Annotated in this window: 109 protein-coding genes (2 of these 109 running past the window's edge); 50 read left to right on the plus strand and 59 right to left on the minus strand. The window is 65.0% G+C overall.

Going from position 1 to position 112,337, the window contains the following annotated elements; all coding sequences use genetic code 11:
• Together QSV46_RS27310 and QSV46_RS27315 are read right to left on the minus strand one after the other, a co-directional pair.
• A protein-coding gene (locus QSV46_RS27310; RefSeq protein WP_314958760.1) for an alkaline phosphatase D family protein crosses the window boundary here: on the minus strand, positions 1-23 show its 5' end (the start). It extends 1,519 nt beyond the left edge of the window; 23 of the gene's 1,542 nt are visible here — the first part of the coding sequence; the start codon lies at positions 21-23; its stop codon lies off the left edge, out of view.
• Between the two features lie 101 nt (positions 24-124).
• Positions 125-1,570, minus strand: a complete 1,446-nt coding sequence (locus QSV46_RS27315) for a TAXI family TRAP transporter solute-binding subunit (protein WP_314958761.1) — start codon at positions 1,568-1,570, stop codon at positions 125-127.
• A gap of 152 nt (positions 1,571-1,722) precedes the next feature.
• Between QSV46_RS27315 and QSV46_RS27320 the strand changes: the two genes are divergently transcribed.
• Positions 1,723-2,025 carry a 4a-hydroxytetrahydrobiopterin dehydratase gene (locus QSV46_RS27320; RefSeq protein ID WP_314958764.1) on the plus strand — a complete coding sequence of 101 codons (303 nt, stop codon included), beginning with the start codon at positions 1,723-1,725 and terminating at the stop codon, positions 2,023-2,025.
• Positions 2,026-2,115: 90 nt separating this feature from the next.
• Complete coding sequence (locus QSV46_RS27325) at positions 2,116-2,511, plus strand: YkvA family protein (RefSeq protein ID WP_314959053.1); 396 nt, start codon at positions 2,116-2,118, stop codon at positions 2,509-2,511.
• Positions 2,512-2,680: 169 nt separating this feature from the next.
• On the opposite strand, the gene QSV46_RS27330 is transcribed toward QSV46_RS27325, so the two are convergent.
• From QSV46_RS27330 to QSV46_RS27340, 3 genes are all read right to left on the minus strand, one after another.
• Complete coding sequence (locus tag QSV46_RS27330; RefSeq protein ID WP_314958766.1) at positions 2,681-3,841, minus strand: TAXI family TRAP transporter solute-binding subunit; 1,161 nt, start codon at positions 3,839-3,841, stop codon at positions 2,681-2,683.
• 17 nt (positions 3,842-3,858) lie between these two features.
• Complete coding sequence (locus QSV46_RS27335) at positions 3,859-4,698, minus strand: hypothetical protein (RefSeq protein ID WP_314959055.1); 840 nt, start codon at positions 4,696-4,698, stop codon at positions 3,859-3,861.
• Between the two features lie 315 nt (positions 4,699-5,013).
• Positions 5,014-5,988: an NADPH:quinone oxidoreductase family protein gene (locus tag QSV46_RS27340; protein ID WP_314958769.1), complete on the minus strand. Its 975-nt coding sequence runs from the start codon at positions 5,986-5,988 to the stop codon at positions 5,014-5,016.
• Between the two features lie 225 nt (positions 5,989-6,213).
• Between QSV46_RS27340 and QSV46_RS27345 the strand changes: the two genes are divergently transcribed.
• The 6 genes from QSV46_RS27345 to argG all read left to right on the plus strand — a co-directional run bounded on the left by QSV46_RS27345 (position 6,214) and on the right by argG (position 12,338).
• On the plus strand, positions 6,214-7,053 hold the full coding sequence (locus tag QSV46_RS27345; RefSeq protein WP_314958771.1) for an SDR family oxidoreductase: 840 nt from the start codon (positions 6,214-6,216) through the stop codon (positions 7,051-7,053).
• A gap of 106 nt (positions 7,054-7,159) precedes the next feature.
• A complete protein-coding gene (locus QSV46_RS27350; protein WP_314958773.1) occupies positions 7,160-7,822 on the plus strand; it encodes an invasion associated locus B family protein in 663 nt (220 codons plus the stop codon).
• Positions 7,823-8,002: 180 nt separating this feature from the next.
• Positions 8,003-9,205 (plus strand): 23S rRNA (adenine(2503)-C(2))-methyltransferase RlmN, encoded by a 1,203-nt coding sequence (rlmN, locus tag QSV46_RS27355; RefSeq protein ID WP_314958776.1) that lies wholly within the window; start codon positions 8,003-8,005, stop codon positions 9,203-9,205.
• Positions 9,206-9,356: 151 nt separating this feature from the next.
• The gene (locus QSV46_RS27360) at positions 9,357-9,851 is read left to right on the plus strand and encodes a hypothetical protein (protein WP_314959057.1); all 495 of its coding nucleotides are present in this window, start codon (positions 9,357-9,359) and stop codon (positions 9,849-9,851) included.
• A 279-nt stretch (positions 9,852-10,130) separates the two neighbouring features.
• Complete coding sequence (locus tag QSV46_RS27365) at positions 10,131-10,907, plus strand: phosphatase PAP2 family protein (protein WP_314958779.1); 777 nt, start codon at positions 10,131-10,133, stop codon at positions 10,905-10,907.
• 93 nt (positions 10,908-11,000) lie between these two features.
• Positions 11,001-12,338 carry an argininosuccinate synthase gene (argG, locus tag QSV46_RS27370; RefSeq protein WP_314958780.1) on the plus strand — a complete coding sequence of 446 codons (1,338 nt, stop codon included), beginning with the start codon at positions 11,001-11,003 and terminating at the stop codon, positions 12,336-12,338.
• A gap of 207 nt (positions 12,339-12,545) precedes the next feature.
• Here argG and QSV46_RS27375 read toward each other — a convergent pair whose 3' ends face one another.
• The 10 genes from QSV46_RS27375 to sdhC all read right to left on the minus strand — a co-directional run bounded on the left by QSV46_RS27375 (position 12,546) and on the right by sdhC (position 24,418).
• On the minus strand, positions 12,546-14,639 hold the full coding sequence (locus tag QSV46_RS27375) for an OmpA family protein (RefSeq protein WP_314958782.1): 2,094 nt from the start codon (positions 14,637-14,639) through the stop codon (positions 12,546-12,548).
• A 167-nt stretch (positions 14,640-14,806) separates the two neighbouring features.
• Entirely contained in the window at positions 14,807-15,067 is a 261-nt protein-coding gene (locus QSV46_RS27380; protein WP_314958784.1) for a hypothetical protein, read from the minus strand.
• An 84-nt stretch (positions 15,068-15,151) separates the two neighbouring features.
• A complete protein-coding gene (locus tag QSV46_RS27385) occupies positions 15,152-15,538 on the minus strand; it encodes a VOC family protein (protein ID WP_314958786.1) in 387 nt (128 codons plus the stop codon).
• Between the two features lie 25 nt (positions 15,539-15,563).
• The gene (locus QSV46_RS27390) at positions 15,564-16,388 is read right to left on the minus strand and encodes an FkbM family methyltransferase (RefSeq protein WP_314958789.1); all 825 of its coding nucleotides are present in this window, start codon (positions 16,386-16,388) and stop codon (positions 15,564-15,566) included.
• Between the two features lie 156 nt (positions 16,389-16,544).
• On the minus strand, positions 16,545-18,503 hold the full coding sequence (locus tag QSV46_RS27395) for an ABC transporter ATP-binding protein/permease (RefSeq protein ID WP_314958791.1): 1,959 nt from the start codon (positions 18,501-18,503) through the stop codon (positions 16,545-16,547).
• A gap of 52 nt (positions 18,504-18,555) precedes the next feature.
• Positions 18,556-20,694 (minus strand): ATP-binding protein, encoded by a 2,139-nt coding sequence (locus QSV46_RS27400; protein WP_314958793.1) that lies wholly within the window; start codon positions 20,692-20,694, stop codon positions 18,556-18,558.
• 189 nt (positions 20,695-20,883) lie between these two features.
• Entirely contained in the window at positions 20,884-21,666 is a 783-nt protein-coding gene (locus QSV46_RS27405; RefSeq protein ID WP_314958795.1) for a succinate dehydrogenase iron-sulfur subunit, read from the minus strand.
• Between the two features lie 101 nt (positions 21,667-21,767).
• A complete protein-coding gene (sdhA, locus tag QSV46_RS27410; protein ID WP_314958797.1) occupies positions 21,768-23,603 on the minus strand; it encodes a succinate dehydrogenase flavoprotein subunit in 1,836 nt (611 codons plus the stop codon).
• Between the two features lie 3 nt (positions 23,604-23,606).
• Positions 23,607-24,023, minus strand: coding sequence for a succinate dehydrogenase, hydrophobic membrane anchor protein (sdhD, locus tag QSV46_RS27415; RefSeq protein ID WP_314958800.1), 417 nt, complete (start codon positions 24,021-24,023; stop codon positions 23,607-23,609).
• The gene (gene sdhC, locus QSV46_RS27420) at positions 24,020-24,418 is read right to left on the minus strand and encodes a succinate dehydrogenase, cytochrome b556 subunit (protein ID WP_314958801.1); all 399 of its coding nucleotides are present in this window, start codon (positions 24,416-24,418) and stop codon (positions 24,020-24,022) included. Before sdhC ends, sdhD begins: the two co-directional genes overlap by 4 nt.
• A gap of 522 nt (positions 24,419-24,940) precedes the next feature.
• Here sdhC and QSV46_RS27425 point away from each other — a divergent pair.
• Positions 24,941-25,801: a sulfite exporter TauE/SafE family protein gene (locus QSV46_RS27425; RefSeq protein WP_314958804.1), complete on the plus strand. Its 861-nt coding sequence runs from the start codon at positions 24,941-24,943 to the stop codon at positions 25,799-25,801.
• A 173-nt stretch (positions 25,802-25,974) separates the two neighbouring features.
• On the opposite strand, the gene QSV46_RS27430 is transcribed toward QSV46_RS27425, so the two are convergent.
• Positions 25,975-27,504 (minus strand): malonyl-CoA synthase, encoded by a 1,530-nt coding sequence (locus QSV46_RS27430; RefSeq protein ID WP_314958806.1) that lies wholly within the window; start codon positions 27,502-27,504, stop codon positions 25,975-25,977.
• Between the two features lie 126 nt (positions 27,505-27,630).
• Here QSV46_RS27430 and QSV46_RS27435 point away from each other — a divergent pair, with 126 nt between their 5' ends.
• From QSV46_RS27435 to QSV46_RS27455, 5 genes are all read left to right on the plus strand, one after another.
• Positions 27,631-28,392, plus strand: a complete 762-nt coding sequence (locus QSV46_RS27435; protein WP_314958808.1) for an SDR family oxidoreductase — start codon at positions 27,631-27,633, stop codon at positions 28,390-28,392.
• 386 nt (positions 28,393-28,778) lie between these two features.
• Positions 28,779-29,333 carry a fasciclin domain-containing protein gene (locus tag QSV46_RS27440; protein WP_314958810.1) on the plus strand — a complete coding sequence of 185 codons (555 nt, stop codon included), beginning with the start codon at positions 28,779-28,781 and terminating at the stop codon, positions 29,331-29,333.
• A 184-nt stretch (positions 29,334-29,517) separates the two neighbouring features.
• Positions 29,518-30,147, plus strand: coding sequence for a cytochrome b/b6 domain-containing protein (locus QSV46_RS27445; protein ID WP_314958812.1), 630 nt, complete (start codon positions 29,518-29,520; stop codon positions 30,145-30,147).
• A gap of 14 nt (positions 30,148-30,161) precedes the next feature.
• Positions 30,162-30,944 carry a molybdopterin-binding protein gene (locus tag QSV46_RS27450; protein WP_314958814.1) on the plus strand — a complete coding sequence of 261 codons (783 nt, stop codon included), beginning with the start codon at positions 30,162-30,164 and terminating at the stop codon, positions 30,942-30,944.
• Between the two features lie 109 nt (positions 30,945-31,053).
• A complete protein-coding gene (locus tag QSV46_RS27455; RefSeq protein ID WP_314958816.1) occupies positions 31,054-32,379 on the plus strand; it encodes a hypothetical protein in 1,326 nt (441 codons plus the stop codon).
• Here QSV46_RS27455 and QSV46_RS27460 read toward each other — a convergent pair.
• Entirely contained in the window at positions 32,288-33,493 is a 1,206-nt protein-coding gene (locus QSV46_RS27460) for a YbfB/YjiJ family MFS transporter (RefSeq protein ID WP_314958819.1), read from the minus strand. The two genes, QSV46_RS27455 and QSV46_RS27460, sit on opposite strands and share 92 nt — an antisense overlap.
• Before the next feature lie 245 nt (positions 33,494-33,738).
• Between QSV46_RS27460 and leuB the strand changes: the two genes are divergently transcribed.
• Both leuB and QSV46_RS27470 read left to right on the plus strand, forming a co-directional pair.
• Positions 33,739-34,851, plus strand: a complete 1,113-nt coding sequence (gene leuB, locus QSV46_RS27465; protein WP_314958820.1) for a 3-isopropylmalate dehydrogenase — start codon at positions 33,739-33,741, stop codon at positions 34,849-34,851.
• A 130-nt stretch (positions 34,852-34,981) separates the two neighbouring features.
• Positions 34,982-35,620 carry a DapH/DapD/GlmU-related protein gene (locus QSV46_RS27470; protein ID WP_314958822.1) on the plus strand — a complete coding sequence of 213 codons (639 nt, stop codon included), beginning with the start codon at positions 34,982-34,984 and terminating at the stop codon, positions 35,618-35,620.
• A 73-nt stretch (positions 35,621-35,693) separates the two neighbouring features.
• Here QSV46_RS27470 and QSV46_RS27475 read toward each other — a convergent pair whose 3' ends face one another.
• Complete coding sequence (locus QSV46_RS27475; RefSeq protein ID WP_314958824.1) at positions 35,694-36,077, minus strand: hypothetical protein; 384 nt, start codon at positions 36,075-36,077, stop codon at positions 35,694-35,696.
• A 170-nt stretch (positions 36,078-36,247) separates the two neighbouring features.
• Positions 36,248-37,033 (minus strand): hypothetical protein, encoded by a 786-nt coding sequence (locus QSV46_RS27480; RefSeq protein ID WP_314958825.1) that lies wholly within the window; start codon positions 37,031-37,033, stop codon positions 36,248-36,250.
• A gap of 116 nt (positions 37,034-37,149) precedes the next feature.
• On the opposite strand from QSV46_RS27480, the gene QSV46_RS27485 reads away from it, so the two are divergent.
• Positions 37,150-38,184 carry an aspartate-semialdehyde dehydrogenase gene (locus QSV46_RS27485; protein ID WP_314958827.1) on the plus strand — a complete coding sequence of 345 codons (1,035 nt, stop codon included), beginning with the start codon at positions 37,150-37,152 and terminating at the stop codon, positions 38,182-38,184.
• An 80-nt stretch (positions 38,185-38,264) separates the two neighbouring features.
• Here the strand turns inward: QSV46_RS27485 and QSV46_RS27490 are convergent, their stop codons facing one another.
• Positions 38,265-38,909 carry a carbonic anhydrase gene (locus QSV46_RS27490; protein WP_314958829.1) on the minus strand — a complete coding sequence of 215 codons (645 nt, stop codon included), beginning with the start codon at positions 38,907-38,909 and terminating at the stop codon, positions 38,265-38,267.
• Between the two features lie 109 nt (positions 38,910-39,018).
• Here QSV46_RS27490 and QSV46_RS27495 point away from each other — a divergent pair, with 109 nt between their 5' ends.
• A complete protein-coding gene (locus tag QSV46_RS27495; RefSeq protein WP_314958832.1) occupies positions 39,019-39,900 on the plus strand; it encodes a CoA ester lyase in 882 nt (293 codons plus the stop codon).
• A gap of 18 nt (positions 39,901-39,918) precedes the next feature.
• On the plus strand, positions 39,919-40,290 hold the full coding sequence (locus QSV46_RS27500; protein ID WP_314958835.1) for a hypothetical protein: 372 nt from the start codon (positions 39,919-39,921) through the stop codon (positions 40,288-40,290).
• A gap of 16 nt (positions 40,291-40,306) precedes the next feature.
• Here QSV46_RS27500 and QSV46_RS27505 read toward each other — a convergent pair whose 3' ends face one another.
• From QSV46_RS27505 to QSV46_RS27520, 4 genes are all read right to left on the minus strand, one after another.
• Positions 40,307-40,726, minus strand: a complete 420-nt coding sequence (locus QSV46_RS27505) for a hypothetical protein (protein ID WP_314958838.1) — start codon at positions 40,724-40,726, stop codon at positions 40,307-40,309.
• A gap of 292 nt (positions 40,727-41,018) precedes the next feature.
• Positions 41,019-41,804 (minus strand): hypothetical protein, encoded by a 786-nt coding sequence (locus QSV46_RS27510; protein ID WP_314958841.1) that lies wholly within the window; start codon positions 41,802-41,804, stop codon positions 41,019-41,021.
• A gap of 80 nt (positions 41,805-41,884) precedes the next feature.
• Positions 41,885-42,490: a 3-isopropylmalate dehydratase small subunit gene (leuD, locus tag QSV46_RS27515; protein ID WP_018459795.1), complete on the minus strand. Its 606-nt coding sequence runs from the start codon at positions 42,488-42,490 to the stop codon at positions 41,885-41,887.
• A gap of 79 nt (positions 42,491-42,569) precedes the next feature.
• The gene (locus tag QSV46_RS27520) at positions 42,570-42,980 is read right to left on the minus strand and encodes a metallopeptidase family protein (protein ID WP_314958861.1); all 411 of its coding nucleotides are present in this window, start codon (positions 42,978-42,980) and stop codon (positions 42,570-42,572) included.
• Positions 42,981-43,136: 156 nt separating this feature from the next.
• On the opposite strand from QSV46_RS27520, the gene QSV46_RS27525 reads away from it, so the two are divergent.
• The 3 genes from QSV46_RS27525 to QSV46_RS27535 all read left to right on the plus strand — a co-directional run bounded on the left by QSV46_RS27525 (position 43,137) and on the right by QSV46_RS27535 (position 44,444).
• Positions 43,137-43,415: a hypothetical protein gene (locus QSV46_RS27525; RefSeq protein ID WP_314959059.1), complete on the plus strand. Its 279-nt coding sequence runs from the start codon at positions 43,137-43,139 to the stop codon at positions 43,413-43,415.
• 49 nt (positions 43,416-43,464) lie between these two features.
• On the plus strand, positions 43,465-43,725 hold the full coding sequence (locus QSV46_RS27530; RefSeq protein ID WP_314958862.1) for a hypothetical protein: 261 nt from the start codon (positions 43,465-43,467) through the stop codon (positions 43,723-43,725).
• A gap of 152 nt (positions 43,726-43,877) precedes the next feature.
• Positions 43,878-44,444, plus strand: a complete 567-nt coding sequence (locus QSV46_RS27535; protein ID WP_314958865.1) for a hypothetical protein — start codon at positions 43,878-43,880, stop codon at positions 44,442-44,444.
• Between the two features lie 54 nt (positions 44,445-44,498).
• Here the strand turns inward: QSV46_RS27535 and QSV46_RS27540 are convergent, their stop codons facing one another.
• The 7 genes from QSV46_RS27540 to ffh all read right to left on the minus strand — a co-directional run bounded on the left by QSV46_RS27540 (position 44,499) and on the right by ffh (position 50,457).
• A complete protein-coding gene (locus QSV46_RS27540; RefSeq protein WP_314958868.1) occupies positions 44,499-44,708 on the minus strand; it encodes a hypothetical protein in 210 nt (69 codons plus the stop codon).
• A 95-nt stretch (positions 44,709-44,803) separates the two neighbouring features.
• Positions 44,804-46,210 (minus strand): 3-isopropylmalate dehydratase large subunit, encoded by a 1,407-nt coding sequence (gene leuC / locus QSV46_RS27545; protein WP_314958869.1) that lies wholly within the window; start codon positions 46,208-46,210, stop codon positions 44,804-44,806.
• A 325-nt stretch (positions 46,211-46,535) separates the two neighbouring features.
• A complete protein-coding gene (rplS, locus tag QSV46_RS27550) occupies positions 46,536-46,919 on the minus strand; it encodes a 50S ribosomal protein L19 (protein ID WP_314958870.1) in 384 nt (127 codons plus the stop codon).
• Between the two features lie 110 nt (positions 46,920-47,029).
• Positions 47,030-47,785, minus strand: a complete 756-nt coding sequence (gene trmD, locus QSV46_RS27555; RefSeq protein ID WP_314958872.1) for a tRNA (guanosine(37)-N1)-methyltransferase TrmD — start codon at positions 47,783-47,785, stop codon at positions 47,030-47,032.
• A 127-nt stretch (positions 47,786-47,912) separates the two neighbouring features.
• A complete protein-coding gene (gene rimM / locus QSV46_RS27560; RefSeq protein ID WP_314958874.1) occupies positions 47,913-48,482 on the minus strand; it encodes a ribosome maturation factor RimM in 570 nt (189 codons plus the stop codon).
• A 9-nt stretch (positions 48,483-48,491) separates the two neighbouring features.
• Positions 48,492-48,824, minus strand: a complete 333-nt coding sequence (rpsP, locus tag QSV46_RS27565) for a 30S ribosomal protein S16 (protein ID WP_314958876.1) — start codon at positions 48,822-48,824, stop codon at positions 48,492-48,494.
• Between the two features lie 85 nt (positions 48,825-48,909).
• Positions 48,910-50,457, minus strand: coding sequence for a signal recognition particle protein (gene ffh / locus QSV46_RS27570; RefSeq protein WP_314958879.1), 1,548 nt, complete (start codon positions 50,455-50,457; stop codon positions 48,910-48,912).
• A 540-nt stretch (positions 50,458-50,997) separates the two neighbouring features.
• Between ffh and QSV46_RS27575 the strand changes: the two genes are divergently transcribed.
• The gene (locus QSV46_RS27575) at positions 50,998-51,978 is read left to right on the plus strand and encodes an MBL fold metallo-hydrolase (protein WP_314958880.1); all 981 of its coding nucleotides are present in this window, start codon (positions 50,998-51,000) and stop codon (positions 51,976-51,978) included.
• A 185-nt stretch (positions 51,979-52,163) separates the two neighbouring features.
• On the opposite strand, the gene QSV46_RS27580 is transcribed toward QSV46_RS27575, so the two are convergent.
• Positions 52,164-52,892 carry an SIMPL domain-containing protein gene (locus tag QSV46_RS27580; protein ID WP_314958883.1) on the minus strand — a complete coding sequence of 243 codons (729 nt, stop codon included), beginning with the start codon at positions 52,890-52,892 and terminating at the stop codon, positions 52,164-52,166.
• Positions 52,893-52,897: 5 nt separating this feature from the next.
• A complete protein-coding gene (locus QSV46_RS27585) occupies positions 52,898-53,623 on the minus strand; it encodes a GyrI-like domain-containing protein (RefSeq protein WP_314958886.1) in 726 nt (241 codons plus the stop codon).
• A gap of 213 nt (positions 53,624-53,836) precedes the next feature.
• Here QSV46_RS27585 and dapF point away from each other — a divergent pair, with 213 nt between their 5' ends.
• Both dapF and mtaB read left to right on the plus strand, forming a co-directional pair.
• Positions 53,837-54,712 carry a diaminopimelate epimerase gene (dapF, locus tag QSV46_RS27590; protein WP_314958888.1) on the plus strand — a complete coding sequence of 292 codons (876 nt, stop codon included), beginning with the start codon at positions 53,837-53,839 and terminating at the stop codon, positions 54,710-54,712.
• On the plus strand, positions 54,712-55,965 hold the full coding sequence (gene mtaB / locus QSV46_RS27595; protein WP_314958890.1) for a tRNA (N(6)-L-threonylcarbamoyladenosine(37)-C(2))-methylthiotransferase MtaB: 1,254 nt from the start codon (positions 54,712-54,714) through the stop codon (positions 55,963-55,965). Before dapF ends, mtaB begins: the two co-directional genes overlap by 1 nt.
• 132 nt (positions 55,966-56,097) lie before the next feature.
• Here mtaB and QSV46_RS27600 read toward each other — a convergent pair whose 3' ends face one another.
• The gene (locus tag QSV46_RS27600) at positions 56,098-57,207 is read right to left on the minus strand and encodes a DUF2336 domain-containing protein (protein ID WP_314958891.1); all 1,110 of its coding nucleotides are present in this window, start codon (positions 57,205-57,207) and stop codon (positions 56,098-56,100) included.
• A 215-nt stretch (positions 57,208-57,422) separates the two neighbouring features.
• A complete protein-coding gene (locus QSV46_RS27605) occupies positions 57,423-58,124 on the minus strand; it encodes an RluA family pseudouridine synthase (protein ID WP_409997212.1) in 702 nt (233 codons plus the stop codon).
• A 47-nt stretch (positions 58,125-58,171) separates the two neighbouring features.
• Between QSV46_RS27605 and ftsY the strand changes: the two genes are divergently transcribed.
• Both ftsY and QSV46_RS27615 read left to right on the plus strand, forming a co-directional pair.
• Entirely contained in the window at positions 58,172-59,119 is a 948-nt protein-coding gene (gene ftsY / locus QSV46_RS27610) for a signal recognition particle-docking protein FtsY (RefSeq protein ID WP_314958892.1), read from the plus strand.
• 3 nt (positions 59,120-59,122) lie between these two features.
• Entirely contained in the window at positions 59,123-59,725 is a 603-nt protein-coding gene (locus QSV46_RS27615; RefSeq protein WP_314958894.1) for a septation protein A, read from the plus strand.
• A 194-nt stretch (positions 59,726-59,919) separates the two neighbouring features.
• Here QSV46_RS27615 and QSV46_RS27620 read toward each other — a convergent pair whose 3' ends face one another.
• The 5 genes from QSV46_RS27620 to ccmA form a co-directional block, all read right to left on the minus strand.
• Positions 59,920-60,513: a DsbE family thiol:disulfide interchange protein gene (locus QSV46_RS27620; protein WP_314958895.1), complete on the minus strand. Its 594-nt coding sequence runs from the start codon at positions 60,511-60,513 to the stop codon at positions 59,920-59,922.
• A 10-nt stretch (positions 60,514-60,523) separates the two neighbouring features.
• Complete coding sequence (gene ccmD, locus QSV46_RS27625; protein WP_314958897.1) at positions 60,524-60,709, minus strand: heme exporter protein CcmD; 186 nt, start codon at positions 60,707-60,709, stop codon at positions 60,524-60,526.
• Positions 60,706-61,491 carry a heme ABC transporter permease gene (locus tag QSV46_RS27630; RefSeq protein WP_314958899.1) on the minus strand — a complete coding sequence of 262 codons (786 nt, stop codon included), beginning with the start codon at positions 61,489-61,491 and terminating at the stop codon, positions 60,706-60,708. The genes ccmD and QSV46_RS27630 overlap by 4 nt, the downstream gene beginning before the upstream one ends.
• Positions 61,492-61,581: 90 nt before the next feature.
• Positions 61,582-62,250: a heme exporter protein CcmB gene (ccmB, locus tag QSV46_RS27635; protein ID WP_314958901.1), complete on the minus strand. Its 669-nt coding sequence runs from the start codon at positions 62,248-62,250 to the stop codon at positions 61,582-61,584.
• Between the two features lie 277 nt (positions 62,251-62,527).
• Positions 62,528-63,130, minus strand: coding sequence for a heme ABC exporter ATP-binding protein CcmA (ccmA, locus tag QSV46_RS27640; RefSeq protein ID WP_314958904.1), 603 nt, complete (start codon positions 63,128-63,130; stop codon positions 62,528-62,530).
• Positions 63,131-63,374: 244 nt separating this feature from the next.
• On the opposite strand from ccmA, the gene acnA reads away from it, so the two are divergent.
• The 3 genes from acnA to QSV46_RS27655 all read left to right on the plus strand — a co-directional run bounded on the left by acnA (position 63,375) and on the right by QSV46_RS27655 (position 68,037).
• Positions 63,375-66,095 (plus strand): aconitate hydratase AcnA, encoded by a 2,721-nt coding sequence (acnA, locus tag QSV46_RS27645; RefSeq protein WP_314958907.1) that lies wholly within the window; start codon positions 63,375-63,377, stop codon positions 66,093-66,095.
• A 232-nt stretch (positions 66,096-66,327) separates the two neighbouring features.
• The gene (locus QSV46_RS27650; protein WP_314958910.1) at positions 66,328-67,104 is read left to right on the plus strand and encodes a DUF1223 domain-containing protein; all 777 of its coding nucleotides are present in this window, start codon (positions 66,328-66,330) and stop codon (positions 67,102-67,104) included.
• A 561-nt stretch (positions 67,105-67,665) separates the two neighbouring features.
• On the plus strand, positions 67,666-68,037 hold the full coding sequence (locus QSV46_RS27655) for a DUF2794 domain-containing protein (protein ID WP_314958912.1): 372 nt from the start codon (positions 67,666-67,668) through the stop codon (positions 68,035-68,037).
• Between the two features lie 112 nt (positions 68,038-68,149).
• On the opposite strand, the gene QSV46_RS27660 is transcribed toward QSV46_RS27655, so the two are convergent.
• The 4 genes from QSV46_RS27660 to QSV46_RS27675 form a co-directional block, all read right to left on the minus strand.
• Positions 68,150-68,686, minus strand: a complete 537-nt coding sequence (locus tag QSV46_RS27660) for a GNAT family N-acetyltransferase (RefSeq protein ID WP_314958913.1) — start codon at positions 68,684-68,686, stop codon at positions 68,150-68,152.
• 242 nt (positions 68,687-68,928) lie between these two features.
• Positions 68,929-69,720, minus strand: coding sequence for a Bax inhibitor-1/YccA family protein (locus tag QSV46_RS27665; protein ID WP_314958914.1), 792 nt, complete (start codon positions 69,718-69,720; stop codon positions 68,929-68,931).
• Positions 69,721-69,989: 269 nt separating this feature from the next.
• A complete protein-coding gene (locus tag QSV46_RS27670; protein WP_314958915.1) occupies positions 69,990-72,560 on the minus strand; it encodes an ABC transporter permease in 2,571 nt (856 codons plus the stop codon).
• Positions 72,557-73,279, minus strand: coding sequence for an ABC transporter ATP-binding protein (locus QSV46_RS27675; RefSeq protein WP_314958917.1), 723 nt, complete (start codon positions 73,277-73,279; stop codon positions 72,557-72,559). The genes QSV46_RS27670 and QSV46_RS27675 overlap by 4 nt, the downstream gene beginning before the upstream one ends.
• 55 nt (positions 73,280-73,334) lie before the next feature.
• Between QSV46_RS27675 and QSV46_RS27680 the strand changes: the two genes are divergently transcribed.
• The 13 genes from QSV46_RS27680 (at position 73,335) to QSV46_RS27740 (ending at position 87,568) form a co-directional block, all read left to right on the plus strand.
• Positions 73,335-73,970 (plus strand): arylesterase, encoded by a 636-nt coding sequence (locus QSV46_RS27680; RefSeq protein WP_314959064.1) that lies wholly within the window; start codon positions 73,335-73,337, stop codon positions 73,968-73,970.
• A gap of 174 nt (positions 73,971-74,144) precedes the next feature.
• Positions 74,145-74,681, plus strand: coding sequence for an RNA 2',3'-cyclic phosphodiesterase (gene thpR / locus QSV46_RS27685; RefSeq protein WP_314958919.1), 537 nt, complete (start codon positions 74,145-74,147; stop codon positions 74,679-74,681).
• Positions 74,682-74,869: 188 nt separating this feature from the next.
• Complete coding sequence (gene zapE, locus QSV46_RS27690) at positions 74,870-76,054, plus strand: cell division protein ZapE (RefSeq protein ID WP_314958921.1); 1,185 nt, start codon at positions 74,870-74,872, stop codon at positions 76,052-76,054.
• 239 nt (positions 76,055-76,293) lie between these two features.
• Positions 76,294-77,262 carry a malate dehydrogenase gene (mdh, locus tag QSV46_RS27695; protein WP_028150483.1) on the plus strand — a complete coding sequence of 323 codons (969 nt, stop codon included), beginning with the start codon at positions 76,294-76,296 and terminating at the stop codon, positions 77,260-77,262.
• 205 nt (positions 77,263-77,467) lie between these two features.
• Positions 77,468-78,664 (plus strand): ADP-forming succinate--CoA ligase subunit beta, encoded by a 1,197-nt coding sequence (gene sucC / locus QSV46_RS27700; RefSeq protein WP_314958923.1) that lies wholly within the window; start codon positions 77,468-77,470, stop codon positions 78,662-78,664.
• Between the two features lie 4 nt (positions 78,665-78,668).
• Positions 78,669-79,148, plus strand: a complete 480-nt coding sequence (locus QSV46_RS27705; protein ID WP_314958924.1) for a DUF1579 family protein — start codon at positions 78,669-78,671, stop codon at positions 79,146-79,148.
• Between the two features lie 34 nt (positions 79,149-79,182).
• On the plus strand, positions 79,183-80,067 hold the full coding sequence (gene sucD, locus QSV46_RS27710; RefSeq protein WP_314958926.1) for a succinate--CoA ligase subunit alpha: 885 nt from the start codon (positions 79,183-79,185) through the stop codon (positions 80,065-80,067).
• Positions 80,068-80,204: 137 nt separating this feature from the next.
• The gene (locus QSV46_RS27715; RefSeq protein WP_314958928.1) at positions 80,205-83,168 is read left to right on the plus strand and encodes a 2-oxoglutarate dehydrogenase E1 component; all 2,964 of its coding nucleotides are present in this window, start codon (positions 80,205-80,207) and stop codon (positions 83,166-83,168) included.
• A gap of 140 nt (positions 83,169-83,308) precedes the next feature.
• The gene (odhB, locus tag QSV46_RS27720; RefSeq protein WP_314958930.1) at positions 83,309-84,544 is read left to right on the plus strand and encodes a 2-oxoglutarate dehydrogenase complex dihydrolipoyllysine-residue succinyltransferase; all 1,236 of its coding nucleotides are present in this window, start codon (positions 83,309-83,311) and stop codon (positions 84,542-84,544) included.
• A gap of 11 nt (positions 84,545-84,555) precedes the next feature.
• Complete coding sequence (locus tag QSV46_RS27725; RefSeq protein WP_314958933.1) at positions 84,556-84,780, plus strand: hypothetical protein; 225 nt, start codon at positions 84,556-84,558, stop codon at positions 84,778-84,780.
• A 2-nt stretch (positions 84,781-84,782) separates the two neighbouring features.
• On the plus strand, positions 84,783-85,544 hold the full coding sequence (locus tag QSV46_RS27730; protein ID WP_409997213.1) for an SDR family oxidoreductase: 762 nt from the start codon (positions 84,783-84,785) through the stop codon (positions 85,542-85,544).
• Positions 85,545-85,600: 56 nt separating this feature from the next.
• Positions 85,601-87,001 (plus strand): dihydrolipoyl dehydrogenase, encoded by a 1,401-nt coding sequence (lpdA, locus tag QSV46_RS27735; protein WP_314958937.1) that lies wholly within the window; start codon positions 85,601-85,603, stop codon positions 86,999-87,001.
• Positions 87,002-87,037: 36 nt separating this feature from the next.
• Positions 87,038-87,568 (plus strand): hypothetical protein, encoded by a 531-nt coding sequence (locus tag QSV46_RS27740; RefSeq protein WP_314958940.1) that lies wholly within the window; start codon positions 87,038-87,040, stop codon positions 87,566-87,568.
• Between the two features lie 159 nt (positions 87,569-87,727).
• Here the strand turns inward: QSV46_RS27740 and QSV46_RS27745 are convergent, their stop codons facing one another.
• Both QSV46_RS27745 and QSV46_RS27750 read right to left on the minus strand, forming a co-directional pair.
• Positions 87,728-88,318, minus strand: coding sequence for a DUF4337 domain-containing protein (locus tag QSV46_RS27745; RefSeq protein ID WP_314958942.1), 591 nt, complete (start codon positions 88,316-88,318; stop codon positions 87,728-87,730).
• 82 nt (positions 88,319-88,400) lie between these two features.
• Entirely contained in the window at positions 88,401-89,366 is a 966-nt protein-coding gene (locus tag QSV46_RS27750; RefSeq protein ID WP_314958943.1) for a tyrosine recombinase XerC, read from the minus strand.
• 133 nt (positions 89,367-89,499) lie between these two features.
• On the opposite strand from QSV46_RS27750, the gene QSV46_RS27755 reads away from it, so the two are divergent.
• Positions 89,500-91,710: a primosomal protein N' gene (locus tag QSV46_RS27755; RefSeq protein ID WP_314958945.1), complete on the plus strand. Its 2,211-nt coding sequence runs from the start codon at positions 89,500-89,502 to the stop codon at positions 91,708-91,710.
• Between the two features lie 266 nt (positions 91,711-91,976).
• Here QSV46_RS27755 and QSV46_RS27760 read toward each other — a convergent pair whose 3' ends face one another.
• Complete coding sequence (locus QSV46_RS27760; protein WP_314958948.1) at positions 91,977-92,486, minus strand: septal ring lytic transglycosylase RlpA family protein; 510 nt, start codon at positions 92,484-92,486, stop codon at positions 91,977-91,979.
• A gap of 680 nt (positions 92,487-93,166) precedes the next feature.
• Here QSV46_RS27760 and QSV46_RS27765 point away from each other — a divergent pair.
• The 5 genes from QSV46_RS27765 (at position 93,167) to QSV46_RS27785 (ending at position 98,290) form a co-directional block, all read left to right on the plus strand.
• On the plus strand, positions 93,167-93,727 hold the full coding sequence (locus QSV46_RS27765; RefSeq protein WP_314958951.1) for a F0F1 ATP synthase subunit delta: 561 nt from the start codon (positions 93,167-93,169) through the stop codon (positions 93,725-93,727).
• Positions 93,727-95,256: a F0F1 ATP synthase subunit alpha gene (gene atpA, locus QSV46_RS27770; protein WP_314958954.1), complete on the plus strand. Its 1,530-nt coding sequence runs from the start codon at positions 93,727-93,729 to the stop codon at positions 95,254-95,256. The genes QSV46_RS27765 and atpA overlap by 1 nt, the downstream gene beginning before the upstream one ends.
• Before the next feature lie 144 nt (positions 95,257-95,400).
• On the plus strand, positions 95,401-96,276 hold the full coding sequence (locus QSV46_RS27775) for a F0F1 ATP synthase subunit gamma (RefSeq protein WP_314958957.1): 876 nt from the start codon (positions 95,401-95,403) through the stop codon (positions 96,274-96,276).
• Positions 96,277-96,344: 68 nt separating this feature from the next.
• Positions 96,345-97,787: a F0F1 ATP synthase subunit beta gene (atpD, locus tag QSV46_RS27780; protein ID WP_007598896.1), complete on the plus strand. Its 1,443-nt coding sequence runs from the start codon at positions 96,345-96,347 to the stop codon at positions 97,785-97,787.
• A 95-nt stretch (positions 97,788-97,882) separates the two neighbouring features.
• The gene (locus QSV46_RS27785) at positions 97,883-98,290 is read left to right on the plus strand and encodes a F0F1 ATP synthase subunit epsilon (protein WP_314958969.1); all 408 of its coding nucleotides are present in this window, start codon (positions 97,883-97,885) and stop codon (positions 98,288-98,290) included.
• Between the two features lie 195 nt (positions 98,291-98,485).
• Here the strand turns inward: QSV46_RS27785 and QSV46_RS27790 are convergent, their stop codons facing one another.
• From QSV46_RS27790 to proB, 10 genes are all read right to left on the minus strand, one after another.
• Entirely contained in the window at positions 98,486-98,986 is a 501-nt protein-coding gene (locus QSV46_RS27790; RefSeq protein ID WP_314958970.1) for an RNA pyrophosphohydrolase, read from the minus strand.
• Between the two features lie 171 nt (positions 98,987-99,157).
• Positions 99,158-99,661 carry an RNA pyrophosphohydrolase gene (locus tag QSV46_RS27795; RefSeq protein ID WP_314958973.1) on the minus strand — a complete coding sequence of 168 codons (504 nt, stop codon included), beginning with the start codon at positions 99,659-99,661 and terminating at the stop codon, positions 99,158-99,160.
• Positions 99,662-99,734: 73 nt separating this feature from the next.
• Positions 99,735-100,970 (minus strand): divergent polysaccharide deacetylase family protein, encoded by a 1,236-nt coding sequence (locus QSV46_RS27800; RefSeq protein ID WP_314958975.1) that lies wholly within the window; start codon positions 100,968-100,970, stop codon positions 99,735-99,737.
• Positions 100,971-101,115: 145 nt separating this feature from the next.
• Positions 101,116-102,474: a S41 family peptidase gene (locus QSV46_RS27805; RefSeq protein ID WP_314958977.1), complete on the minus strand. Its 1,359-nt coding sequence runs from the start codon at positions 102,472-102,474 to the stop codon at positions 101,116-101,118.
• The gene (locus tag QSV46_RS27810) at positions 102,471-103,802 is read right to left on the minus strand and encodes a murein hydrolase activator EnvC family protein (protein ID WP_314958979.1); all 1,332 of its coding nucleotides are present in this window, start codon (positions 103,800-103,802) and stop codon (positions 102,471-102,473) included. The genes QSV46_RS27805 and QSV46_RS27810 overlap by 4 nt, the downstream gene beginning before the upstream one ends.
• A gap of 32 nt (positions 103,803-103,834) precedes the next feature.
• Entirely contained in the window at positions 103,835-104,317 is a 483-nt protein-coding gene (gene rlmH, locus QSV46_RS27815) for a 23S rRNA (pseudouridine(1915)-N(3))-methyltransferase RlmH (RefSeq protein ID WP_027547557.1), read from the minus strand.
• A gap of 101 nt (positions 104,318-104,418) precedes the next feature.
• Positions 104,419-104,775: a ribosome silencing factor gene (gene rsfS / locus QSV46_RS27820; protein WP_027515020.1), complete on the minus strand. Its 357-nt coding sequence runs from the start codon at positions 104,773-104,775 to the stop codon at positions 104,419-104,421.
• Between the two features lie 220 nt (positions 104,776-104,995).
• Positions 104,996-105,640 (minus strand): nicotinate-nucleotide adenylyltransferase, encoded by a 645-nt coding sequence (locus QSV46_RS27825; protein ID WP_314958990.1) that lies wholly within the window; start codon positions 105,638-105,640, stop codon positions 104,996-104,998.
• Positions 105,641-105,663: 23 nt separating this feature from the next.
• Entirely contained in the window at positions 105,664-106,959 is a 1,296-nt protein-coding gene (locus QSV46_RS27830) for a glutamate-5-semialdehyde dehydrogenase (protein ID WP_314958993.1), read from the minus strand.
• Between the two features lie 212 nt (positions 106,960-107,171).
• Positions 107,172-108,293: a glutamate 5-kinase gene (gene proB / locus QSV46_RS27835; RefSeq protein ID WP_314959066.1), complete on the minus strand. Its 1,122-nt coding sequence runs from the start codon at positions 108,291-108,293 to the stop codon at positions 107,172-107,174.
• A gap of 202 nt (positions 108,294-108,495) precedes the next feature.
• Here proB and QSV46_RS27840 point away from each other — a divergent pair, with 202 nt between their 5' ends.
• Complete coding sequence (locus QSV46_RS27840; RefSeq protein WP_314958994.1) at positions 108,496-109,461, plus strand: Bug family tripartite tricarboxylate transporter substrate binding protein; 966 nt, start codon at positions 108,496-108,498, stop codon at positions 109,459-109,461.
• 132 nt (positions 109,462-109,593) lie between these two features.
• Here the strand turns inward: QSV46_RS27840 and QSV46_RS27845 are convergent, their stop codons facing one another.
• Together QSV46_RS27845 and obgE are read right to left on the minus strand one after the other, a co-directional pair.
• Positions 109,594-111,228, minus strand: a complete 1,635-nt coding sequence (locus QSV46_RS27845) for an alkaline phosphatase family protein (RefSeq protein ID WP_314958996.1) — start codon at positions 111,226-111,228, stop codon at positions 109,594-109,596.
• Positions 111,229-111,465: 237 nt separating this feature from the next.
• Positions 111,466-112,337, minus strand: partial view of a GTPase ObgE gene (obgE, locus tag QSV46_RS27850; RefSeq protein ID WP_314958997.1) — the 3' portion only. The gene runs 169 nt beyond the window's last position; 872 of the gene's 1,041 nt are visible here — the last part of the coding sequence; its start codon lies off the right edge, out of view — the gene reads right to left on this strand; the stop codon is at positions 111,466-111,468.

Genomic DNA, 112,337 nt, shown 5'->3' on the forward strand with positions numbered 1-112,337 from the left:
CGCCGGGAGAATTTGATGTTCATGGGACGGTCTCGATCGCGTGGAGACGACCGCCCGGCGGCCACCACGTTGAAGTCCGACGCTATATTGAGGCCATGTGACGCAGCTATTACGGGCGCAAGCTTTACGCGTTGCCGGCCGCTCTCAGCTGCGCGTTTGCGCGGGGCACATTCGGCGGCAGGCTGAACAGCACTGCCTTGCGGTCGGCGACGGCGGCATGGAACTGGTCGAGTGCGATGTTGAAGGCCGTGAGCGCGGCCTCCTCGATCGCGCCGTGATCGAAGCAGCGCAACGTATCGCGCAGGATCTCGTCGGCTTCGGTCTGCATCTGATCGAGCTCTTCGGTCGTCTCGCTCTTGCGCGCGGCGGAGATCATGTCGAGCAGCCGCTCGCGCTGATGATTGTTGCTGTCGCGCTCGTCCTTTTTCAGATAGCCCGCGAACCAGGCGCCGATCGAGCCCATCGCGGAGAGTGCCATCAGGCCCCACCAGATGTAATCGCTGTATTTGTCGAGGAAGGTCTTTTCCTCGCCGTCGACGAAGGCGGCTGCACCGGGGTGCACGGGGATCACCGCATCCTTGTCGGTATCGGGCGTCTCGATCTTGGCCGCCAGCGGGAATTCCGTCACCAGTTGCTGGCGCACGGCGAAGAGCTGGCGCGTGAACGCCGCGATCGTGGTTTCGGACACGCCTTTGCGCGCCACGATGTGGTGCGAGAAGCTGATGGTCTTCACCTCGTCGTCGGGCCGGTCGGGCGAGCCGCCATAGGTGCCGGCGGGAATCTCCGAGGCTTCGTAGACGGGATGGTTTTGCGCGATCGCGTCCGCGGAATCGATGGCGAGGAAGGTCGGCGTGCCGAAATCCTTGGTGGATGCGGCGATCGCCTCGGACGTGATCTTGCTGTTGACGGGACCGGCCGCGAGATAGGCATCGGCCCTCTGGGCCTTGATCGCCTCGGCGGCCTCATTGGCTGGAAACTGCACGATCTCGACCTTGGCGGGATCGACGCCGTATTGCTGCAGGATCACCTTGAGCAGATTGACGTTGGCCTGGGTGCGGCCGATCACGCCGACGCGACGGCCGGCGAGTTGCGCGATCTTGGTGATTTTCGCGGCCTTCTTCTTGCCCTTGCCCTGTACGGACCACAGCACCACGACATTCTTGCGCAGAGTCGCGACGGCTTGCGCGTTCTTGGGCACGTCGACGTCGCCACGCACGATGGCGAGATCGACCTTGCCTTCCGCGAGTGCAACGGCGCTGGCGGTGGCGCCGTCGGTCTGGATCGGCCGCAGCCGCACCTGGCTCTTGTTCTGGGTGAAAGCCTGCGTCAGGGCCTGCACGACCTTGAGGTCATCGCTGTTGGCGGGGCCGACCGCGATCTTCAGCATCACCGGCCGCATCGCGAAATAATATCCGCCGGCGAGCGCGCCAACGACCGCAAGCACGAACGCCAGTGACACGAGTGCCGTCTTCCGCGCCGCTGATCGCGGCGAGGGCGGGGTGGGCGCTTCGGCCAGGTCCAATCCCCCGGTCATCGATCTCCCGAACAGTCGCTCGAGGCTCAGTTTCATCTTGGCCGGCGATTTACACCTGCAATTGTAGCAAATTTCCTGTCGGGCGGGGTTACATCTCCGTCATGGTTAGCGGATGGGTGAAATCCCGTATGAACCCGGGCCATATCCACGGTGTTAGGGTACAGTTCCCCTGAAAAACGGAGACCATCATGGCAGAGCGGCTGACGGCGGAAGCACGCAAGCAGGCGCTGGGCACCATCCCGGGTTGGAGCGACCTCCAGGGCCGCGACGCCATCGGGAAGACCTTTGTCTTCAAGGATTTCAACGAGGCGTTCGGCTTCATGACCCGTGCGGCGCTGGTCGCCGAGAAGATGGACCATCACCCCGAATGGCGGAACGTCTACAAGACGGTCGAGGTGGTGCTGTCGACCCATGACGCCGACGGCGTCACCACGCACGACATCGAGCTCGCCAAGGCGATGAATGCGATCGCCAGGCTGACACCAGGCTGACGTCTTGCAGGGGCCGGGGGCATCCCCATGTTGTGGTCAGCACCGGATGCGGCGATCTGCCGCTCCTTGCTGAACTGGGAGTTGCCGAACATGGCTGCCGAACACAGCGTGGGCTTCGAGCCGGCCGATCGGCTCGCGGAGGATCGCGAGAGCGTGCGCCGCCGCTTCTGGCGCAAGCTGAAGCGCGTCGCCGCGCGTTTGCCGTTCGCCGAAGATCTGCTCGCGGCCTATTACTGCGCCTTCGACCGGCACACGCCGCGCCACGTCCAGGCCTCGCTGCTCGGGGCGATCGCCTATTTCATCCTGCCGTTCGACTTCGTTCCCGACGTGATGCCGATCCTCGGCTTCACCGATGACGCCGCCGTGCTCGCCACTGCGATCCGCATGGTCGCAAGCCATATCACCACCGAGCATCGCGAAGCCGCGCGTGCCGTGCTGAAGCGCGGGGTGGATGATGTTGAGGTGAAGGCCGGAGCCGCGCAGTAGCTGTCGCCGCATACTCCGCTGTCATTCCCCGCGCAGGCGGGGAATCCAGTACGCCGCGGCTCATCGATTGAACCGCGACCGTCTCGGAGTACTGGGTCGCCCGGTCAAGCCGGGCGACAGCTGAGGGTGTGGATAGCGCGTGCGACACCGCCGGTCGCAACGCCAACGGCTACTTCTTGTCCGCCTGGGCCCGCGCCTTCTCCGCGTCCCAGGCCTGGAATTGCTTGAACAGCGTCTCCTTGTCGGCGTCGGAGACTTGCGCGGCCGTCGGGCTCTGCTTCAGGAACGCCTCGAAGCGCTGGCGCGTCACCGGCTCGACGCCGTGTTTGTCGAGCCATTGCTGCGCCACCGGCAGTCTGTTCCAGCCGGACAGGGGGGCTGCAAGCGAGACCTCCTTCCATTTGGGATGGAACGGCGGGTTCTGAAGTGCGGGGAATTTCGTGAAGAACGCGTCGACGAACAGCGCAAGCTTGCGATAGCGCTCCGTATTGGGCGCCCAATTATAGGCCGCGAGCACCGCAGGCACCGCGATCGTGTCCACGCTCTCGCCGTCCTTGATCAGGTTCGGATAGTCCTTGGACGTCAGCGTCGCCGGCAAATAGTCGCTCTGGAGCGGCTTGGCATAGTCGACCTTCGCGAGATGGAAGCGGCCGTCATTGCCGAAGGTCGAGACCGACTTGTACGGCTTGCCGCCGACCACGATGACGGCGTCGATCTCGCCGGCCTTCAGCTTCTCCATCGCGATGCGCTGCTCGACATAGGCGAATTTCGCTTTGATCCCGAGCCGCTCGAACACGGTGAGCGCGGTGACGAAGGTGCCGCCGTTCGGCAGGTCCACGCTAACCGTCTTGCCTTCGAGGTCTTTCAGCGTCGCGACCGTCTTCGGCGCGATCACCTGCATCTCTTCGTTGTAGAGCTTCGTCACATAGGTGAATTGCTTCTTGATGTCCTTGGCAAAACCTTTGCGTTCGAGATAGTCGAGCGTGTCGGCGCGCACGACGCCGAGATCGACGCCTTGCAGGAACAGGATGTCGGCGACGCTCTGCACCGAGCCCCGGCCGACGACCGGCAGCACGCGGATCTTGTTGCCGTCGTCGAGCACGGAGGCGAGGTCGGCGCCGAACTGCACATAGGTGCCGCCGATCGTGCCGGTGATCAGCGTGACGGTGTTGGCGTTCAGCGCCTGCTTGGTTGAGGCCGACCCGAACTGGAAGATGGCTTTCAGGCCGTCCGAGACTTTGGCCGGATCATATTCGGTCTGCTCGGCGCGTGCCGCGAAGGCACAGATCGTCATGATGGCGGCAAGCGCCATTCCCAAAGCGTTACGCATGATGTCCCCTAAGAGTTCTAGTTCTGAAGCTGGACGAGGCGCTGGCGCGCCTCCGCCGATCCCAGTGCTGCGGCCTTTTGGTACCAGTCGCGTGCGGCGGTCGCGTCGGCGGAGATGCGCCGCGCATCGCTGGTGCCGAGCACGGCCGGGTCATAGGTCTGCGCCAGCAGAAACGCGGCCGTCGTATCTTGTGCATTGGCCGCGCGTTCGAGAAGCAGACGCGCCGCGCCAATGTCGCCGACCGCCAACAGACTCTTCGCGCGCGTCATCAGCCCGGCCAGCGTGTCGGCATCGAGCGTCCTGGCGGGCGGAGGGGGCGCAAGCGGCTCCGCGACCGGCGCGGGTGCCTGGGCTTGCAGCGCGGTCTGATAGGCGGTCGCGATCGCTTCGCGGCTCGGCGTTGACGGTGCAGGGAGATCCTGCGCGTCAGCGCTCGCCAGACTTGTGTCGGTCACGCGCTCCGGATCGTTGCGCGCGGTCCGCGGTACAGCCGGCGTGTTGGCCGACGCCATCACCTGATCCAGCCCGACGCCCGCCGAGCCGCCGGCATTGGCGAGGATGCTGCGAACGTCGGACTGAAACAGCGCGGTCAGAATTGCCAGGGTGGATGCAACCAGGAACGCCGCGACAATGCGCCGGACAATTCTGGCTCGGGGATGCGACGCCGGCGGCGTGTATTCGCGTGGGTCCGGCGCACCGAGCGGATCGGACAGGAACAGTGGAATTGGATCGTCCGGTGACAGATCGACCTGTGCGGCGCGCGCACGGATGTAAGACGCAACGGGCGAATGTGATGCAGCTTGATTGGAATCGAACGCCCTCGATTCCCGGGACGGGCGATGCGCCGTCGTCTCCATGGTGATGCTCCCCATAACCCACGCAACGCAGGGGCATTCGGCTTCATTTTTTTTGTTGTTGTCCAGAAGTTCCCCGCAAACTGGAGCCAGTAAATCGCAGTTTGAATCAGCCCAAAAAGCGACCGCGATTTGTGCGAATCGGGAAATATTGAGGTTTGATTCGGGCGAAGCGGGGGAATGCACCGCAATTTTGGCGGCAATGGTTAGCGGCGTTTTACGATCTGACGGCGAACGAAAAAGCCGGCGCAGCTTCAGCGGCGCCAGCGACTCGCGCGATGATAGTTGTGCATTTGGCGACGGCTGGCGACTGCATCCTCACGGATGCAGGATCACCTTGCCCATCGCCTGACGTCCCGCGAGCACCTTCAGTGCATCCGCCGTCTGTGCCAGCGGGAAGGTGCGGTCGACATGCGAGGAGATCTTTCCTTCCGCGGTCCACTTCACCAGCTTCTCGAGATTGGCGCGGTTCTTCTCCGGATTGAGCCGGGTCCATGCGCCCCAGAACACGCCGCGGATGTCGCAGCCCTTCAGCAGTGCGAGGTTGAGCGGCATCTTCGGGATGTCGCCGGCGGCAAATCCGATCACGAGGAAGCGGCCTTCCCAGGCGATCGAACGAAGCGCCTGCTCGGCATAGGCGCCGCCGACCGGATCGAAGATGATGTCGACGCCCTTACCGCCGGTGAGCTTGCGCAGGCCTTCCTTCAAATCTTCCTTGCCGTAGTTCAGCGTCAGCTCGGCGCCATGCGCTTTCGCGAATTCGAGCTTCTCGTCCGACGAGGCGCAGGCGATCACCTTCAGTCCCATCAGCTTGCCGAGCTCGCAGGCAGCAAGGCCGGTGCCGCCGGCGGCGCCGAGCACGGCGAGCGTCTCGCCCGGCTTCGGGCTCGCGCGATCTTCCAGCGCATGCAGCGCCGTGCCGTAGATGATGATGATGCCGGCCGCGCGGTCGTAGTCGAGATTGTCGGGGATCTTGACGATCGATGCCGCGGGCAATGCGATCTTCTCGCGGGCGCCGTTGTGGCCGCAGGAGGCGACGACACGATCGCCGACCTTGAGATCAGTCACGTCGGCACCGATGCTCTCGATCACGCCGGCAACTTCGGCGGCCGGCGAGAACGGGAACGGCGGCTTGACCTGGTACTTGCCCTGAATCATCAGGATATCGAAAAAGTTCAGCGCCGCCGCCTTGATCGCGATCACCGCCTCGCCGGGAGCTGCCACCGGATCCGGTACGTCGGCCAGAACGAGATCGTCGGGCTGGCAATATTGCGAGCAGAGGATGGCTTTCATGACGGCACCTTGGGGCGTTTCGAGGTGGAATTATCGTTGGGTCGTTTCTGCCGGATTTAGCGCGGCGCGACAATCCGGATTCTTTGTTCAGGGCAGCGAGAAAGCCTATCCTCGCGTCATTGCGAGCGCAGCGAAGCAATCCAGAGTCCGTGCCGTGGAAATAGTCTGGATTTGCTTCGCTGCGCTCGCAATGACGGCGCAAGAGGAAACAGAAGGATTCAAACGATGTTTGAAACGGGTCTTCTCAAGGACAGGCGCATCCTCGTCACCGGCGGTGGCTCGGGCCTCGGCGCCGCGATGGGGCGCCGCTTCCTCGCGCTCGGCGCCGAGCTCGTGATCTGCGGCCGCAAGCTCGACCGGCTGGATGTAACGGCGAGCGAGATGCGCGCGCAGACCGGCGGCAAAGTGACGACGATTGCTTGCGATGTTCGCGACGGCGCGGCTGTCGACAGCATGATGGACACCATCTGGCGCGAGGCGCCGCTCGACATCCTCGTCAACAACGCCGCGGCGACTTTCATTGCGCAGAGCGAGCATCTCTCCTTTCGCGCCGCGGATGCGATCCTGGCACCGACGCTGCATGGTGCGATGTATTGCACGCTCGCCGCCGGCAAGCGCTGGATCGACGGCAAGCATAGCGGCGTCGTGCTCTCGATCCTCTCGACCTCGACCATCACCGGCCGCGCCTTCACCGTGCCCTCGGCAATGGCAAAGTCAGCGGTGCTGGCGATGACCAAAAGTCTCGCAGTCGAGTGGGGGCCGAAGGGCATCCGCACCGTCGCGATCGCGCCGGGCCCGTTCCCGACCGCCGGCGCCTCCGGTCAACTCCGCCCCGAGGGACGCGACGAAGACTGGACCGCACGCAATCCAATGGGGCGCACGGGCGAGCACAATGAGCTCACCGACCTCGCCAGCTTCCTGGTCTCCGACCGCGCCGGCTACATCAACGGCGAGATGGTGGTGATCGATGGCGGCGCGCATCTGCGCAGTTCCGGCGCCGAGGACCTGCTCGGCTGGACCGACGCGCAATGGGCCGAGCAGCGCGCTGCACGATCCAAAGGGTGACCCGCTAACTGCCTTCCCAAATTGGACTTTTCCGGCTATCCCTGCCGCGGGGACAAAGCGCGGCCGGGCCATCTTCCAGTCACAATATTGAGGGAACCACTCCAGCATGTGGCGGGTGCTGATTTTAGCTTTGATGACGGGCGTGACGGCGTGCGGAATCGCTGATTCCGCGCGGGCGCAGACGGCGCAACCGGCGCCCAAGCCTGCATCAAAAGAGCCTGCACCGAAAGCTGCAGCACCGGCGGCCAATACGGCTGCAAAGACGGTCGCAAAGCCCGAGAGCAAACCTGCGGCTCCACCCGCGGCGGTTGCGGGCGGCGCCGAGCCGACCCTGATCGGCCAGTTCGGCACCTGGGGGGCCTATTCGGCGACGCCCAACGGCAAGAAAGTCTGCTTCGCATTGGCCAAACCGTCGTCGTCGAAGACCAACCCGCCGAACCGGCCGCGCGATCCCGCCTATGCCTTTGTCTCGACCCGGCCGGCCGAGAAGGTGAACAACGAAGTTTCGGTCATGATCGGCTACGCCCTGAAGCCGGGCTCCGAGTCCTCGGCCGAGGTCGGCGGCGCCGCGTTCGCCATGTACACGCAGGGTGACGGTCTCTGGATCAAGAACGCGGCCGAGGAGGAGCGGATGGTCGAAGCCATGCGCAAATCCGCCGATCTCGTCGTCAAAGGTGTCTCGGCCAAGGGGACGGAGACCACCGACACGTTTTCGCTGAAGGGCCTCGCCCAGGCACTGGACAAGATCGCGCAGGATTGCAGGCGATAAGCCCGCGCTCGATAAGGTCGCAATCGGCCGTTCCGGTTGCTATATAGGGCGGGTTCCACAATTTCAGTCGTCATGGCCGGGCCTGTCCCGGCCATCCACGCGCTAACCGCAGGCGGAAAAGAACGTGGATGCCCGGGACACGCCCGGGCATGACGAGCCAGCAGCAACCTCAGGCAACCAATGCAACCGACGACCGAGCCGCACAACGCAATCCTGGTGGAGAAGTCTCCGCTCGAAACCTATGTGCCGCCGGCGAGGCCCTCGCTGATCGGCTTGTCACGCAGCGAGCTTGCCGATCGTCTCGGCGAGATCGGCGTCGCGCCAGCGCAGCGCAAGATGCGGGTGCAGCAACTCTGGCACTGGCTCTATTTCCGCGGCGCCCAGAGTTTTGACGACATGACCTCGGTCTCGAAGGGCATTCGCGCCGAACTCGCGCAGCACTTCACGGTCGACCGGCCCGAAGTCGTGGCCGAGCAGATCTCCAACGACGGCACCCGCAAATGGCTGCTGCGGCTGCCGAGCGGCGACAATGTCGAGCGCGCCCATGAAGTCGAATGCGTCTACATCCCGGAAACCGATCGCGGCACGCTCTGCGTCTCCTCCCAGGTCGGCTGCACGCTGAATTGCTCGTTCTGCCACACCGGCACGCAGCGCCTGGTGCGCAACCTCACCGCCGGCGAGATCGTCGGGCAGGTGATGGTGGCGCGGGATCGCCTGAATGATTGGGCCGATCGCGAGGACGGCACGCGCCGCGTCACCAACATCGTGATGATGGGCATGGGCGAGCCGCTCTACAATTTCGACGCGGTGCGCGATGCGCTGCTGATCGTCGGCGACAATGAAGGCATCGGCATTTCCCGCCGCCGCATCACGCTGTCGACCTCGGGCGTGGTGCCGAACATCGTGCGCGCGGGCGAGGAGATCGGCGTGATGCTCGCGATCTCGCTGCACGCGGTGCGCGACGAGCTGCGCAACGAGCTGGTGCCGCTCAACCGCAAATATCCGATCAAGGAGCTGCTGCAGGCCTGCCGCGATTATCCCGGCGCGTCCAACGCGCGCCGCATCACCTTCGAATATGTGATGCTCAAGGGCGTCAACGATTCGCTCGACGATGCAAAGCTGCTGGTGAAGCTGCTCAAGGGCATTCACGCCAAGATCAATCTGATCCCGTTCAACCCCTGGCCCGGCACCGCCTATGAATGCTCGGACTGGGACCAGATCGAAAAATTCTCCGAATACATCTTCAACGCGGGCTATTCCTCGCCGGTGCGCACCCCGCGCGGCCGCGACATCCTCGCCGCCTGCGGCCAGCTCAAGTCGGAGACGGAAAAGCTCTCGGCCCGGGAACGCCAGACGCTGCGCGCCATGGCGATGACGGATTGATGATGCGCGCCCCGCGCACTCTCGTCATGGCCGGGCTTGACCCGGCCATCCACGTCGGGCCGCAAGGGAGAAAGTCGTGGATGCCCGGGTCAGGCCCGGGCACGACGACCGTGAGGGTGGCGATCCCGTTGGTCAGCGATTTGCTTCCGACATGTCCCTGATCGGCCGCCTCGTTGTCATCTTCATCGGCTTTCTCGCCGCCTGCTTCGTCGGCGGCATGATCGTGGTCGTCGCGCTGCTGTTTCCGGAGTTCGCCGATCTCGGCGCGGGGCCCGTCGATCAGGGCATGATCGACATCCTGCTCGGATTCGGCTTCATCTTCGTCTCCGGTTTTGCGCTGGTGCCGGCGGCGGTGATCGTCGCGATCACCGAGGCGCTGTATATCCGCAGCGCGCTCGCTTACGCCGTGGGCGGCGGACTTGTCGGCCTCGCCTGCTATCTCGGCCTTGTTCCTTTCCACTCCGACACGTTGCAGTTCGAGGGCGTCGTTCGGCGTCACCTGGAAATCATGACCGGCGCGGGTATTGTTGCGGGCGTCGTCTACTGGCTGGTCGCCGGCCGCAACGCCGGCGCCTGGCGCAATCCGCCGCTCCCGCGCAAGCCACCTCCGCCGCTGCCGTCGAATTCAAGGTCGGATGCGCGATGATGTCACGCGCGGTTGTTCGGCCGGATGCGAGGCACCGCGCCACATACCCGCTGTCGTCCCCGCGAACGCGGGGACCCATAACCCCAGGGAGAGGTTTTGGCGGGACCTGGTAACTACGAGTCGTCGCCAAACTCCTCCCTGGGATTATAGGTCCCGGATCTGCGCTTCGCTTGTCCGGGACGACACTGTCGAGGCATCGCCTTTTGACCGATCCACGCTCGCCAGCTGCGACCGATTCCGGGGTTTTCATCCCCGCTCCACTCCGCTAAACCGCGCGCCATGAACCGGACTGGACTTTTCATCGCCCTGGCGCTGTGGCTCGTGATCGGCGTCGTTTTCGGCCTCTATCCCGAGTTCGATCTCAAGCTCGCCGCGCTGTTCTTCGATCCCCAGACGAAGACGTTTCCGCTCAAGCTGAACGATTGGGCCGGCTTCGCGCGCGATGCCGCGATGTGGGTCGCCTGGGCATTCGTGTTGCCGCCGCTGGTCGCGCTCGTGGTCAAGATGATCCGGCCCGACCGGCCGCTGATGGTCTCGGGGCGCGCGATCGTGTTCCTGCTGGTCACCATCATCATGTCGGCCGGCATTCTCACCAATCTCACCTTCAAGTCCTATTGGGGCCGGCCGCGCCCGGTGGTGGTGACGCAGTTTGCCGGCGACCAGCAATTCGTGCCGTGGTGGGATCCGCGCGGCGATTGTGCGCGCAACTGCTCGTTCTTCTCGGGCGAGGGCGCCACCGCGTTCTGGACGCTGGCGCCGGCCGCGCTGGCGCCGTCGGCGTGGCGGCCGCTCGCCTATGCCGGAGCCGTGGTGTTCGGCCTCGTGACCAGCGGGCTTCGGATGGCCTTCGGCGGGCACTTCTTCACGGACGTATCGATCGCCGGCCTCGTCACCTTCGTCGTGATCTGGTTCGCCTACGCGCTGATCTACCGCTGGCCGCGGACCTGGTTCTCGGACGAGGCGGTCGACGCCGCCCTGACCCGGCTGAACATGCCCGCCTACCGGCTCCGCCAGCGCCTGTTCGGCCGCAAGACGCGTGCCGAGCCGTCGATTTGAGCCATTAAAGGGGTGCCGAGGCGTGCGAAATTTGATATTCGCGCGGTCAAGCTCGCCCTGACATCAGCCCGTTGAGACCCGATTGGAAGCGCCATGACCACGATCCTGAAAAGCCTGCCCAAGGGTGAGAAAGTCGGCATCGCGTTTTCGGGCGGCCTCGACACGTCAGCGGCGCTGCTCTGGATGAAGCAGAAGGGTGCGCGCTGCTACGCCTATACCGCCAATCTCGGCCAACCCGATGAGGCCGACTACAACGAGATCCCGCGCAAGGCGATGGAGTTCGGCGCCGAGAACGCGCGCCTCGTCGATTGCCGCACGCAGCTCGTTCACGAGGGCATCGCCGCGATCCAGTCCGGCGCCTTCCACATCTCGACCGGCGGTATCACCTATTTCAACACCACGCCACTGGGACGCGCCGTCACCGGGACGATGCTGGTCGCGGCGATGAAGGAAGACGGCGTCAACATCTGGGGCGACGGCTCGACCTTCAAGGGCAACGACATCGAGCGCTTCTACCGCTACGGGCTTTTGACCAATCCGAGCCTGCGCATCTACAAGCCCTGGCTCGACCAGCAGTTCATCGACGAGCTCGGCGGCCGCGCCGAGATGTCGGCGTTCATGACCGCCCAGGGCTTTGCCTACAAGATGAGCGCGGAGAAGGCCTATTCGACCGACAGCAATCTGCTCGGTGCCACGCACGAGGCCAAGGATCTCGAGAGCCTCGACAGCGGCATCAAGATCGTTAACCCGATCATGGGCGTGCCGTTCTGGCGCGACGACTGCACTGTCAAGGCCGAGAAGGTCGTGGTGCGGTTCGAGGAGGGCCAGCCGGTTGCGCTGAACGGCCAGACTTTCTCTGATCGCGTCGCGCTGTTTCTCGAGGCCAACGCCATCGGCGGCCGCCACGGCCTCGGCATGAGCGACCAGATCGAGAACCGCATCATCGAAGCCAAGAGCCGTGGCATCTATGAAGCGCCCGGCATGGCGCTCTTGCACATCGCCTATGAGCGCCTCGTCACCGGCATCCACAACGAGGACACCATCGAGCAGTACCGCATCAGCGGCATGCGCCTCGGCCGCCTGCTCTATCAGGGCCGCTGGTTCGATTCGCAGGCCCTGATGCTGCGCGAGACCGCGCAGCGCTGGGTCGCGCGCGCCGTCACCGGCGAGGTGACGCTCGAGCTGCGCCGCGGCAACGACTATTCGATCCTCAACACCGAGAGCCCCAACCTCACCTATGCGCCGGAACGGCTCAGCATGGAGAAGGTGGAGGACGCCGCCTTCACGCCGGCGGACCGCATCGGCCAGCTCACCATGCGCAATCTCGACATCGCCGACACCCGGACCAAGCTGAAGCTCTACACGGACACGGGCCTGCTCTCGGGCAGCGAAGGCTCGCAGATCTTCCGGCTCGAGAACGACAAGGGTTGATGCATCTGCTCGTGTCCCGGACGCGATGCAGCGCGAAGCGGTGCGTCGCAGAGCCGGGACCCAGAATCTCAATTTGAATTGCGTCGGTAATTTTGTGGGCCCCGGCTCAGCAGCGCATCACTACGTGCTGCACTGCGTCCGGGGCACGAGACCACGCAAACAAAAATGGCCGGGATCGCTCCCGGCCATTTGCGTTTGTGCTTCGCCTCAGCGTGGCGGCGCGGTACCGGGCGGGGGCGGCGGCAGCGAGGCCTGGCCTCCGTTGAGCAGCGGCGTGATGTTGCGGACGGTGACGCGCCGGTTGATCACGCTCGGCCCTGGCGTCTGATCCTTCAGGTACTGCTCGCCATAGCCCTGCGACGTCAGGTTCTCTGCGGGCACCCCGAACTGCTGGGTCAGCAATTCGGCCGCGGACTGGGCACGTCGGTCCGACAATGACAGATTGTCGACCTCGTTGCCGACCGCGTCGGTGTGGCCCTCGATCAGGAAAACCACGCGCGGGTTGGCCTGAATCGCACGGTTGAGACCGTCGGCGATCGACTGCAGCTTCGCCGCCTGGTCCGGTGGGATAGTCCACGATCCCGTCTCGAAGTTGATCGTGTTGAGGTCGATGCTCGGCATTTGCATGCGAACATTGGGGCTGTAGCGGATCTCGTCGAGCGTGTAGCGACGATCGATCCGTTGCACCGGCGGTGCCACCATCGTCTGGTAGATCACGTCCGGCGACGCCTCCTGGGCGTCGACGATATAGCGATCGTAGGGCATGTTGACGACCGGAGGCGGCGCGTCGACGTAGAAGCCGCCGACTGACCGCGGATCGCGGTAGCTGTTGTCGATGATGACGAGCTCGCGCCCGGCCGGGTCCCTGCGGATACGCCGCAGCAACCGACCGTCCTGACCGACCACGGTGATGATCTCGCTGCCGTCGGGACGGATCACGACAGTGCGGGTATCGCCGCCGACAGTATCGGTGCGGATGTCGCGGGCGCCATAGCGGAAGCGATAGAGATCGTTGCCGCGGACATACGCCTGCCCGCCCGGATCGCGGACGATGATGCGGTCCGGCTCGGTGTAGATGGTGCGGCCGCCTTCGACGGACTCGCGTCGCTGGTTGCGGTAGTCGGCGATGGTGGCGCCGATCACGGCACCGGCGACGACACCCGCACCGATCGCCAGCGGCGTCAGGTCACGCTGCGGCGGACGCGGCGGCGGTGGCAGCGGTGCTGCGACCGTAGGCGCAGCCCGGAAGGCGGGAGCGACGGTCGGGTGAGCGTATTGCGCCCTGTCGGGCGGCGGCGCCGCGGCTGGCGTGGCCGGAACGACAGCCGGCGCTGCTGCGCCGGGTGGAGGCGTAGGCCGAGCCGGGACACCCGCCTGCGGTGGCGAGGCGGGCGGTGTTCCGGCAGCGGGCGCGCCCGCAGGAGGAGCTCCACCTTGGCGCCCAGGCGGCGGCGTAACAGCGCCGCCGGGAGCCGGTGTCGCTGTCGGAGCGGGGGTCGCGCCGGGTGCGGGCGTTGCGCCCGGTGCGGGACCCGGACGCCCGGACGGTGGCGTCGGAGCGCCGGGGGCCGGCGTGGCGGTCGGGGCCGGCGTGGCCGTCGGAGCGGGCGTGGCGCCTGGAGCAGGTGACCCCGCAGGCGGAGGCGCGCCAGGACGTCCACCAGGAGGCGGCGCGCCGGGGCGGCCGGTCGGCGGCGTGCCCGGCGTGCTGCCCGGAGCGGGCGTTGCCGTCGGCGCTGGGGTTGTTGTCGGAGCAGGCGCGGCGGTTGGAGCCGGCGTTGCCGTGGGCGCAGGCGCAGGCCGTCCCGAAGGGCCCGCTGCAGGAGGCGGCGGAGGCGTCGGTGCGTGCTGCTGCGGAGCGGCGGCGGGCGGCGGTGTAGGAGCCGGGCGTGCTGCGGGCGGCGCCGGAGGCGGCGTGGGAGCCGGACGCGCCGCGGGCGGTGCCGGCGGCGGCGAAGGCTGCTTCGGGGCAGCAGGCGGCGGTGGGGGCGGCGGCGCCGGACGGGCCGCAGGTGGCGGCGGCGGCGCAGCTGGGCGCGGCGGCGCGGCCGCTGGCGGGGCCGGCGGGTGGGGCGGTGCAGCTGCGGGCGGAGGTGCGGCCGGGCGCGCGGGCGCCGCAGGCGGTGCGGCCGCCGGCGGTCCCTTCGGCGGCTGCTTCGGTTTTCCGTCAGGGCCCGTGTCTTGCGGCTGGGCCTGCGCGACCACGAGCGGCGGCGCGCCTTGCGCGTGCGATGCGGAGCTTGCGAAGTGCATCGCGGTCAGAGCCGTCGTTGCAAGCAGCACGAAACGAAGGTTGGTCATGGTGGTGAACTTCCCCGGAAGGTTCTTTGACAAAGTGTCGCGATGAACAGCTACGCGTAGGGCCGGAATGTGGCGGGCGATGCGGTCGCGGCCCGATTTATTTCTGCACGCAAATCATCTCACTGCAGTGACGTTCATTGCGCATTCAGACGCCGGTTGCAATTGCCTCAGATGCGATGGTCCGTTTCGTACGTGATCCCGCGCGCACTTGCATCCGTCGCAGGATTGGGCGTGCGCGGCCCGTTCGGTCCGCGCGGTGGAATCTCTTCGGGAATGCGGCCGGGCAATTCGTCCGGACGTGCAGGCTCGCCGGGTTCACGCACCGGCGGCACGATATCGGGCTGCGGATTGCCGGGCGGAATTCCCGGCGGGGGTTCGGTGGGAGTCCCCGGTGTTGGCGGTGGGATCTCGGGCGGTTCGATCGGCATCGGCATCATCGAGACAGTTGCGCGAAGAACGACAACGACGATGCCGCGTAAATGTTCCGCGCTTCCCGGTCCGGTAAAACCGTCCTATTCGGGCGCGTGGCAGACGGCCTCGATGTTGTGGCCGTCGGGGTCGAGCACGAAGGCGCCGTAGTAGTTCGCATGATAATGCGGACGGATGCCGGGCGCCCCGTTGTCGCGGCCGCCGGCCGCCATCGCCGCCTTGTAGAAGGCATCGACCGTCGCGCGATCCTTGGCGAGAATCGCGACATGCACCGGCTTGTTCATGGCGCCTTCGCCGCCGATCCAGAAGTCCGGCTTGCCGCCGGCGCCGAAGTCGGCGGCGGCAGCGTGGCCGGTCTGCTCCGCCGTGACCTCCATGACCAGGCTGTAGCCGAGCGGCGCCAGCGCCTGGCTGTAGAACGCTTTCGCACGTTCGTAGTCGGAGACGGAGAAACCCATGTGATCGATCATCGCAAAGCTCCGGTGTTGGTCCCCGTCAGCGCGACAGGAACGTGTTGCTTCGAGTCTTTCGCACGATCGCAAAGCCGCGCGCGACCATGTCGGCAATACAATCTTCCCGCCATTCGCTTTGCGACAGATGCTCGACCACGACGGCGCGCGGCCACAGCGATTGCGGCGCGTCGCGGAAAAAACCGATCAACACGCGATCCTCAAAACCCTCGACGTCGATCTTGAGCGAATCGACCTGCGCAACGCCGGCCTCGTCGAGAATGCGCGTCAGACGCAGCGACGGCACCTTGATGGCCTCCGCGCTGGCCGTGCCGGTGACGACGTGCGTGGCGCCGAGATTGCCGCCGCCGCTCTCGATCATCAATTCGCCGTCGCTGTCGCCGGCGGCGGCCTGCACCAGGCACACCTGCATCGCCTTCGATGCGGCGTGGTTGAACGAGAGACGTCCAAACGTCGTCGGATGCGGCTCGATCGCAACCACCTTGCCGCTGGTGCCGACCTGCCGGGCCATCACCAGCGCGAAGGTGCCGACATTGGCACCGACGTCGACGAACACGCCGCCCGCAGGCGTGTGCTGGCGCAGGAAGTCGAGCTCGTCGAGATTGTAGTCGGGGTTGAACAGCGCGCCGCTCTCGGTCGCACTGCCCTGGTGATAGAGCCGGAACGAGGCACCCTGGTACTGCACGTCGACCGGGCCGCCGCCCAGCAGGTTGACCAGCCGCGACACCCAGGGACGGAACGCGCCGCGCTTCAGCCCCGATTGTTGCGCAAGGCGGATGATCGCGGCCTGCGCCGCATTCGGCGCAAACGCGCCGAATGGCGCGGACGAAGGAGCGTTGTCGGGCGTCAAGCAGGCGGTCCTCGTTGCAAGCGGCGCATGCATAGCCGGTTTTGATGAGGACTCCAATCTTCGCGAGAGATCTGTAGCCCGGATGGAGCGAAGCGTAATCCGGGGCCGAGTAGCGAGACCTCCCCGGATTGCGCTGCGCTCCATCCGGGCTACGAATCACGCCGCCTTTTTCGGCGCGGCTTTCCGCTGGCGCAGGAATCGCCCGAGCAGCTTGCGCCTGCCCTTGCGCGGAATCAGGTCGATGTCGCTGACGAGTTTTGCGCCGCCCTTGCGGCGCTCCAGCACGATCTTGCGGCTGTGGAAGGCTTCCAGCTCGATGCGATGCGCAACGCTGACGATGGTCGCTTTCGGCAGCTCGTCAGTGACCATCTTCATCATCTTGTCCTGGCTCTTCTCGTCGAGCGCCGAGGTCGCTTCATCGAGCACGACGATGTCTGGGCGGTGCAGCAGCAGCCGCGCAAAGGCGAGGCGCTGCTTCTCGCCGCCTGACAGCGTCTGGTCCCACGGCCCCTCTTCCTCGATCTTCTCCTTGAGATGATCGAGGCCGACCTTGTGCAGGGCTTCGCCGATCTCCTCGACGGTCCAGTCGTCCTCGGCACCGGGATAGGCGACCGCGCGGCGCAAGCTGCCCGACGGCACGTAGGGCCGCTGCGGCAGCATGAACAGCCGCCGGTCGGGATGAAAATTGACGCTGCCGCCGCCCCATGGCCACAGGCCCGCGATGGCGCGCACCAGCGTGCTCTTACCGGTGCCGGATTCGCCGGCGACGAGCAGCCGCTCGCCGGGCTCGATCACCACCTCGGTCTCGCCGACCACGGCGGTTCCGTCGTCGAGCGTGACCGAGAGGTCGTTCAGCTCCAGCATGGCGTCGTTGCCGGTCTCGCCGCGCTTGATGCGGCCGAGGCCTTCGCCCTGCTCGGCGCGCTCGAGGCCGTCGAGCGACATCATCAGCGAAGCGGTGCGGCGCGCGCAGGCGTTCCAGTCGGCGAGCCGCGGATAATTGTCCACCAGCCAGCCGAATGCGCTCTGCACGATGGTGAAGGCGGAAGCCGCCTGCATCACCTGCCCAAGCGTCATGCTGCCGTCGAGGAATTTTGGCGCGCAGAGCAGGAGAGGCACGACCGGTGCAACCAGGCTCGACCCCTGTGACACCAGTGTGGTGCGCATGTGCTGGCCGGCGAGCCGCGCCCATTGCCGCAAGACGCTGGTGAAATTGCGGTCGATGCCGCCGCGCTCTTCCTCCTCGCCGCCGAGCAGCGCGATGCTCTCGCCGTTCTCGCGCACGCGCGTCAGCGTGTAGCGGAAATCGGCCTCGGCCTGGTTCTTGTCCTCGGAGACCTGCACGAAGCGCCGCCCGATCACCACGATCGAACCCGATGCGATCGCGGCGTATAGGATCGCGGCGATCACGAGGAAGCCGGGTATGGTGATGGCCGAGCCGCCGAGCGTGACGGTGAGCGCGCCGCCGATGGTCCAGAGCACGACGATGAAAGTCGCGGCCGACAGCAGTGCCGAGGTGACGCCGGCGAGGAAGTCCACCGGCGAGTCGGTCGCGATGCGGAGGTCCTCGGCGATCCGGTACTCCGGATTTTTGTGGTCGCCGCCGACGAGGTTGAGCTGGTAGTAGCGTCCGTTCTTGAGCCAGCGCGTCAGCACACTTGCGGTCAGCCAGGCGCGCCAGCGCCGCTGGATGCCCATGCGCGCGAACACCTGCACCACGCCGAGCACGATGCTGCCGATCGCGAGCGGGAAGAACACTGCCGTGAGATGAAACACGGTGGTCGCATCGCGTTGCTCGATCGCATCGAAGATCGCGCGATTCCAGACATTGATGCCGTACTGGAAGACGACGGTGAGGACGATCAGCACGCCGAGCCCGATCGAGAACGGCCAGGCAAGACGATCACCGTTGCGGCCCCAGAAGCCGCGCGCGCTGATCCAGAAGCGGGTCAGCAGGTAATCCTTGCGCGCCTGCTCGGCCTCTTCAGGTGACAGCTCGGGATCGGGTTCGAGCACCTCGGGCGGCGGCGGCTCGACCTCGTCGCCGTTCTCGCCCTTGATCTCGACAATGGGCGGCTTCCTGCCCTGGTCGTGCTTTGCAGCCGGCTTGCTCATGGCCGGACAACGCGAAGAAAATCAATCGGTTCCCTTCGGTTCCGGCCCCGAATCACTCCGCGGCGCCGTCGCGCACCCGCCCCACCCGCGCCGCCTTATGGAGGATGCGCGAGAGCTCCTCGATCGAATAGGGCTTTTGCACGATGTCGAACCCGGTGGCGCCGTCCTGGGTCAGCGCCTCGCTGTAGCCCGTGGTCAGCACGATCGGTACGCCGATGCTGCGATCGCGGATTGCGCGCGCCAGATCGAGCCCCGTCATATCAGGCATCACTACGTCCGAGAACACGACGTCGAAGCGATCCGCGTCGACGACCAGCTCGGCGAGCGCGTCGGCGGCGTTGTCGACAAGCGTGATGCTGTAGCCGAGTTCGGTGAGACCGTCGGCGGCGAAATTGGCGAGCTCGATGTTGTCTTCGACCACCAGCACCGACATGCCGCTGCCGGCCACTGCCGGCGCCGCGTTGGGCGCCTGTCGCTCCGGCAGCAGATCCGCCGGCACACGCGGCAGGTAGAGCGAGAAGGTGCTGCCCTGGCCGACCTCGCTCATCACGGTCACCTCGCCGCCGGATTGCCGGGCGAAGCCAAACACCTGCGACAGGCCGAGGCCGGTGCCCTGACCGACCTGCTTGGTGGTGAAGAACGGCTCGAAAACGCGTCCCAATCGTGCGGCGGGAATGCCGACGCCGGTGTCGCTGACGGCGATGCCGACAAAGCCATGGTTGCCCGAAAGGTGCGCCAGCGTATCGGGGACGGTCGTCGCGGTCTCCACCGTGAAAACGATCCTGCCCTTGCCGTGCATGGCATCGCGCGCATTGGTCGCCATGTTGATCAACGCCGTCTCGAACTGGCTGGCATCGGTATTGACGAGACACGGCTCCGCCGGCAGCCGCACGACGATCTCGATCGCCGGTCCGAGCAGCGTGGCGAGCATGTCGTGCAGCGACTGCATCCGCCCGGCGACGTCGAACACCTCCGGTTTGAGCGTCTGGCGCCGCGCGAACGCGAGAAGCTGCGAGGTCAGCCTGGCCGCGCGTGCCACGGCATCGCCGATGGCCGCTATGTAGCGCTGCCGCCGCTCCTCGCTCAGTTGCGGCCGGTTCAACAGATCGACCGAGGCGCGGATTACGGTCAGGAGGTTGTTGAAGTCGTGCGCCACGCCGCCGGTGAGCTGTCCGAGCGCCTCCAGGCGCTGGCTGTGCTTGAGCGCCTCCTCGGCCTCGCGCCGCTTTGCAGCCTCGGCCTGGAGATGCTGGGTGCGCCGGAACGCCAGCGCCAGCAGCAGGAACAGCAGCGCGGTGGCGGGAATGCCGAACACCAGATGCTGGGCCATGGTGGCGTACCAGCGCGCGCGGATCGCCGAGGTCTCGAGCCCCGCGCTGACATAAAGCGGATATTCGGCGACGCGCCGGTAGCCGATGCGCCGCTCGATTCCGTCCGAGGGCCAGGCGACGGTGATGAGGCCGTGCTCGGGGTGAGCGGCGATCCGTTGCCCGACCGCGCCGGTCGGATCGAGCCGGAGGTCGCGGTCGAGCCTGGGAAAATGGGTGAGCAGCACCCCGTCGGTGCGTCCCATCGCGAAGAAGCTGCCGGGATCGGAGCCGATTCTGGCGTAAAAGCTCTCGAAATATTCCGGCAGCACGGAAGCCTGGATCACGCCGATGAAGCTGCCGTCGTCGGTCTCGCGGCGGCGGCTCACGCCGAAGAAGCGCGCGCCCTGATAGGGCGGGCGCGGCGTCAGCGTTGCGCCGATGAAGGTGCCGATGGTCTGGTCGACATGGGCATAGAAGTAGTCGCGGTCCGCGAAGCCGAGCTCCGGCGGCGGCGAGGCGAGGCTGTTGACCAGTGCCTTTCCGTCCGCGTCGAAGATCCAGGCCGATTTGAGCTGCGGCAGCGAATCGGCCAGCCGCTTCAGACGGCGGTGCAGCGCCGGCTCGCGCGCGCGGATGACCGTGTCGGGAAGGCCGCGCACCACCTCGTTGATCTCGGCAAGGCTGCGGTCGATGGTCTCGAACACCTTGAGCGCGTGCTCATGCGCGACATCGAGCGTGCGCTCGATCTCACGGTCGGCGACGTCTTTTGTCGATGTGTAGGAGATCGTGGAGGTGAAGGCGAACAGCGCGATCGGCAGCGCCAGGGATGCCGCCATCATCCACTGCAACAGTCTCAGCGAGTTGCGTTGCGCGCCCTGCACAGTCGCTCCGGTCCCTGACCGGAGAGCTTACTTGAATTTCGCGCCGGGAAGAAAGCGGCTTGTCGTGGAACCGGAGGTTGTGCCCCGGAGATTCGCACGCAGCGCGGGCCGGAGCAAGTTTTACTGAAATTCGTCCCGCCCGGAGAATGCCCCGGCCATTGCGGCCGGGGATCGCAGCATGAATGACGTCTAGATCTGGCGCTCGACCATCTTGAGCTTGAGCTCGGCGATGGCTTCGGCCGGGTTGAGGCCCTTCGGGCAGGCCTTGGCGCAGTTCATGATGGTATGGCAGCGATAAAGCCGGAACGGATCCTCGAGATTGTCGAGCCGCTCGCCAGTGGCCTCGTCACGCGAATCGGACACCCAGCGATTGGCCTGGAGCAGCGCGGCGGGGCCGAGATAGCGTTCGCTGTTCCACCAATAGCTCGGGCACGAGGTCGAGCAGCAGGCGCACAGGATGCACTCATAGAGGCCGTCGAGCTTCTCGCGGTCCTCGTGGCTCTGCTTCCATTCCTTCTGCGGCGTCGGCGAGGTCGTCTTCAGCCACGGCTCGACGGACGCATACTGGGCGTAGAAATTGGTCAGATCAGGGATGAGGTCCTTCACGACCGGCTGGTGCGGCAGCGGGTTGATCTTGACCGCGCCGTCCTTGACGTCGTGCATCGAGCGGGTGCAGGCCAGCGTGTTCTGGCCGTCGATGTTCATGGCGCAGGAGCCGCAGACGCCCTCGCGGCAGGAGCGGCGGAAGGTCAGCGACGGGTCGATGTGGTTCTTGATCCAGATCAGGCCGTCCAGCACCATCGGGCCGCAATCATTAGTGTCGACGTAATAGGTGTCGACGCTCGGATTCTTGCCGTCGTCCGGATTCCAGCGATAGACGCGGAACTCACGAACGTCGGTCGCGCCCGCGGGCTTCGGCCAGGTCTTGCCGCCAGTGATCTTGGAGTTCTTCGGAAGTGCGAATTCAACCATTAGTCCTGCCTCTGGTTTCCTTCGTCATGCGTGGGCTTGACCCGCGCATCCATCTTTAAAGGATGGATTGCCGGGTCAAGCCCGACAATGACGAGCAGCAATCAATACACGCGCGCCTTCGGCGGGATGTACTGCACGTCGTTGGTCATGGTGTAGTCGTGAACCGGGCGGTACTCGATCTTGACCTTGCCGGAATCATCCAGCCAGGCCAGCGTGTGCTTCATCCAGTTCTTGTCGTCGCGCTCGGAGAAGTCCTCGCGGGCGTGGGCGCCGCGGCTTTCGGTGCGGTTGGCGGCCGAGTTCATCGTCACCACCGCCTGCGAGATCAGGTTGTCGAATTCGAGGGTCTCGACGAGATCGGAATTCCACACCAGCGAGCGGTCGGACACGGCGATGTCGGTGATGCCGCTGTGAACCTTTTCGATCAGGTTCTGGCCTTCGCTCAAAACCTCGCCGGTGCGGAACACCGCGCAATTGCTCTGCATCACGTGCTGCATGCCTTCGCGCAGCTTCGCGGTCGGCGTGCCGCCCGAGGCGTAGCGGTAATGGTCGAGACGGCCGAGCGCCAGCTCGGACGAGTTCGCCGGCAGCTCCGGCTGCTTGGCGTTCGGCGTCAGCTTCTCGGCGAGACGCAGTGCAGCGGCGCGGCCGAACACGACGAGGTCGATCAGCGAGTTGGAGCCGAGACGGTTGGCGCCGTGCACGGAAACGCAGGCCGCTTCGCCGATCGCCATCAGTCCGGGGATGATGGCGTTGTCGTCGCCGTCCCTCTTGGTCAGCACTTCGCCGTGATAGTTCGTGGGGATGCCGCCCATGTTGTAGTGCACGGTCGGCACGATCGGGATCGGCTCGCGCGTCACGTCGACATTGGCGAAGATTTTTGCGGATTCGGAGATGCCCGGCAGGCGCTCGGCTAGCACCGCGGGATCGAGATGGTCGAGATGCAGGAAGATGTGGTCCTTCTTCTTGCCGACCCCGCGTCCTTCGCGGATCTCGATCGTCATCGCGCGCGACACGACGTCGCGCGAGGCGAGGTCTTTCGCCGACGGCGCGTAGCGCTCCATGAAGCGCTCGCCCTCGGAGTTGACGAGATAGCCGCCTTCGCCGCGCGCGCCTTCCGTGACGAGACAGCCCGAACCGTAGATGCCGGTCGGGTGGAACTGCACGAACTCCATGTCCTGCATCGGCAGGCCGGCGCGCAGCACCATGCCGCCGCCATCGCCGGTGCAGGTGTGCGCCGAAGTGCAGGAGGCGTAGGCGCGGCCGTAGCCGCCGGTCGCCAGGATCACGGTCTGGGAGCGGAAGCGGTGCAGCGTGCCGTCGTCGAGCTTGAGCGCGATGACGCCGCGGCAGGTGCCCTGGTCGTCCATGATCAAATCGATGGCGAAGAACTCGATGAAGAACTCGGCCGCGTGGCGCAGCGACTGGCCATACATCGTGTGCAGCATGGCGTGGCCGGTACGGTCGGCGGCGGCGCAGGTGCGTTGCGCCTGGCCCTTGCCGTAGTCCATGGTCATGCCGCCGAACGGACGCTGGTAGATCTTGCCGTCCTCGGTGCGCGAGAACGGAACGCCCCAATGCTCGAGCTCGTAGACGGCCTCGGGCGCATTGCGCACCATGTATTCGATCGCGTCCTGGTCGCCAAGCCAGTCCGACCCCTTCACGGTGTCGTACATGTGCCAGCGCCAGTCGTCCTTGTGCATGTTGCCGAGCGAGGCCGAGATGCCGCCCTGCGCCGCGACCGTGTGCGAACGGGTCGGAAACACCTTGGTGATGCAGGCGGTGCGCAGGCCCGCCTCGCTGCAGCCGACCACGGCGCGCAGGCCCGCGCCGCCGGCGCCGACCACGACGACGTCATAGGTGTGGTCTTCGATCGGATAGGCTTTTCCGTTGGTGGCGGGAGCGCCGTCGCCCTTGCCATTCGTTGTGGCAGCCATCGGTTACACTCCGGATGAAAGCTTCAGGATCGCGTAGGTCGAGGCGAGTGCCACGGCGACCGAAAAGAAATTGTTGAGCATGATCGAGACGAGCTTCAGCTTCTCGTTATGGACGTAGTCCTCGATCACCACCTGCATGCCGATCTTCATGTGCCAGGCGCTGGCGAAGATGAATAGCAGCAGGATCACCGCGATCGGCAGCGAGCCGAGGATCTGCGCGGCGCCGGCCTGGTTGCGGCCGAGCAGCATCATGACGATGACGATCACGGGGATCATCAGCAGCGTCATGGCGACGCCGGTGATGCGCTGGCGCCAGAAATCGGAGGTGCCGGAATGAGCGGCGCCGAGATTGCGGACGCGGCCGAGCGGGGTTCGCATTGAGGAGCCCTTCGGAGAGCCGTGAGATTCGTCGAAGCTCATCGGCCGCCTCCGATCGCGTAGGCGATGATCCAGATCAGCACCGTCAGCACGATGCCCCCGATCAGCGCGCCCCAGGTCAGGGCCTCGCGCTCATTGGCCTTGAAGCCGTAGCCGAGGTCCCACACGAAGTGCCGGATGCCGCTCAGCATATGGTGCATCAGCGCCCAGGTGTAGCCGAACACGATCAGCCGGCCGATGATGCTGCCGGTGAAGGCCTGGACGTGGCCATAGGCGGCAGGGCCGGAGGCCGCCGCAATCAGCCACCAGGCCAGCAGCAGGGTGCCGACGTAAAGGGCGATGCCGGTGCCGCGGTGGACGATGGACAGCGCCATCGTCAGCGTCCAGCGGTAGACTTGCATGTGTGGTGAAAGCGGTCGTTCGATCCGTGCGGTCATGGGCTTCAATTGGTTTATTGCGGCCCAGCATGGGGCGCGCGGGGATCGCGAGAGGTTGGCTCTATTTACGGAGTCGATTTGGCCTGCGCAATCACCAAATCGACATAAATCGAACCGTGGTTCAGCCCTAGGCCCTTGATGTAACAAGGCCAATCCGAGGCTTGGTATACCAGAGCGATGGCGCACCGACTAAAGAATGAATACAAATTCCTCTCTTGTGGCCATGGCGAGGCGCATTGAAATTACTATTGGAACGGCTCTAAGCCCTCGCCGACCAGCCAGGGTTCGAACCGGTCAGTTCATGACATCCGAGCCGGCACGGATGATCGGCCAACAAGTGCTAATTTCCGCCGAGCGCATCGATTTTTCGCCTGACGGGCGGATATGCGCAGCCTGCATCCCACCCCAGACCGGCGATGCGGCGGTCGACCCGACGAATCAGATCGCCTACAGCTTGGCGCGCAGCCGGATCCGAGCCTTCGTCTCGGAGCTGTTGCGACCAGTCGCCGGGGCAGGCCAGGGGTGATTGCAGGTCTTGATATCAAGGACATCCTCGAGCTCGCGCTGCTGCTGATCGCAACCGGTGCGCTCTCGGGATTCTTGGCCGGCGTGTTCGGCATCGGCGGCGGCGCGATCCTCGTGCCGGTGTTTTACGAATGCTTCCGCATCGCCGGCGTGCCGCTGGAGGTGCGCATGCCGCTCTGCGTCGGCACCTCGCTCGCCGTGATCATCCCGACCTCGATCCGTTCGTTCCAGGCGCACTACAAGCGCGGCGCGGTCGACATGGCGATCCTGCGCGCCTGGTGGCTGCCGATCGTGATCGGCGTCGTCGCCGGCAGCGTGGTTGCCCGCTACGCGCCGGAGCGGCTGTTCAAGATCGTGTTCGTCTGCGTCGCCTGGTCCGCCGCGGTACGGCTGATCTTCGCGCGCGAGAGCTGGAAGCTCGGCGACGATCTGCCGAAGGGACCGCTGATGCGCATTTACGGATTCGTTGTCGGCATCCTGTCGACGCTGATGGGCATCGGCGGCGGACTGTTCTCGAACCTGCTGATGACGTTCTACGGCCGTCCCATCCATCAGGCGGTGGCGACATCATCCGCACTCGCGGTGCTGATCTCGATCCCCGGCGCGCTCGGCTACATCTATGCCGGCTGGCCTGCCGCGGCGAGCTATCCCGGCGTCGTTGCCCTGCAAGTCCCGTTTACGCTCGGCTACGTCTCGCTGATCGGCGCGGTGCTGGTGATGCCGATGAGCCTCGTGACAGCGCCGCTCGGCGTGAAGGCTGCGCACGCGATGTCGAAGCGGACGCTGGAGGCCGCGTTCGGGTGTTATCTGTTTATCGTCGGCAGCCGGTTTGTGCTGAGTTTGGCGGGTGGGCAGTGATCGTTTTGGCGCGCGCGCCCGACGCGCGCAGTGTCATTCCCCGCGAAGGCGGGGAATCCAGTATTCCAGAGACGATCGTGATTGAATCGAGAAGCCGCGGCGTACTGGATGCCCCGCCTTCGCGGGGCATGACGGCGAGGGTGTGGCGCGGGTTTGCCTGACGTCTGCGCCGCCTACCTCTTCGCGTAAATATCCTTGTACGTCTCCCGCAGCACGTTCTTCTGCACTTTGCCCATGGTGTTGCGCGGCAGCTCGTCGACGACGAAGACGCGCTTGGGCATCTTGAATTTCGCCAGCCGGCCGTCGAGCGCCTTCAGCACCCCGGCCTCGGTGACATCAGCGCCCTTGTTGCAGACCAGCACCGCGGTGACGCCCTCGCCGAAATCCGCGTGCGGCACGCCGATCACGGCGGATTCGATCACGCCGGGCATGGCGTCGATCTCGCTCTCGATTTCCTTCGGATAGACATTGAAGCCGCCGGAGATGACGAGATCCTTGCCGCGGCCGAGAATGTGGACGTAGCCCTTGGCGTCGATCTTGCCGAGGTCGCCGGTGATGAAGAAGCCGTCGTCGCGGAATTCGGCCTTGGTCTTCTCCGGCATGCGCCAGTAGCCCTTGAAGACGTTGGGGCCCTTGACCTCGATCATGCCGATGTCCTCGCGCGGCAATTCCCTGCCCGTCTCCGGATTGGTGACGCGCACGGAAACGCCGGGGAGGGGAAAGCCCACCGCGCCGGGGACGCGTTCGCCGTCATAGGGATTCGACGTGTTCATGTTGGTTTCGGTCATGCCGTAGCGCTCGAGCACGGCATGTCCGGTGCGCGCCGACCATTCGCGATGGGTTTCGGCCAGCAGCGGCGCCGAGCCCGAGATGAACAGCCGCATGTGCTTGGTTGTCTCGCGGGACAACGCGGGATTTTGCAGCAGCCGTGTATAGAAGGTCGGCACGCCCATCAGCACGGTGGCGCGCGCCATCAGCTTGATGATGAGGTCCGGGTCGAGCTTCGGCAGGAAGATCATCGAGGCCCGCGAAAACAGCGTCACGTTGGTCGCCACGAACAGGCCGTGGGTGTGGTAGATCGGCAGCGCGTGGATCAGCACGTCCTTGTCGGTGAAGCGCCAATAGCCGACCAAGCTCAGCGAGTTCGACGCCAGATTGTCATGCGTCAGCATCGCGCCCTTGGAGCGGCCGGTGGTACCCGACGTGTAGAGAATCGCGGCGAGATCGTCGTTCGCGCGCGGCACCGTCACGAACTCGCTGCTCGCCTTGCCGGCGGCTTCCGTCAGCGAGCCCTTGTCGTCGGGGCCGAGCGTCTCGACCTTGGCCTTCACCTTGGCGGCGATCGGGGCGAGGCCTTCCGCCTTGGAGGGATCGCAGACCACCAGCGACGGCTCGGCATCGCCGATGAAATAGTCGAGCTCGTTCAGCGTATAGGCGGTGTTGAGCGGCAGATAGACCGCGCCGGCCCGCACCGTCGCCAGATACAGCACGATATTGGCGACGGATTTCTCCACCTGCACCGCGACGCGGTCGCCGGGCTTCACGCCCCGCGAGACCAGCACATTCGCCATCTGCCCGGCCCGCGCGATCAGATCGCCATAGCTGATATGGGCGCCGTCATGCGTCTCGATGGCAAGGCGCGCAGGGCTATCGAGGCCGTCGAACAGGCGGGAAAACAGATTGGCGTTGGCAGCTTGGTTCATGCAAGATTTCCTCGACCGCAAGGCTTGACCGCAAGGCTCGTCAGCAAGGCTCGTCAGACAAGGCCGGTCAAAACCGAGGGCTGGATTAGCAAAAACCGCCCCAATGAAGCAACGGAGACAGTTTGCATGACCAAAAGCGGGAAACGCCTAGCCTGGGTGACGGGCGGCGGCAGCGGGATCGGGGAGGCCGGTGCCGAGGCGCTGGCGGCCGACGGCTGGACGGTGGTGGTGTCCGGCCGCCGCAAGGACGCACTGGAGACCGTGGTTGCGAAGATCACCGCAGCGGGCGGGACGGCCGAGGCCATCGCGCTGGACGTGTCCAACGCGGCCGAGGCCCAGAGGGCGGCCGACCAGATCGTCGCGAAGCACGGCCGGATCGACCTGCTCGTCAACAATGCCGGCATCAATGTCCCGAAGCGGAGCTGGAAGGACATGGAACTGAACGGCTGGGACAGACTGGTCCAGGTCAATCTCAACGGCGTGCTCTATTGCATGCGCGCGGTGCTGCCGACGATGCGCAGGCAGCAGGACGGCTCGATCATCAACGTCTCGTCCTGGGCCGGCCGCCACGTCTCGAAGATGCCGGGTCCGGCCTACACCACCACCAAGCATGCGGTGCTGGCGCTGACCCATTCCTTCAACATGGACGAATGCGTCAACGGCCTGCGCGCCTGCTGCCTGATGCCGGGCGAGGTGGCGACGCCGATCCTGAAGCTGCGCCCGGTGGTGCCGAGCGCGGAGGAGCAGGCGAAGATGCTACAATCCGAAGATCTCGGCCGCACCATCGCCTTCATCGCAAGCATGCCGCCGCGCGTCTGCATCAACGAGCTCCTGATCAGCCCGACGCATAATCGCGGATTCATCCAGACGCCGAACAACAGGGATTGAGGCGCATGGCGTGCCACACGCTCCACTCGTCGTCCCGGGGCGCGACGAAATCGCGAGCCCGGGATCCATAACCACGGGGAGCGGTTGTGGCGCGAAACGGGTCGCTCCGAGTCTTCGCCAAACGTCTCCCTGTGGCTATGGTCGCGGACCGGCGATTCGCTTGTCCGGGACGACAGCGGAGTGTGGGGTGCGTTCGCGCGTCACACGGACACGCCGACGCAAAGTTTCACGCATCACAAAGAAGTTTTATCCGAAACCGCATCGCAAACGCTCCCGTAGTTCGGTCCAACGACGGCACCACTGCATCACCTCACGCCACCGCAGCCGCCGTTGTTGCCCAACTCAACGCCGGCCATCGCCGGTCACAATTCAATCGGGAGTTCTCCATGTCGAAGCGCATTGCCTACCTCACCGCCGCTGCGTTCAGCGCCCTGGCCATCACCGCGACCGTCGTCGCGCCTGCCCGCGCCGAGGAAAAGACCGTCATGGTCGGCGGCGCCGCGATGTTCCCGTCCAAGAACATCGTCCAGAACGCCGTCAACTCGAAGGATCACACCACGCTGGTGGCGGCGGTGAAAGCCGCCGGTCTCGTCCCGACGCTGGAAAGCAAGGGGCCGTTCACGGTGTTCGCGCCGACCAACGCCGCCTTCGGCAAGCTGCCGGCCGGCACCGTCGACACCCTGGTCAAGCCCGAGAACAAGGCGACGCTGACCAAGATCCTGACCTACCATGTCGTGCCGGGCAAGCTCGAAGCCTCCGACCTCACCGACGGCAAGAAGATGAAGACCGCCGAAGGCGAGGAGCTGACGGTGAAGAAGATGGACGGCAAGGTCTGGATCGTCGACGCCAAGGGCGGCACCTCGATGGTGACGATCTCCAACGTCAACCAATCCAACGGCGTGATCCATGTGGTCGACACCGTGCTGATGCCCGCGACCTGACACCGCGAAGTCCGGTTTCATCCCCCAGACCGGATGCGACGAAAAAGTGAGCCGGGGGGCACCCGGCTCGCATTATTGTGACCATGATAGCCCGCGGGCATCGATTCGATCGCCGGCGGGGCGTAACGAAAGCGGAAGCATCGGCGTATAATTGGTGTCACACGACGTTCAGGACGGAACCATCATGTCGAGCCTCACTGTCACGGACGAGCAGGTCAGCGCCGCCCCGGCCAAAGTGATCCAGCCGGCCTGGGTCCGGATCATGCATTGGGTCAACGCGCTTGCCATGATCCTGATGATCCTGTCGGGCTGGCAGATCTACAACGCCTCGCCGCTGTTCGGCTTCAGTTTTCCGCGCGAGTACACGCTGGGCGGCTGGCTCGGCGGCGGCCTGCTCTGGCACTTTGCGGCGATGTGGCTCTTGATGATCAACGGCCTTACCTACCTCGTCACGGGCTTTGCCACCGGCCGCTTCCGCAAGAAGCTGCTGCCGATCACGCCATCGGGCGTGCTGCACGACGTCAGGGCTGCGCTGACCTTCAAGCTCGCCCACAACGACCTCACCGTCTACAATTACGTGCAGCGCGTACTCTATGCCGGCATCATCGTCGTCGGCGTGCTGATCGTGCTGTCGGGCCTCGGGATGTGGAAACCGGTCCAATTGCATTGGCTCGTGATGCTGTTCGGCGATTATCCGACCGCGCGCTACGTCCACTTCTTCTGCATGGCCGCGATCTGCGCCTTCCTCGTCATTCACGTCCTGCTCGCGCTGCTGGTGCCGAAGAGCCTGCGCGCGATGATCATTGGCCGCTGATTAGGAGAATTGTCATGGCCAAGCGCTCATTCCTGATCCCCGGCGTCGACAAGCGGCTGCTGGTCAAGGACTCTCTCAAGACGATGCCTGATGTCACCCGCCGCCGCTTCATCGCGGGCGGGGCCAGCCTCGGCGCGCTGACGCTGCTCACCGGCTGCGACGTGATCGACTCGTCCTCGGCCGAGGAGATGCTGAAGAGTGTCTCGAAATTCAACGACGCCGTGCAGGATTTCATCTTCAATCCCGACGCGCTGGCGCCGACGTTCCCGGAGAGCGCGATCACGAAGCCGTTTCCGTTCAACGCCTATTACGACCTCGACGACGCGCCCGATGTTTCGGCCGCGGACTGGAAGCTCGAGGTGCGCGGCCTCGTCGACAACAAGAGATCGTGGACGCTTCCCGAGCTCTATCAATTGCCGCAGGTCACGCAGATCACCCGCCACATCTGCGTCGAGGGCTGGAGCGCGATCGGCAGCTGGACCGGCACCCCCTTGCGCGATTTCCTCAAGTTGATCGGCGCCGACACCCGCGCGAAGTACGTCTGGTTCCAGTGCGCCGACAAGGACGGCTACAATTCGCCGCTCGACATGCGCAGCGCGCTGCATCCGCAGACCCAGATGACGTTCAAATACGCCAATGAGATTCTGCCGCGCGCTTATGGTTTCCCGATGAAGATCCGCGTGCCGACAAAACTCGGCTTCAAGAACCCGAAATACGTGGTCTCGATGGAAGTCACCAACGATTACAAGGGCGGCTATTGGGAAGACCAGGGTTACAATTCGTTCAGCGGGAGTTGAGATTCCCACCCTAGTCGCTCGTGGTCAGAGGGCCCGGCGCTTGACAAGCAGTGGCGTCATATCGGAGCATCAACGATAGATTGCGGCGCGTCTTTGGCCGGTATCGGCGATGTCCTTTGAAACTAAACTCATCATCCTGGCACTTTACGGCTTAGCCATCGTGGCTTGGGCCATCTGGTGGTTACAGCGCTATCTGAAGCTCTCGACAGAGCTTCGCAGGCCCGGTCCCGGCTGGCCGCGTCGGACGGATGGCTCCGGCAGACAGACAGAGCGGGCTGAGGTTCGGCTGAATATCCTGGCGATCTTGAGCAATTTGGCGGGGCTTCTGATCATTGCATTGGTTGGGTCACTGCAGATTGCCGTGGAGCTGTGGCGACCGAACGCCGACCTGCCCCGTTTGTCGCCTGTCGTTGAAGAGCTCTTGCGAACCAGATTGCCCGATCAAGAAGTGCTGCGCCAGCAGCACAAGGAGCTTGTCGAGGCAATAAAGACCGATCAGTCGCCGAAGGAGCTAAACGGAGCGCTATACGCCAAGGTATTCGACCTGCAGGCTCAGGTCGAAGGCTTGCAAGCTAAGCTCGCCGAACTATCGCCCAAGCCGGTCGCAGCAGTGCAGACAAATCCTGTCATGTCGTCGATCGCCTCACTGGCAAATCTCGCCGTTCTGCTTCCTTTGGCGGCGTGCTTGCTTGCAGCACTCGGCGTTCTCCATTTCCTCTATTCCAGTGGCGCCATATCGGGAAGGGTCTATACGACTGCCGCCGCGACACTGGCGGCTGGGTCTTTGTTTGGAGGGTTCACCTTTTGGAAAGAATTCAACGTCTTGAAGAGCTTGGATTCGCTCATCAAGGTCGAGTACAAGCCTCAGCAGGAATCTCGCCCGGGTGATCTCCAGTCTTTGGGCGTCCGCTTCGATGTCAGCCTGCGGTCGGATAATCTGTCGCCCGCCGAGATGGATTGCGGCGATCGCGGCATATCGTTTGCCAGTGGCGACGCAGATCTGAAGTCAAGCGCCCCAATCGTGCGGGAGCTGATCGCCAAAAGATTGAAAGGCGTGGGTACATCGAACCGCCTAGCGGGAATCATGCTGATCGGGTCCGCCGATAAACGTCCATTGAAGCCGGAAACGGCCGAGAAATTCAGCACGAATGAAGGCTTGGCGCGAGCGCGGGTCGAGGCGGTCAGGAAGCTGCTCGAGGATGAGCTCTCTCGGGAGAACCTGAAAGTACCCGTCTTGGGGTCCTTTATCGGTCCATCGAACGCCGGCTCCAAGGCATCGGCCGGCCAACTGGCGGACGACCGTGTGGTCCAGGTCTGCTACCTCTGGAACCCGACCGCCTCGGTCACGAGTGCGGGCGCTCAGCCCCTACCTCGACCTTCCGTTGACACAGCGCCGCCACTGCCCCCAGCGCCAGCAATGCTGCCGATACGTTGAGCGCATAGGACAAGCTCCCCAGCGCATCCGTGATCGCGCCGACCGCGATCGGGCCGAGTGTCTGGCCGATGCCGAACGAAATCGTCATCGCCGCAATCGCCGTCGGCCACACCTCATGCGGATAGTTGAAGCGGACGAAGGCGGTGGTCGAGTTGACCACGGCGAAGAAGCCAATGCCGAACACGACCGCGGAGACGGCCAGCCATGCCGTCGAATGTCCCAGCATCGGCAGGCCGGCGCCGATTGCGTTGGTGCCGAGGATGATGGCGGTCGCGAGCCCGCCGCGGTCGAGCGCGAGCACGCCGCGCCAGACCCAGGGGGTGACGAAGGCGCTGACGCCGATCAGGCCCCAGAACGCAGCCTGCGCCGTCGCATCGCCGCCGCCGTCGCGTACATAGGCGATCATGAAGGTCATGTAGGCGATGTAGCCCGCGCCGAACAGGAAGTAGCCGGCCAGATAGATCAGCACCGGGAGAATCGCGAAGGAGGCGTGGCTTGAATCGGCGAAGCGCGCCTTACCCTCGATGCGGATCAGGAACAGGGGCACCGTCATCACCAGTGAGAGCAACGTCAGCGCCCACCACACGATCCACCACGAGCCCGGTCCGAACCATTGCAGTGTGAACGGTGCGATCAGCCCGGAGGAGAGAATGCCGACGCCCGGACCGGCATAGAACAGGCTGAGCAGGAAATTGGAGCGCTCGGGACATGATTGCGCGATCGTCGCGGCCAGGGCGCCGCCGGCAACGAAGGCGACCGCGGCGCCGATGCCCAGCACCAGCCGTGCCAGGCTGAGCGCGACAAAATTCCCGGTCAGCGCGCAAGTGGCGAGCGCGGCCAGACAAACCAGGGTTCCGCCGCGGATCGCCGCCGACCAGCCAACGCGCCGGATCAGCCGCGAGGCGACCAGCGCGCCCACGAGATAGCCGACCGCGTTGATGGTGTTCATGAAACCGGCCGCCGAATAGGACCAGCCGAGGTCCTCCCGCATATCCGGCAGCACCAGCGCATAGGCAAAGCGGCCGATGCCGAGCCCGACCGTCGCCGCCAGCGACAGGGTCAGGATCAGCCGCGCCGGGCGTGCGTCGGGCGAGGGACGATCAGGGGCGTGCAAGGGGTACTCCGTCGTTTCGGAGTGTGACAGGCCCCGCCCGCCTTGCACAGCCGCGCCGCGGCAATGGTGTCTTGCCAAGCGCGCAACGCCGCTCTAGCACTCCGGCCTGCCGTCATTCCGGGGCGCGCCTCTTGGCGCGAGCCCGGAATCCATTTCCCCGCTTGCGCTGTGGCCCGATGGATTCCGGGCTCGCTCGCCTTGCTCGCGCCCCGGAATGACGAGAGAGGATTGAGAAGGATCTGACCATGGCGACCCACAAACTGCTGCTGCTCCCCGGCGACGGTATCGGCCCCGAGGTGATGGGCGAGGTGAAGCGGCTGACCGACTGGCTCAATTCGGCCGGGATCGCCAAATTCGAAACCGACACCGGCCTCGTCGGCGGCTCCGCCTATGACGCCCACAAGGTGTCGATCTCCGAAGGCGACATGGCCAAGGCCGGGGATGCCGACGCGATCATCTTCGGTGCGGTCGGCGGCCCGAAATGGGACGCAGTGCCCTACGAGGTGCGTCCCGAAGCCGGCCTGCTGCGCCTGCGCAAGGATCTCGGCCTGTTCGCCAACCTCCGCCCCGCAATGTGCTATCCGGCGCTGGCCGATGCCTCCAGCCTGAAGCGCGAGGCGATCGAGGGCCTCGACATCGTCATCGTGCGCGAGCTCACCGGCGGCGTCTATTTCGGCGAGCCCAAGACCATCACCGATCTCGGCAACGGCCAGAAGCGCGCCATCGATACCCAAGTCTACGACACCTACGAGATCGAGCGCATCGCCCGCGTCGCCTTCGAGCTTGCCAAGAAGCGCAAGAACAAGGTGACGTCGATGGAGAAGCGCAACGTGATGAAATCGGGCGTGCTCTGGAACGAGGTCGTCACGCAAGTCCACAAGCGCGAATACGCGGACGTCACGCTCGAGCACCAGCTCGCCGATTCCGGCGGCATGATGCTGGTGAAATGGCCGAAGCAGTTCGACGTCATCGTCACCGACAATCTGTTCGGCGACATGCTCTCCGACATCGCGGCGATGCTGACCGGTTCGCTCGGCATGCTGCCCTCGGCCTCGCTCGGCGAGGTCGACGTCAAGAGCAAGAAGCGCAAGGCGCTGTACGAGCCCGTGCACGGCTCGGCGCCCGATATCGCAGGCCAAGGCCTCGCCAATCCGATCGCGATGATCTCGTCGTTCGGCATGGCGCTGCGCTATTCCTTCGACATGGGCGATCTCGCCGACAAGGTCGACGCCGCCATAGCCGCCGTGCTGGCGAGCGGCCTGCGCACCGCCGACATCAAGTCGGAAGGCACCACTTCCGCCTCGACCACGCAGATGGGCGAAGCGATCCTGAAGGAATTGCAGAAGCTGCACGCGTAAGGCTACGCGCACCGCAATCGTAGGCTGGGCAAGGCGAAAGCGTGCCCACCATCCTTATCGCGATTTGCCGCGAGATGGTGGGGACCCGCGCCTTTGCCCACCCTACGGCACCTGCTATCGGAGCCGCCTCATGGACGCCTCACCCCGCCCCAAGATCGCGGAAACCATCATCCATGAAACCGTGCGCCTGCGCGAGGCGCAGATCGGCCGACGCTGCGAGATCCTGGCCAACACGCGCATCGAATATGCTGCGCTCGGCGACTACTCCTATCTCGGCGAGAATTGCGAGGTCGCCGACGCGGGAATCGGAAAATTCACGGCGATCGCCAATTCGGTGCGGATCGGCGCGCCGAATCACCCGATGGGCCGTCCCTCCCAGCATCGCTTCACCTACGTCCCGGAATACTACGAGGCGACAGCAACCCGCGACCGCGACTTCTTCGCGGACCGCCGCGGCGACCGGGTGATCGTCGGCAACGACGTCTGGATCGGGCACGCCGCGATCCTGCTGCCCGGCGTCACCGTCGGCGACGGCGCGGTGATTGCCGCGGGCGCGGTCGTCAGCCGCGGTGTCGAGCCCTACACGATCGTCGGCGGCGTTCCCGCGCGCGCGATCCGCAAGCGCTTTGACGATAAGGTCGCGGACAGCCTGCGCCGTATCGCCTGGTGGAATTGGCCGGATGACATCATCTTCGAACGCCTGGCCGATTTCCGCTCCGAGGCGATCGAAGACTTTTGCAGGCGCTACGACCCGGCAGCCAACGCGTAGAGCGGACGCGTCTCGCACAAACAAAAATGGCCGGGCGCGAGCCCGGCCATTTTGATTCGGTGCCTGCGCCCGCTCAGTACAGCGGGAAATTCTGCGGATAGCCGCCAACATCCTGCGGCGGGCTCAGCGGCTGGCGATCGATCGGACGGTTGAGGTTTTCGCGGGCGAAGGACGGATAGCCGACGGCCGGCGGGTAGGCGTAGTCGGTAAACTTGCGGTCGCCCGGATTGACCTCGGTGCCGCCGTCGAGCCAGGAGCGCTTGCTCACATAGAGACGGGTGCGGCCCTGCTGATAGACCGCGTTGGGGCCGCTCGGGCCGTAATAGTGCCGGCCGCGCTCGTCATAGCGCTTGGTCTTGTTGTCGGCCGAAGCCGGTGTCGCGAGGGACAAGGCAATGACGGCGCCTGCCGCAAGCCAGGTCGCCAGTTTGTTCGCGGCAGAAAATGTCGAGCTCATCACGTCCCCTTCAGGCGGCAAGCCGCCAGTCGATTTCGCCCTCATACTAGCCCGGCCGGGGTGTCCGCAACTAGGTCAATTGGGTCACACCAGGGAGGAATAATCGTGCGCGCCGGCAAAAGTTGCATGACTACCAGCCACTTGCTCGGTTCACTTGGACTTGATGCCGCTCAAAGCGCTCCGCGCAATTGCGCGTTCGCGGCGCCCAGCAGCCAGTCCGATGCGCCCTGGGAATCGCAGGCGCGGCGCTTCAGCTCCGCACGGGAGAACAATTCGGCCAGCTTCGGTTCGTTGCCTGAGGTCAGCAGCGTCAGCCGGTTCAGCGTGCAGGCGATTGCCGCGCGCCGGGCGGGCATTGTGTCGCCCTGGCAGGAGAAGCCGGAGATCTGGAGCGCCGGCTCCTCGCTGCGCTTGAGATAGCCAAGGCAGGACAGCGTCCCCTTGTCCGCGCCGGTCGGCCGGAACAGGGCGACGGGGCCGAATTTCGTATCGATCAGGCCGGCCTGCTCCAGCGTGTCAGCCGTGCCCAGTCCCATCTGGATGGCCAGATCCGCGGTCGCCGGACGCGCCAAGTCGAATTCGCCGCCTTCCCGGTAGATCTCGAGTTCGGCCAGCGGCTTGTCCGCCTCGCTCGCCCAGCGCATCACGTCCCTGCGGCCGCCCTCGGGATGCCGAAGAATGATATAAGAGGCTGTTTTTTCTGATGTATCCGGCTTGCTGAGGGCGAAGGCCGGCTGCGAACGGGAGGCCTCGCTCCAGCCCGGCTTCTCCGCAGGCTCGTCACCTAGTTCGGGAAGCTGGCCGAGGGCCGCGAGGGCCAGGATGGCAAACAGCGCCAGCGCCCCCACATAGGCGAACAGGCGTGCGGGCGTGCCGACGACCTCGTCGGCGAAGGCTGCAAGCGCCAGATGGATCTGGGTGGGGCTAACGGCCGTGCTGGCCTCAGGCGGCTGCATCCGCGTCCCTAAGGGATGGTCCAACGTTGTCTTGAGGCCGGTTCTCGCATAGAAGCGCTGCTCTTCCTGTTTAAGCGTCTGCTTCAGGAACGGGCTTTTTCGTCGGAGAGTGAACGATGGGTTACAAAGTCGCAGTCGTCGGCGCGACCGGCAATGTCGGACGGGAAATGCTGGGCATCCTCGATGAGCGCAAATTCCCCGCGGACGAGGTCGTGGCCCTGGCGTCACGCCGCAGCGTCGGCGTCGAGGTCTCCTATGGCGACCGCACCCTGAAGTGCAAGGCGCTCGAGCATTATGATTTCTCCGACGTCGACATCTGCCTGATGTCGGCGGGCGGTGAGGTGTCGAAGGAATGGTCGCCGAAGATCGGCGCCGCCGGCACGGTCGTGATCGACAATTCCTCGGCCTGGCGCATGGATCCGGACGTGCCGCTGATCGTGCCGGAAGTGAACGCGGATGCGACGGCTGGCTTCAAGACGAAGAACATCATCGCCAACCCGAATTGCTCGACCGCGCAGCTCGTCGTCGCGCTGAAGCCGCTGCACGACAAGGCCACCATCAAGCGCGTCGTGGTCTCGACCTATCAATCGGTCTCGGGCGCCGGCAAGGACGCGATGGATGAATTGTTCTCGCAGACCAAGGCCGTCTACACCAACCAGGAGCTGGTCAGTAAGAAGTTTCCCAAGCGCATCGCCTTCAACGTCATCCCCCACATCGACGTCTTCATGGAAGACGGCTACACCAAGGAAGAGTGGAAGATGATGATGGAGACCAAGAAGATTCTTGATCCCAAGATCAAGCTCTCCGCGACCTGCGTGCGCGTGCCGGTGTTCGTCGGCCACTCCGAGGCCGTCAACATCGAGTTCGAGAATCCGATCACCGCGGACGAAGCGCGCGACATCCTGCGCAAGGCGCCCGGCTGCCTCGTCATCGACAAGCAGGAGCCCGGCGGCTACGCCACGCCGTATGAAGCGGCCGGCGAGGACGCGACTTACATCAGCCGCATCCGCGAGGACGCCACGGTCGAGAACGGTCTCGTGCTGTGGTGCGTGTCCGACAACTTACGCAAGGGCGCCGCGCTCAACGCGATCCAGATCGCGGAAGTGCTGATCAACCGCAAGCTGATCAGCGCGAAGAAGAAGGCGGCGTAGGACTTCGCTCACTCCTCTCGTCGTCCCGGATCTGCGTCCGGGACGACGCTCTCGTTTGATGCGGCAGTCTACGAAATCGCCTACGCCGCGTCCCTGACGCTGCGAAATTCCTTCGCGTCCTTGTCCAGCACGAACAGCGACCCCTCCGCGACGCCGAAATAGGCGCCGTGGGTCTGCATCTGGCCGGCGTCCACGGCCTTCTGCACGAACGGGAAGGTCATCAGGTTTTCCAGGCTGCGGAACACGGCGGCCTTCTCGATGCGCTCGACGAACTGCGCCATGGTCTCGTGGTCGCGCTGTTCGACCACTTCGCCCGGCTTGATGAACATCTGCATCCATTTGCCGATGAAGTCGCCGGGCGTGAGCGGCTCGATCTTGTCGACGAAGGCGCGGATGCCGCCGCATTGGGCGTGCCCGAGCACCACGATGTGCTTCACCTTCAACACCGTCACGGCATATTCCAGCGCCGCCGAGACGCCATGCGCGTTGCCGTCGGGCTGATACACCGGCACCAAGTTGGCGATGTTGCGGACGACGAACAATTCGCCCGGGCCGACGTCGAAGATCACCTCCGGCGAGACGCGGCTGTCGCAGCAGCCGATCACCATCACTTCCGGGAACTGCCCTTTCACCGACAGCTCGCGATAGCGGCTCTGCTCGGTCGGCAGCCGCTGGGTGGCGAAGGCCTTGTAGCCTTCCAGCAAATGCTTCGGGAATGTGGTCATGGCTATGCCTAATCATATACCGCAGGGGCGAACAAGCCTTTCGAATAGGCAGGCCAGATGCTATCGGCTGAGGTCAAGATCGCCTGAGGAAACAGGAAGGAACGCTTGCATGACCCGCCCGCGCCGCAGCCATCTTTTCATGCCCGGCTCCAACCCCCGCGCGCTGGAGAAGGCACGTAATCTCTCCGCCGACGGCCTGATCCTCGATCTGGAAGACTCGGTGGCGCCCGACGCCAAGGCGGTCGCGCGCGACGGCATCGCCGCCGCCATCGCCGCCAAGGGGTTCGGCAAGCGCGAGATCCTGATCCGGACCAACGGTCTGGATTCGCCCTGGTGGGCCGATGACCTCGCAATGGCCGCGAAGGCCTCGCCGGACGGCATCCTGGTTCCAAAAGTTTCAAGCGTTGAGGATCTCGACCAGATCGGCCGCCGTCTCGCCGAGCTCGGTGCCGCGCCGACCGTGAGGGTCTGGGCCATGATCGAGACCGCGCGCGCCGTGCTGCATGCCGAGGAGCTGGCCGCCGCCGGTCGCGATCCGAAGTCACGCCTGTCCGGCTTCGTGTTCGGCCCGAACGACATCTCGCGCGAGACGCGCATCAAGATGCTGCCCGGCCGCGCTGCGATGATCCCGATGATCACCCACTGCATCCTGGCGACGCGCGCCCATGGTCTCGAAATCCTCGACGGTCCCTACAGCGACATCGCCAATTCCGACGGCTTTGCCACCGAATGCGCGCAGGGGCGTGACCTCGGCTTCGACGGCAAGACGCTGATCCATCCCTCGCAGATCGAGGCCTGCAACGCGATCTTCACCCCGCCCGAGGAGGAAGTCGCGCGCGCCCGAAAGATCATCGCGGCGTTCGAGCTGCCGGAGAACGCCTCGCGCGGTGCGATCCGCCTCGATGGCGCGATGGTGGAGCGCCTGCACGCCGACATGGCCCGCCGCACGATCGAGATCGCGGATGCGATTGCGGCGATGGGGAAGGGCTGAGGGGGCTAGAGTATTTTCATGACGGGCCGTCCGACCATCGCGGCTATGCTTGCACCGCTTGTGTTTTTTGAAGGGCGATGCAGGGACAAGGAAACGCTTCGGAGACTGATTGCGCTGGCGAATGATCGGTCGCGGCGCAAAGAGGCTCACGCCCTGTTTTACGAGATCAGGCGAAAGACATTGGCGGCCGAGCAGCGCAATGATCAGTTGGCTCTGGCTCAGTATGCTTTCGAGGAGATTTGCGCCAAGACGCTCTACAATATGTCGGGCGAGCCGGCACCATTCGATCCCGACTCTCCATTTTGGGTCCTGCCGCTTGCGCTGGAACTAGGGCAAATGCTCGGCATCACTAACGCTCGCGAGATAAGCCCGCTGTTAAGTCTGAGGTAATATCTCTCGCGACCCCTCAACGCGGCGCGACGTCGGCGCGATCAAGTGATTCCAGCGTCGACGCATTGCCGCAATAGCCGTGATAGTTCTCCGCGGCGATGCCGTCGGCGAGATCGCGGTCGCATTGGCCCTTGTGATTGCAGAGCGAACAGACCCGCTCCATGTCGCGCAGCAGAAGCGGCTGTGCACGGCCGAGCCCTACGGCATTGATGCCGAGCTGCTCCAGCATCTTCGGCAGCTCGTCGGCGGCGTGCTTGCCGTGACGGACCAGCTCTTCGAGATCGTCGGGCGCGATGCGCAGGTCGTTCGCGATCCGATCGAAATCGGCGCGATCGAGCTGCCGCATCTCGTTCAGCTCGCGGCGATGTTTCAGCCAGCTCGCGAAGGATTCGATGGGGTCCTGGACGATGGGATATGGCCTGCTTGCGGTGCTCATGCGAGGCTCCATTTGGGACGGCGGAATTGGAGCCAGATAGGCACAATGGTGCAGGCGCGCGTTGCGCTGGATAAAATTGAGGTCTCGTGTCCCGGACGCGCTGCAGTGTGTCGGCGATGGGTGCAACGTGATCGCGTAGAAGGCGCAAATCCTTCCCCATCGTCATGGCCGGGCTTGACCCGGCCATCCACGCCTTACCGGGCAGCTGGAGAACGTGGATGCCCGGGACAAGCCCGGGCATGACGACCTCTAACGACGTTTCTCTATGCGACTGCCGCGGGCACAGGGAGACCTAGCCAAACCGCTCCGCCGCCCACGCATACAGGCTGCCGGGAATCGGCTTCTCGCCGCCGCGGCCCTTGGGCGAGATGTGCAGGCCGATGATGTCGGGGTTGGTGACGAGACCGAGATAGCTCGAGGGGTCGAAGAACAATTTTGGCTCGGCGTGCACGGCATAGAAAGATCGCTTCGGCAGTGCATTCCGCAACTCGCCGGTGCGGCGCGCCAGCGCCGTCAGCGCTGCCGGCCCGAAAATCGCAACGCGAATATCCGAGAGACGGTTTGAGCCGCCGCGCAGGCGGCGCATCATGAAGGTGACGCGGTGGCGCAGCGACAGCCAGTTCGGCGTCAGCTCCTCCTGCTCCATCAGCTCTTCGAAGGCGGCGACGATGCCGTGCCCGGGCGGCAGGTAGATCACGGAGTTGCCGAGCTGGCGGGGCCGCTCCCAGGCGAAATAGGGTTTTGCCGGATCGATCTCGACGGGCCTCAGCAGCAGGACGTCGGCGTCGAGCCAGAGGCCAAGACCCCTCGCCATCAGCTTCATGCGGAAGAAGTCGCTGAACTGCAGCGTGGTCCAGTCGCGCCAGCTTCCGTCCGGCTGCGGCGGCCGCAACCGTTCGGAGAACGCATGCGGCAGGATCGCCTCGGCATCCGCGTTCGCGATGCCCGCGGGCAGGCCGGGAATGGTGTCAAAACTGTAGACCGTGACCTTGTGGCCGGCCGCCAGCTGCGAGCGCAGACAGGTCTGGCGCAGGGCGTCCATCGGGCCGTGCCAGAAGGTGACGATGTCGGGCAGCATGTGCGGAAGCTTAGGAGATAATGAGGGCAAAGAAAAAGCCCCGGCGCCGATGACGCCGGGGCTGAAACAAAAATCTGAGATCAGGCCCAGGCGCGTTCGCGCTTGAGCTTGTCCTCATACGTGTCGATGGAGGCCTTCTTCTCCATCGTCAGGCCGATGTCGTCGAGGCCGTTGATCAGGCAGTGCTTGCGGAACGGGTCGATCTCGAACTTGACCTTGCCGCCGTCGGGACCGCGGATCTCCTGGTTCGGCAGGTCGATCGTCAGCGTCGCATTGGCGCCGCGCTCGGCGTCGTCGAACAGCTTGTCGAGGTCTTCCTGGGCAACGCGGATCGGCAGAATGCCGTTCTTGAAGCAGTTGTTGTAGAAGATGTCGCCGAACGAGGTCGAGATCACGCAGCGGATGCCGAAATCGAGCAGCGCCCAGGGCGCGTGCTCGCGGCTCGAGCCGCAGCCGAAATTGTCGCCGGCCACCAGCACCTTCGCATTGCGATAGGCGGGCTGGTTGAGGACGAAGTCCGGATTCTCGCTGCCGTCGTCCTTGTAGCGCTGCTCGGAGAACAGCCCCTTGCCAAGGCCGGTGCGCTTGATGGTCTTGAGGTACTGCTTCGGAATGATCATGTCGGTATCGACATTGATGATCTTCAGCGGCGCCGCGACGCCTTCCAGCGTGGTGAACTTGTCCATGGTTGCGCTTTCCCGGGTGGTTCAGGGAAGGCGTATTTATCGTGATCGGGGCGGAAATCCTAGGCCGAATTCGGCAGGGCTAGTCTGCCTGACCCGTCTCTTGGGCCTCGATCGCGGCCATATCGTCGTCCGAGAGGCCGAAATGGTGGCCGATCTCGTGGATCAGGACGTGGCGGACGATATGGCCGAGGCTTTCGTCGTGCTCGGCCCAGTAATCCAGGATCGGCCGGCGGTAGAGCCAGACCATGTTGGGCAGCCGCGCCACGTCGCCAAAGCTCTGCTGCGGCAGGCCGACGCCCTGGAACAGGCCGAGCAGGTCGAACTCGCTGTCGCAGTCCATCTCGTCCATGACCTCCTCGGTCGGGAAGTCGTCGACGCGGATGATCACGCCCTCGCACAGCTTTCGAAATCCCGCCGGCAGGCCTTCGAACAATTCATGGGCCGTCGCTTCCATCTCGGCCAGCGAGGGCGCTTTCAATTCCGTCCACATGGGCTTCTCTTAGCGCGGGTTTCCCGGCGATGCATCCGGCTTTATAAACGCGGCGAGGTTGACGGGCGCCGCCAAAACGGGGAGCGTGGGGCCTTCGATGGGACGTTTCAGGTGGGCGGAAAAATGCGAGCGAAAACAGCGCTGACGCTACTGTGCATGGGGTTGTTTTCGCAGGTTTGCGGCGTTGCCGAAGCCCAAACGGTCGGCCGCGAGATTCGGCTGGCGCAGGCGGGCGTGCCCGACGCCCCGCCGCCGCGCAAGCGGCCCCCGGCGCGTCTGCGCGTCACGCCCTATTACAGCCCGGACGGGGTCTATCCGCGCTACAACCCAGGTCCCGACGCGGTCCGCGAGTGCAACGCCACCTATGTGCAGGAATATCGGCCCAGCGGCACGGTGATCGTGCCGCATATGAGCTGCCACTGGCGCCGGGGCTGATCGGCCGATCCTGCTGGCAGCGTCGTATGCGGCGTGGCGGAGATTGATCATGACGAGATGGATCGCATGTGCCGTTGCTGTCGGGCTTGCCGCAGGCCTGCCTGACGCTTCCGCTGCGCACAGGGTGACGAAGCTGCCGGATGCCTCGGCGGGGCGCGCGGTGTTCGACGGGCGCCGGCATGTGCGGTCCGACGTCGTGCGGTACTCTCCGCGTCCTGATCCGCATTATTACGCGCGGCCCGTGTTCTACCGTCCTTATCCCTACGCCGTGCCGGCGCCCTTCGTGTTCGGCTACGGGCCGTGGTGGTGATGGCGCCGCGCCGCGTCGGTAACGTCGTTCATTCATGAGGCATTCACGTCGCTGTCCCTAGCTTGAACTTGCGAGCGACCGTCAATGAACAGCGATAACGCGGGCCGGCAACGAGCGCCGCAACGCCGCTGTCCAGATTCAGGGAGGATTCCATGCTGAGGAGTTTGGGTCTCAGGGCAAGCCCGATGCGCTTGCTCGGGATTGCGGCCGCCACGACACTGATCCTATCGGCCGGGACCGCGCGTCGCGTTGAGGCGCTGAGCTTGATCAATCCGGCGACGTCACCCGCGACGAAGGCCGCGACCGACGATCTCGTCACGCAGGTTCGCCACGGCGGCGGTGGGCACGGCGGTGGCGGACATGCCGGAGGCTTTCATGGCGGCGGCTTCCGCGGCGGCGGCTTCCACGGTGGCGGAGGCCATATCGGCGGTTTCCGCGGGGGTGGCTTTCGTGGTGGCCATGTCGGTGGCTTCCGCGCCGCGCCAGCGTTTCACGGCGGCGGCTATCGCTATGGCGGCTTCCATCGTTATGGCGGCTATCCCCGTTACGGGATCTATCGCCCGCATTACGGCTATCGCCACTTCCATCGGCGCTATTATTACGGCGGCTATTATCCCTATTACCACTATCCGCGCCGCTGCCGGGTGATCTGGACCTATTACGGCCCGCGCCGCATCTGCCGCTGGCCTCGCTGGCACCATCCGTACCGCTATTGGTAAGCACGATCGACATGAAAAAGGGGCGCCTCGACGGCGCCCTTTTGTTTGTGTGGCCTAAAGCCAATCCTTCAGCTTCCACGACGCGGACTTCCACCGCGTCAGGGTCTCGAGTTTCCATTGCTTGAACATCGCCGGTGGCCAGTGGCTGAGCTTCGAGGTCTCCTCGACCTCGGTCCTGGCGACGATGCGCAGCGACGCGGGGCGCCGCCGGTGCTGCCGCGTCGCCTCGCCGATCAGATCGACATATTCAGGCTTGTTGGCCATGAGTTCATGTCCGCGCGAAATGTTCGCGAGGACGCAGTGTGGGCGCCGGCGATTAACGGCGGTTTGCCGCGATCGCTACAATTGCAGGGAGAAGCTTACCGCCACTCCCTGACGTCGACGAAGTGGCCCGCGATCGCGGCGGCTGCCGCCATTGCCGGCGACACCAGATGGGTGCGGCCCTTGAAGCCCTGGCGACCCTCGAAATTGCGGTTCGAGGTCGAGGCGCAACGCTCTTCCGGGGCCAGCTTGTCCGGGTTCATGGCAAGGCACATCGAGCAACCGGGCTCGCGCCATTCGAAGCCGGCCTTGATGAAGATCTTGTCGAGACCCTCAGCCTCGGCCTGCTCCTTCACGATGCCGGAGCCCGGCACCACCATGGCGTTGACATGCGCCGAAACGGTCTTGCCTTCAGCAATCTTCGCCGCCGCGCGCAAATCCTCGATGCGGCCGTTGGTGCAGGAGCCGATGAAGATGCGGTCGAGCTTGATATCGGTGATCTTCGTCCCCGCCGTCAGGCCCATGTACTTCAGGGCGCGATGCTTGGACAGACGCTTGGCCTCGTCCGCGATCTTGTCCGGATCGGGCACGCTGCCGGTCACCGAGATGACGTCCTCAGGGCTCGTGCCCCAGGTCACGATGGGCGGCAGCTTGGCGGCATCGAGGCGCAGCTCGTGGTCGAAATGCGCGCCTTCGTCGGAGCGCAGATTCTCCCAGTAGCGCATGGCCGCGTCCCAGTCCGCGCCCTTCGGTGCCTTCGGACGGCCACGCAAGAAGTCGAACGCCTTCTGGTCGGGTGCGACGAGGCCGGCGCGCGCGCCGCCCTCAATCGACATGTTGCAGACCGTCATGCGGCCTTCCATGCTGAGCGCGCGGATGGCCTCGCCGGCGTATTCCAGCACGTAGCCGGTGCCGCCGGCGGTGCCGATCTCGCCGATGATGGCGAGGATGATGTCCTTGCCCGTCACACCGTCCGGCAATTTGCCGTCGACGGTGACGCGCATGTTCTTCGCCTTTTTCTGGATCAGCGTCTGCGTCGCCAGCACGTGCTCGACCTCCGAGGTGCCGATGCCGTGCGCGAGCGCGCCGAACGCGCCGTGCGTCGAGGTGTGGCTGTCACCGCAGACGATGGTGGTGCCGGGCAGCGTGAAGCCCTGCTCGGGGCCGATGACGTGGACGATGCCCTGGCGCTTGTCGAACTCGTTGTAATATTCGATGCCGAATTCCCTGGCATTGTCGGCCAGCGCCTTGATCTGCTCGATGCTCTCAGGATCGGGGTTCGGCTTGGTACGGTCGGTGGTCGGCACGTTGTGATCGACGACGGCGAGAGTCTTCTCGGGCGCACGCACCTTGCGGCCCGTCGCGCGCAGTCCTTCGAACGCCTGCGGCGAGGTCACTTCGTGCACCAGATGGCGGTCGATATAGAGCAGGCAGGTGCCGTCCTCGGCTTCGTGGACCAGATGGTCGTTCCAGATCTTGTCGTACAATGTGGTCGGCTTGGACATGAGCGTCAGCTCCAGGAATGTTGTGTAGCGATATGCGCGGGTGGCGCGCGGGCAACCGGGTCGTCTTCAGCGCAGCGGTCAGGCTGCGGGACTAAGCTCTGACGTTGCCGAGGTCGCGAAGCGTCCGAAGAACCGGCCAGGCAGCCGCGAGCGATCGTCGATGACGACGCGCTCGATGGGCTGCATGCGGGTCCGATCTGGAAACATTCTAGGAATATATAGCAGGGCGATCTGGAATCGCGAGGGCTTTGACGCGCACGGCTGACGCAACAAAAAAGCGCGGGGTTTTGCCCCGCGCTCTCTAAAACTCGCCTGTAAGCGGAGCTTACTCGTTGACGGCGGCCTTGGTGTGCTCGGTCTTCTCGACGATACGGGCCGACTTGCCGCGCAGCTGGCGCAGGTAATAAAGCTTGGCGCGACGCACCTTGCCGCGGCGCACAAGCTTGATCGAGTCGATCATCGGCGACATCACCGGGAACACGCGCTCGACGCCCTCGCCGTAGGAGATCTTGCGGACGGTGAAGCTCTCGTTGAGGCCACCGCCCGAGCGGCCGATGCAGACGCCTTCATAGGCCTGCACGCGCGTGCGGTCGCCTTCGACGACCTTCACGTTGACGATCACGGTGTCGCCGGGTCCGAACTCCGGGATGTCCTTGCTGGCGGAGAGCTTGTCGAATTGCTCTTTTTCGAGCTGTTGGATCAGGTTCATGGGTAAATCTCCATCGGCGCGCCCAGCCTTGGAAAACGGGGGCCGCGCGAAATTCGTTTATCCAGCCATTGCGGATGTGGCCGCTCCTATAGGACAAGCCGGAGCGTTTGTCACCCGTCCGTCGTGTTTTTTGGCGTTTTTTGGCGTCCGGCCCGATTCGGGGCCTTGGCCGGGATCTGGGCCCACAAATCCGGCCGCCGTGCCGCCGTCAGGGCCTCCGATTGTGCCCGCCGCCAGGCCGCGACCTTGGCGTGGTCGCCGGAGGTCAGGATCTCAGGGATCGGGGTTCCCTCGAACAGCTGCGGGCGGGTGTATTGGGGATATTCGAGTAGCCCCTCCGAAAAACTCTCCTCGGTTCCCGAGGCTTCCTTGCCCATCACGCCCGGCAGCAGCCGGACGCAGGCGTCGATCAGGGCTAATGCGGCGATTTCGCCGCCAGAGAGCACGTAATCGCCGATCGAGACCTCCTCCAGGCCCCGCCCGTCGATCACCCGCTGGTCCACCCCCTCGAACCGCCCGCAGACGATCAGGGGGCCGGGGCCCTGGGCGAGTTCGGCCACGCGCGCCTGGGTCAATGGCCGACCCCGGGGGCTCATCAGCAGGCGCGGCCTCTCAGCGTCGATCTCGGCGGCATCGATGGCGGCGGCCAGAACATCCGCCCGCAGCACCATGCCCGGCCCGCCGCCGGCCGGGGTGTCGTCGACGCTGCGATGGCGGTCGGTGGCGGAGGCCCGGATGTCCCGCGCCTCAAGCTCCCAGAGCCCCGAGGCCAGCGCACGGCCGGCCAGGCTCACGCCGAGCGGCCCCGGAAACATCTCCGGAAACAGCGTCAGCACCGTCGCGCGCCAGGGTGAGGAGTTTGTCATGGGATCTCAATTGTTGTCGTCCCGGACAAGCGCAGCGAAGCGGAGCGCAGATCCGGGACCCATACCCACCGCACTTCGTTTTGCGACGGTTGGAGCGATCAGCTTAGCTAAAAATTCTGGCCTGTGGTTATGGGCCCCGGCTTTTGCCGGGACGACTCGGGGAGGGATTGTCCTCCCGATCCTCGCCCTCGATCTCCTGCGGCAGCGCGATCACGACGCGGCCACCGGCAATATCCACCTCCGGCACCACCGCGTTGGTGAACGGCAGCAGCATCGTCGTGCCCTTTGCAGATCCCTTGGGCGGTGCGATCTCGATGATGTCGCCGGCGCCGAAATTGTGGATCGCGAGCACGCGGCCGAGGGCTTCGCCGTCCATGGTGACGGCGGCGAGCCCGATCAGATCGGTGTGGTAATATTCGTCCGCATCCGTCGCGGGCAGGTTTTCGCGCGCGACGTAGAGCTCGATGCCGTTGAGGCGCTCGGCCTCATCGCGGGTCGTGACGCCCTTAAACGTCGCGACCAGATGGTCTTTGGCCTCGCGCGCCGTTGCGACCTCGAACTGGCGCTTGCCGTCCTTGGCGAGAAGCGGACCGTAGCGCCTGACGGCAAAGGGATCTTCGGTGAAGGTCCATAGTTTGACCGCACCGCGCACACCATGCGCGGCGCCGATCCGCGCGACGCAGACCAGCGCCGACATGTGCTGGCCTTAGCCCTTCGCGGCGGCTTCGGCCTGCGCCTTGCGCTCCTTGCGCGGCACGGCCTTCTCGGGGTTGTTGCGCGCTTCGCGCTTCTTGACGCCGGCGGCGTCGAGGAAACGCGCCACGCGGTCCGACGGCTGCGCGCCCTTGGCGAGCCAGGTCTTCACCTTGTCCATGTCGAGCTTCAGCCGGGTCTCGTTGTCCTTCGGCAGCAGCGGGTTGAAGTAGCCGAGACGCTCGATGAAGCGGCCATCGCGGGGAAAGCGCGAATCGGCGACGACGACGTGATAGACGGGGCGCTTCTTGGTGCCTGCGCGGGCGAGGCGGATAACGACGGACATCTAGTTCTCCTTCAAAATACGTTTTGTTCGGTTGATGGGTATTTTCGCGCCGCGCGGGACACTTGCGACCCTCGCGACGAATTCCTCATTTCTTCTTGCCGGGGAAACCCCCGAGGCCCGGAAGAGTCGGCTTGCCGCTGAGACCCGTAAGCCCCGGCAAATTCGGCAGGCCCGAGCGAAGACCGGGCGGCAGATCCTTCGGCAGGCTGGGCAGACCCTGTCCGCCACCAGCCTGCATCTTCTCCTGCAGCGCCTTCATCTCTTCCGGCGAGGGCGGCTTCATGCCGCCGCCAAAGCCCATGGCCTGCGCGATGCCGGCGAGCGGGCCGCGCTTGCCCGAGCCCATGGCCTTCATCATGTCGGCCATGTTCCGGTGCATCTTGAGCAGCTTGTTGACTTGCTCGACGCTCTGGCCGCTTCCTGCGGCGATGCGCTTCTTGCGGCTGGCCTTGAGCAGATCGGGATGACGGCGCTCGTCGCGCGTCATGGAGTCGATCACCGCGACCTGGCGCTTCAGGATCTTGTCGTCGATGCCGGCGGCCGCGATCTGGTTCTTCATCTTGGCGATGCCGGGCATCATGCCCATCAGGCCGCTGATGCCGCCCATGTTCGCCATCTGCAGCAGCTGCTCGCGCATGTCGTTGAGGTCGAACTGGCCCTTGCGCATGCGCTCGGCAGTGCGCGCGGCCTTCTCGGCGTCGATGTTGGCGGCGGCACGTTCGACCAGCGACACCACATCGCCCATGCCGAGGATGCGGCCGGCGATACGATCGGGATGGAAATCTTCCAGCGCATCGGTTTTTTCACCGGTGCCGAGCAGCTTGATCGGTTTGCCGGTGACGGCGCGCATCGACAGCGCGGCGCCGCCGCGGCCGTCACCGTCGACGCGTGTGAGCACGATGCCGGTAAGGCCGACGCGCTGATCGAAGGCGCGTGCGAGATTCACGGCGTCCTGGCCGGTGAGTGAGTCCGCGACCAGCAGCACTTCATGCGGATTGGCGGCGGCCTTGATGGCTGCTGCTTCCGCCATCATGTCTTCGTCGAGCGTGGTGCGGCCGGCGGTGTCGAGCAGGACGATGTCGTAGCCGCCGAGCTTGCCGGCTTCCAGCGCGCGCTTGGCGATCTGCGGCGGCTGCTGGCCCGCCACGATCGGCAGCGTCGGGATGTCGAGATCGCGGCCGAGCACGGCCAGCTGCTCCATCGCCGCCGGGCGATAGACGTCGAGCGAGGCCATCAGCACCTTGCGCTTGTCGCGCTGGACCAGACGGCGGGCGAGCTTCGCGGTGGTGGTGGTCTTGCCGGAGCCTTGCAGGCCGACCATCATGATCGGCACCGGCGGCACGGAATTGACGTCGATGGTCTGGCTTTCGGCGCCGAGCGTGTTGATCAGCTCGTCATGGACGATCTTGACGACCATCTGGCCGGGCGTCACCGACTTCACGACGGTGGCGCCGATCGCCTGCTCGCGGACGCGCTCGGTGAAGCTGCGCACCACCTCCAAGGCGACGTCGGCTTCCAGCAGCGCGCGGCGCACCTCGCGCATCGCGGCATCGACGTCCTTTTCGGTCAGCGCACCGCGCCCCGTCAGACGATCGAGAATGCCGCCAAGCCGTTCCGACAGATTGTCGAACAATGCCGTTGTCCTGTTGCTGTCCTCCCGAATGGGAAGAGCGCTCCGTTACTCGCCGCTGTCATGCCCCGCGAAGGCGGGGCATCCAGTACGCCGTGGCTTTCCGGTTCTAGCCGAGCCGTCTCGGAGTACTGGATCCCCCGCCTTCGCGGGGAATGACCACTTCCTCGGCAAACGATCTTCCAAACACCTTTACGCCCGAGGGCGCACAGCGCTGTCGGGCGTTGGCCTCTGGCCTCCAGGGCCAGTCGGCGGGTCGAAAAGAAAGCCTTTCCGAGAAAGTGGCGGGGTTAAACGCCGCCGCCGCCCAAAAGTCAAGGAAAGTTGGGGCGCTGGATGGCCTTTGCCAAGGCAAGGCCCTGAAATGAGGGCCATTTTGGCGCCGGGTTCCTTTTCGTCCGGCTCCGCCCATATAGGACGTGATGTCCCGCCGCTCCGACCACCCCTGAAGCCGCCCCGTGCCGATCACCCGCCGCCGCCTTTTCGGACTGCTCGCTGGGGCCGGGCGCATTGGTCGGCGTGCCCTCCCTCTGGATATCTAGCATGAAAACCTATGACGGCCCCGTCTCCGACCATTTCGACGGCCTGACCTTCTTCGATCCGGACGGCGCGCCGCCACGGTCGCTTCGCGAGGTCCTGCGCTGGCAGTTGGGCGGCAAGCGGCAGCGCGCGACCTGGCCCGCTTGGGCTCCGAGCCCCCATGCCGACACGCCGCCGGAACGGGTCGAGGGCGACAAGGTGCGGCTCTCCTTTGTCGGCCACGCCAGTTGGCTGATCCAGACCGGCGGCCTCAACATCCTGGTCGATCCGGTCTGGTCCTCACGGGTCTCGCCGGTCGCCTGGGCCGGACCGAAGCGGCACAACGATCCCGGCATCGCGTTCGAGAAATTGCCGAAGATCGACGTCGTGCTGGTCTCGCACGGCCACTACGATCATCTTGATATCGCAACGCTGTCGCGGCTCGCGAAGAATTTTGCTCCGCGCGTGGTGACGCCGCTCGGCAACGACGTGACGATGCGCAGCTCTGATCCGACGATCAAGGTGGAAGCGTTCGACTGGCACGACCGCGTCGAACTCGGTAACGGCATTGCCGTGACGCTGGTGCCGACAAGGCACTGGACCGCGCGCGGCATGTTCGACCGCAACAAGGCGCTGTGGGCAAGCTTTGTGCTGGAGACGCCTGCGGGCAAACTCTACGTCGTCTGCGATTCCGGCTATGGCGACGGCACGCATTTCCGCCGCGTCGCCGAGAAGCACGGGAAGCTGCGCCTGGCGATCCTCCCGATCGGCGCCTACGAGCCGCGCTGGTTCATGCGCGACCAGCACATGAATCCGGAAGATGCCGTGAAGGCGCTGGCGGATTGCGGCGCGCAGGAGGCGCTTGGCCATCATCACGGCACGTTCCAGCTGACCGACGAAGCGATCGATGCGCCGGCGAAAGCGCTGGTGGAGGCGCTCGATGCGGCGAAGATTCCGCAGGAAAGATTCGTGGCGATGAAGCCCGGGCAGGTGGTGGAGATTTAGCTGGAATCTTGCGTCATTCTCCGCTGTCGTCCCGGACAAGCGAAGCGCAGATCCGGGACCATAACCACAGGGAGGAATTTGGCGAAGACTCGGAGCTATCGGCTCCGCGCAACAATTATTCCCAGTGGTTATGGGTCCCCGCCTTCGCGGGGACGACACCGTCGTAGTGGTAAGCAGCGTACCTGTTACTGTCCCGCCTTGATCGCCCAGCGCACAAGCACGGTGACGGAGAGCGTATCCTCGCCGGGCGCAATGGAGACGGGGGCTGCGGCCATTGGCGCCGTGGCCATTCGCGGTTTTAGCAGCATCCCCACTTGGCCACCCTCCGTGACGCTCAGCGGAGCGCCCAACGTGACACCAGTAGTCTTGGCGTAGATCTCGGCTTTGCGGCGCGCATCGGCGACCGCCTGCTCACGCGCACCGTCGAGCAGTTTTGACGCCTGCGTCACCTCGAACGAGATGTTGCCGATGTCGTTGGCGCCGGCGCCGACCAGCGTGTCGATGATGCCGGCCACCTTGGTCACGTCGCGGATCTTCACGGTGACACGGTTGGAGGCGCGGAATCCGACGACAGGCGAGGTGCCGGTGGATTTGTTCTGGCCGTATTGCGGTTGCAGCGACAGGCGCGAGGTCTGGTAGTCCTTCTCGGCGATGCCGGCGCCCTTCAGTGCCAGCAGCACCTTGCCCATTGCGGCGTTGTTGGCGTCGGAGGCTTCCTTCGCCGACTTGGCGTCGTTGGCGACACCGGCATCAATCTGCGCGAGATCGGGGGCTGCGGAAACCGTGGCTTCGCCGCTCACCGTAATCGCGGACGGAAAATCGTCGGCAAGTGCCGGCGTTGCCGGCAGCGCGGCGGCGAAAGCGGCGGCAAGGAAACTAACAAGGGACGTAGAAAGAACGGCAGGCTTTTTCATCGATCTCACTTCAGTGGCACGAACACGTTGATCACGAGCTTGTCCTCCGCCGTTTTCAGGGGATCGGTGAGGTACTCCTCGATGAAAGTATCCTTGGCTTCCAGCTTCTTGTCGTCGAGGTGATTGGTGATCGCCTCATAGGTGTTGTCCATGTTGTCGTAGGAGCCGCGATGGACGAATTTCAGCGCCTTGCCCTCCGGCGATTTGCCGATGCTCATGTCCTTGGGCAGCTTCTGCGGGTCCTGATCGACGGGGATCTCGGCCAGGAAGGTGAAGCCGGTGTCGTCGGTCGAGGTGTAGACGATCATCGAATTGCCTGATGGCTTGATGCCCTGCTTGTCCAGCAGCGTGTTCAGCGCCTTGAAGGCGTCGACCAGCGTGTCGAAGGCCGAGTCCCAATTGGCGGTGCCCTTGACCATCACGACCTTCTTCGGCTCGAGCGTGGTCTCGAGGCCAAAGGGATCGGCGGTCTGCACCGGGGCCGGGCTGGCCGTAACAGCCGGTGGCGGCGCGGCCGGGCTGGGCGAGGCACTGGCTGCAGGCGCAGGCGATGCTGCAGGAGCGGGCGGGGCGCTCGCGGCTGGGGCGGGCGAAGCCGATGGAGCCGGCGAGGGGCTAGCCGAGGCAGCCGGCGCCGGGGTCGGGCTCTGCGCCAGAGCGCCTGATAGCCCAAGCGACAAGGCTGCTGCCGGGATCAGCGCAGCCAGAACGAGACGACGGAAATTACTCATTTTATTCTCCCCAGACCTTGCCCACCAAGGCCTTGAACCCGACCGCGCGCATCCCGGTTCGCGCGAACTGCGCCGTTCTAACACGCGAGCGCCGAATTCGTCCCATGACAGATGCGTCATGGCAGCTCTCGGCAGATCCTGGCAACCTGCACCAAATCACTGGCCAAGCGGCCGAGGATCGCCATATAAGGCAGGCGAAATTCGGGAATTTTCATGAGCGCGCTGGCCAACCACGCATTTGCCAAGATGAACGGCATCGGCAACGAGATCGTCGTCGTCGACATGCGTGACTCCACGGCCAAGGTGACGCCGGACGACGCCCGCGCGGTGGCGTCCGCGCAAGGCGGCGTGCCCTACGACCAGCTGATGGTGCTGCAGAAGCCGCGGCTCGACGGCACTGAAGCCTTCATCCGCATCTACAACAATGACGGCTCGGAGGCCGGTGCTTGCGGCAACGGCATGCGCTGCGTGGTGCGCCGCATCTTCGAGAAGACCGGTCAGACCACCGCGACGTTCGAGACCGCCGCGGGTCTGCTCAATGCCTGGCAGGGTCCGACGCCGGACCTCTACACCGTCGATATGGGCGCGCCGAGATTCGGCTGGCAGGATATTCCGCTGGCAGAGGAGTTTCGCGACACCCGCTACATCGAACTGCAGATCGGGCCGATCGACAATCCGATCCTGCATTCGCCCTCCGTGGTGAGCATGGGCAATCCGCATGCGATCTTCTGGGTCGAGGACGTCAACGGCTACGATCTCGAGCGCTTCGGTCCGCTCCTGGAAAATCACCCGATCTTCCCCGAGCGCGCCAACATCACGCTTGCCCGTATCGTCGACCGCGACCACATCACGATCCGCACCTGGGAGCGTGGCGCCGGCCTGACGCGGGCTTGCGGGTCGGCGGCCTGCGCGACCGCAGTTGCCGCGGCGCGGCTGAAGCGCGCCGAGCGCAATGTCGAGATCACGCTGCCCGGCGGCAAGCTCGGCATCGAATGGCGCGAGCGCGACGATCACGTGCTGATGACGGGCACCGCGACCTTCGAATACGAGGGCGCTTTCGATCCGGCGCTGTTCGCGCCGGTCGGGTGATGGCCGTCGATATCGTCACCTTCGGCTGCCGTCTCAACGCCTTCGAGGCGGAGGTGATCCGCCGCGAGGCCGAAAGCGCGGGCCTGTCCGACACCATTGTCATCAACAGCTGCGCCGTCACCAACGAGGCGGTGGCGCAGGCGCGCCAGTCGATCCGCAAGCTGAAGCGCGAGCGGCCCGGTGCGCGCATCGTCGTCACCGGCTGCGCGGCGCAGACGCAAGGCGGCATGTTCGCCGACATGGCCGAGGTCGATCGCGTCGTCGGCAATGACGACAAGATGCGCAGCGAGGCCTGGCGCGAGACGCGCAGCGCTTTCGACCTTGGCGCCAGCGAAAAAGTCGCCGTCAGCGACATCATGGCGGTCAGGGAGATGGCGCCGCATCTGATCGACGGCTTTGCCGCCGGTCTGCCGCGCGTGTTCGTGCAGGTGCAGAACGGGTGCGATCATCGCTGCACCTTCTGCATCATCCCCTATGGCCGCGGCAATTCGCGCTCGGTGCCGATGGGCGCCGTGGTCGATCAGGTGCGGGCGCTGGCCGAGCGCGGCCATGCCGAGATCGTGCTGACCGGCGTCGATCTCACCAGCTACGGCGCCGACCTGCCGGGCGCGCCGAAACTCGGCATGCTGACAAAGCAGATCCTGCGGCACGTGCCGGAGTTGAAGCGGCTTCGCATCTCCTCGATCGATTCGATCGAGGCAGACAGCGATCTGCTCGATGCCATCGCGGGCGATTCGCGGCTGATGCCGCATCTGCATCTGTCGCTGCAGTCCGGCGACGACATGATCCTGAAGCGCATGAAGCGGCGGCACTCGCGCAGCGACGCAATCGCGTTCTGCGATCAGGTCCGCCGCCTGCGCCCGGACATTGCCTTCGGCGCCGATGTCATCGCGGGCTTCCCGACCGAGACCGAGGCGATGTTTTCGCGCTCGCTCGATCTGGTCGAGGAATGCGGCCTGACGTTCCTGCACGTGTTTCCTTATTCGCCGCGCCCCGGCACGCCCGCCGCGAGGATGCCACAGGTCGCGGGTCCGGCGATCAAGGAGCGCGCGAAGCGGCTGCGTGCGGCCGGCGAAGCGGCGTTGCGTCAGCGGTTGCAGGCCGAGATCGACGCAACACGCGATGTGCTGATCGAGAGCGAGAGCCAGGGACGCACGGAGCACTATCTGCCGGTGGCGATTGCGGGCGGACATGTCGGCCGTATTGTGCCGCTGACGATTGTCGGCAGTGATGGCGAGCGGCTCATCACATAGTCGGTGTCGTCGCCCGGCTTGACCGGGCGACCCAGTACGGTGCGGCTTCTCCGTATCTCACTCATGTCTCTGGAATACTGGATCCCCCGCTTTCGCGGAGGATGACACCGATGGTTTGACGAATAGCGCGTCCTACGACGCCCGCACCTGCCAGAATCGCAGCGTCCGCCGCGCATTCTCCGGCGTTATGCTCGCGTAATGCTGCTGCGCCCTCGCGACGTCTGCCGGCTTCATCGCGCCGGCGGCAAATCGGCTTTCGAGGACGGCGGCGGTGGTTTCCCAGCTGAGCTGTGCTGCCTTGCACGGCACCAGCAGGCCGTCCTCGCGCAGGCTCTGCATCAGCGGGCGAATGACCTCGACGGTTGATCCCGATAGTGCCGCCAATGCCGCCACCGTTTCTTCGTAGCGCCGCTGTGTCGCGAAGCCGAATAGCGTCGCCTCGGCGAGCTGGCCGCTCGCCTTGAGATTCGCAATCGCCCGCTTGGCGCCTTCGAAATCGCGAACGCCCGACATCTCGCGTTCGACGCCGGCAGTGACGGCGGCGATCGCGCTCTGGATTTCCTCGAACAGATGCGGCGGCGCGCGTGACAGCAGGCGCGTGCGCACGGCATCGCTTGCCGAGCGGAGCAACTGGCGGCGCAGGTCCGACGGCAGGTCGATACGAACGCCGATGCTGACAGCGAGTTCCGGATCGCTTTCGGCCTGACCGACGATGACGGCGAATCCATTTCCGGAAACGCGCGCGCCGGGATTGGTGGCAAGCCGCCGGCTGACGCTGGGATAGCGGCGCGCCAGCAGCGCGTCGGTGACGATCTCCTTCAGCCACCAGCGGCCGGCGACCGCGAGCAGATGCGGCTCGCCCTTGGTCGCGGCGATCTTCACCAGCTCGCCATCGTCGAGCCGCGCGGATTCCTGCAGCACGGGGCCGGCGATGCGGATCTCGTCATTGTTGGCAAGGCGCCGGATCACCGAGGGCGGCGCCTGCGCGACCGGCGCGAGCTGCGCGCTGATCTCGGCCAGCGCGACGCGCGCTGCCACATCGGCGATTGCGCGCAGCTCGATGGTGCCGATCAGGCGCTCGAGCACGTCGTCGAACAGCGCGATCTGCTCGTCGTCAAAGCTGCCGGCGGAGGAGAGGAACAGGTCGGTGACGCGCCGGGCCGTTTCCAGGCCCTTTTCCGCCGAACCGAGCCGAATCGCGGATTCGACTTCGGCGATGATCGATAACTCGGCCGTGGACATGACGGGCAGCTCGTCCTGAGCGGATTGACGGAAGCTTGTTCTAAGCAACCGTTATCATTAGAGGCGAGCACTGAAGGTTTCGTAAACCAAGGAGCGACCCTCATCCTGCGGGCCCGCAAAGCGGGCGCCTCGAAGGGTGGCCACGGGCGAGATGCGGGCCTGCATGGTTCGAGACGGCCGCTACGCGGCCTCCTCACCATGAGGACTTGACAGGATTATTCCCCGTTCCACCCGCAGGCCCGGAGCTTCTCGTGCATGTGGGGCGGCGCCGGCGCCACGACGCGGATCGGCTCCTTGTTCCGGGAGATCGGCACCACGATCTCGCGGGAATGCAGGTGCAGCTTCGGCTCGCCGAAGCGCGGGCCGTTGCCGTAAATGTTATCGCCGAAGATCGGCCAGCCGGTCGCCGACGAATGCACCCGCAATTGATGGGTCCGGCCGGTCACCGGTTCCATGGCTAGCCAGGTCAGGCCGTTGCCCCGGCCCATCACCTTCCAGTTGGTGATGGCCTTCTGGCCCTCCGGGTCGGGCTTCTGCCACCAGCCGCGTTCGGCATTGAGCCGGCCGAGCGGCATGTCGATGGTGCCTTCGTCCTCGGCAGGGCCGCCCTCGACCACGGTCCAGTAGGTCTTGCCGATCTTGCCATGCTTGAACAGCAGGCCGAGCGAGGCGGTCGCCTTGCGATGGCGGCCGAGCACGAGGCAACCGGAGGTGTCCTTGTCCAGCCGGTGGGCCAGCACCGGCGGCCGCGGCAGGCCGAACCGGAGCGCGTCGAAGGAATCCTCCAGATTGGCGCCGCCCTTGGGACCGCGATGCACCGGCAGGCCGGACGGCTTGTCGATGATCAGCATCAGCCCGTCGCGATGGAGCACGCGGGCCATGATCTCGTCGGCGGTCAATTCGGGAACATCGAGCAAGTGCAAGACTTTCGTTTGTTTGCCGGAACGGCTAACACACCGCCACCATGAACGATACCACGTCAGATCCCCCCAAGCTGAGCTGGTGGCGCCGTCTGTCCGACGGGCTGAAGCGCACCTCGTCCTCGCTTGGGACCGCGGTCGCCGACCTCGTCACCAAGCGCAAGCTCGACCGCGCCATGCTCGACGACATCGAGGACGTGCTGCTGCGCGCCGACCTCGGCACCTCGGTCGCGGTGCGGATTGCGGATGCGGTGGGCACCGGTCGCTACGACAAGGCAATCTCGGCGGACGAGGTCAAGGACGTGGTCGCGACCGAGGTCGAGAAGGTGCTGTCGCCGGTGGCAAAGCCTCTCGTGATCGATGCGGCCAGGAAGCCGTTCGTGATTCTCGTGGTCGGCGTCAACGGCTCCGGCAAGACCACGACCATCGGCAAGCTTTCGCAGAAGTTCGCCTCCGAGGGCCGCAAGGTGATGCTGGCCGCCGGCGACACGTTTCGCGCAGCCGCCATCGAGCAGCTCAAGGTCTGGGGCGAGCGCACCAGGACGCCGGTGATATCAGGCGCGCAGGGCTCGGATTCGGCGAGCCTCGCCTTCAACGCGCTCACCGCCGCAAAGGAGCAAAACGTCGACGTGCTCCTGATCGACACGGCCGGCCGTTTGCAGAACAAGGCCGAGCTGATGAACGAGCTCGAAAAGGTCGTGCGCGTGATCCGCAAGGTGGACGACACTGCGCCGCATGCCGTGCTGCTTGTGCTCGATGCTACCGTCGGCCAGAACGCGCTGTCGCAGGTCGAGGCCTTCCATCGCACCGCCGGCGTCACCGGCCTCGTGATGACCAAGCTCGACGGCACCGCGCGCGGCGGCATCCTGGTGGCGCTCGCGGAGAAATTCAAACTGCCGGTGCATTTCATCGGCGTCGGCGAAGGCGTCGACGATCTCGCGCCGTTCACCGCGCGCGATTTCGCCCGCGCCATTGCCGGAATCGAAAGCTAGAGAATGGACAAGACCCAGCCGCATCCGCTGTTCAAGCTTGCGACCGAACTCGGTCCGCTGCTCGTGTTCTTCTTCGTCAATGCGAAGTTCAACCTGTTCGCCGCGACCGGCGCCTTCATGGTGGCGATCGTGGCGGCGATGATCGCCTCCTATGTGGTGACGCGCCATATCCCGATCATGGCGATCGTGACGGGTGTCATCGTGCTGGTGTTCGGCACGCTCACGCTGGTGCTGCACGACGAGACCTTCATCAAGCTCAAGCCCACCATCATCTACGGCCTGTTCGCCGCGATCCTCGGCGGCGGCCTGTTGTTCGGCCGCTCCTTCATCGCCGTGATGTTCGACCAGATGTTCAATTTGACCCCGCAGGGCTGGCGCATCCTCACCCTGCGCTGGGCGCTGTTCTTCGCCGGCATGGCGGTGCTGAACGAGATCGTCTGGCGCACCCAGAGCACGGATTTCTGGGTGAACTTCAAGGTGTTCGGCGTCACGCCGATCACCATGATCTTCGCCATCGCCCAGATGCCGCTGACCAAGCGCTATCACCTCGAGCCGGTGTCGCTGGAGGCGAGCGAGGCCGAGGCGGGGGATGTAAGGAAGGGGTGAGCGCTCTCAACGCGTCATTGCGAGCGAAGCGAAGCTACATACTCAGTTGTCATCGCCCGGCTTGACCGGGCGATCCAGTATTCCAGAGACGTTAGCGAGATACGGAGGAGCTGCGGCGTACTGGATGCCCCGGTCAAGCCGGGGCATGACAGCGGTTTTGTGGCTGGCTTGTTCGCTCGCACTCACGGCGACGATCAGCTCCCTGCCTCCAGCGCCTTCTCCATCTGCGGCAGCAGCACGCTCCGCAGATTGTCCGGCGTGATCGGACCCACCAGCTTGTAGACGATGGTGCCCTCGCGGCCGACGATGAACGTTTCCGGCACGCCGTAGACGCCCCATTCGATCGAGGCGCGGCCGTTGGCGTCCACGCCGACGCGGCTGAACGGGTTGCCATGGCGGCCGAGGAAGCGGCGCGCGTTGTCGGCGCCGTCCTTGTAGTTGATGCCGACGAGCTGGAAGCGCTTGTCCTTGGCGAATTCCGTCAGCAGCGGCGCCTCGTCGTGGCACGGCACGCACCAGGACGCCCAGACATTGACGAGGCTGACCTTGCCCTTGAACGCGGCGGGATCGAGACCCGGCACCGGCGCATTGTCGGCCTGCAATCCCTCGAGCGCCGGCAGCATCGTCTGCGGCGCCGGCCGTCCGATCAGCGCCGAAGGAATCCGCGAGGGATCGCCGCTGCCGAGCCGGAACCAGAACAGCAGCGCCAGCGCAATGAAAGCGAGCAGCGGCAGCACCGTCAGGAAGCTGCGGCGCTGCGGCGGTGCGGATGTCGATTGATCGCTCATGCTTGATTGCTCATGGTCGATCCATCGCGCTGCGCCCCGAGCGGCGGGTGATGCCGCTGCGATCGAGCTCGCGCAGGCGCTCGGTCTGGCTGCGATAGTCGAGCACGATCCAGCCGATCAGGATCATGACCACGAGGCCGGCGGCCGCATAGGATGTCACGATGAACGACGCGTAGGGACCAAGCGACATCATCACGCAGCCCCTTTTGACGCGTTTTCTTCACGCGTATCGGTACTTAACTCGCTTGAAAACGCTATGCGGCTCGCCTGCATCATCTGCAGCGAGCGCACGCGGCGGCGCAAAATCTCGTTACGCATCGCCGCCAGATGCAGCGTCACGAACAGCAGCGTGAACGCGATCGCCATCACCAGCAGCGGAATCAGGAACGATTTGTCGAGCGACGAGCCGCCCATGCGCATCACCGACGCCGGCTGGTGCAGCGTGTTCCACCAGTCGACCGAGAATTTGATGATGGGCAGGTTGATCGCGCCGACCAGTGTCAGCACCGCGGCGGCGCGCGCCGCGCGCGACGGATCGTCGACCGCGCGCCACAGCGCCATCAGGCCGAGATACATCAGAAAGAGAATCAGCACCGAGGTCAGCCGCGCGTCCCATTCCCAATAGGTGCCCCACATCGGTCGGCCCCACAGCGAACCCGTCAGCAGCGCGAGAAAGGTGAAGCTCGCGCCGATCGGCGCGGCGGCCTTGGCGGCGACGTCGGCGAGCGGATGGCGCCACACCAGCGTGCCCAATGAGGCGATGCTCATCACGCCCCAGACGAACATCGACAGCCAGGCATTGGGCACGTGGATGAACATGATCTTCACGGTCGCGCCCTGCTGGTAGTCGTCGGGCGCAAGCGCGGACTGGTAGAGGCCGATCGCGAGCAGGATGATTGTCGCAGCCGCAAGCCACGGCAACACCCGCGCCGTCAGCGCGAGGAACCGTGAGGGGTTGGCGAGGTCGATCAGCGTCATGGTATCCTGATATCACCGGTGGCTGCTCACGCAATCAGCATAAAAGCGCGCAGCGAAAGTTGATCGGGGTCAAGGTCAGTCCAGTCCATCTCAGTCGAGTCCGTGCCGCAGGCTCGCCGCGGCGGCGAACGGGCCGACCACGAGGCTGACCAGCGACAGCGCGCACAGGATCGAGAATGGCGCGCCGAACGTCATGGGGCCGACGATCACGGCCTGCGAGGCGGCGACCCCAAAGATCAGCACCGGGATCGACAGCGGCAGCACCAGCACGGCCATCAGCAGCCCGCCGCGATGCAGGGTCACCGCCAGCGCCGCGCCGATCATGCCGGTAAATGTCAGCGCCGGCGTGCCCGCCAGCAGCGTCAGCGCGACCGCGCCGGTCGCGACCATGTCGAGGTTGAGCAGCAGGCCGAGGACGGGGGTTGCGACAATCAGCGGCAGGCCGGCGGCCAGCCAATGCGCCAGCGCCTTGGCGGCGCAGGCCAGTTCCAAGGGCGTCCGGCTCATCGTGATCAGGTCGAGTGAGCCGTCCTCGTGGTCGGCCATGAACAGCCGGTCCAAAGTGAGCAGGCTCGCCAGCAGCGCGCCCAGCCACAGGATCGCCGGCCCCAGCCGCGACAGCAGCGCCAGATCCGGCCCGACCGCGAACGGCATCAGCACCACCACGGTCAGGAAGAACAGCACGCCAATCAATGCCCCACCGCCAACGCGCAGCGCGATCCGGACGTCCCGGCGGATGAGGGCGGACAGGGCGGTCATGGGGCGGACCTTCCCGCGGAGTGGGGGCGTTTAATGACTTCGAACCGCAGGCACAGTGCGCTCCCTCCCCCCTTGTGGGGGAGGGCTGGGGAGGGGGGGAGCCCCGGGGACAGTACCTGTTGGGTCCGAATTGCCAGCAACCGAGCGCCCGCCTCCGAAACGCCAAAACCGATAGAGCGCGTCGTGTGGCACCCCTTTCCCTGACCCTCCCCCACAAGGGGGGAGGGAACGGAGAGGCCGGAGCCAAGCCGCTTGGAAAGCTGAGGGTCCATCGGAATCACGCCCCACCCCCGATCCGCAGCTCCCGCGAGTCGATCCCGAGCGGCGCATGGGTCGCCGCGATGATCAGGCCGCCGCGGCCAAGATGCTCGCGCATCAGCCCGCCGACCATGTCCTGGCCGGCGGCGTCGAGCGCGTTGGTCGGCTCGTCCAGCAGCCAGACCGGGCGGCGGACGGTCAGCAGCCGGGCCAGCGAGAGCCGGCGGCGCTGGCCGGCCGACAGGAAGGCTGCGGGCAGATGGGCGGCATGGTCGAGCCCGACGGTGGCGAGGCTCTCGGCGGCATCAAGACGCTCGCCGCCGAGAAAATCAGCCCAGAACGATAGGTTTTCCAGCACGCTCAGCGCGGATTTCAGGGCGTCGCGGTGGCCGAGATAGTGGCACTGCTCGGGCAGCGTCAGCTCGGCACCGCCGCTGTCCAGCGCGATGGTCCCGCCGGCCGGAATGAGCAGGCCCGCGATCAGCCGCAGCAGCGAGGTCTTGCCCGATCCGTTGCGGCCGACAACCGCCACGGCTTCGCCCGAAACCGCCTCGAAATCCAGCCCGGCAAACACCTCGCGACCGCCCCGCACGCAGGTGACCCCACGTCCGAGCAGCTGCATCTTGCCTCGTGCCGATCCGCTCAAAGCCGGGCCTCAGGAAAACTGGGGGTAGCGCATGGGAATTTTTGGCTCGCGAATTGCTGCGGCACGTTTGTGGCTGTGGCGGCGCGGTTAGAAAGCTTCTATAAGCCCGGAACTACTTGATGCAGCAACTCAACCTGCCCCTGCAAGCGATTCAACCGGACTCGCTGACGGTGTTAAAATACCCCTTGCCGGGTATAACTGACAATTGGGATTTCCTAGCATGACCTCGCTCGACAGCTTCAAATGCAAAAAGACCCTCAAGGTCGGCGCCAAGACCTATGTCTATTACAGCCTGCCCACGGCCGAGAAGAATGGTCTGAAGGGAATTTCGAAACTTCCCTATTCGATGAAGGTCCTGCTCGAGAACCTCCTGCGCAATGAGGACGGCCGCTCGGTCAAGAAGGCAGACATCGTCGCGGTCTCGAAATGGCTGCGCAAGAAGTCGCTGGAGCACGAGATCGCCTTCCGCCCGGCGCGCGTGCTGATGCAGGATTTCACCGGCGTGCCGGCCGTCGTCGATCTCGCCGCGATGCGCAACGCGATGCAGAAGCTCGGCGGCGATGCCGAGAAGATCAATCCGCTGGTGCCGGTCGACCTCGTCATCGACCATTCGGTGATCGTGAACTTCTTCGGCGACAACAAGGCCTTCGGCAAGAACGTCGCCGAGGAATACAAGCAGAACCAGGAGCGCTACGAGTTCCTGAAGTGGGGCCAGAAGGCGTTCTCGAACTTCTCCGTCGTGCCGCCCGGCACCGGCATCTGCCACCAGGTCAATCTCGAATATCTCTCCCAGACGGTCTGGACCAAGAAGGAGAAGATGACGGTCGGCAAAAAGATCGGCACCTTCGAGGTCGCCTATCCCGACTCGCTGGTCGGCACCGATTCCCACACCACCATGGTCAACGGCCTCGCCGTGCTCGGCTGGGGCGTCGGCGGCATCGAGGCGGAAGCCTGCATGCTCGGCCAGCCGCTGTCGATGCTGCTGCCCAACGTCGTCGGCTTCAAGCTGAAGGGCGCGATGAAGGAAGGCGTCACCGCCACCGACCTCGTGCTGACCGTCACGCAGATGCTGCGCAAGCTCGGGGTGGTCGGCAAGTTCGTCGAGTTCTTCGGTCCCGGCCTCGACAACCTCTCCGTCGCCGACAAGGCGACCATTGCCAACATGGCGCCCGAATACGGCGCGACCTGCGGCTTCTTCCCCGTCGACGCCGCCGCGATCGATTACCTCAAGACCTCCGGCCGCGCTCCGGCGCGCGTCGCGCTGGTGCAGGCCTATGCCAAGGCGCAAGGGCTGTTCCGCACCGCCAAGTCGGCCGATCCGGTGTTCACGGAAACGCTGACGCTCGACCTCACCGATGTCGTGCCGTCGATGGCCGGCCCGAAGCGTCCCGAAGGCCGCATCGCGCTGCCGTCGGTCGCCGAAGGTTTTTCGCTCGCGCTCGGCACCGAGTACAAGAAGACCGAGGAGCCGAACAAGCGCTTTGCCGTGGAAGGCAAGAACTTCGAGATCGGTCATGGCGACGTCGTGATCGCCGCCATCACCTCCTGCACCAACACCTCGAATCCGAGCGTGCTGATCGGCGCCGGCCTGCTGGCGCGCAATGCCGCCGCCAAGGGCCTCAAGGCAAAACCGTGGGTGAAGACTTCGCTGGCCCCGGGCAGCCAGGTGGTCGCGGGCTATCTCGCCGATTCCGGTCTCCAGGCTCACCTCGACAAGGTCGGCTTCAACCTGGTCGGTTTCGGCTGCACCACCTGCATCGGCAATTCCGGTCCGCTGCCGGAGGAGATTTCGAAGTCGATCAACGACAACGGCATCGTCGCCGCTGCCGTGCTCTCCGGTAACCGCAACTTCGAAGGCCGCGTCTCGCCCGACGTGCAGGCGAATTATCTGGCCTCGCCGCCGCTGGTCGTCGCCCACGCGCTCGCCGGCAGCGTCACCAAGAACCTTGCCGTCGAGCCGCTCGGCGAAGGCAAGGACGGCAAGCCGGTGTACCTCAAGGACATCTGGCCGACGACGAAGGAGATCAACGCCTTCATGAAGAAGTTCGTGACCGCGTCGATCTTCAAGAAGAAGTATGCCGACGTGTTCAAGGGCGACACCAACTGGCGCAAGATCAAGACGGTCGAGAGCGAGACCTATCGCTGGAACATGAGCTCGACCTACGTGCAGAACCCGCCCTATTTCGACGGCATGAAGAAGGAGCCGGAGCCGGTCACCGACATCGTCGAGGCGCGCATCCTCGCCATGTTCGGCGACAAGATCACCACCGACCACATCTCGCCGGCCGGTTCGATCAAGCTCACCTCGCCCGCCGGCAAATATCTCAGCGAGCACCAGGTGCGTCCTGCCGACTTCAACCAGTACGGCACGCGGCGCGGCAACCATGAAGTCATGATGCGCGGCACCTTCGCCAACATCCGCATCAAGAACTTCATGCTCAAAGGCGCCGATGGCAACATCCCCGAGGGCGGTCTCACCAAGCACTGGCCGGACGGCGAACAGATGTCGATCTACGAGGCCGCGATGAAGTACCAGCAGGAGCAGGTCCCGCTGGTGGTGTTCGCCGGCGCCGAATATGGCAACGGCTCCTCGCGCGACTGGGCTGCGAAGGGCACGCGTCTGCTCGGCGTGCGCGCCGTGATCTGCCAGAGCTTCGAGCGTATCCATCGCTCCAACCTGGTCGGCATGGGCGTGCTGCCGCTGACCTTCGAGGAGGGCACCTCGTGGTCGTCGCTCGGCCTCAAGGGTGACGAGAAGGTCACGCTGCGCGGTCTCGTCGGCGATCTCAAGCCGCGTCAGAAGCTGACCGCGGAGATCGTCTCCGGCGACGGTTCGCTGCAGCGCGTTTCGCTGCTCTGCCGCATCGATACGCTGGACGAGCTCGATTACTACCGCAACGGCGGCATCCTGCACTACGTGCTGCGCAAGCTCGCGGCTTAAGCGCGGATTTGTGAACGGTGGCTCACTGCGAAGTGAGTAGAAGGTTAGATGAAGGCGGCCTATCACAAGGCCGCCTTCGCGCGTTTGCGGCAGCTTCAGACCGGCCCGCCCGGCGAAATACCTCGCTTTGGGCGCTTGCCTGGACGTTTGAATGTGCCGCGTCCGTAAGACTACGGTGACCATCCGGCGGTAAGATTTCCCTTCTCACGAGCAATGGTGTGCGGCGTACGACATGACAGCAATGACGGCTTCCCATCTGGTTTCACGCTGGTCCGGTGCCCTCTGGTCGGGAGCACTTGGTATCTGTGCGATCGTCGCCGTTATCCGCCCTGCCGAGGCCGACCCGCGCGCCGTGGTCGAGCTCTTCACCTCGCAGGGCTGCTCGTCCTGCCCGCCCGCCGACAAGATCATTGGCGATCTCTCCAGCGATCCTTCGATCATCGCATTGAGCATGCCGATCGACTATTGGGATTATCTCGGCTGGAAGGACACGCTGGCGGATTCGCGCTTCTCGGCGCGGCAGCGCGCCTATTCGCGCATGCGTGGCGACCGCGAAGTCTACACGCCGCAGGTCGTGGTCAACGGCTCCACGCATGTCATCGGCAGCGACCGTGCCGGCATCGAGAATGCGATCGGCAAGACAGACAAGGACATCGGCGTCATGAGCGTGCCGGTGACGATGTCGCTGTCGGGTAAGCAGATCAACGTCTCGGTGGCTGCGAGCAAGGTACCGGTGGTCTCGCGCGGCGAGGTCTGGATCTGCTCGGTCGCCAAATCGGTGCCGATCACAATCACCCGCGGCGAAAATCGCGGACAGCAGGTCACCTATCACAACGTCGTGCGCAACCTGCTCAAGGTCGGCGACTGGACCGGCAGTCCGGAAAGCTGGACGGTGCCGATCGAGAACCTCACGCGCGACGGCGTCGACGGCGCGATCGTCTATGTCCAGGACGGCAGCCGCGACAAGCCGGGCCCGATGCTGGGCGCGGCCTACACGTCGCTGCACTGATTCGATTCTCTCTCTAAGCGTTGTACTCGCTCTCGCTTCTCATGGTGAGGAGCGCGCCGTTCGCGCGCGTCTCGAACCATGCAGGCAGCTCGGCCTCGATCCTTCGAGACGCCGCGGCTCCTCAGGGTGAGGGAGAAGAGTTTTCGCGCTGATGTTTGGCGGGCAATTCGCCGAGCCGGAAACATCCCGACACAAACAAAAAAGGACCAACTTGCGTTGGCCCTCCTTGCCGTGCGTACAGACCCGATCCTGTTCGACCCCGGGGGGCTGGGGGCTGAGGAATCCGGAACCGAAAGGACCGGGTCAACGCACACAGGTCTTTTCGCAATGCAGGGCGGCAGGCGCTTGGCGGAAAAGCGGCGATACTATGATTCCTGCTAACGATCCCGTGACGGTTCGTCGCGAGGGAGTTCCACTGTCGCGTGTGGTGATTTGTCCGCGATTCGAGGAGTTGAGCGAGGAGCCTCTTGCGATGGGGAACGGTTGGCGCAATCATGCAAATGTCATGATCCGCGGTTCCGGGGACGGTTTTCGCGGACGAGATGCGACAGGAGGCGCTCCATGGGTGTGATGTCGGAGGATGCCGATCCGAGCGGACAGCGCGCGGCGGCGCACCCCGCTGCTGCGAACGCCCAACCGGCCAGGGTGACGTTCAACCGGCTCGAGCTGCATCGCATCCTCAATCTCTATGGCCGCATGGTCGCCGACGGCGAGTGGCGCGACTATGCCATCGATTTCCTGAAGGACCGCGCGGTGTTCTCGGTGTTCCGCCGCGCCTCGGAAGTGCCGATCTATCGCATCGAGAAGGATCCGCGCCTCGCCCGCAAGCAGGGCATGTATAGCGTGATCTCGGCGACGGGCTTGATCCTGCGCCGCGGCCACGAGCTCGAGCGCGTGCTGCTGGTGATCGACCGGAAATTGGCGGTGGTGTAGCACCCTCGTCATTCCGGGGCGCGACGGAGTCGCGAACCCGGAATCTCGATATTGTTCGCCCACAACTTCTGGATTCCGGGCTCGCGCTGCGCGCCCGGAATGACGGTAGCCCCTAATCCCTCGGCACGCTCCTCGCGCCCTCGCCGAGATCGCGCTGCATCATCACCGTGTCCAGCCAGCGGCCGAATTTCAGGCCGACATTGGGATGGGTGCCGATCATCCTGAAGCCGCCCCGCGTATGCACGCCGATCGAGCCGGCATTGGCGGAATCGCCGATCACCGCGATCATCTGGCGGAAGCCGCGCGCCTCGCATTCGGTGATCAGCCGCTCCAGCAGCAATGCCCCGATGCCGCGGCGGTGGAAGGAGGGATCGAGATAGATCGAGTTCTCAACCGTGAAGCGGTAGGCCGGGCGCGGCCGGTAGGGACCGGCATAGGCGTAGCCGGCCACGCGCCCCTCGAGGATGACGACGAAATAGGGATAGCCGCCGTCGACCAGCGCGCGATAGCGGCGCGTCATCTCGGCAAGGTCCGGCGGCTCCAGCTCGAAGGTCGCGGTGCCCTCGCGGACGGCCTGCTGGTAGATGGCGGTGATGGCGGGAAGGTCGGCCTCGGTCGCGGGCCTGATTTCGGGTGCGGATGCGGACATGGGAGGAAGATAGCAGGGGCGTTGCGATGAGCAACGCTGTTCCTGCATACGTCGTGGCCGGGCATAGCCGTACGAAGGACGGCGTCGCTTCCGCTCGCCTATGTCCCGGCCATCCGCGTTCTTTTGTGATCACGAATGCTAGGTTCGTGGATGCCCGGGACAAGCCCGGGCATGACGGAGGGCCCCAAACAAAAACCCCGGCCTTTCGGCCGGGGCTCGTGTCGTTCGATCTGGGCTGGCGCTTAGTCGCGCTGGCCGAGCAGCTGCAGGAGCAGCGTGAACAGGTTGATGAAGTTCAGGTACAGCGACAGGGCGCCGGTGATGGCCGCACGCTCTGCGATGTCACCGCCGGACGAGGCATAGCCGTAGATGTAGTCGTTCTTCAGCCGCTGGGTATCCCAGGCGGTGAGCCCCGCGAACACCAGCACGCCGACCACCGACACGATGAACTGGAGCAGCGAGCTGCCCAGGAACAGGTTCACCAGGCTGGCGATGACGATGCCGATCAGGCCCATGAACAGGAACGAACCCATCCCGCTCAGGTCACGCTTGGTGGTGTAGCCATAGAGGCTCAGGGCACCGAACGTGGCGGCGGTGATGAAGAACACCCGCACGATCGAGGTGTGCGTGAACACCAGGAAGATCGAGGACAGCGAGATGCCCATCAGCGCCGCGAATACCCAGAACAGGATCTGGGCGGTCGAGGGGGCGAGACGGTTGATGCCTGCCGAGATCACGAACACCATGGCGAGCGGCGCGAGCATGAACAGCCATTTCAGCGGGCTGACGAACATCGCGTAGCCGAACGGCGTCAGGAACAGCTTGCCGACGCGGACGGCTTCCGGGGTCGGAACGTCGGTCACGGCAGCCATGTAGACGCCGAGCGCGGCCAGGCCAGTGATGGCCAGGCCGATGCTCATGTAATTGTAGATGCGCAGCATGTAGGCGCGCAGGCCGGCATCGACCGTCGCGGCGTCAACACGCCCGGCGGCCCTGCCGAAAGGAGAAGCGTAGTTACGGTCTAGGTCCGACATGGTCGAATTCCCGTTGGTTGGTCCGGTCCGGCATGAGGGTCGCCATGCCGCCGGTTCGTCAAATTCTATCTCGGATACCGATGCCCGCCGACTAAATTTTGGCTCACAATCGGGCTCCGAACCCATCCGATATGTGGGAAACTAACACATTCACTGCAACGGTCCACGCGCGGCCGAATGTCGCCCTTACCCACAATCCTGGCGAGCAGACGTGGTTAATCGCTGGAATCGTGCGATTCCGACACCATGCGGCCGCCCGCTACATTTTGTCACAAATTCCGCAACACCGCCGCCGGCTTTTTGTTCAATGCCAACAGCGTGCCGGCGAGCCCGAGCCCGACGGTGACGACGAGGGCGGCCGCGACCACGCCGGCCGCGCTGCCGGCCTGCCAGACGAAGCTCAGCGTCATCAGCCGCGTCACGATCATCCAGGCCGCGATGCTGCCGGCGATCACGCCGAACACCGCGGTGGCAAGGCCGATCAGGAGGTATTCGAGGGCATAGGCGCCGAGCAGCCGCAGCCGGGTCGCGCCCAGCGTCTTCAGGATCACCGCATCGTAGACCCGGTGGCGATGGCCGGCGGCGAGCGCCCCGCCCAGCACCAGGATCGCCGAGATCAGGGTCACGGCGCTGGCACCGCGAATCGCCAGCGCCAGATTGGTCACGACCGAGCCGACCGTCTCCATCACCTCGCGCACGCGCACGCTGGTCACCATCGGATAGGCGTCGGCGACCTCTTTGATGATCTTGCCGTCGCCTGCGGCGTCGCCGCCGGTTTCGGTCAGCGTCGCGATATGGGTGTGCGGGGCGCCCTTGAAGGCGTTCGGCGAGAACACCAGCACGAAATTGATGCCGAGCCCCTGCCAGTCGATGGTGCGCAGATTGCCGATTTTGGCCGGGATGTCGCGGCCAAGCACGTTGACCACGATTTCGTCGCCGAGCTTGAGGCCCAGCCCGTCGGCGATCTTCTTCTCCATCGAGACCAGCGGCGGGCCGGAATAGTCGGGGCTCCACCATTCGCCCTCCACCACCTTGGAGCCCTTCGGCAGCTCCGCGGTGTAGGTCAGCCCGCGGTCGCTTTGCAGCACCCATTCGGAATCGGTGGTGGGCTTGAGCTCCTCGGCGCGAACGCCCCGCGCTCCGACGATGCGCCCGCGCAGCATCGGCACGTCCTCGACCTTGGCGCCGGGGGCGATCTTGTGGAGATAGAAGTCGAACTGCTCGGCCTGCGTGCTCGGGATGTCGATGAAGAAGAACGACGGCGCGTGCTCGGGGAGGGCGGCGAGGAACTGCCGGCGCAGATTGCCGTCGATCTGGGTGATGGTGACGAGCACGGCGAGCCCGAGCCCCAGCGACAGCACGACCGAGGGCGTCAGCGCGCCCGGCCGGTGGATGTTGGCGATCGCGAGCCGCAGCATCGGCAGGCGCGAGCGCGGCAGCCGCCGCGCGATTCCCATCAGGAGCGCGGCAATGCCCCGCAGCAGGGCGAACACGACGACGGAGGACGCCACGAACACCGCGGCGATGCGCTTGTCGAAGGACAGTCCGATCACGACCGCGATCAGCAGGGTGACCACCACGCCCATGAACACGAGATAGCCCAGGCGCGGCCGGTGCCATTCGGTGCTGACGGTGTCGCGGAACAGCGCCGCGACCGGCACGTCGTGGACGCGGCCGAGCGGCCACAGGCCGAAGGCGAGCGCGGTGAGCAGGCCGTAGACGAAGGACAGTGCGAGTTCGTCGGCATGCACGGCCGGCACCACCGGCAGCGGCAGCAGCTTGCCGAACAGTCCGACGATGGCGAACGGCATCGCCGCGCCGAGCGCAAGCCCGATCATCGAGCCGATGGCGGCGAGCAGGATGACCTGCGCCAGATAAATGCCGAACACGTCGCGCCCGGTGGCGCCGACGGCCTTGAGGGCCGCGATCACCTCGAGCTTGCGGTCGATATGGCTCTTCACCGCATTGGCGACGCCGACGCCGCCGACCAAAAGCGCGGCGAGGCCGACCAGCGTCAGAAATTGCGTGAAACGGTTGATGTTGCGCTCGAGCTGCGGCGAGGCATTGGAGCGGCTGCGGACCTCCCAGCCGGCCTGCGGCGCGGCGTTGCGCGCATCCGTGATGAAGGCTTCGGTGGCGCGCTCGCTGTTGCCGGCATCCGGCAGTTTCACGCGGTAGACCCAGCGTACCAGGCTGCCGGGCTGGATCAGGCCGGTGGCGCGCAGGCCCGCCTCGCTGATCAGGAAGCGTGGCCCAAAGCCGATGCCGCCGGCGAGCTTGTCCGGCTCGGCTTCGACGGTGCTGCGGATCTGGAAGGCGGCAGAGCCGATGGTGACGCGGTCACCGGTCTTGAGCGACAGCCGCGCCAGCAACGTCGGATCGGCGGCCGCGCCGAACGCACCGTCGTGCATCGCCAGTAGATCGGACATCGCCAGCTGCGGCGCCAGGGTCAACTGTCCCAGCATCGGATAGGTGTCGTCGACCGCCTTCATCTCGACCAGCGCGAGCTTGCCCTCCGCCGAGCGCGCCATGCCGCGCAAGGTGGCCGCGGTCGAGAGGGTGCCGCGTGAACGCAGGAAGGCGACCTCTTCGGGCTTCGCTTCCCGCTGAAACAGCACGAAGGAGACGTCGCCGCCGAGCAATGTGCGGCCCTCGCGGGCGAGACCGTCGCTCAGGCTCGCCGAGACCGAGCCGACGCCGGCGATCGCCATCACGCCGAGCGCGATGCAGGCGATGAAGACGTAGAAGCCGCGCAGGCCGCCGCGCAATTCGCGCAGTGCGTAACGCAGCGACAGCGCGACGCCGTTGGGCTTCGCGAACGGTTCGGCCACGGCGCTCATGCCGGCGCAGACTGCGTGTCGATGCGGCCCGACCGCAGCCGGATCACCCGGTCGCAGCGATGCGCGAGCGAGGAATCGTGCGTCACCAGCACCAGGGTCATGCCGCGCTCGGCATGCTTGCTGAACAAGAGATCGACGATCTGCCTGCCCGTGGTTTCGTCGAGATTGCCGGTCGGCTCGTCGGCGACGAGGATGGCAGGATCGGGCGCCAGCGCGCGCGCCAGCGCGACGCGCTGCTGCTCGCCGCCGGAGAGCTGCGTCGGATAATGATGCAGGCGGTCGCCGAGCCCGACCGATTGCAGCTCCTGCGCGGCGCGCCTGGCGGCATCCGGATTGCCGGCGAGCTCGAGCGGCACGGCCACGTTCTCCAGTGCCGTCATGGTCGGGATCAGATGGAAGGACTGGAAGACGATGCCGACCTGGCGGCCGCGGAAGCGGGCCAGCGCGTCCTCGTCGAGGGCATTGAAAGGCGTGCCTGACACCACCACCTCTCCGCTATCAGGACGCTCCAGCCCCGCCATCACCATCAGCAGCGTGGATTTGCCCGAGCCTGACGGGCCGATCAGGCCGATCGCCTCGCCCGAGGCGACGCGCAGGCTGATATCCTTGAGGATGTGAACGCGTGCCGCGCCCGTGCCCAATGAGAGGTTGACGTTGGATATGGCGATGGTGTCCGGCGAGGCGCCGGCGAGCGAAGAGGATTCGATGCGAGTGTCCATGGTCCGGTCATATGGCAACTTCGATAGCGCGGTCGAGAGGCGTTACGGATTGTTCATGCACATAGCCGTGTTGATGCTCGCTTTGATGACGATGGCGAACCCCGTTTGGGCGGAAGCGACAAAACCGGTCAGGCTTGTCGTTCTCGGCGATTCTTTGAGCGCCGGTCTCGGCCTGGCGGCCCAGGATGCGTTCCCCCAGAAACTCCAAAAAGCGTTGCAGGCCAAGGGCATAGCGGTCAACATGACCAATGCCGGGGTGTCCGGCGACACCTCTTCGGGCGGCCGCGACCGGCTCGACTGGTCGGTGCCTGATGGAACCGATGGCGTCATTATCGAGCTCGGCGCCAACGATGCGCTGCGCGGCATCGATCCCGATTTGGCACGTACCGCGCTCACCGACATCGTCACGCGTCTCAAGGCGCGCAGGATTTCGGTGATGCTGTGCGGGATGCTGGCGCCGCCGAATTACGGCGCCGAATACGCGGCCCGCTTCAATTCGATTTATCCGGATCTTGCGAAAAAATTCGACGTGCCGCTCTATCCGTTCTTCCTCGAAGGCGTTGCAGCAGATGCCAAGCTCAACCAGGCCGACGGCATTCATCCGACCGCGGCCGGCGTCGACATCATCGTCGGCAACATCATGCCCACGGTAGAGGCATTCATTGGCACGATCGCTGAGCAACGGCGTTGAAAAGCAGGCAGCGCTAACCCTATTAACAAGGGTTATCCCGTGAGTTCACGGGTCATGCTTCGCAGAGTCACACAACTGCGATAGGAATCAAGGTACCGGTGATTCGTCTCCGGCTCTAAAATTTGGATATGATCCTCCCCACGGATCATGCCCAAGCATCGGGAGTGCGAAACGATGCCGCGTTTGTTCACTGGTCTGGAAATTCCGGCCGAGGTCGGCCAGACGCTTTCCAACTTGAGGGGCGGCCTCCCCGGCGCCCGCTGGATCGATCCCGAAAATTATCACGTCACCCTGCGATTCATCGGCGATATCGACGGCATGTCCGCCAACGAGATCGCCTCGATGCTGTTTCGCGTCGATCGCAAGCCCTTCGAGGTGAAGGTGCAGGGGCTCACGAGTTTTGGCGGCCGCAAGCCGCGTGCGGTGGTCGCGACCATCGCGCCGAGCAAGCCGCTGATGGAATTGCAGGCGGAGCTCGAGCGCTTGATGCAGCGGATCGGCCTCGACCCTGAAGGCCGCAAGTTCATTCCGCATGTCACGCTCGCCCGTCTGCACGACGCCACCGACCGCGACGTCGCCGACTATCTCTCGATGCGCGGCTACTTCCCCAGCAAGGCGTTCGTGGCCGAACGCTTTGTGCTGTTCTCGTCCCGCGCATCGACGGGCGGCGGGCCGTATGTTGTCGAGGACGCCTACGAGTTGTGCGACTAGCGCCGCTCTCGCGCCCCGGCCGCAGAGCCGGGGCCCAGCGCTCCGTGATGAACGACATTTGGCGATGAACGGAATAGTGGGGCCCGGCTCTGCGCAAGAGCGCTGCAGCGCGTCCGCGACACGAACGCATAGCGCCCCGCACCAATTCACGGCTTGCAATTTCCGCTCATCTCTGGCGGTAAAGGGCCATGCTCTCGACGCCCAGTTCCTCATTCCGCGAGGCCTATCAGGCCCAGATCGCATCCGGTGCGATCGAGCCCGATGCCGCGCAGGCCGAAGTCGCCGAGGCCTATGCGGCGCTCGACCAGCGGCTCGCCAACTACAAGCCGGCGCGCAAGCAGGGCCTGCTCAGCCGCCTGTTCAGCAGCGACAAGGACGAGGCGCCGCGCGGGCTCTACATCCATGGCGAGGTCGGCCGCGGCAAGACCATGCTGATGGATTTGTTCTTCCAGCACTCGACCGTCGAGCACAAGCGGCGCGCGCATTTCCACGAGTTCATGGCCGATGTGCACGAGCGCATCTACGACTATCGCCAGGGCATCGCGCGCGGCGAGATCGCCGATGGCGACGTCATCGCGCTGACCGCGAATGCGATCTTCGAGGAGAGCTGGCTGCTCTGCTTCGACGAATTCCACGTCACCGATATCGCGGATGCGATGATCCTGGGGCGCCTGTTCGCAAAGCTGTTCGAACTCGGCACCGTGGTGGTCGCGACCTCCAACGTCGCGCCCGACGATCTCTACAAGGGTGGCCTGAACCGTTCGCTGTTCCTGCCCTTCATCAAGCAGATCACCGACCACATGGACGTCTCGCGGCTCGACGCGCGCACCGACTTCCGGCTGGAGAAGCTTCAGGGCGTGCCGATGTGGCTGACGCCGGCGGACGGCGATGCGGACGCAGCCCTCGACCGTGCCTGGTCGAAGATGTCGGGCAGCGCCAAATGCAAGTCGCGCGACATTTCGATCAAGGGCCGCATCCTGCACGTGCCGTGCTCGGCCCATGGCGTGGCTCGATTTTCGTTCGCGGATCTCTGCGAGAAACCGCTGGGCGCATCCGATTACCTCAGGCTCGCGCACGACTATCACACCATCCTGGTCGACCATATTCCAGTGATGGACGTCTCCCAGCGCAACGCCGCCAAGCGCTTCATCACCCTGATCGACACGCTCTACGACAATGCCGTGAAGCTGATGGCCTCGGCCGACGCCAACCCGATCTCGCTCTACCTCGCCCACGAGGGCAACGAGGCCAACGAATTCAAGCGGACTGCCTCACGCCTGATCGAAATGAGCTCGGAATCCTACCTGGCGCTGGCTCACGGCCGCACGGATTCCACCGCCAGCGGCTCCACCAAGGGCCTGGTGGAGACTTAAGTCCTATTTGCCAGGGCTGTCATTCCGGGGCGCCCGCTCTTCGCGGGCGAACCCGGAATCCCGAAGTTGTGGCGCGAGATTCCGGGTTCGCGCTGACGCGCGCCCCGGAATGACGGCGGATGTGGCTGCTCTCCCGCTAAGCCCGACAATTGGGCATCCGGCGACTTGAACGGGGGAGGCGAAAGGGATAACCACCCTGTCAGTTTTCCCCTCCTTACGTGTCTAAAGGACAGGTTCACATGGCGCGCGACAAGATTGCTTTGATTGGCTCCGGTCAGATCGGCGGAACGCTGGCTCACCTCATCGGCCTGAAGGAACTGGGCGACGTCGTGATGTTCGACATTGCCGAGGGCGTGCCGCAGGGCAAGGCGCTCGACATCGCGCAGTCCTCGCCGGTCGACGGTTTTGACGCGCATTACACCGGCGCGAATTCCTACGAAGCGCTCGACAACGCCAAGGTCTGCATCGTCACCGCCGGCGTGCCGCGCAAGCCCGGCATGAGCCGCGACGATCTCCTCTCCATCAACCTCAAGGTCATGGAGCAGGTCGGTGCCGGCATCAAGAAGTACGCTCCCGACGCCTTCGTCATCTGCATCACCAACCCGCTCGACGCGATGGTCTGGGCGCTTCAGAAGGCCTCCGGCCTGCCGCACAAGAAGGTCGTCGGCATGGCCGGCGTGCTGGATTCGTCGCGCTTCCGCTACTTCCTGGCCGATGAGTTCAACGTCTCCGTCGAAGACGTCACCGCCTTCGTGCTCGGCGGCCATGGCGATACCATGGTGCCGCTGGTGAAGTATTCCACCGTCGCCGGCATTCCGCTGCCTGATCTGGTCAAGATGGGCTGGACCTCGCAGGCGCGCCTCGACGAGATCGTCGACCGCACCCGCAACGGCGGCGCCGAGATCGTCAATCTGCTCAAGACCGGTTCGGCCTTCTACGCCCCGGCCGCGTCCGCGATCGCGATGGCCGAGAGCTATCTGCGCGACAAGAAGCGCGTGCTGCCCTCCGCCGCCTACCTCAACGGCGAATACGGCGTGAAGGACATGTATGTCGGCGTGCCCGTCGTGATCGGCGCCAAGGGCGTCGAGCGCGTCGTCGAGATCGAACTCGCCGGCAAGGACCGCGAGGCGTTCGACAAATCGGTCGGCGCGGTGCAGGGCCTGGTCGACGCCTGCAAGAAGATCGCACCCGATCTTCTCGGCCGCTAAGGCGCAAACAATCCCGCCGAAGATCGAAAACCGGTCTTCGGCGGTTTCATTTCCGGACCCCCGCGTCGGGCGGGGTTCGGTCCGGCAGTCCAGAGATCTCGATGTCAAAGAATCCGGGTTGCAGTTCCTGTGGTATATGGTATGCCAGACACAAGACTGAGGTGGGCCCTAGAGGTCACCGCCCGCGGGTTCAGGGAGCGACCATATGAATATCCATGAATATCAGGCCAAAGCGCTGCTGAACGAGTTCGGCGTGGCCATCTCCAAGGGCGTTCCCGTCCTGAAGCCCGCCGACGCGGAGGCCGCTGCCAAGGCGCTCCCGGGCCCGGTCTGGGTGGTGAAGAGCCAGATCCATGCCGGCGGCCGCGGCAAGGGCAAGTTCAAGGAAGCCTCCGCCGGCGACAAGGGCGGCGTCCGCATCGCCAAGTCGGCTGCCGAGGTCACCGAATTCGCTAAGCAGATGCTCGGCGCCACGCTGGTGACGATCCAGACCGGCCCGGCCGGCAAGCAGGTCAACCGCCTCTACATCGAGGACGGCTCCGATATCGATAAGGAATTCTACCTCTCGCTCCTGGTCGACCGCGAGACCTCGCGCGTCTCCTTCGTCGTCTCGACCGAAGGCGGCGTCAACATCGAGGACGTCGCGCACAACACGCCGGAGAAGATCGTCACCTTCTCGGTCGATCCCGCCACCGGCATCATGGGCCACCACGGCCGCACCGTCGCCAACGCGCTCAAGCTCTCCGGCGACCTCGCCAAGCAGGCCGAGAAGCTCACCGCGCAACTGTTCACGGCCTTCGTCGCCAAGGACATGTCGATGCTGGAGATCAACCCGCTGGTCGTGACCAAGCAGGGCCAGCTCCGCGTGCTCGACGCAAAAGTGTCGTTCGACGACAACGCGCTGTTCCGTCACCCCGAGGTGCTCGCGCTGCGCGACGAGACCGAGGAAGACGCCAAGGAAATCGAGGCGTCGAAGTACGACCTCAACTACGTCACGCTCGACGGCAATATCGGCTGCATGGTCAACGGCGCCGGTCTCGCCATGGCGACGATGGACATCATCAAGCTCTACGGCATGGCGCCGGCCAACTTCCTCGACGTCGGCGGCAGCGCCAGCAAGGAGAAGGTCGCGGCCGCCTTCAAGATCATCACCGCCGATCCCAACGTGAAGGGCATCCTGGTCAACATCTTCGGCGGCATCATGAAGTGCGACGTGATCGCCGAGGGCGTCACCGCCGCCGTGCGCGAGGTCGGCCTCAGCGTGCCGCTGGTGGTTCGCCTCGAAGGCACCAATGTCGAGCTCGGCAAGAAGATCATCCGTGAATCCGGCCTGAACGTGGTGCCGGCGGACGATCTCGACGACGCCGCGCAGAAGATCGTGAAGGCCGTCAAGGGAGGCTGAGGCCATGACCCAGGACCATCTCGCCGCATCATCTCCGCTCCCCGAGCACACGCGCCTGTCGGCGTTCGCCGGCGAATGGGATGGCGAAGAGGTGGTCTTCCCGTCGCGCTGGACCGCGGGCGGGCCGGCCACCTCGCACACCGTCGCGCGCATGGACCTGAACGGGTTCTACCTGATCCAGGACTCGGTCCAGATGCGCGACGGCAAGCAGATCTTCGCCACCCACGGCATCTTCACCTTCGACCGCGAGGACCGGACCTACAAATTGTTCTGGTACGACTCGCTCGGCTACACGCCGCCCTCGCCCGCCTCCGGCGGGTGGGTCGGGAAGACCCTGACGCTGGTGCGCGGCTCGCTCCGCGGCAACGCGCGCCACGTCTACGAGATCATCGACGACAATTCCTACGCGTTGAAGATCCAGTTCTCGCCGGACGCGGAAGGCTGGGCCGACGTGCTCACCGGCGTCTACCGCCGCATCCACTGACCTCTCACTCGTTAGTTTCGCGAAAGCAGACCTCATGTCCATCCTGATCGACAAGAACACCAAGGTCATCTGCCAGGGCTTTACCGGCAAGAACGGCACCTTCCACTCGGAGGCCGCGCTTGCCTATGGCACCAAGATGGTCGGCGGCACCTCGCCGGGCAAAGGCGGCGCGACGCATCTGGGCCTGCCGGTGTTCGACACCGTGCGCGAGGCACGTGAGAAGACCGGCGCCGATGCATCCGTGATCTACGTGCCGCCGCCGGGCGCGGCCGATGCGATCTGCGAAGCCATCGACGCCGAGATCCCGCTGATCGTCTGCATCACCGAAGGTATCCCGGTCATCGACATGGTCAGGGTGAAGCGCTCGTTGGCCGGCTCCAAGTCGCGCCTGATCGGGCCGAACTGCCCGGGCGTCATGACCGCCGGCGAGTGCAAGATCGGCATCATGCCCGCCAACATCTTCAAGACCGGCTCGGTCGGCATCGTCTCCCGCTCCGGCACGCTCACTTACGAAGCCGTGTTCCAGACTTCCCAGGAAGGCCTCGGCCAGACCACCGCGGTCGGCATCGGCGGCGACCCGGTCAAGGGCACCGAGTTCATCGACGTGCTGGAAATGCTGCTCGCCGACCCCAAGACCGAATCGATCATCATGATCGGCGAGATCGGCGGCTCCGCCGAGGAGGACGCCGCCCAGTTCCTCAAGGACGAGGCCAAGCGCGGCCGCAAGAAGCCGATGGTCGGCTTCATCGCGGGCGTCACCGCACCTCCCGGCCGCCGCATGGGCCATGCCGGCGCGATCATTTCGGGCGGCAAGGGCGACGCCGGTTCCAAGACCGACGCGATGAAATCCGCAGGGATTACAGTGTCACCGTCTCCCGCCCGGCTCGGCCACACGCTTGCCGAAAAATTGAAGGACTAATTCACTCCTTCGTACTTTTCCGGGCGAAGTTTCGCAGCAAATAGGATAAATGGTGCCTGTCGCGCTGAGCCCCTGCCGGGGAGCTCAGCGCCAGCGCCGTTTGTTATGCGCGAACCGAAATCGCCAGGAACTCAAGTATGTCTCGCCAGGACGCGAACGCAGCCTTTGCCCTCTCCTCCTTTTTGCAGGGCACCAACGCCACCTACATCGACGAAATCTACGCCCGCTACGAGAAGGACCCGTCCTCGGTCGACGCCGAGTGGCAGGCGTTCTTCAAGAGCCTGAACGACCAGCCCTCCGACGTCCGCAAGAACGCCGAGGGCCCGTCCTGGGAGCGCGCCAATTGGCCGCTGACCCCGCAGGACGACCTCACCTCCGCCCTCGACGGCAATTGGGCCGAGGTCGAGAAGGCGGTCGGTGCCAAGATCGCCGCCAAGGCGCAGGCCGGCAACAAGGGCGCTGATTTCTCTTCCGCCGACATGCTGCAGGCGACGCGCGACTCCGTCCGCGCCCTGATGCTGATCCGCTCCTACCGCATGCGCGGCCACTTCCACGCCAAGCTCGATCCGCTCGGCATCGAAGCCCCGCGCAACCGCGAAGAACTCGATCCGCGCACCTACGGCTTCAGCGAGGCCGATTTCGACCGCAAGATCTTCCTCGATCACGTCCTCGGTCTCGAATACGCCACGCTGCGCGAGATCACCGCGATCTGCGAGCGCACCTACTGCCAGACGCTCGGCGTCGAGTTCATGCACATCTCCAACGCTGCGCAGAAGGCCTGGATCCAGGAGCGCATCGAGGGGCCGGACAAGGAGATCTCGTTCACCCGCGAAGGCCGCCGTGCGATCCTGATGAAGCTGGTCGAAGCCGAAGGCTTTGAAAAGTTCTGCGACACCAAGTTCACCGGCACCAAGCGCTTCGGCCTCGACGGCGGTGAATCGCTGATCCCCGCGCTCGAGCAGATCATCAAGCGCGGCGGCAATCTTGGCGTGAAGGAAGTCGTGCTCGGCATGCCGCATCGCGGCCGCCTCAACGTGCTGACCCAGGTGATGGGCAAGGCCCATCGCGCGCTGTTCCACGAGTTCAAGGGCGGCTCGGCCAACCCTGATGCAGTCGAAGGCTCGGGCGACGTCAAATATCATCTCGGCGCCTCCTCGGACCGCGAGTTCGACGGCAACCGAATCCATCTGTCGCTGACCGCCAACCCCTCGCATCTCGAGATCGTCGATCCCGTGGTGCTCGGCAAGGTGCGTGCGAAGCAGGACCAGCACGGCGATCCGCCGGACCAGCGTATCTCGGTGATGCCGCTGCTGATGCATGGCGACGCCGCGTTCGCCGGCCAGGGCGTTGTGGCGGAATGCTTCGGCCTGTCGGACCTGAAGGGCTACCGCACCGGCGGCTCCGTGCACTTCATCGTCAACAACCAGATCGGCTTCACCACCTATCCGCGCTATTCCCGTTCTTCGCCTTATCCGTCGGATGTGGCGAAGATGATCGACGCTCCGATCTTCCACGTGAACGGCGACGACCCGGAAGCCGTCGTGTTCGCGGCCAAGGTCGCGACCGAGTTCCGGCAGAAATTCCACAAGCCCGTCGTGATCGACATGTTCTGCTACCGCAGGCATGGCCACAACGAGGGCGACGAGCCGGCGTTCACCCAGCCGGTGATGTACAAGAAGATCGCGGCCCACCCCTCAACGCTCGAGCTCTACGCCCGCCGCCTGATCAGCGAAGGCGTGATGACTGAGGGCGAGGTCGACAAGGCCAAGGCCGATTGGCGCGCGCGGCTCGATGCCGAGTTCGAGGCCGGTACCTCCTACAAGCCGAACAAGGCCGACTGGCTCGACGGCAAGTGGGCGGGCTTCAAGATCGCCGACCAGGAAGAGGACGCACGCCGCGGCGTCACCGGCGTCGACCTGCCCGTTCTCAAGGACATCGGCCGCAAGATCACCAAGGTGCCGGATGGTTTTCGCGTCCACCGCACCATCCAGCGCTTCCTCGACAACCGCGCCAAGGCCATCGACACCGGCGCCGGCATCGATTGGGCGACCGGGGAGGCATTGGCGTTCTGCACGCTGCTCAACGAGAACCACCATGTCCGCCTGTCGGGCCAGGACTCCGAGCGCGGCACCTTCTCGCAGCGCCATTCCGTCCTGATCGACCAGGAAGACGAGAGCCGTTACACGCCGTTCAACCATCTCGGCCACGAGCAGGGCCATTACGAGGTCATCAACTCGCTGCTGTCGGAAGAGGCCGTGCTCGGCTTCGAATACGGCTATTCGCTCGCCGAGCCGAACACGCTGACGCTGTGGGAAGCCCAGTTCGGTGACTTCGCCAACGGCGCGCAGGTCGTGTTCGACCAGTTCATCTCCTCGGGCGAACGCAAATGGCTGCGCATGTCCGGTCTCGTCTGCCTGCTGCCGCACGGCTATGAGGGCCAGGGACCGGAGCATTCCTCGGCGCGTCTCGAACGCTATTTGCAGATGTGCGCCGAAGACAACATGCAGGTGGTTTATCCGACCACGCCGGCGAACTACTTCCACGTGCTGCGCCGGCAGCTCCACCGCGAGATCCGCAAACCCCTGATCCTGATGACGCCGAAGTCGCTGCTGCGCCACAAGCGGGCGGTCTCGCGTCTCGAGGAGCTCGCGAAGGGAACGACCTTCCACCGCATCCTCTATGATGACGCCCAGATGCTGCCGAGCGAGGCGGTCAAGCTCGTTCCCGACGAGAAGATCCGCCGCATCGTGCTCTGCTCCGGCAAGGTCTATTACGACCTCTATGAGGAGCGCGAGAAGCGCGGCATCGACGACATCTACCTGATGCGCGTCGAGCAGCTCTACCCGGTGCCGCTGAAGGCGCTGGTGGCCGAGCTGTCCCGCTTCAAGAAGGCCGAAGTGGTGTGGTGCCAGGAAGAACCCCGCAACATGGGTGCCTGGCACTTCATCGAGCCCTATCTGGAATGGGTGCTGAACCAGGTGAACGGTGCGAGCCGGCGTCCGCGTTATGTCGGCCGCGCCGCTTCCGCCGCGACCGCCACTGGTCTGATGTCCAAGCATCAGGCGCAGTTGAAGGCGTTCCTGGACGAAGCACTGAGCTAACACAATTCCAATTTGTCATGCCCCGCGAAGGCGGGGCATCCAGTACGCCGCGCCGAACGTTTTGACCACGAACGTCACGGCGTACTGGATCGTCCGCCTTCGCGGACGATGACAGCATTAGCTATTGAAGGACAAAGACCATGACTGAAATTCGTGTGCCGACGCTCGGCGAATCCGTCACCGAGGCCACCATCGGCCGCTGGTTCAAGAAGGCCGGCGATCCCGTCGCCGTCGACGAGCCCTTGGTGGAGCTCGAGACCGACAAGGTCACCATCGAGGTCCCCGCGCCCTCCGCCGGCACGCTGAGCGAGATCATCGCCGCCGATGGCGCGACGGTTGCGGTCGGCGCGCTGCTCGGTCAGATCACCGAGGGTGCCGGCGCTGCAAAGCCTGCCGCCGCGCCCGCCAAGCCTGCTGCTGCTCCGGCCGTCGCGGCTGCCGCACCGGCTCCGGCCGCGAAGGCGCCGCCGGCCGATGCGCCGCTCGCCCCGTCCGTGCGCAAGCTCTCGGCCGAGACCGGTGTCGATGCCTCGACCGTTCCGGGCTCTGGCAAGGACGGCCGCGTCACCAAGGGCGACATGCTCGCTGCGATCGAGCGTGCGGCCTCCGCGCCGACCCCGGTCAACCAGCCCGCCGCCGCCGTCCAGGTGCGCGCGCCGTCGCCGGCCGATGACGCTGCCCGTGAAGAGCGCGTCAAGATGACCCGGCTGCGCCAGACCATCGCGCGCCGCCTCAAGGACGTGCAGAACACCGCGGCCATGCTCACGACCTTCAACGAGGTCGACATGACCAACGTCATGGCGCTGCGCGCGCACTACAAGGATGCGTTCGAGAAGAAGCACGGCGGCAAGCTCGGCTTCATGGGCTTCTTCACCAAGGCCGTCGTGCAGGCGCTGAAGGACATCCCGGCCGTCAACGCCGAGATCGACGGCACCGATCTGATCTACAAGAACTACTACCACATCGGCGTTGCCGTCGGCACCGACAAGGGCCTGGTCGTACCCGTGGTGCGCGACTGCGACCACAAGTCGATCGCCGACATCGAGAAGGGCATCGCCGATTTCGGCCGCCGCGCCCGTGACGGCCAGCTCAAGATCGACGAGATGCAGGGCGGCACCTTCACCATCACCAATGGCGGCATCTACGGCTCGCTGATGTCGACCCCGATCCTGAACGCGCCGCAGTCCGGCATTCTCGGCATGCACAAGATCCAGGAGCGGCCGATGGTGATCGGCGGCAAGGTCGAGGTCCGCCCGATGATGTATCTGGCGCTGTCCTACGATCACCGCGTCATCGACGGCAAGGAAGCCGTCACCTTCCTGGTGCGCGTCAAGGAGAGCCTGGAAGATCCGGCGCGGCTGGTGCTGGATCTGTAAGGGAGGGGCTTGTGGAAGAGCCGTCGCTTCTTCTTTCCCTCCTGCCATTCCTGCTGACCACCCTTATTTTCTTCTTCTTTGCGATTCCGATCAGTCGCAGAAAGGGTAAGGGTGTCGGCTTTGCCGCTTGGTGTCTGATTCCGTTCCTCACGCCGTTCATCCTGTTCCACTTGGTGAGCTTGACGGACAAGTCGGTGCTGGATCGATTGGCAGCTCTCGAGAGCAAGGGCGGATAGCTATGGGGGCTGATGTGACCGATAAAGTCGTTGTCATCACCGGCGGCAGTCGCGGCATCGGGCGGGCGACCGCGATCGCGGCGGCCGCGCGCGGCTATCGCGTCGTGGTCGGCTACGCCAGCAACAAGACGGCCGCGGACGAGGTGGTCAGCCTGATCGAGGCCAGCAACGGCAAGGCCATCGCGGTGAAATGCGATGTCGCCGAGGAAAGCGACATCGTCGACCTGTTCAAGCAAGCCGACACGTTCGGCGTGCTTGGCGCGCTCGTCAACAATGGCGGCATCGTCGGGACCAGCGGCGTGCGCGTCGACGAGATGTCGGCCGAGCGCATCCAGCGCGTGATGGCGGTCAACGTCACCGGCTCCATCCTCTGCGCGCGCGAAGCGGTGAAGCGGATGTCGACCAGGCACGGCGGCCAGGGCGGCGTCATCGTCAATCTGTCATCGGTTGCTGCCAAGCTCGGCGCGCCGAACACCTATGTCGATTATGCCGCGTCCAAGGGTGCGATCGACTCCTTCACCATCGGCCTCGGCTACGAGGTCGCAAGCGAAGGTATTCGCGTCGCGGGCATCCGCCCCGGCCTGATCGATACCGAAATCCACGCCTCCGGGGGTGAGCCCGACCGGCACCATCGTCTGGCCCATATGGTGCCGATGAAGCGCGTCGGCACATCAGACGAAATCGCCAACGCCATCGTCTGGCTGATGTCGGACGAGGCCTCCTACGTCACCTCTGCCATCCTCGATGTGTCCGGCGGACGCTGACGCGCCGCGCGGACGCTGACACATCCTTCCACGCTAAACTCACGGGACTTTCTCTCATGGCTACCTACGATCTCGTCATCATCGGCACCGGACCGGGCGGTTATGTCTGCGCGGTGCGCGCCAGCCAGCTCGGCATGAAAGTCGCCGTGGTCGAAAAGAACGCAACCCTCGGCGGCACCTGCCTCAATGTCGGCTGCATGCCGTCGAAGGCGCTGCTGCACGCCTCCGAGATGTTCGAGGAAGCCGGGCACTCGTTCGCCAAGATGGGCGTCAGCGTCTCCGCGCCGAAGCTGGAATTGCCGGCGATGATGAACTTCAAGCAGCAGGGCATCGACGGCAACGTCAAGGGCGTCGAGTTCCTGATGAAGAAGAACAAGGTCGACGTGCTCAAGGGCACCGGCAAGATTTTGGGCACCGGCAAGGTCGAAGTTTCGGCTGACGGCAAGTCGCAGATGATCGAGACCAAGAACATCGTGATCGCGACCGGCTCGGACATCGCGCGTCTCAAGGGCATCGAGATCGACGAGAAGCGCATCGTCTCGTCCACCGGCGCGCTGTCGCTGGACAAGGTCCCCGGCAAGCTGCTCATCGTCGGCGCCGGCGTGATCGGCCTCGAGCTCGGCTCGGTCTGGCATCGTCTCGGCGCCGAAGTCGTCGTCGTCGAGTTCCTGGACCGCATCCTGCCCGGCATGGACGGGGAGATCGCCAAGCAATTCCAGCGCATCCTCGAAAAGCAGGGCTTTGCCTTCAAGCTCGGGGCCAAGGTCACCGCCGTCGACACCTCGGGCAAGACGCTGAAGGCGACCATCGAGCCCGCCGCCGGCGGTGCTGCCGAGACGCTGGAAGCGGACGTCGTTCTGGTTTGCATCGGCCGCGTGCCCTACACCGACGGGCTCGGCCTCAAGGAAGCCGGCGTTGCGCTGGGCAATCGCGGCCGCGTGCAGATCGATCCGCATTTCGCCACCAGCCTGAAGGGCGTCTATGCCATCGGCGACGTCGTCGCCGGCCCGATGCTCGCGCACAAGGCCGAGGATGAAGGCGTTGCGGTCGCGGAGATCATCGCAGGGCAGGCCGGCCACGTGAACTACGATGTTATTCCAGGCGTCGTGTATACCACGCCGGAAGTATCCTGCGTCGGCAAGACCGAGGAGGAACTGAAGCAGGCGGGCGTGGCCTACACCGTCGGGAAGTTTCCCTTTACCGCCAACGGCCGTTCCAAGGTCAATCAGACCACTGACGGCTTTGTTAAGATTCTCGCGGACGCGAAGACCGATCGCGTGCTCGGCGTGCACATTATCGGCATTGAGGCCGGCGAAATGATCCATGAAGCGTGCGTTCTCATGGAATTTGGCGGAAGTGCGGAGGATCTCGCCCGCACCTGCCACGCGCATCCGACCCGTTCCGAGGCCGTCAAGGAAGCCGCGCTTGCGGTGGGCAAGCGGGCCATCCATATGTAGGGCCATGCGCCCAGCGCCGAATCGGGCGGGAAACATATGCTGCGTCGCCTACTTCAACCGGTCTGGGTCCTGCTGGCGATCATCTTCCTGGTCGAAGCCTGGCTGTGGGACCATCTCGAGCCGATCGTTGCAAAGGTTGTCGCAGCGATCCCGCTCGCACGTTTCAAGCAGTGGCTGACGGAGCGCGTCGATGCGCTGCCGCCGGCCATGACGCTGATCGTGTTCGCGGTGCCGATCATCCCGCTGTTTCCGCTCAAGCTGGTCGGCCTGTACCTGCTTACGCATGAATACTGGCTGAGCGGCGTATCCACGTTTCTGTTCGCGAAGCTGCTCGGCGTCGGCGTCACCGCCTTCGTGTTCGACGTGACGCGCGACAAGCTGATGGAGATGCGCTGGTTCGAGCGGCTCTACGGTCTCGTGATGAAGCTGCGCGCCAAGGCGCACCTGCTGATCGATCCGATCAAGCGCCGCATCCGCGAGCTGATCGCCGGCAACGGCGAAGGCTGGTCCTCCCGCACCCTCCGCCTGATCCAGCGCTTCCGCAAGAGCGTGCACGAAGCGCGGTGAGCGCTCGCCACATACTCGCTGTCATCGCCCGGCTTGACCGGGCGATCCAGTATTCCAGAGACGTCAATCGTATGCAGAGAAGCCGCGGCGTACTGGATGCCCCGGTCAAGCCGGGGCATGACACTGTTTGTTTGGCGTCGCTTCGCGCGCCTCACTCCCTCAATGCAAATGCACCAGATGCGGCCACCACAGGCCGAGCGCGGTCACGATGAGGCCGGCGATCGTCAGCATGCCGCTGACATAGGCCAGCGCGAGCATGCCGGTGATGATGGTCGCTGATGCCAGCACAATGCCGATCTGGAAGGCCGCCGAGGCCAGCTCGAAATGATGGTATTTCGCGGTCGCCTCGTCGCGCTCGTGCTCGGCGTGCTTGGCCTTCTCGGCAAGCTGCTCGGTGCCTTCACCGGTCTCGGGCTCGGAGCGGTAGCGCTGCGCGGTCTTGGCCCAGTCCTCGACTTGCTTCTGCAGCACCGGCTTCAGGGCCTCGTCGGTGGTGCCGGCCAGCGTGAGCTTGCCCTGCTCGGATGCGGTCAGCACCACGGTGCGGCGGATGGTCTTGGCCTGGAAGAACGCCCAGAGGTTGGACGCCTGGACGTTCTTGCTGAGCGATTCGGTCTGGGCGCCCTTGCCGAGCGTCTCCGAGATCGCCAGGAACAGCGCCAGCACGGCGATCAGGAGCGCGATCTTCTTGTTCGAGCCGGACGCGTGTTCGGCGTGCTCGGCATGCTCCATGCTTTCATGTGCGCTCATAAATCCCTCCTGCCTCGGTTCCCCACGATTGACCGAACCGCGGGCGCCGCGCAAGAGGCAAGCAAGTTATGACGTCAGTGTGTCAGCGCCGCGGATGCGCGCTCGCATAGACTTCGAGCAGCCGCTCCGAATCGATGCCGGTGTAGATTTGCGTGGTCGAGAGCGAGGAATGGCCGAGCAATTCCTGGATCGCGCGCAGATCGCCGCCGCGCGAAAGCAGATGCGTGGCGAAGGAGTGCCGCAGCGCGTGCGGCGTGGCGCTGTCGGGCAAGCCCAGCGCGCCGCGCAGCCGCTCCATCGCGAGCTGGATGATTCGCGGGCTCAAGGGACCGCCGCGGGCGCCGACGAAGATCGGGCCTTCCGCCGGCAGCGGATACGGGCACATCGCAACGTAGTCCTGCACCAGCGCGAGCACGTTCTGCAGCACCGGCACCATGCGGGTCTTGTTGCCCTTGCCTGTCACGATCAGCACGTCGCCTTCGCCGGGCCGCGGCACCTCGCGGCGCTTCAGGCCGAGCGCTTCGGAGATGCGCAGGCCCGATCCATACAAGAGCGCCATCACCGCGGCATCGCGCGCCAGAATCCAGGTTTCCCGATCCTCGCCGGCGCGCTCGTCGGCATCGGCGAGACGTTTTGCGGAGGCCATCGGCAGCGGCTTCGGCAGGGTCTTGGCCACCTTGGGCGCGCGGATCGCCGAGAGCGCGCCGACCTTGCCTTTGCCCTCGCGCTCGAGAAAGCGGCCGAACGAGCGCAGCCCCGCCAGCGCGCGCATCAGGCTGCGGCCGGCAATGTCGTCGGCACGGCGCATCGCCATGAAGGCGCGAACGTCGGTGGCTTCGAGCGCTGCGAAACGCTTCAGCGTCACGCGCTCGCCCCAATGATTGCTGAGGAAGTTCAGGCACTGCCGCAAGTCACGGCCATAGGCCTCCAGCGTCTTCGGCGACAGCCGCCGCTCGGCGCCGAGATGCGACAGCCAGCGCGTCATCTCCTGCGCGATGTCAGGATCGGCGCTGGCGAGCTCGATAGGTGGGGCGGCCGCTTTGCTCATGCGCTCTGGACGTAATGATTCCACCCAGTATATCGCATCACACTCGTTTATCGTTCGCTAAGGCTGCCTTGCGCGGCTAGCCTTGAGGCCCCGGGTTCCGATTCTCCCTCCAAGCAATTCTCCAAGACAATTCATGGATCATTCGTCGCGTAGCCAGACCGTCCCCGCCAACGCGACCCGCATGGTCGACGTGCTGGTGCCGGTCGCGCTCGACCAGACCTATTCCTACAAGGTGCCGCGCGGCATGGAGCTGAAGGCGGGCGATCTCGTCGGCGTGCCGCTCGGCCCGCGCGAGGTGCTCGCGGTGGTCTGGGGCGAAAACGCCAATCCCGATCCGCGTCTGCACAACCGCCTCAAGGAGGTCAGCGAGAAGCTCGATATCCCGCCGCTGAAGCCCGAGCTGCGCGCGGTCGTGGACTGGGTCGCCAATTACACGCTGAGCCCGCGCGGCATGGTGCTGCGCATGTGCCTGCGGATGGGTGAGAACCTCGGTCCCGAGCGGGTGCGCGCCGGCGTGCGGCTGGTCGGCGATCCCCCGAAGCGGCTGACGCCGGCGCGGCAGCGCCTGATCGAGGTGCTGTCGGACCGGCTGCTGCACGGCAAGTCCGAGGCCGCCAAGGAGGCGGGCGTGTCGGCCGGCGTGATCGATGGCTTGGTGGATGAAGGTACGCTCACGGTGGAGCCGATGCCGCCGCCTCCGCCGCCGCCGGCCCCCGATCCGGATTTCGGCCGGCCGGATTTCACGGCGCTCCAGCGCAGCGCGGTCGATACCATGCGCGCGCTCGCGGCCAACGGCACCTTCCATGTCGCGCTGCTCGACGGTGTCACCGGCTCGGGCAAGACCGAGGTCTATTTCGAGGCCGTGGCCGAGGCGATCCGCCGCGGCAGGCAATCGCTGATCCTGATGCCGGAGATCGCGCTCACCGGCCAGTTCCTCGACCGCTTCGCGCAGCGCTTTGGCGTGCGCCCGATCGAATGGCATTCCGAGCTGACGCCGCGTACCCGTGCGCGCAACTGGGCGGCAATCTCCGCAGGCACCGCGCCGGTCGTGGTCGGCGCGCGCTCGGCGCTGTTTCTGCCCTACGCCAATCTCGGCCTCATCGTCGTCGATGAAGAGCACGACCAGGCCTACAAGCAGGACGAGGGCGTGCACTACCACGCCCGTGACATGGCGGTGGTGCGTGCGCATATCGCCAAGATCCCGGTCGTGCTGGCGTCCGCGACGCCGTCAGTCGAGTCCGAGATCAACGCCCGCAAGAGCCGCTATCAGCGTATCGCGCTGCCCTCGCGCTTCGGCGGCCAGCACATGCCGCATATCGAGGCGATCGATCTGCGCCGCGAGCCGCCGGCGCGCGGCCGCTTCATCTCGCCGCGCCTCGCCTCCGAGATCAGAACCGCGATCGAGAAGCGCGAGCAGGCGCTGCTGTTCCTCAATCGCCGCGGCTATGCGCCGCTGACGCTGTGCCGCGCCTGCGGCCATCGCTTCGCCTGCACCATCTGCGATGCCTGGCTGGTCGATCATCGCTTTCGCCAGCGCCTCGTCTGTCACCACTGCGGCTTCTCGATGCCGCGCCCGCATGTCTGCCCGCACTGTTCGGCGGAAGAATCGCTGGTGGCGGTCGGGCCCGGCGTCGAGCGTTTGCAGGAGGAGGCGGCCGCGCTGTTCCCGGACGCGCGCACCATGGTGCTGTCGAGCGATCTCATCACCTCGATCGAGACGATGCGCAGCGAGCTTGCCGAGATCGCGGAGGGCCGCGTCGACATCATCATCGGCACGCAGCTCGTTGCCAAGGGCCACAATTTCCCGCGGCTCAATCTCGTCGGTGTGGTCGATGCGGATCTCGGTCTGTCCAATGGCGATCCGCGCGCCTCCGAACGCACCTGGCAATTGCTCAACCAGGTGATCGGCCGCGCCGGGCGCGAGCAGGGCCGCGGCGTCGGTTATCTCCAGACCCATCAGCCCGATCATCCCGTGATGAAGGCACTGATCGCCTGCGACCGCGAGGCCTTCTACGACAGCGAGATCGATCTGCGCGAGCGCACGCTCTATCCGCCGTTCGGGCGGCTCGCCAGCCTGATCATCTCCGCGGGCGATCGCCCGAGCGCGGAAGGCTTTGGCCGCCGTCTCGTTGCGCTTGCGCCGCGCGACGAGCGCGTCGTGGTGCTGGGACCGGCGGAAGCCCCGCTCGCCGTGATCAAGGGCCGCTACCGCTTCCGCATCCTGGTGAAATCGGCGCGCGGTTTCGATCTGTCGGACTATTTGCGCGACTGGCTCGCGGTCTGTCCGAAACCGAAGGGCAATCAGAAGTTAGAGGTGGACGTCGATCCGCAGAGCTTTTTGTAGCGATCACAAAAGCTCTCTCCCCGTGCCCCGGACGCAGCGCAGCGTCTCTTTGACGGTGCTGCAGAGCCGGGGCCCATGTCGCAAAGAACTCGCGGCTTCTGGGTCCCGGCTCTGCGCCGCAACGCCGAGCGTTGCGGCTTGTCCGGGACACGTGGGTCATGACAGCGCCAACAAAAAGCCCGCGGTCCCCCAAGACCGCGGGCTTGCTTCACGCGCGCAACAAACTGATGAAAACTGCGCGTGCGAGACGAGGCGCGTCGAACGCCTTAGGAGACGACTTCCGCGGTGACGCGGCCGACGCCGGCGCCGGTGAGGCCGATGGCGCGGGCAGCGCCCGTGGAGAGATCGAGCACGCGGCCGCGAATGAACGGGCCACGGTCATTGATGGTGACGATGACGCTCGAGCTGCCGTGAGTGACGCGCAGCTTGGTGCCGAACGGCAGCGAACGGTGCGCGGCGGTCATGGCGTTCTGGTTGAAGCGCTGGCCCGAGGCAGTCTTCGAACCGGACTCGTTGCCGTAATACGAGGCTATGCCGGAGAAGCTGCGGCCGGTGCCCGACGACGGCGTCATCGACGCGTTGGCATTGCGCCAATCGGAGGTCGCGGGGGCATCGGTCTGGGCGTGGTGGCGGTGATGATGGTGAGAGTGCCGGTGGTGATGCCGGGATTTGGCGGAAGCTTCGGTGGCAGTTCCACCGACGAGGAGAGTTGCGGCAACGAAAGCAATCGCCGTACGCGGCCGGGTCACAGAGCCCAGCGTCTTCAAAGACAGCATTTAGTGGTCCCTAAGCTAGTATTGCCACATATGTGGCAAGTGGAGCCCCCATCAGTTTGTGAGCGGGATCGCGTTTCGATTCCCAATGAGGCGTGAATTGGGCAGTAAATCCGTTCTGTGTCGTCTTGTAATATCTTGTTACTGGCACCGATATTGCAGCCAATGTTCCGTAATCTTTGTCTCTAACGGTTCTTTAACCACTTTATTACTTACGAATACTGTAAAGTGAAGTCATCACGCTCAGTGTTTAGAATTGGATAAGTATTCGGGAAACGGTGGCAACGCCGTCCGAGTCACGCCTCAGCGATCCGTGTTCATGGCGGCTATGCGCTGGTGGCAGGAACGAATGGACGGGCTAGCGACAAAAGCTCACGGCAATTCCGTGGCCGGCACGTCGTCGCCTGATTGTCGTGCGTGTCATCGCGCAGCTGTTTTCGAGCCGCAGGCGAACTGTCGCGGACTGCGACGAACTGGCGACAGAACGTCGTGGCTTTGATTTGGCGTCATGTTGCACGTGCGCGCCTGCTATGTTAGCAAAGCCGCGATTTTAACGGACCCGGCACGTCCCGTGTCGGCCGAAAATCGAAGTCCCGCTTGAATTCCAAGGGCTTGGATCGCTAGGCGCCGCTTCGTGGCGACGGTTTTTCCCTTGCGAGTTTGACAGCAAAAAGAGCGCGTCTGTGGCTGCAGAAGATACGTCCGTTTCCGGTGTGTCGGGCCGTTATGCAACGGCCTTGTTTGAACTGGCCCGCGACCAGAAACTGGTCGATGAGGTCAAAGCCGATCTCGAAAAATTCGAGGCTCTGCTGAAAGAAAGCGCCGATCTGACGCGCCTCGTCCGCAGTCCGGTGTTCGCGGCCGATGCCCAGTCGAGGGCCCTCTCGGCCGTGCTGGACAAGGCCGGTATCGCCGGCATCACCGCCAATTTCCTCAAAGTGCTGACCGCCAACCGACGCCTGTTCGTGGTGACGGACGTCATCCGCGCCTATCGCGCCCTGGTCGCCAGGTTCAAGGGCGAGGCGACGGCCGACGTCACCGTGGCGGAAGCGCTTTCGGACAAGAATCTCGACGCCCTCAAGGTTGCCCTGAAGTCGGTGACCGGCAAGGACGTCGCGCTCAACGTGAATGTCGATCCCTCGATCATCGGTGGCCTCGTGGTCAAGCTTGGCAGCCGCATGATCGATAGCTCGCTTCGCACCAAACTCAATTCGATCAAGCACGCGATGAAAGAGGCAGGCTGATGGACATCCGCGCCGCGGAAATTTCCGCGATCCTCAAGGACCAGATCAAGAATTTCGGCCAGGAAGCTGAAGTCTCAGAAGTCGGACAGGTGCTGTCCGTCGGCGACGGCATCGCCCGCGTCTACGGTCTGGACAACGTCCAGGCCGGTGAAATGGTCGAGTTCGAGAACGGCACCCGCGGCATGGCGCTGAACCTCGAAACCGACAACGTCGGTGTCGTTATTTTCGGTGCCGACCGTGAGATCAAGGAAGGCCAGACCGTCAAGCGCACCCGCGCCATCGTGGACGCACCGGTCGGCAAGGGCCTGCTCGGACGCGTTGTCGACGGCCTCGGCAACCCGATCGACGGCAAGGGCCCGATCCAGGCCGACAAGCGCATGCGCGTCGACGTCAAGGCGCCCGGCATCATTCCGCGCAAGTCGGTGAACGAGCCGATGGCGACCGGCCTCAAGGCGATCGATGCCCTGATCCCGATCGGCCGCGGCCAACGCGAGCTGATCATCGGCGACCGTCAGACCGGCAAGACCGCGATCGCGCTCGACACCATCCTGAACCAGAAGCCGCTCAACGCGCAGCCGGACGAGAACATCAAGCTGTACTGCGTCTATGTCGCGGTCGGCCAGAAGCGTTCGACCGTCGCGCAGTTCGTGAAGGTGCTGGAAGAACAGGGCGCGCTCGAATACTCGATCGTCGTCGCCGCCACCGCCTCGGACCCGGCGCCGATGCAGTACATCGCGCCGTTCACCGGCTGCACCATGGGCGAGTACTTCCGCGACAACGGCATGCACGCCGTCATCATCTATGACGATCTGTCCAAGCAGGCCGTCGCCTACCGTCAGATGTCGCTGCTGCTGCGCCGCCCGCCGGGCCGCGAAGCCTATCCGGGCGACGTGTTCTACCTGCATTCCCGCCTGCTCGAGCGCGCGGCGAAGCTGAACAAGGACCAGGGCTCGGGCTCGCTGACGGCGCTGCCGGTCATCGAAACCCAGGCCAACGACGTGTCGGCCTACATCCCGACCAACGTCATCTCGATCACCGATGGTCAGATCTTCCTGGAAACCGACCTGTTCTTCCAGGGCATCCGTCCCGCGGTGAACGTCGGTCTGTCGGTGTCGCGCGTCGGCTCCTCGGCGCAGACCAAGGCCACCAAGAAGGTCGCCGGCAAGATCAAGGGCGAGCTGGCGCAGTACCGCGAAATGGCGGCCTTCGCGCAGTTCGGCTCCGACCTCGACGCCTCGACCCAGCGCCTGCTCAACCGTGGCTCTCGCCTCACCGAGCTCCTCAAGCAGCCGCAGTTCGCGCCGCTGAAGATGGAAGAGCAGGTCTGCGTGATCTGGGCCGGCACCAACGGCTATCTCGATCCGCTCCCGGTCAACAAGGTGCGTGCGTTCGAAGACGGTCTGCTCTCGCTGCTGCGCGGCAAGAACGTCGAGATCCTCAATTCGATCCGCGACACCCGCGACCTCACCGACGACACCGCTGCCAAGCTGAAGTCGGTGGTCGAAGGTTTTGCGAAGTCCTTCGCATAACTGCCGTCATGGCCGGGCTTGTCCCGGCCATCCACGTCTAGCGGCGTGTGGGGCACCACGTGGATGCCCGGGACGAGCCCGGGCATGACGACTGGATAGATTTGCGGTCCGGCCAAAGGGTCGAACCGCCGGGGTGAACGAAGAATGGCGTCACTTAAAGATATGCGCGTGCGCATCGCCTCCACCAAGGCGACGCAGAAGATCACCAAGGCCATGCAGATGGTCGCAGCGTCCAGATTGCGCCGCGCCCAGCAGGCGGCGGAAGCTGCACGCCCCTATGCCGACAAGATGAGTGCGGTGATCTCCAATATCGCCGGTGCTGCCGCGGGTTCGCCCGGTGCGCCGGCGCTGCTCGCCGGCACCGGCAAGGACCAGGTGCACTTGCTGCTGGTCTGCACCGGCGAGCGCGGCCTGTCCGGCGCCTTCAACTCCTCGATCGTTCGCCTTGCGCGCGAGCGCGCCCAGTCGCTGATGGCGCAAGGCAAGGACGTCAAATTCTTCTGCGTCGGCCGCAAGGGCTATGAGCAGCTCCGCCGCCTGTTCGACAAGCAGATCGTCGAGCATCTCGATCTGCGCAGCGTTCGCCAGCTCGGCTTCGTCAACGCCGAGGACATCGCCAAGAAGGTGCTGGCCCGTTTCGAGAACGGCGAGTTCGACGTCTGCACGCTGTTCTACGCGCAGTTCAAGTCGGTGATCGCCCAGATCCCGACCGCGCAGCAGATCATTCCGCTGGTCGTGGAAGAAAAAGCCGCGAACGCGCCGTCGACGTCCTACGAATACGAGCCGGAGGAGGACGAGCTCCTCTCCGGCCTGCTGCCGCGCAACATCGCGGTCCAGATCTTCCGCGCGCTGCTGGAAAACAACGCCTCGTTCTACGGCGCGCAGATGAGCTCGATGGACAATGCCACCCGCAACGCCGGCGAAATGATCCGCAAGCAAACTCAGATCTACAACCGAACCCGTCAAGCCCAGATCACCAAGGAGCTGATCGAGATCATCTCCGGCGCCGAGGCGGTCTGACGCACGAACCAAACGACGGTCGTTCAAGTCCAGAATTTCGCAAGTACAGGATTTCGAAGGAGAGCTTCATGGCTACAGCAGCTACCCAGGTCGGTCGCGTCACCCAGGTCATGGGTGCCGTCGTCGACGTTCAGTTCGAGGGCCACCTTCCGGCCATTCTCAATTCGCTGGAAACCAGGAACGGCAACATCCGCCTCGTGCTGGAAGTTGCGCAGCATCTCGGTGAATCCACCGTGCGCACGATCGCGATGGACGTGACCGAGGGTCTGGTCCGCGGCCAGGAAGTGACCGACACCGGCCAGCCGATCTCGGTTCCGGTGGGCGCTGGCACGCTCGGCCGCATCATGAACGTGATCGGCGAGCCGATCGACGAAGCGGGCCCGATCCAGTCCGAAGGCATGCGCGCCATCCACCAGGAAGCGCCGAGCTATACCGACCAGTCGACGGAAGCTGAAATTCTCGTCACCGGCATCAAGGTCGTCGACTTGCTCGCGCCCTACGCCAAGGGCGGCAAGATCGGCCTGTTCGGCGGCGCCGGCGTCGGCAAGACCGTGCTGATTCAGGAGCTGATCAACAACGTCGCGAAGGCGCACGGCGGTTACTCCGTGTTCGCCGGCGTCGGCGAGCGCACCCGCGAGGGCAACGACCTCTATCACGAGTTCATCGAGTCCAAGGTCAATGCCGATCCGCACAATCCGGATCCGAGCGTGAAGTCGAAGTGCGCGCTGGTGTTCGGCCAGATGAACGAGCCGCCGGGCGCGCGCGCCCGCGTCGGCCTCACCGGTCTGACCGTCGCCGAGCACTTCCGCGATCAGGGCCAGGACGTGCTGTTCTTCGTCGACAACATCTTCCGCTTCACGCAAGCCGGTTCGGAAGTGTCGGCGCTCTTGGGTCGTATTCCTTCGGCGGTGGGTTATCAGCCGACGCTCGCCACCGACATGGGCGCGCTGCAGGAGCGCATCACCACCACGCAGAAGGGCTCGATCACTTCGGTGCAGGCCATTTACGTTCCGGCCGACGACTTGACCGACCCGGCGCCCGCCACCTCGTTCGCGCATTTGGACGCCACCACGGTGTTGAACCGCGCGATCTCGGAAAAGGGCATCTATCCGGCGGTGGACCCGCTCGACTCGACCTCGCGCATGCTCTCGCCGCTCGTCGTCGGTCAGGAGCACTACGACACCGCGCGTCAGGTCCAGCAGGTGCTGCAGCGCTACAAGTCGCTTCAGGACATCATCGCCATTCTCGGCATGGACGAGCTTTCGGAAGAAGACAAGCTGACGGTGGCCCGCGCCCGCAAGATCGAGCGCTTCCTGTCGCAGCCGTTCCACGTCGCCGAAATCTTCACCGGCTCTCCCGGCAAGTTCGTCGACCTCGCGGACACCATCAAGGGTTTCCGCGGCCTCTGCGAAGGCAAGTATGACCATTTGCCGGAAGCCGCCTTCTACATGGTCGGCACCATCGAAGAGGCGATCGAGAAGGGCAAGAAGCTGGCGGCGGAAGCCGCCTAAGCTGGCGAATAGCGAATAGGGAGTGGCGCGTAGAATCTATTCGCCATTCGCTACTCGCCACGCGCCGTTCGCTACTCACCATTCGCAGGTTTCCCATGGCCACCTTCCACTTCGATCTCGTCTCGCCGGAAAAGCTCGCATTCTCGGGCGAGGTCGATCAGGTCGATATCCCCGGCATCGAGGGTGATTTCGGCGTATTGGCCGGTCATGCGCCGGTCGTGGCTGCGATCCGTCCGGGCATTCTCACCGTCACCACCGGCGGCAGGCACGAGAAGGTCATCGTGCTCGGCGGCCTTGCCGAAGTCTCCGAAAAGGGTCTGACCGTGCTCGCCGACGTCGCGACCTCGCTGGCCGAGCTCGACCGTGCCCAGTTCGCCGCGACCATCTCGGAGATGGAAGAGGGGCTGAAGGAGCACGAGGGCAGCGAGCTCGATCAGGCCATCGAGCGGCTCGACCACTTCAAGAGCATCCAGCAGCAGCTCAACTCCACGGCTATGCACTAAGCCCCGGCGCAGCTGCTCCGGGGCTCAAGTTCAAAATTGCTGAACAGGTTCAGCGCTCGTCACGGAAGTGGCGGGCGCTAAAACTTTGTCGCCCCGAACGGCAGGAGCTGCGGCCGCCTCACGTCCAGATTTCCCGCCGAATTGTCCAATGGATTCAATCTCCATTCTACTGTGCATGGGGTTGTTTTCGCCAATTCAGCTTCCGAACGCCGCGAACTGCTCTGCCACCGCGCGGTAGACGTCGCGGCGGAACGGCACCACGAGATCGGCAACGCGGTCGAGGCGCTCCCAGCGCCATGCATCGAATTCGGCGGGCTGGTCGTTACGCGGCGTCAGCGGGTCGATCTCGGCGTCCTCGCCGGTGAAGCGCAGCGCGAACCATTTTTGCCGCTGCCCGCGAAACTTCGCCAGCCGATGGGTCTGCGGGCCGTCATAGGGCGGGAATTCGTAGGTGAGCCAGTCGGTCTCGCCGAGATAGTCCGCGCTCTTGACGCTGGTCTCTTCCCACAGCTCGCGCAGCGCGGCATCGCGCAGATTCTCGCCCTCATCGACGCCGCCCTGCGGCATCTGCCAGTCGAGACCCGGCAAGATGATCTCGGGGCCGTCGCCCTTGAAGCGATGCCCGATCAGCACGCGGCCGTCGCGATTGAAGAGGGCGATCCCCACATTGGGGCGGTAGGGCTTTTCATTCGTCACGGACTTCCTTCTTCGTCATTCCGGGGCGCGCAAAGCGCGAGCCCGGAATCCATAACCACAGGCGGGTGTGTATTGAAAGCTCGCGGTTGGCACCCTCCGCACAACGTTTGCCTGGGGGTATGGACCCCCGCCTTCGCGGGGGTGACGAGCGGAGAGTTGGGATGGAGTTCGCTATCCCTCCGCCAGCGCGGAAAATTCCTTCACCACGCGCTCATAGACCGGGCGCTTGAACGGAATGATCAGCCCGGTCAGATTCTTCATCGGCTCCCAGCGCCAGCTCACGAATTCGGCCTTGTGGCCGCCGCCGGGCTTCTCGACGTTGATCTCGCTGTCCTTGCCGGTGAAGCGCACCGCGAACCATTTCTGGCGCTGGCCGCGGTAGCGGCCCTTCCAGGCGCGGCCGGCGACCGTGCGCGGAATGTCGTAGGTGAGCCAGTCCGGAACTTCGCCGAGCCGCTCCACCGAGCGCACGCTGGTCTCCTCATAGAGCTCGCGCTTGGCGGCTTCCCAAGTGTCCTCGCCGGGATCCACGCCACCCTGCGGCATCTGCCAGACATGGCTGTCGTCGACATGCTCGATACCGCCGGCACGCCGGCCGATGAACACCAGTCCGTCCTTGTTGAGCAACATCACGCCGACGCAGGTCCGGTAGGGCAGATCCTCGTAACGCGCCATTCCGCCGAACCTTTCGCATGCTGACCGCAGGCACGTTGGCCCCGCAGGACCAGTACCACACCAATCCGTTGATTTAGCTGGATTTTGATTTCAGCATCGCGGTTGTCAATGGCACCAGAAGGATACCCCGGTCGCCCAACGTCTTGCTCCAGGCGCCGATGCGCTCGATCGAGACCGGCAGGGCCGAGGCGGTGCCGATGGCGACGCCGCGCTCGCGTGCGGCCCCTTCGAGCTTGCTCAGGGCGCGGTCGATCTCGGCCGGGGTCGGCACCGCGTCGATGGCAATGTCGCCCTTGCCGAACGGCATCGCGGCGCTGGCTGCGGCCTGCGGCGCGATGCTGCGCGGCGAGGAGCCGTCGTCGAAGAAGCCGAGCCCGCGCCTGGCCGCCTCGCGGAAGATCGGCTGCATCGCCGGCTCCGTCGCGATGAAGCGGGCGCCCATGAAATTGGTGAGGCCCGCATAGCCCTGCATCCGGCTCAGGTGCCAGTACAGACGGTCCATGTTTTGGTCGGGGCTGAGCGAGGTCAGCAGCGTCTGCGGCCCGGGATCGTTGTCCGGAAAGTCGTAGGGCTCCATCGGGATCTGGAGGAAGATCTCGTGGCGCTGGGCGCGGGCCCGTTCGGCGAGCTTGCCGGGGTCGGCGCCGTAGGGCGTGAAGGCCAGCGTCACCGCCGGCGGCAGCCGCATGATGGCGTCGGTGGTCTTGGCCGCGCCGACGCCGAGGCCGCCGATCAGGATCGCGACCACGGGCATCCTGGCGGCCTTGGCGCGGTCGAAATCCGCCGCATAGACGTTGAACGGCTTCAGGTCTCCTGCGACCACCGGGATCATGCCGTAGCGCGACTTTTCCAGCAGTTTTGGGTCGACCCCGGCCATGACGGGCGGTGGACCGGATGCAGCCGCCGCTTCGGCCTTGTCGGCGGCATCGCCGCCGCCGATCACCACGTCGCGGCGCGTGCCGGTGGAACCGTCGATCATGGTGACGATCTTCTGCTCGCCCGCCTGCTTCGGCGCATCCTTCGGCGCCTCCTTGGCCTCGTGCTTGCCGTCCTGCTTGCTCTCCGGGCCATGGCCCGCGGCGGCGGGCTTCTCGTCGGTGGCATTGGGCTCGCGGATCGCGATTCGGGTCATCGGCTCGCCGCCGAGCGGATCCTTGTTGAAGATGGCGAAGCCGGCAAAGGCGACCAGGAACAGGCCGAGCGTGACGGCGAGCACCTGCATGGCCGTGAACGGCAGGCGCAGCCGCCGTTTCCGGCGCGGCTTGTCCTGTCCGAGCGGGGCGCTCAGATCATCGGCCGTTTCAGTCATGCAAGATCCCGAATCACTCCCCCGACGATACCACGCCGAGGTCAAGCGGCGGCAGGCCGGGATAGGCCGGGGAGGTCAGGAGTTCCACGCAAAAAAGGGCGGCTCCGGGAGCCGCCCTTTTCGTGAGATCGCAAGCTGCGCCGACCTAGTTCGCCGCTTTGGGCTTGTCGCTCGTGGCCTTGTTGTCGCCGCCCGGCGTCGGTGCCGCGGAGGCGCTGTTCTTGATGCCGTGGAGCAGGTCGTCGGCGAGCTTGAGCGCCTTGTCGTCCTTGGCGTCCGGCGGAACGTAGGATTGCGAGCCGGTCTTCTCGTCGCCGTCGTTCTTGAGATGGCCGCGCAGCGAAGCCTCGCCCTTGGTGTCGGTGCGCGACTTCAGCTCATCGGGCACGTCCTGGAGCACTTCGATGTCGGGCACGATGCCCTTGGCCTGGATCGACTTGCCCGACGGCGTGTAATAGCGCGCCGTGGTCAGGCGCAGCGCGCCGTTGCCCGAGCCGAGCGGAATGATGGTCTGCACCGAGCCCTTGCCGAACGAGCGCGTGCCGATGATGGTCGCGCGCTTGTGGTCCTGCAGCGCGCCGGCGACGATTTCCGACGCCGAAGCCGAGCCGCCATTGACCAGCACGATGACCGGCTTGCCCTTGGTGAGGTCGCCCGCATGCGCGGTGCGGCGCTGGGTCTCCTCGGCATTGCGGCCGCGGGTCGAGACGATCTCGCCCTTCTCCAGGAACGAGTCGGAGACGGTGACCGCTTCCTCGAGCAGGCCGCCCGGATTGTTGCGGAGGTCGATGACGTAGCCCTTGAGCTTGTCGCCGATCTGGTTCGAGAGGTTGGCGACCTCGCGCTTCAGGCCCTCGGTGGTCTGCTCGTTGAAGGTGGTGATGCGGATATAGCCGATGTCGTCGGCTTCGACGCGCGCGCGCACCGAGCGGACGCGGATGTTGTCGCGCACCAGGGTGACGTCGATCGGATTGTCCTGGCCCTTGCGGATGATCTTGAGCTTGATCTTGGTGTTGACCGGGCCGCGCATCTTCTCGACCGCCTGGTTCAGGGTCAGGCCCTGCACGGCTTCGTCGTCGAGATTGGTGATGATGTCGTTGGCCATGACGCCGGCGCGCGAGGCCGGCGTGTCGTCGATCGGCGACACCACCTTGATCAGGCCGTCCTCCATCGTGACCTCGATGCCGAGACCGCCGAACTCGCCGCGGGTCTGCACCTGCATGTCGCGGAAGCTCTTGGCGTCCATGTAGCTCGAATGCGGATCAAGGCCGGTGAGCATGCCGCTGATGGCGGATTCGATCAGCTTGGTGTCGTCGGGCTTCTCGACATAATCCGAGCGCACGCGCTCGAAGACGTCGCCGAACAGATTGAGCTGCCGATAGGTGTCCGCGGTGGCGGCCCGTGCGCTCGAGCCCATGAAGACCGCGCGCGGCTGGGTCACGAACAGCGTCAGCGCCGCGCCGGTGGCCGCGCTGAGGAGGATAACTGAAGTCTTGCGCATCATCCGCGAACCTTCTCGCCTTCATTTGCGGCCCACCATGGGCCTGGATCGATTGGAGTGCCGTCCTTACGGAACTCGACATACAGCACAGGTTGACTCGCGTTCGTGGCGAGAATGGAGGCGACTTGAGAGGTCGACCCCATGGTTGCGACCGGCTCCCCCGTGAGCACAAACTGGCCGATGTTGACCGAAATGCGCTCCATCCCGGCGATCAGGACATGATACCTGCCACCGGCATTGAGGATCAAGAGTTGTCCATAGCTGCGGAAGGGGCCGGCATAGACCACCCAGCCATCACACGGCGTCGTGACCTGGGCGCCGGGCTTGCTGGCCAGCGAAATGCCCTTCTGGACCCCGCCAAGGCCGTCGGACCCGCCAAAGTCCCTGATCTTATTACCGTTAACCGGAAGAGGCAGGAGGCCCTTGGCCGCGGCGAAGGCGATTGCCGGGGTGGTCCGGGACCGGTCCTTGAAAGCGCCCGGGCCGGGCTTGGCGCTGGCGTTGGCCGCCGCCTTGGCTTCGGCCTGCTTTGCGGCCTCGGCAGCCTTTTCGGCAGCCTTGGCGGCGCTTTGCAGATCCTGCTCCATCTTGGCGATCAGCCCCTGGAGATCGCCGACCTGCCTTGAAAGCGCGATGGCGCGCGAGTTTTCGGCGTCGAGGTCCTTTTCGCGCGAGGCTTGCTGGCGCTGCCGCTCGTCGACCAGCGCCGTGAGCCGGGTCTGGTCATTGCGGACCTTGTCGCGGTCGGTGGCGAGCTGGTCGCGCTCGGCGGCGATGTGCTTGCGCAGGGCCACGAGCTCGCCGAGCTCGCTTGCGATCTTTTCCGCGCGGCCGCGCAACTCCGGCACCACTGCGCCGAGCAGCATGGCGGTGCGCAGCGACTGCAGTGCGTCCTCGGGCCGCACCAGCAGCGCCGGCGGCGTCCGCCTTCCGGCGCGCTGCAAGGCCGCCAGCACTTCGACGATGTCGGCGCGGCGCGAATCGAGCGAGCCGCGCATCTGTTGCTCGCGGCCGTTCAGCGTCCGCAGCCGCGCTTCGGCTTCGTCGATCTTGGTCTCGACGCTGCGCACATTGGCGGCAGTGTCGATCAGCTGCTGATTGAGCTGGGTGCGGTCCTGGCCGAGCGCGGTGATCTCGGCCTTGAGCTTGGCCTGCGCTTCCTCCGCGCTCTTCTTGCTCGCGCGTGCGGCTTCCAGCTCCTGCTCGCGCTGCTTGATCGCAACGGGCGAGACCGCCGCCGTTTGTGGCGCCGGCGCTGCCGTCTGAGCTTGCGCGAGGCTTGCGCCCGAGACGCTTGCGACCAGCAGCAGTTTGAGGATCGGCGCTCGCATCGCTCTACGCAAAGGTGCTCGTGTGGCGCGCATCACGCGCGGTGATAGGGATGGCCGGCCAGAATGGTGGCGGCCCGATAAAGCTGTTCCAGAAGCATGACGCGGACCATTTGGTGCGGCCAGGTCGCAGAGCCGAACGCAATCGCGAGCTTGGCCTTACGGCGCAATTCGGGCGAAAGTCCGTCCGCCCCTCCGATCACGAAGATAGTATGTCCGGCCCCCTCGTCGCGCCAGCGCCCGAGGTGCCGTGCGAATACGGTGGAGTCGAGATTCTGGCCGCGCTCGTCCAGCGCCACCAGGATCGATTTGTCCGGGATATGCGCGGAGATCGCCGCGGCCTCTTCGGCCATCCGTGTCGCGGTGTCGCGCGCGCGGCTCTCGGGGATTTCGTGGATCGAGAGCTCGCGGAATCCGAGCTTGCGGCCGGCCTCGTCGAACCGCTCGAAATAGCGGTCGGCAAGCTCCCGTTCGGGGCCCTGCTTCAGCCGGCCCACCGCGATGACAGCAACACGCATGATATCTTCAGGGTCGCGTTTTCAAGACCGCGCGCAAGTTGCGCGCGCACGACGCTAGCATGCGCGTCAGCCGATTCGAAATCGGCCCAGTAAGCCTGAGCCTAGATCGCCTTCGCCGCCCCTGGGCCCTGCGTGTACAATCTCTCGAGATTGTAGAACTCGCGGACCTCGGGTCTGAACACGTGCACGATCACATCGCCGGAATCGATCAGCACCCAGTCGCAATTGGGCAAGCCCTCGACGTGGATGTTTTTGATGCCGTTTTCCTTGAGGCCCTTGGCGACGTTCTCCGCGATCGCACCGACATGCCGGTTCACCCGGCCGGTGGTGACGATCATGTAGTCGGAGTAAGCCGATTTGCCGCGAAGGTCGATGGTGACCGTCTCTTCCGCCTTCATGTCGTCGAGGCGGGAGAGGATCAGGCTCAGGGTCTTGTCGGCGTCGGGTTGCGCCTTCAAGGCCGCTGCGTCAGTCGATGTTTTACGCGCCGGCTTTGCCTTGGGTAAAACAGACTTCGTTGAAGCCGTCTTGGACAATACAGATGTGGTCAGGGACCATTCCTTTCACTGTATCGCGAACGCCGAATCCAGCGCCCACTGGTTACACTACATCATGTGGGGTTAAGGGTTTCAATATGCCAGAGAGCACGAAATCCCCACGAGCTCCGCACAGTCTGACTCACTTCGTACCTTTCCAGCTCCCATCCGGGTTCCGCAGGCCCGTCGAGGAGAGATTCAGCTTCATTCCGGTCAGGAATACCCAGGCCGGTGCCGGCTGGTCCGCAAGCAAGGCCGCCTTGTTCTCGGGTAGGCGGTAGCGCGCCAGCGCATTGGCGGCAGGCGAGGCGAGGGCGCGAAAACTCCGAGGCGGGCGATCGATGACCGCAATCGGCACCTGATCGGCGATGCGCCGCCAGTGCTGCCAACGATGGAATTGAGCGAGGTTGTCGGCGCCCATGATCCAGACAAAGCGCAGGCCCGAGAGGCGGCGGCGCAAGGTGTTGATCGTGTCGATAGTATAGCGGGTGCGAATGACGGATTCGAGACAGCTCACCTCGATCCTGGGATCGTCAGCGACGTCGCGCGCGGCCTGCATGCGCTCGCCGAGCTCATGCAGCGTGCCGTTCTCCTTCAGCGGATTGCCGGGGGTCACCAGCCACCAAACGCGATCGAGTTGAAGGCGCTTCAGCGCGAACTGGCTGATGGCGCGATGAGCCTCGTGCGGCGGGTTGAACGAGCCGCCGAGCAGGCCGACGCGCATGCCTTCGGTGTAGGGCGGAATGGCCTGCGCGAAGAAACGCGGCGCGACGAAATTGTTACTCAATGCCCCGCGCCTCGCGACATGACTTACGGCCGCGTCTGACCTGTGCCGTGGACGCGATATTTGAAGCTCGTCAACTGCTCGGCGCCGACAGGGCCGCGGGCGTGGAAGCGGCCGGTGGCGATGCCGATCTCGGCGCCGAACCCGAACTCGCCGCCGTCGGCGAACTGCGTCGAGGCGTTGTGCAGCACGATCGCGGAATCGACCTCGCTCAGGAATTTCTTTGCGATGGCGTCGTCTGCGCTCACGATCGCATCGGTGTGATGCGAGCCGTGGTTCTGGATATGCGCGATCGCACCGTCGACGCCGTCGACCACCTTCGCCGCGATGATCGCGTCGAGATATTCGGTGTCCCAATCGTCTTCGCTCGCAGGTTTTACGCGCGCATCGGTCTTCTGCACGGCGTCGTCGCCGCGCACTTCGCACCCCGCCTCGATCAGCATCTCGACCAGCGGCTTCAGGCTGCTTGCAGCGGCCGCGCGGTCGACCAGCAGGGTCTCGGCTGCGCCGCAGACGCCGGTGCGGCGCATTTTTGCGTTGAGCACGATCGACTTCGCCATGGCGAGGTCGGCGCTGGCATCGACATAGACGTGGTTGACGCCTTCGAGATGCGCGAACACGGGCACGCGCGCCTCCTGCTCGACGCGCGCGACGAGGCTCTTGCCCCCGCGCGGCACGATCACGTCGACCGCGCCGTTCAATCCGGACAGCATCATGCCGACCGCCGCGCGGTCGCGCGTCGGCACCAGCGTGATCGCGGCTTCGGGGAGGCCCGCTTCGCGCAGGCCCTGCACCAGGCAGTCATGGATGGCGCGGCAGGACCGAAAACTGTCGGAGCCGCCGCGCAGGATCACGGCGTTGCCTGATTTCAGGCACAGCACGCCGGCGTCCGCCGCAACGTTCGGCCGACTCTCGAAGATGACCCCGACGACGCCGAGCGGCACGCGCACGCGCTCGATACTCATGCCGTTCGGCCGCTGCCAGCTTTCAGTGACGATGCCGACGGGATCGGCGATGCCGCGCACGATGCCGATCCCCGCGGCCATGGCTTCGACCCGCGCCGGCGTCAGTGTCAACCGGTCGATGAAGGAGGAGGTGGCGTTGCCGGAGGCGCGAGCCTCCGCGACGTCCTCGGCATTGGCCGCAAGGATCGCTGCCGCATTGCTGCGGATCGCCCGCTCCATGGCTTCCAGCGCCCGGTTCTTCTGCTCCGGCGGCGCCAACGCCAGCACGCGCGCGGCAGCGCGGGCTCGGGTGGCGAGATCGGACATCAGCGCCTGAAGATCGGCAGTGCCGTCAACGGCTTTGAGGGGGGCGGCCATGGGGAGTTCAACCTTCTGCTAAGGCAGTGTCCTAGCACGGAAATCCCGCATTTGCGAAGGGCGGGGAGGGTATGGCAGGGCTTCGGGAGGTGGGTTCGGGCTCGGCCACTCGCTCAGCCGCGGCGTCATGGCCGGGCTTGACCCGGCCATCCACGTCTTTGCTCGCCAAGACCGTGGATGCCCGGGACAAGCCCGGGCATGACGGCAAAGGCCTATCCGCCCACCACCAGATCGTCGCGGTGGATCATTTCCGCCCGCCCGCTGATGCCGAGGATGGCCATCACGTCCGGCGAGGAGCGGCCCTTGATCCGCTCGGCGTCGTCGGCGTCATAGGCGATCAGGCCGCGGCCGATCTCGCTGGCGTCGGGGCCGCGCACGATCACGGCATCGCCGCGGGCGAACTGGCCCTCGACCTTGATCACGCCGGCCGGCAGCAGGCTGGCGCCGGCACGCAGCGCCGTGACCGCGCCGGCATCGATCGTCAGCGTGCCCTTCGGCTCCAGCGTGCCGGCGATCCAGCGTTTGCGCGAGGTGATGGGATTGGCGGGCGTCAGGAACCAGGTGCAGCGGCCGCCATCGGCGATCGCCTGCAAGGGGTGCTCGATCTTGCCGGAGGCGATCAGCATATGCGTGCCGCCGGTGGTGGCGATCTTGGCGGCCTCGACCTTGGTGCGCATGCCGCCGCGCGACAGCTCGGACTCGGCATCGCCAGCCACCGCCTCGATCTCGGAGGAGATGCTGTCGACGACCGGAATGAGCTTTGCGCTGGGGTTGTTCTTCGGCGGCGCGTCGTAGAGCCCGTCGATGTCGGACAGCAGCACCAAGAGGTCGGCGCTCGCCATGGTGGCGACGCGCGCGGCGAGGCGATCATTGTCGCCATAGCGGATCTCGGTGGTGGCGACCGTGTCGTTCTCGTTAATCACGGGGATCGCGCGCCACTCCAGCAATTTGCCGATGGTGGAGCGCGCATTTAGATAGCGGCGGCGCTCTTCGGTGTCCTGGAGCGTCACCAGGATCTGGCCGGAGTCGATGCCGTGCGCGCCGAGCACCTCCGACCAGATCCGCGCCAGCGCGATCTGGCCGACGGCGGCGGCCGCTTGGCTCTCTTCCAGCTTCAGCGGGCCGCGCGGCAGTTTGAGCCGGCTGCGGCCGAGCGCGATCGATCCGGAGGAGACCACCAGCACATCGCGGCCCTCGCAGTGCAGCTTGGCCATGTCGTCGGCGAGCGCGGCGAGCCAGGACGCCCGCACCTCGCCCTTGTCGGAATCGACCAGCAGCGCGGAGCCGACCTTGACGACGATGCGGCGGAATTGACTGAGTTCGGGGCTGGCCATGTATGTATGTGTTGGCGGTTGCGACGAATTGCTCTGCTTCAAAGACGGCGGAGCAACAGGCGGCGCCGATGAGGTCTGCTTTTGCAGCAGGACGGTGACCGGCGCAAGGCGGCCGGCATGGTAAATGGCGGCCATGTTGGCCTTGTCGGGGAGGCCCGCCTGGTTCTAATTGCTGCCAACGATAATGCGTTGGAGGAAGCGAATGGATCGCCGCAAATTCATGGCCGGATGTGTCGGCCTGCCGCTGTTGACCCAGGCGAGCGGCGTGCAAGCACAGGCCGGACTGAGCAAGATGATCTTCCCGTTCGCGGCGGGGGCGGGCGGCGACACGCTGTGCCGGCTGATCGCGCAGGAGATGGCGCCGGCAATGCAGCGGACCATCGTGGTCGAGAACCGCACCGGCGGCGACGGCCTGATTGGCATCAAGGCGGTGAAGGGAGCCAGCCCCGACGGCAGCATGGTGCTGGTGACCACGGGTCCCACCATGTACCTGCTGCCGATGGTGGAGGCGACACCGAGCTTCGATACGGCCAAGGATTTCATGCCGGTGTCGCTGCTGGCGCGGTTCGAATTCGCGCTGGTGATCGGACCGGGCGTCGATGCCGCCGATTTCAAGGGTTTTGTCGCATGGCTGAAGGCGCATCCGGACAAGACGTCGTTCGGCGTGCCGAGCAACGGTACCATTCCGCATTTCATGGGCTCCAAGCTCGAGAAGGACCTCGGCATTCCCCTGACCCGCGTGCCCTATCGCGGCAGCGCGCCAATCCTCAACGACCTCGTCGGCGGCCATGTCTCGTTCGGCATCACGACATTGGCCGATGCGCTGCCGCAGCATCGCGCCAAGGGCGTGAAGATCATCGCGGCCGCGAGCGCGGAACGTTCGCCCTTCGCACCCGAGGTCCCGACGCTGAAGGAGAGCGGCATCGACCTCGTTGCGGATGCCTGGTATGGCATGTGGCTTCCCGCGGGCAGTCCGCTGGAGTTCGCGGCCAAGCTCGGCGCGGCCGCAAGCGCCGCACTCGCCAAGCCCGAGGTGAAGGAGAAGCTCACGGCGATCGGGCTGATCCCGGTCGGCAGCAATGCAGAAGGTCTGACGAAGGAGCTCGCCGCCAACACGGCGTTCTGGCAGCCGATCGTCAAGGCGACGGGGTACAAGATCGAGAATTGAGTTCTGGCGCCGCCACATACTCGGTCGCTATGGCCGGGCTTGACCCGGCCATCCACGCGCATCCGCGATTGACGTACGATGTGGATGCCCGGGTGAAGCCCGGGCATGACGAGTGAGAGCTTTGCCTCTCACTCAGAGCTTCGCGCGCTGTGTGATGCCGTCCTTGATCGACGCGAGCTCGGCTTCGTCCCAGATGCCGATCAGGATTCCGCCCTTCACCTGGAGCTGGTTGTCGGCATAGGCCGCGATCTTCTCGCGCGGCGTGGTGATGTGGTCGTTGGGATGCAGTGCCCAGTCGAACAGTTCGGCCTGCAGCCGCGCGATGATCGCGGCGCATTCGGGGTCGTCGCCACGATCGACGAATTCCTGCGGATCGGTTTCGAGATCGTACAGCATCGGGCGAAAGCCGGAGGCGTGAATGTATTTCCAGCGGCCGTCGAACACCATGAACAGGCGGCAGCGCTCGATCGGCTGGTTCAGCTTCAGCCGCACGTCCTGCATGGCGTAGTCGTATTCGGAGAACGCCACCTTGCGCCAATCGGTGGGTGTCGGCCCGCGCAGCAGCGGCAGCAGTGAACGCCCTTCGAGAATGTGGCCGGGCACCTTGCCGCCGAAATAATCGACGAAGGTCGGGGCGAGATCGATGCCTTCCACCAACGCGTCGCTGCGGGTGCCGCGCGTGGCATCCGCCTCTTTCGACGGATCGATAACGATCAGCGGAATCTTCGCCGACTGCTCGTGGAACAGGTCCTTCTCGCCCATCCAGTGATCGCCGAGATAGTCGCCGTGATCGGAGGTGAACACGATCATGGTGGTGTCCAGCAGGCCGCGCGTCTCCAGGAATTTCATCAGCACGCCCATCTGGTCGTCGATCTGGGTGATCAGGCCCATATAGGTCGGGATCACCTTCTCGCGGGCATCGTCGCGCGCCATGTTGCGGGAGTAGCGCATGTCCATATAGGCGCCGAACACCGGATGCGGGCTCGCGCGCTCGCGCTCGGAGCGGATCGGCGGGATGATGTCATCCGTCGAATACATGCTGGCGTAAGGCTCTGGCGCGATGTAGGGCCAGTGCGGCTTGATATAGGACAGATGCAGGCACCACGGCCTGCCGTCGGTTTCGGCCTCGCTGATGAAGTCCATCGCGCGGCGCGTCATGTAGGGCGTCTCGGAATGCTCCTCGGGCACGCGCGCGGCCTTGTCGGCATGCACCAGCAGCCAGCCGTTCTGCAAGCTACCGTCCTCCGCCGCGCCGGAATTGGCCCAATGCTCCCAGGGATTGGTCGCGTCAAAACCCTGCTGGCGCAGATACTCGTCGTATTTCGGCCGCGGCCGTCCCGTCGGATGCAGGCCGTCGTCGCGCTCGTAAGGTTCGAAGCCGCATTCGGCGACGTGCACGCCGATCATCGATTCCGGCGGAATGCCGAGCGCCTTCATGCCTTCGAGATCGGGCGCCATGTGGGTCTTGCCGACCAGCACGTTGCGCACGCCAAGCTTCTTGAGGTGGTCGCCGAGGGTGGGCTCGCCGACGCGCAAGGGCCAGCCGTTCCAATGCGAGCCGTGCGAGCGCATGTAGCGCCCGGTGTAGAACGACATCCGCGACGGGCCGCAGATCGGCGATTGCACATAGGCTTTCGAGAACAGCACGCCGCGCTTGGCCATGGCGTCGATGTTCGGCGTCTTCAGCGTGGGGTGGCCGGTGCAGCCGAGATAGTCGTAGCGAAGCTGGTCGCACATGATCCAGAGAACGTTCTTCGCGCGCACCATCGGTCTCGCCCCTGCCTTTTTTGATTGCTTGATGCTGCGCTATCAGAGCTGCGATAACAACCCTTCAGTGACGCGCATGCTCGCGGCCAAACACTCCGCTCGTCCCCGCGAAAGCGGGGACCCATAACCACAGGAAGTGGTTTGGCGAAGACCGATCGTGCGGTACTTTGAGCATCCGCAACCGATAGATTACGCGGTATGGGTCCCCGCTTTCGCGGGGACGACGTGGGCGAGAGTTCAGGCCGACCACGGCTCCGCTTCGGCCGTGCTCTTGGCCTTGGTCGAGACCGGGGCCTCGCCGATGACGTCGACGAGCGCGCGCAGCGCTTCCTTGACGCCCTGGCCGGTGATGCCGGACATCAGCAGCGGCGCCTTCTTCGCCGCGCGCTTCAGCCGCTCCTTCTGCTTCTTGAGCTCGTCCGGCTCGACCGCGTCGATCTTGTTCAGCGCGACGATCTCGATCTTGTCGGTGAGCAGCCCGCCATAGGCATCGAGCTCCTTGCGGACGGTCTTGTACGCCTTGCCGGCATGCTCGCAGGTGGCGTCGATCAGATGCAGCAGCACGCGGCAGCGCTCGACATGACCGAGGAAGCGGTCGCCGAGACCGGTGCCTTCATGCGCACCTTCGATCAGGCCGGGGATGTCGGCGAGCACGAATTCGCGGCCGTCGGCGTTCACGACGCCGAGCTGCGGATGCAGCGTGGTGAAGGGATAGTCGGCGATCTTCGGCCGCGCCGCGCTGACCTTGGACAGGAAAGTCGATTTGCCGGCATTGGGCATGCCGACAAGACCCGCATCCGCGATCAGTTTCAGGCGCAGCCAGATCCAGCGCTCCTCGCCCACCTGGCCGGGATTGGCGTTGCGCGGCGCGCGGTTGGTCGACGTTTTGAAATGCGCGTTGCCGAAGCCGCCATTGCCGCCTTCGGCGAGCACGAACTTTTCGCCGACATTGGTGAAGTCGTGGATCAGCGTCTCGCGATCTTCGTCGAAGATCTGCGTGCCCAGGGGGACCTTCAGCACGATGTTCTTGCCATTGGCGCCGTGGCGGTCCGAACCCGAGCCGTTCTCGCCCTTCTGGGCCTTGAAGTGCTGCTGGTAGCGGTAATCGA

The sequence above is a fragment of the Bradyrhizobium cosmicum genome (assembly GCF_032290525.1).
Taxonomy (GTDB): domain Bacteria; phylum Pseudomonadota; class Alphaproteobacteria; order Rhizobiales; family Xanthobacteraceae; genus Bradyrhizobium; species Bradyrhizobium cosmicum_A.

Excerpts from the sequence above, each read along its gene's own strand:
- QSV46_RS27665 (WP_314958914.1), bottom strand. The coding sequence starts at position 69,720 with ATGTCGGACCTAGACCGTAACTACGCTTCTCCTTTCGGCAGGGCCGCC.
- dapF (WP_314958888.1), top strand. The coding sequence starts at position 53,837 with ATGAGCGCGCTGGCCAACCACGCATTTGCCAAGATGAACGGCATCGGC.
- QSV46_RS27470 (WP_314958822.1), top strand. The coding sequence starts at position 34,982 with ATGGACGCCTCACCCCGCCCCAAGATCGCGGAAACCATCATCCATGAA.
- thpR (WP_314958919.1), top strand. The coding sequence starts at position 74,145 with ATGCCGCGTTTGTTCACTGGTCTGGAAATTCCGGCCGAGGTCGGCCAG.
- QSV46_RS27485 (WP_314958827.1), top strand. The coding sequence starts at position 37,150 with ATGGGTTACAAAGTCGCAGTCGTCGGCGCGACCGGCAATGTCGGACGG.
- QSV46_RS27450 (WP_314958814.1), top strand. The coding sequence starts at position 30,162 with ATGGCCAAGCGCTCATTCCTGATCCCCGGCGTCGACAAGCGGCTGCTG.
- QSV46_RS27320 (WP_314958764.1), top strand. The coding sequence starts at position 1,723 with ATGGCAGAGCGGCTGACGGCGGAAGCACGCAAGCAGGCGCTGGGCACC.
- QSV46_RS27535 (WP_314958865.1), top strand. The coding sequence starts at position 43,878 with ATGCTGAGGAGTTTGGGTCTCAGGGCAAGCCCGATGCGCTTGCTCGGG.
- QSV46_RS27385 (WP_314958786.1), bottom strand. The coding sequence starts at position 15,538 with ATGATCGATCACATGGGTTTCTCCGTCTCCGACTACGAACGTGCGAAA.
- QSV46_RS27325 (WP_314959053.1), top strand. The coding sequence starts at position 2,116 with ATGGCTGCCGAACACAGCGTGGGCTTCGAGCCGGCCGATCGGCTCGCG.
- ftsY (WP_314958892.1), top strand. The coding sequence starts at position 58,172 with ATGAACGATACCACGTCAGATCCCCCCAAGCTGAGCTGGTGGCGCCGT.
- rplS (WP_314958870.1), bottom strand. The coding sequence starts at position 46,919 with ATGAACCTGATCCAACAGCTCGAAAAAGAGCAATTCGACAAGCTCTCC.
- QSV46_RS27510 (WP_314958841.1), bottom strand. The coding sequence starts at position 41,804 with ATGCTGCCCGACATCGTCACCTTCTGGCACGGCCCGATGGACGCCCTG.
- QSV46_RS27315 (WP_314958761.1), bottom strand. The coding sequence starts at position 1,570 with ATGAAACTGAGCCTCGAGCGACTGTTCGGGAGATCGATGACCGGGGGA.
- sucD (WP_314958926.1), top strand. The coding sequence starts at position 79,183 with ATGTCCATCCTGATCGACAAGAACACCAAGGTCATCTGCCAGGGCTTT.
- QSV46_RS27505 (WP_314958838.1), bottom strand. The coding sequence starts at position 40,726 with ATGAGCACCGCAAGCAGGCCATATCCCATCGTCCAGGACCCCATCGAA.
- QSV46_RS27760 (WP_314958948.1), bottom strand. The coding sequence starts at position 92,486 with ATGCTGTCTTTGAAGACGCTGGGCTCTGTGACCCGGCCGCGTACGGCG.
- QSV46_RS27480 (WP_314958825.1), bottom strand. The coding sequence starts at position 37,033 with ATGCAGCCGCCTGAGGCCAGCACGGCCGTTAGCCCCACCCAGATCCAT.
- odhB (WP_314958930.1), top strand. The coding sequence starts at position 83,309 with ATGACTGAAATTCGTGTGCCGACGCTCGGCGAATCCGTCACCGAGGCC.
- QSV46_RS27580 (WP_314958883.1), bottom strand. The coding sequence starts at position 52,892 with ATGAAAAAGCCTGCCGTTCTTTCTACGTCCCTTGTTAGTTTCCTTGCC.
- QSV46_RS27345 (WP_314958771.1), top strand. The coding sequence starts at position 6,214 with ATGTTTGAAACGGGTCTTCTCAAGGACAGGCGCATCCTCGTCACCGGC.
- QSV46_RS27405 (WP_314958795.1), bottom strand. The coding sequence starts at position 21,666 with ATGGTTGAATTCGCACTTCCGAAGAACTCCAAGATCACTGGCGGCAAG.
- QSV46_RS27620 (WP_314958895.1), bottom strand. The coding sequence starts at position 60,513 with ATGAGCGATCAATCGACATCCGCACCGCCGCAGCGCCGCAGCTTCCTG.
- zapE (WP_314958921.1), top strand. The coding sequence starts at position 74,870 with ATGCTCTCGACGCCCAGTTCCTCATTCCGCGAGGCCTATCAGGCCCAG.
- mtaB (WP_314958890.1), top strand. The coding sequence starts at position 54,712 with ATGGCCGTCGATATCGTCACCTTCGGCTGCCGTCTCAACGCCTTCGAG.
- trmD (WP_314958872.1), bottom strand. The coding sequence starts at position 47,785 with ATGACAAACTCCTCACCCTGGCGCGCGACGGTGCTGACGCTGTTTCCG.
- QSV46_RS27495 (WP_314958832.1), top strand. The coding sequence starts at position 39,019 with ATGACCCGCCCGCGCCGCAGCCATCTTTTCATGCCCGGCTCCAACCCC.
- QSV46_RS27650 (WP_314958910.1), top strand. The coding sequence starts at position 66,328 with ATGACAGCAATGACGGCTTCCCATCTGGTTTCACGCTGGTCCGGTGCC.
- QSV46_RS27630 (WP_314958899.1), bottom strand. The coding sequence starts at position 61,491 with ATGACGCTGATCGACCTCGCCAACCCCTCACGGTTCCTCGCGCTGACG.
- proB (WP_314959066.1), bottom strand. The coding sequence starts at position 108,293 with ATGGCCAGCCCCGAACTCAGTCAATTCCGCCGCATCGTCGTCAAGGTC.
- QSV46_RS27440 (WP_314958810.1), top strand. The coding sequence starts at position 28,779 with ATGTCGAAGCGCATTGCCTACCTCACCGCCGCTGCGTTCAGCGCCCTG.
- QSV46_RS27490 (WP_314958829.1), bottom strand. The coding sequence starts at position 38,909 with ATGACCACATTCCCGAAGCATTTGCTGGAAGGCTACAAGGCCTTCGCC.
- QSV46_RS27445 (WP_314958812.1), top strand. The coding sequence starts at position 29,518 with ATGTCGAGCCTCACTGTCACGGACGAGCAGGTCAGCGCCGCCCCGGCC.
- QSV46_RS27340 (WP_314958769.1), bottom strand. The coding sequence starts at position 5,988 with ATGAAAGCCATCCTCTGCTCGCAATATTGCCAGCCCGACGATCTCGTT.
- QSV46_RS27475 (WP_314958824.1), bottom strand. The coding sequence starts at position 36,077 with ATGAGCTCGACATTTTCTGCCGCGAACAAACTGGCGACCTGGCTTGCG.
- QSV46_RS27585 (WP_314958886.1), bottom strand. The coding sequence starts at position 53,623 with ATGAGTAATTTCCGTCGTCTCGTTCTGGCTGCGCTGATCCCGGCAGCA.
- QSV46_RS27335 (WP_314959055.1), bottom strand. The coding sequence starts at position 4,698 with ATGGAGACGACGGCGCATCGCCCGTCCCGGGAATCGAGGGCGTTCGAT.
- ccmA (WP_314958904.1), bottom strand. The coding sequence starts at position 63,130 with ATGCAGCTGCTCGGACGTGGGGTCACCTGCGTGCGGGGCGGTCGCGAG.
- QSV46_RS27810 (WP_314958979.1), bottom strand. The coding sequence starts at position 103,802 with ATGCGAGCGCCGATCCTCAAACTGCTGCTGGTCGCAAGCGTCTCGGGC.
- QSV46_RS27730 (WP_409997213.1), top strand. The coding sequence starts at position 84,783 with ATGGGGGCTGATGTGACCGATAAAGTCGTTGTCATCACCGGCGGCAGT.
- QSV46_RS27805 (WP_314958977.1), bottom strand. The coding sequence starts at position 102,474 with ATGATGCGCAAGACTTCAGTTATCCTCCTCAGCGCGGCCACCGGCGCG.
- QSV46_RS27600 (WP_314958891.1), bottom strand. The coding sequence starts at position 57,207 with ATGTCCACGGCCGAGTTATCGATCATCGCCGAAGTCGAATCCGCGATT.
- QSV46_RS27380 (WP_314958784.1), bottom strand. The coding sequence starts at position 15,067 with ATGCCGATCGAACCGCCCGAGATCCCACCGCCAACACCGGGGACTCCC.
- leuB (WP_314958820.1), top strand. The coding sequence starts at position 33,739 with ATGGCGACCCACAAACTGCTGCTGCTCCCCGGCGACGGTATCGGCCCC.
- QSV46_RS27655 (WP_314958912.1), top strand. The coding sequence starts at position 67,666 with ATGGGTGTGATGTCGGAGGATGCCGATCCGAGCGGACAGCGCGCGGCG.
- argG (WP_314958780.1), top strand. The coding sequence starts at position 11,001 with ATGACCACGATCCTGAAAAGCCTGCCCAAGGGTGAGAAAGTCGGCATC.
- sucC (WP_314958923.1), top strand. The coding sequence starts at position 77,468 with ATGAATATCCATGAATATCAGGCCAAAGCGCTGCTGAACGAGTTCGGC.
- QSV46_RS27675 (WP_314958917.1), bottom strand. The coding sequence starts at position 73,279 with ATGGACACTCGCATCGAATCCTCTTCGCTCGCCGGCGCCTCGCCGGAC.
- mdh (WP_028150483.1), top strand. The coding sequence starts at position 76,294 with ATGGCGCGCGACAAGATTGCTTTGATTGGCTCCGGTCAGATCGGCGGA.
- sdhA (WP_314958797.1), bottom strand. The coding sequence starts at position 23,603 with ATGGCTGCCACAACGAATGGCAAGGGCGACGGCGCTCCCGCCACCAAC.
- QSV46_RS27575 (WP_314958880.1), top strand. The coding sequence starts at position 50,998 with ATGAAAACCTATGACGGCCCCGTCTCCGACCATTTCGACGGCCTGACC.
- QSV46_RS27660 (WP_314958913.1), bottom strand. The coding sequence starts at position 68,686 with ATGTCCGCATCCGCACCCGAAATCAGGCCCGCGACCGAGGCCGACCTT.
- leuC (WP_314958869.1), bottom strand. The coding sequence starts at position 46,210 with ATGTCCAAGCCGACCACATTGTACGACAAGATCTGGAACGACCATCTG.
- QSV46_RS27775 (WP_314958957.1), top strand. The coding sequence starts at position 95,401 with ATGGCGTCACTTAAAGATATGCGCGTGCGCATCGCCTCCACCAAGGCG.
- sdhD (WP_314958800.1), bottom strand. The coding sequence starts at position 24,023 with ATGAGCTTCGACGAATCTCACGGCTCTCCGAAGGGCTCCTCAATGCGA.
- QSV46_RS27785 (WP_314958969.1), top strand. The coding sequence starts at position 97,883 with ATGGCCACCTTCCACTTCGATCTCGTCTCGCCGGAAAAGCTCGCATTC.
- QSV46_RS27680 (WP_314959064.1), top strand. The coding sequence starts at position 73,335 with ATGCACATAGCCGTGTTGATGCTCGCTTTGATGACGATGGCGAACCCC.
- QSV46_RS27740 (WP_314958940.1), top strand. The coding sequence starts at position 87,038 with ATGCTGCGTCGCCTACTTCAACCGGTCTGGGTCCTGCTGGCGATCATC.
- leuD (WP_018459795.1), bottom strand. The coding sequence starts at position 42,490 with ATGGACAAGTTCACCACGCTGGAAGGCGTCGCGGCGCCGCTGAAGATC.
- QSV46_RS27525 (WP_314959059.1), top strand. The coding sequence starts at position 43,137 with ATGGGGTTGTTTTCGCAGGTTTGCGGCGTTGCCGAAGCCCAAACGGTC.
- QSV46_RS27715 (WP_314958928.1), top strand. The coding sequence starts at position 80,205 with ATGTCTCGCCAGGACGCGAACGCAGCCTTTGCCCTCTCCTCCTTTTTG.
- QSV46_RS27705 (WP_314958924.1), top strand. The coding sequence starts at position 78,669 with ATGACCCAGGACCATCTCGCCGCATCATCTCCGCTCCCCGAGCACACG.
- rlmN (WP_314958776.1), top strand. The coding sequence starts at position 8,003 with ATGCAACCGACGACCGAGCCGCACAACGCAATCCTGGTGGAGAAGTCT.
- rpsP (WP_314958876.1), bottom strand. The coding sequence starts at position 48,824 with ATGTCCGTCGTTATCCGCCTCGCCCGCGCAGGCACCAAGAAGCGCCCC.
- QSV46_RS27375 (WP_314958782.1), bottom strand. The coding sequence starts at position 14,639 with ATGACCAACCTTCGTTTCGTGCTGCTTGCAACGACGGCTCTGACCGCG.
- QSV46_RS27830 (WP_314958993.1), bottom strand. The coding sequence starts at position 106,959 with ATGGCCGCCCCCCTCAAAGCCGTTGACGGCACTGCCGATCTTCAGGCG.
- rimM (WP_314958874.1), bottom strand. The coding sequence starts at position 48,482 with ATGTCGGCGCTGGTCTGCGTCGCGCGGATCGGCGCCGCGCATGGTGTG.
- QSV46_RS27670 (WP_314958915.1), bottom strand. The coding sequence starts at position 72,560 with ATGAGCGCCGTGGCCGAACCGTTCGCGAAGCCCAACGGCGTCGCGCTG.
- lpdA (WP_314958937.1), top strand. The coding sequence starts at position 85,601 with ATGGCTACCTACGATCTCGTCATCATCGGCACCGGACCGGGCGGTTAT.
- sdhC (WP_314958801.1), bottom strand. The coding sequence starts at position 24,418 with ATGACCGCACGGATCGAACGACCGCTTTCACCACACATGCAAGTCTAC.
- QSV46_RS27845 (WP_314958996.1), bottom strand. The coding sequence starts at position 111,228 with ATGGTGCGCGCGAAGAACGTTCTCTGGATCATGTGCGACCAGCTTCGC.
- QSV46_RS27795 (WP_314958973.1), bottom strand. The coding sequence starts at position 99,661 with ATGGCGCGTTACGAGGATCTGCCCTACCGGACCTGCGTCGGCGTGATG.
- QSV46_RS27840 (WP_314958994.1), top strand. The coding sequence starts at position 108,496 with ATGGATCGCCGCAAATTCATGGCCGGATGTGTCGGCCTGCCGCTGTTG.
- rlmH (WP_027547557.1), bottom strand. The coding sequence starts at position 104,317 with ATGCGTGTTGCTGTCATCGCGGTGGGCCGGCTGAAGCAGGGCCCCGAA.
- QSV46_RS27750 (WP_314958943.1), bottom strand. The coding sequence starts at position 89,366 with ATGAGCAAAGCGGCCGCCCCACCTATCGAGCTCGCCAGCGCCGATCCT.
- QSV46_RS27745 (WP_314958942.1), bottom strand. The coding sequence starts at position 88,318 with ATGAGCGCACATGAAAGCATGGAGCATGCCGAGCACGCCGAACACGCG.
- ccmB (WP_314958901.1), bottom strand. The coding sequence starts at position 62,250 with ATGACCGCCCTGTCCGCCCTCATCCGCCGGGACGTCCGGATCGCGCTG.
- QSV46_RS27350 (WP_314958773.1), top strand. The coding sequence starts at position 7,160 with ATGTGGCGGGTGCTGATTTTAGCTTTGATGACGGGCGTGACGGCGTGC.
- QSV46_RS27540 (WP_314958868.1), bottom strand. The coding sequence starts at position 44,708 with ATGGCCAACAAGCCTGAATATGTCGATCTGATCGGCGAGGCGACGCGG.
- QSV46_RS27615 (WP_314958894.1), top strand. The coding sequence starts at position 59,123 with ATGGACAAGACCCAGCCGCATCCGCTGTTCAAGCTTGCGACCGAACTC.
- QSV46_RS27360 (WP_314959057.1), top strand. The coding sequence starts at position 9,357 with ATGTCCCTGATCGGCCGCCTCGTTGTCATCTTCATCGGCTTTCTCGCC.
- QSV46_RS27395 (WP_314958791.1), bottom strand. The coding sequence starts at position 18,503 with ATGAGCAAGCCGGCTGCAAAGCACGACCAGGGCAGGAAGCCGCCCATT.
- QSV46_RS27530 (WP_314958862.1), top strand. The coding sequence starts at position 43,465 with ATGACGAGATGGATCGCATGTGCCGTTGCTGTCGGGCTTGCCGCAGGC.
- atpA (WP_314958954.1), top strand. The coding sequence starts at position 93,727 with ATGGACATCCGCGCCGCGGAAATTTCCGCGATCCTCAAGGACCAGATC.
- QSV46_RS27800 (WP_314958975.1), bottom strand. The coding sequence starts at position 100,970 with ATGACTGAAACGGCCGATGATCTGAGCGCCCCGCTCGGACAGGACAAG.
- QSV46_RS27430 (WP_314958806.1), bottom strand. The coding sequence starts at position 27,504 with ATGAACCAAGCTGCCAACGCCAATCTGTTTTCCCGCCTGTTCGACGGC.
- QSV46_RS27365 (WP_314958779.1), top strand. The coding sequence starts at position 10,131 with ATGAACCGGACTGGACTTTTCATCGCCCTGGCGCTGTGGCTCGTGATC.
- QSV46_RS27435 (WP_314958808.1), top strand. The coding sequence starts at position 27,631 with ATGACCAAAAGCGGGAAACGCCTAGCCTGGGTGACGGGCGGCGGCAGC.
- QSV46_RS27330 (WP_314958766.1), bottom strand. The coding sequence starts at position 3,841 with ATGCGTAACGCTTTGGGAATGGCGCTTGCCGCCATCATGACGATCTGT.
- atpD (WP_007598896.1), top strand. The coding sequence starts at position 96,345 with ATGGCTACAGCAGCTACCCAGGTCGGTCGCGTCACCCAGGTCATGGGT.
- acnA (WP_314958907.1), top strand. The coding sequence starts at position 63,375 with ATGACCTCGCTCGACAGCTTCAAATGCAAAAAGACCCTCAAGGTCGGC.
- QSV46_RS27500 (WP_314958835.1), top strand. The coding sequence starts at position 39,919 with ATGACGGGCCGTCCGACCATCGCGGCTATGCTTGCACCGCTTGTGTTT.
- QSV46_RS27755 (WP_314958945.1), top strand. The coding sequence starts at position 89,500 with ATGGATCATTCGTCGCGTAGCCAGACCGTCCCCGCCAACGCGACCCGC.
- QSV46_RS27455 (WP_314958816.1), top strand. The coding sequence starts at position 31,054 with ATGTCCTTTGAAACTAAACTCATCATCCTGGCACTTTACGGCTTAGCC.
- QSV46_RS27520 (WP_314958861.1), bottom strand. The coding sequence starts at position 42,980 with ATGTGGACGGAATTGAAAGCGCCCTCGCTGGCCGAGATGGAAGCGACG.